The organism is Streptomyces sp. NPDC048825, from assembly GCF_043198355.1.
Taxonomy (GTDB): domain Bacteria; phylum Actinomycetota; class Actinomycetes; order Streptomycetales; family Streptomycetaceae; genus Streptomyces; species Streptomyces xiangluensis.
In genome coordinates, this window is sequence record NZ_JBICUR010000028.1 from 1 (window position 1) to 101,672 (window position 101,672).

Annotated in this window: 95 protein-coding genes and 4 pseudogenes; 63 read left to right on the plus strand and 36 right to left on the minus strand. The window is 70.4% G+C overall.

Features of this window, described 5'->3' with window-relative positions; translation table 11 throughout:
* The coding region (locus ACGFNK_RS42355; RefSeq protein ID WP_393425907.1) for an acetyl-CoA carboxylase biotin carboxyl carrier protein subunit at positions 1-158 on the plus strand (158 nt) is incomplete at its 5' end.
* A gap of 60 nt (positions 159-218) precedes the next feature.
* Positions 219-971, plus strand: a complete 753-nt coding sequence (locus ACGFNK_RS42360; RefSeq protein WP_393425678.1) for a hypothetical protein — start codon at positions 219-221, stop codon at positions 969-971.
* Between the two features lie 165 nt (positions 972-1,136).
* Here ACGFNK_RS42360 and ACGFNK_RS42365 read toward each other — a convergent pair whose 3' ends face one another.
* The gene (locus ACGFNK_RS42365) at positions 1,137-1,727 is read right to left on the minus strand and encodes a TetR/AcrR family transcriptional regulator (protein WP_393425681.1); all 591 of its coding nucleotides are present in this window, start codon (positions 1,725-1,727) and stop codon (positions 1,137-1,139) included.
* A gap of 45 nt (positions 1,728-1,772) precedes the next feature.
* Between ACGFNK_RS42365 and ACGFNK_RS42370 the strand changes: the two genes are divergently transcribed.
* Complete coding sequence (locus tag ACGFNK_RS42370) at positions 1,773-2,174, plus strand: hypothetical protein (RefSeq protein WP_393425684.1); 402 nt, start codon at positions 1,773-1,775, stop codon at positions 2,172-2,174.
* Positions 2,175-2,189: 15 nt separating this feature from the next.
* On the opposite strand, the gene ACGFNK_RS42375 is transcribed toward ACGFNK_RS42370, so the two are convergent.
* On the minus strand, positions 2,190-2,984 hold the full coding sequence (locus tag ACGFNK_RS42375; RefSeq protein ID WP_393425687.1) for a VOC family protein: 795 nt from the start codon (positions 2,982-2,984) through the stop codon (positions 2,190-2,192).
* 267 nt (positions 2,985-3,251) lie between these two features.
* On the opposite strand from ACGFNK_RS42375, the gene ACGFNK_RS42380 reads away from it, so the two are divergent.
* Positions 3,252-4,079, plus strand: a complete 828-nt coding sequence (locus tag ACGFNK_RS42380) for a sulfurtransferase (RefSeq protein ID WP_393425690.1) — start codon at positions 3,252-3,254, stop codon at positions 4,077-4,079.
* 88 nt (positions 4,080-4,167) lie between these two features.
* On the opposite strand, the gene sepH is transcribed toward ACGFNK_RS42380, so the two are convergent.
* The 3 genes from sepH to ACGFNK_RS42395 form a co-directional block, all read right to left on the minus strand.
* Positions 4,168-5,232, minus strand: a complete 1,065-nt coding sequence (gene sepH, locus ACGFNK_RS42385) for a septation protein SepH (RefSeq protein ID WP_386355798.1) — start codon at positions 5,230-5,232, stop codon at positions 4,168-4,170.
* 486 nt (positions 5,233-5,718) lie between these two features.
* Positions 5,719-7,047 (minus strand): D-arabinono-1,4-lactone oxidase, encoded by a 1,329-nt coding sequence (locus ACGFNK_RS42390; RefSeq protein ID WP_393425693.1) that lies wholly within the window; start codon positions 7,045-7,047, stop codon positions 5,719-5,721.
* Complete coding sequence (locus tag ACGFNK_RS42395) at positions 7,007-8,245, minus strand: MFS transporter (RefSeq protein WP_393425696.1); 1,239 nt, start codon at positions 8,243-8,245, stop codon at positions 7,007-7,009. Before ACGFNK_RS42395 ends, ACGFNK_RS42390 begins: the two co-directional genes overlap by 41 nt.
* A gap of 151 nt (positions 8,246-8,396) precedes the next feature.
* On the opposite strand from ACGFNK_RS42395, the gene ACGFNK_RS42400 reads away from it, so the two are divergent.
* Both ACGFNK_RS42400 and ACGFNK_RS42405 read left to right on the plus strand, forming a co-directional pair.
* Positions 8,397-9,524: a ferrochelatase gene (locus ACGFNK_RS42400; RefSeq protein ID WP_393425699.1), complete on the plus strand. Its 1,128-nt coding sequence runs from the start codon at positions 8,397-8,399 to the stop codon at positions 9,522-9,524.
* Between the two features lie 8 nt (positions 9,525-9,532).
* Positions 9,533-10,345, plus strand: a complete 813-nt coding sequence (locus tag ACGFNK_RS42405; RefSeq protein WP_393425702.1) for an inositol monophosphatase family protein — start codon at positions 9,533-9,535, stop codon at positions 10,343-10,345.
* A gap of 91 nt (positions 10,346-10,436) precedes the next feature.
* Here the strand turns inward: ACGFNK_RS42405 and ACGFNK_RS42410 are convergent, their stop codons facing one another.
* Positions 10,437-10,610 carry a hypothetical protein gene (locus ACGFNK_RS42410; protein ID WP_344386815.1) on the minus strand — a complete coding sequence of 58 codons (174 nt, stop codon included), beginning with the start codon at positions 10,608-10,610 and terminating at the stop codon, positions 10,437-10,439.
* Between the two features lie 402 nt (positions 10,611-11,012).
* Between ACGFNK_RS42410 and ACGFNK_RS42415 the strand changes: the two genes are divergently transcribed.
* From ACGFNK_RS42415 to ACGFNK_RS42430, 4 genes are all read left to right on the plus strand, one after another.
* Positions 11,013-11,666: a response regulator transcription factor gene (locus ACGFNK_RS42415; protein WP_010983842.1), complete on the plus strand. Its 654-nt coding sequence runs from the start codon at positions 11,013-11,015 to the stop codon at positions 11,664-11,666.
* Positions 11,667-11,672: 6 nt separating this feature from the next.
* Positions 11,673-12,905: a sensor histidine kinase gene (locus ACGFNK_RS42420; protein WP_393425707.1), complete on the plus strand. Its 1,233-nt coding sequence runs from the start codon at positions 11,673-11,675 to the stop codon at positions 12,903-12,905.
* A 391-nt stretch (positions 12,906-13,296) separates the two neighbouring features.
* Positions 13,297-13,593 carry a DUF4193 domain-containing protein gene (locus ACGFNK_RS42425; RefSeq protein ID WP_005481602.1) on the plus strand — a complete coding sequence of 99 codons (297 nt, stop codon included), beginning with the start codon at positions 13,297-13,299 and terminating at the stop codon, positions 13,591-13,593.
* Positions 13,594-13,606: 13 nt separating this feature from the next.
* Positions 13,607-14,503, plus strand: a complete 897-nt coding sequence (locus ACGFNK_RS42430; RefSeq protein WP_393425710.1) for a hypothetical protein — start codon at positions 13,607-13,609, stop codon at positions 14,501-14,503.
* 99 nt (positions 14,504-14,602) lie between these two features.
* Here ACGFNK_RS42430 and ACGFNK_RS42435 read toward each other — a convergent pair whose 3' ends face one another.
* Positions 14,603-15,061, minus strand: coding sequence for a DUF3093 domain-containing protein (locus ACGFNK_RS42435; protein WP_393425713.1), 459 nt, complete (start codon positions 15,059-15,061; stop codon positions 14,603-14,605).
* A gap of 58 nt (positions 15,062-15,119) precedes the next feature.
* On the opposite strand from ACGFNK_RS42435, the gene ACGFNK_RS42440 reads away from it, so the two are divergent.
* The 8 genes from ACGFNK_RS42440 (at position 15,120) to ACGFNK_RS42475 (ending at position 22,626) form a co-directional block, all read left to right on the plus strand.
* Positions 15,120-15,704 (plus strand): PaaI family thioesterase, encoded by a 585-nt coding sequence (locus ACGFNK_RS42440; protein WP_386355775.1) that lies wholly within the window; start codon positions 15,120-15,122, stop codon positions 15,702-15,704.
* Positions 15,705-15,712: 8 nt separating this feature from the next.
* Positions 15,713-16,228, plus strand: coding sequence for a dUTP diphosphatase (gene dut, locus ACGFNK_RS42445; protein ID WP_344386860.1), 516 nt, complete (start codon positions 15,713-15,715; stop codon positions 16,226-16,228).
* A gap of 1 nt (position 16,229) precedes the next feature.
* Positions 16,230-17,000, plus strand: a complete 771-nt coding sequence (locus ACGFNK_RS42450) for a DUF3710 domain-containing protein (protein ID WP_386355772.1) — start codon at positions 16,230-16,232, stop codon at positions 16,998-17,000.
* 195 nt (positions 17,001-17,195) lie between these two features.
* Entirely contained in the window at positions 17,196-17,897 is a 702-nt protein-coding gene (locus tag ACGFNK_RS42455) for an ABC transporter ATP-binding protein (protein WP_393425717.1), read from the plus strand.
* A 137-nt stretch (positions 17,898-18,034) separates the two neighbouring features.
* A complete protein-coding gene (locus ACGFNK_RS42460; protein ID WP_393425720.1) occupies positions 18,035-20,584 on the plus strand; it encodes a DUF4118 domain-containing protein in 2,550 nt (849 codons plus the stop codon).
* Positions 20,581-21,264: a response regulator gene (locus ACGFNK_RS42465; RefSeq protein ID WP_393425723.1), complete on the plus strand. Its 684-nt coding sequence runs from the start codon at positions 20,581-20,583 to the stop codon at positions 21,262-21,264. The genes ACGFNK_RS42460 and ACGFNK_RS42465 overlap by 4 nt, the downstream gene beginning before the upstream one ends.
* Before the next feature lie 144 nt (positions 21,265-21,408).
* Positions 21,409-21,807, plus strand: a complete 399-nt coding sequence (locus ACGFNK_RS42470; RefSeq protein WP_386355763.1) for an OB-fold nucleic acid binding domain-containing protein — start codon at positions 21,409-21,411, stop codon at positions 21,805-21,807.
* 3 nt (positions 21,808-21,810) lie between these two features.
* On the plus strand, positions 21,811-22,626 hold the full coding sequence (locus tag ACGFNK_RS42475) for a DUF3159 domain-containing protein (protein WP_386355761.1): 816 nt from the start codon (positions 21,811-21,813) through the stop codon (positions 22,624-22,626).
* Positions 22,627-22,692: 66 nt separating this feature from the next.
* On the opposite strand, the gene ACGFNK_RS42480 is transcribed toward ACGFNK_RS42475, so the two are convergent.
* On the minus strand, positions 22,693-23,370 hold the full coding sequence (locus ACGFNK_RS42480; RefSeq protein ID WP_033318827.1) for a TrkA family potassium uptake protein: 678 nt from the start codon (positions 23,368-23,370) through the stop codon (positions 22,693-22,695).
* Complete coding sequence (locus ACGFNK_RS42485; protein WP_386355757.1) at positions 23,370-24,041, minus strand: NAD-binding protein; 672 nt, start codon at positions 24,039-24,041, stop codon at positions 23,370-23,372. The genes ACGFNK_RS42480 and ACGFNK_RS42485 overlap by 1 nt, the downstream gene beginning before the upstream one ends.
* Before the next feature lie 412 nt (positions 24,042-24,453).
* On the opposite strand from ACGFNK_RS42485, the gene ACGFNK_RS42490 reads away from it, so the two are divergent.
* The 4 genes and pseudogenes from ACGFNK_RS42490 to ACGFNK_RS42505 form a co-directional block, all read left to right on the plus strand.
* Positions 24,454-26,505, plus strand: coding sequence for an APC family permease (locus tag ACGFNK_RS42490; RefSeq protein WP_393425729.1), 2,052 nt, complete (start codon positions 24,454-24,456; stop codon positions 26,503-26,505).
* Positions 26,506-26,597: 92 nt separating this feature from the next.
* A complete protein-coding gene (locus tag ACGFNK_RS42495) occupies positions 26,598-27,938 on the plus strand; it encodes a class I SAM-dependent RNA methyltransferase (RefSeq protein ID WP_393425732.1) in 1,341 nt (446 codons plus the stop codon).
* Positions 27,939-28,205: 267 nt separating this feature from the next.
* Positions 28,206-28,373 (plus strand): annotated as a pseudogene (locus ACGFNK_RS42500) (transposase); the annotation flags it as partial.
* Positions 28,374-28,402: 29 nt separating this feature from the next.
* Positions 28,403-28,534, plus strand: a pseudogene (locus tag ACGFNK_RS42505) (IS110 family transposase); the annotation flags it as partial.
* Between the two features lie 91 nt (positions 28,535-28,625).
* Here ACGFNK_RS42505 and ACGFNK_RS42510 read toward each other — a convergent pair.
* The 8 genes from ACGFNK_RS42510 to ACGFNK_RS42545 form a co-directional block, all read right to left on the minus strand.
* On the minus strand, positions 28,626-29,543 hold the full coding sequence (locus tag ACGFNK_RS42510; protein ID WP_393425735.1) for an amidohydrolase family protein: 918 nt from the start codon (positions 29,541-29,543) through the stop codon (positions 28,626-28,628).
* A gap of 187 nt (positions 29,544-29,730) precedes the next feature.
* Positions 29,731-30,156 carry an SRPBCC domain-containing protein gene (locus ACGFNK_RS42515; protein ID WP_393425738.1) on the minus strand — a complete coding sequence of 142 codons (426 nt, stop codon included), beginning with the start codon at positions 30,154-30,156 and terminating at the stop codon, positions 29,731-29,733.
* Positions 30,156-32,609 (minus strand): xanthine dehydrogenase family protein molybdopterin-binding subunit, encoded by a 2,454-nt coding sequence (locus tag ACGFNK_RS42520; RefSeq protein ID WP_393425741.1) that lies wholly within the window; start codon positions 32,607-32,609, stop codon positions 30,156-30,158. Before ACGFNK_RS42520 ends, ACGFNK_RS42515 begins: the two co-directional genes overlap by 1 nt.
* Positions 32,606-33,214, minus strand: coding sequence for a (2Fe-2S)-binding protein (locus tag ACGFNK_RS42525; protein WP_393425744.1), 609 nt, complete (start codon positions 33,212-33,214; stop codon positions 32,606-32,608). The genes ACGFNK_RS42520 and ACGFNK_RS42525 overlap by 4 nt, the downstream gene beginning before the upstream one ends.
* Positions 33,211-34,119: an FAD binding domain-containing protein gene (locus tag ACGFNK_RS42530; RefSeq protein WP_393425747.1), complete on the minus strand. Its 909-nt coding sequence runs from the start codon at positions 34,117-34,119 to the stop codon at positions 33,211-33,213. Before ACGFNK_RS42530 ends, ACGFNK_RS42525 begins: the two co-directional genes overlap by 4 nt.
* 7 nt (positions 34,120-34,126) lie before the next feature.
* Positions 34,127-35,848, minus strand: a complete 1,722-nt coding sequence (locus tag ACGFNK_RS42535; RefSeq protein ID WP_393425750.1) for a styrene monooxygenase/indole monooxygenase family protein — start codon at positions 35,846-35,848, stop codon at positions 34,127-34,129.
* A 25-nt stretch (positions 35,849-35,873) separates the two neighbouring features.
* Positions 35,874-37,097, minus strand: coding sequence for a styrene monooxygenase/indole monooxygenase family protein (locus ACGFNK_RS42540; protein ID WP_393425753.1), 1,224 nt, complete (start codon positions 37,095-37,097; stop codon positions 35,874-35,876).
* A 74-nt stretch (positions 37,098-37,171) separates the two neighbouring features.
* Positions 37,172-37,960 carry an SDR family oxidoreductase gene (locus ACGFNK_RS42545; RefSeq protein WP_386355720.1) on the minus strand — a complete coding sequence of 263 codons (789 nt, stop codon included), beginning with the start codon at positions 37,958-37,960 and terminating at the stop codon, positions 37,172-37,174.
* Positions 37,961-38,074: 114 nt separating this feature from the next.
* Here ACGFNK_RS42545 and ACGFNK_RS42550 point away from each other — a divergent pair, with 114 nt between their 5' ends.
* From ACGFNK_RS42550 to ACGFNK_RS42595, 10 genes are all read left to right on the plus strand, one after another.
* The gene (locus tag ACGFNK_RS42550; RefSeq protein WP_386355717.1) at positions 38,075-39,061 is read left to right on the plus strand and encodes an AraC family transcriptional regulator; all 987 of its coding nucleotides are present in this window, start codon (positions 38,075-38,077) and stop codon (positions 39,059-39,061) included.
* A gap of 476 nt (positions 39,062-39,537) precedes the next feature.
* Positions 39,538-40,596 (plus strand): Ldh family oxidoreductase, encoded by a 1,059-nt coding sequence (locus ACGFNK_RS42555; RefSeq protein WP_393425757.1) that lies wholly within the window; start codon positions 39,538-39,540, stop codon positions 40,594-40,596.
* A gap of 35 nt (positions 40,597-40,631) precedes the next feature.
* Positions 40,632-42,233 carry a phytoene desaturase family protein gene (locus ACGFNK_RS42560; protein WP_393425760.1) on the plus strand — a complete coding sequence of 534 codons (1,602 nt, stop codon included), beginning with the start codon at positions 40,632-40,634 and terminating at the stop codon, positions 42,231-42,233.
* A 35-nt stretch (positions 42,234-42,268) separates the two neighbouring features.
* On the plus strand, positions 42,269-43,015 hold the full coding sequence (locus ACGFNK_RS42565; RefSeq protein ID WP_386355710.1) for an SDR family NAD(P)-dependent oxidoreductase: 747 nt from the start codon (positions 42,269-42,271) through the stop codon (positions 43,013-43,015).
* A complete protein-coding gene (locus ACGFNK_RS42570; RefSeq protein ID WP_393425764.1) occupies positions 43,012-44,610 on the plus strand; it encodes an FAD-dependent monooxygenase in 1,599 nt (532 codons plus the stop codon). The genes ACGFNK_RS42565 and ACGFNK_RS42570 overlap by 4 nt, the downstream gene beginning before the upstream one ends.
* Positions 44,611-44,635: 25 nt before the next feature.
* Positions 44,636-45,007 (plus strand): hypothetical protein, encoded by a 372-nt coding sequence (locus ACGFNK_RS42575; protein ID WP_386355704.1) that lies wholly within the window; start codon positions 44,636-44,638, stop codon positions 45,005-45,007.
* Positions 45,000-45,533 (plus strand): cupin domain-containing protein, encoded by a 534-nt coding sequence (locus ACGFNK_RS42580; RefSeq protein WP_393425767.1) that lies wholly within the window; start codon positions 45,000-45,002, stop codon positions 45,531-45,533. Before ACGFNK_RS42575 ends, ACGFNK_RS42580 begins: the two co-directional genes overlap by 8 nt.
* An 11-nt stretch (positions 45,534-45,544) precedes the next feature.
* Positions 45,545-45,943: a RidA family protein gene (locus tag ACGFNK_RS42585; RefSeq protein ID WP_386355700.1), complete on the plus strand. Its 399-nt coding sequence runs from the start codon at positions 45,545-45,547 to the stop codon at positions 45,941-45,943.
* A gap of 14 nt (positions 45,944-45,957) precedes the next feature.
* Positions 45,958-46,839, plus strand: a complete 882-nt coding sequence (locus ACGFNK_RS42590) for a fumarylacetoacetate hydrolase family protein (RefSeq protein WP_393425771.1) — start codon at positions 45,958-45,960, stop codon at positions 46,837-46,839.
* A 93-nt stretch (positions 46,840-46,932) separates the two neighbouring features.
* A complete protein-coding gene (locus ACGFNK_RS42595) occupies positions 46,933-48,111 on the plus strand; it encodes an XdhC family protein (protein WP_393425774.1) in 1,179 nt (392 codons plus the stop codon).
* 95 nt (positions 48,112-48,206) lie between these two features.
* On the opposite strand, the gene ACGFNK_RS42600 is transcribed toward ACGFNK_RS42595, so the two are convergent.
* The 3 genes and pseudogenes from ACGFNK_RS42600 to ACGFNK_RS42610 all read right to left on the minus strand — a co-directional run bounded on the left by ACGFNK_RS42600 (position 48,207) and on the right by ACGFNK_RS42610 (position 50,337).
* Complete coding sequence (locus ACGFNK_RS42600; protein WP_393425916.1) at positions 48,207-48,491, minus strand: hypothetical protein; 285 nt, start codon at positions 48,489-48,491, stop codon at positions 48,207-48,209.
* A gap of 345 nt (positions 48,492-48,836) precedes the next feature.
* Positions 48,837-49,387, minus strand: a pseudogene (locus tag ACGFNK_RS42605) (cyclase family protein); the annotation flags it as partial.
* 71 nt (positions 49,388-49,458) lie between these two features.
* Positions 49,459-50,337 carry a helix-turn-helix domain-containing protein gene (locus ACGFNK_RS42610; RefSeq protein ID WP_393425777.1) on the minus strand — a complete coding sequence of 293 codons (879 nt, stop codon included), beginning with the start codon at positions 50,335-50,337 and terminating at the stop codon, positions 49,459-49,461.
* A gap of 178 nt (positions 50,338-50,515) precedes the next feature.
* On the opposite strand from ACGFNK_RS42610, the gene ACGFNK_RS42615 reads away from it, so the two are divergent.
* The 6 genes from ACGFNK_RS42615 to ACGFNK_RS42640 all read left to right on the plus strand — a co-directional run bounded on the left by ACGFNK_RS42615 (position 50,516) and on the right by ACGFNK_RS42640 (position 58,176).
* Positions 50,516-52,459 carry a maleylacetate reductase and hydroxyquinol 1,2-dioxygenase domain-containing protein gene (locus ACGFNK_RS42615; protein ID WP_393425780.1) on the plus strand — a complete coding sequence of 648 codons (1,944 nt, stop codon included), beginning with the start codon at positions 50,516-50,518 and terminating at the stop codon, positions 52,457-52,459.
* A gap of 53 nt (positions 52,460-52,512) precedes the next feature.
* Positions 52,513-54,312 carry an FAD-dependent monooxygenase gene (locus ACGFNK_RS42620; protein ID WP_393425783.1) on the plus strand — a complete coding sequence of 600 codons (1,800 nt, stop codon included), beginning with the start codon at positions 52,513-52,515 and terminating at the stop codon, positions 54,310-54,312.
* 455 nt (positions 54,313-54,767) lie between these two features.
* Positions 54,768-55,157: a hypothetical protein gene (locus ACGFNK_RS42625; RefSeq protein ID WP_393425786.1), complete on the plus strand. Its 390-nt coding sequence runs from the start codon at positions 54,768-54,770 to the stop codon at positions 55,155-55,157.
* A gap of 174 nt (positions 55,158-55,331) precedes the next feature.
* The gene (locus tag ACGFNK_RS42630; protein ID WP_393425789.1) at positions 55,332-55,490 is read left to right on the plus strand and encodes a hypothetical protein; all 159 of its coding nucleotides are present in this window, start codon (positions 55,332-55,334) and stop codon (positions 55,488-55,490) included.
* 97 nt (positions 55,491-55,587) lie between these two features.
* Entirely contained in the window at positions 55,588-56,109 is a 522-nt protein-coding gene (locus ACGFNK_RS42635; RefSeq protein ID WP_393425792.1) for a hypothetical protein, read from the plus strand.
* 24 nt (positions 56,110-56,133) lie between these two features.
* Positions 56,134-58,176, plus strand: a complete 2,043-nt coding sequence (locus ACGFNK_RS42640) for a copper resistance CopC/CopD family protein (RefSeq protein WP_393425795.1) — start codon at positions 56,134-56,136, stop codon at positions 58,174-58,176.
* Between the two features lie 124 nt (positions 58,177-58,300).
* On the opposite strand, the gene ACGFNK_RS42645 is transcribed toward ACGFNK_RS42640, so the two are convergent.
* The 6 genes from ACGFNK_RS42645 to ACGFNK_RS42670 form a co-directional block, all read right to left on the minus strand.
* Complete coding sequence (locus ACGFNK_RS42645) at positions 58,301-59,056, minus strand: DUF1775 domain-containing protein (protein ID WP_393425798.1); 756 nt, start codon at positions 59,054-59,056, stop codon at positions 58,301-58,303.
* An 811-nt stretch (positions 59,057-59,867) separates the two neighbouring features.
* A complete protein-coding gene (locus tag ACGFNK_RS42650) occupies positions 59,868-60,323 on the minus strand; it encodes a DUF3093 domain-containing protein (RefSeq protein WP_393425801.1) in 456 nt (151 codons plus the stop codon).
* 78 nt (positions 60,324-60,401) lie between these two features.
* Positions 60,402-61,073, minus strand: coding sequence for a DsbA family protein (locus ACGFNK_RS42655; protein WP_393425804.1), 672 nt, complete (start codon positions 61,071-61,073; stop codon positions 60,402-60,404).
* The gene (locus ACGFNK_RS42660) at positions 61,070-63,115 is read right to left on the minus strand and encodes a cytochrome c oxidase assembly protein (protein ID WP_393425807.1); all 2,046 of its coding nucleotides are present in this window, start codon (positions 63,113-63,115) and stop codon (positions 61,070-61,072) included. The genes ACGFNK_RS42655 and ACGFNK_RS42660 overlap by 4 nt, the downstream gene beginning before the upstream one ends.
* Positions 63,105-63,692, minus strand: coding sequence for a copper resistance protein CopC (locus ACGFNK_RS42665; RefSeq protein WP_393425810.1), 588 nt, complete (start codon positions 63,690-63,692; stop codon positions 63,105-63,107). The genes ACGFNK_RS42660 and ACGFNK_RS42665 overlap by 11 nt, the downstream gene beginning before the upstream one ends.
* An 85-nt stretch (positions 63,693-63,777) precedes the next feature.
* Positions 63,778-64,449 carry a hypothetical protein gene (locus ACGFNK_RS42670; RefSeq protein WP_393425813.1) on the minus strand — a complete coding sequence of 224 codons (672 nt, stop codon included), beginning with the start codon at positions 64,447-64,449 and terminating at the stop codon, positions 63,778-63,780.
* A gap of 294 nt (positions 64,450-64,743) precedes the next feature.
* Here ACGFNK_RS42670 and ACGFNK_RS42675 point away from each other — a divergent pair, with 294 nt between their 5' ends.
* The 3 genes from ACGFNK_RS42675 (at position 64,744) to ACGFNK_RS42685 (ending at position 67,715) form a co-directional block, all read left to right on the plus strand.
* Positions 64,744-65,766, plus strand: coding sequence for a cation diffusion facilitator family transporter (locus ACGFNK_RS42675; RefSeq protein ID WP_393425816.1), 1,023 nt, complete (start codon positions 64,744-64,746; stop codon positions 65,764-65,766).
* Between the two features lie 225 nt (positions 65,767-65,991).
* Entirely contained in the window at positions 65,992-66,687 is a 696-nt protein-coding gene (locus ACGFNK_RS42680) for a type 1 glutamine amidotransferase domain-containing protein (RefSeq protein WP_393425819.1), read from the plus strand.
* A 107-nt stretch (positions 66,688-66,794) separates the two neighbouring features.
* On the plus strand, positions 66,795-67,715 hold the full coding sequence (locus tag ACGFNK_RS42685; protein WP_393425822.1) for an NAD(P)-dependent oxidoreductase: 921 nt from the start codon (positions 66,795-66,797) through the stop codon (positions 67,713-67,715).
* Between the two features lie 39 nt (positions 67,716-67,754).
* Here the strand turns inward: ACGFNK_RS42685 and ACGFNK_RS42690 are convergent, their stop codons facing one another.
* From ACGFNK_RS42690 to ACGFNK_RS42700, 3 genes are read right to left on the minus strand one after another with little or no spacing between them, the layout of a single operon-like run.
* Positions 67,755-68,480: an FAD:protein FMN transferase gene (locus ACGFNK_RS42690; RefSeq protein WP_393425825.1), complete on the minus strand. Its 726-nt coding sequence runs from the start codon at positions 68,478-68,480 to the stop codon at positions 67,755-67,757.
* Between the two features lie 10 nt (positions 68,481-68,490).
* Positions 68,491-68,958 (minus strand): FMN-binding protein, encoded by a 468-nt coding sequence (locus tag ACGFNK_RS42695; RefSeq protein WP_393425828.1) that lies wholly within the window; start codon positions 68,956-68,958, stop codon positions 68,491-68,493.
* Positions 68,959-68,971: 13 nt separating this feature from the next.
* On the minus strand, positions 68,972-70,309 hold the full coding sequence (locus tag ACGFNK_RS42700; RefSeq protein ID WP_393425831.1) for a ferric reductase-like transmembrane domain-containing protein: 1,338 nt from the start codon (positions 70,307-70,309) through the stop codon (positions 68,972-68,974).
* Positions 70,310-70,428: 119 nt separating this feature from the next.
* Between ACGFNK_RS42700 and ACGFNK_RS42705 the strand changes: the two genes are divergently transcribed.
* From ACGFNK_RS42705 to ACGFNK_RS42735, 7 genes are all read left to right on the plus strand, one after another.
* Complete coding sequence (locus ACGFNK_RS42705; RefSeq protein ID WP_393425834.1) at positions 70,429-71,172, plus strand: response regulator transcription factor; 744 nt, start codon at positions 70,429-70,431, stop codon at positions 71,170-71,172.
* Entirely contained in the window at positions 71,169-72,611 is a 1,443-nt protein-coding gene (locus ACGFNK_RS42710) for a sensor histidine kinase (protein WP_393425837.1), read from the plus strand. The genes ACGFNK_RS42705 and ACGFNK_RS42710 overlap by 4 nt, the downstream gene beginning before the upstream one ends.
* Before the next feature lie 134 nt (positions 72,612-72,745).
* Complete coding sequence (locus tag ACGFNK_RS42715) at positions 72,746-73,396, plus strand: GntR family transcriptional regulator (RefSeq protein WP_393425840.1); 651 nt, start codon at positions 72,746-72,748, stop codon at positions 73,394-73,396.
* Between the two features lie 63 nt (positions 73,397-73,459).
* A complete protein-coding gene (locus ACGFNK_RS42720; RefSeq protein WP_393425843.1) occupies positions 73,460-74,212 on the plus strand; it encodes a PIG-L deacetylase family protein in 753 nt (250 codons plus the stop codon).
* Positions 74,209-74,928 (plus strand): 4-carboxy-4-hydroxy-2-oxoadipate aldolase/oxaloacetate decarboxylase, encoded by a 720-nt coding sequence (locus ACGFNK_RS42725; protein ID WP_393425846.1) that lies wholly within the window; start codon positions 74,209-74,211, stop codon positions 74,926-74,928. Before ACGFNK_RS42720 ends, ACGFNK_RS42725 begins: the two co-directional genes overlap by 4 nt.
* Positions 74,929-74,960: 32 nt before the next feature.
* Positions 74,961-76,019, plus strand: coding sequence for a 4-oxalomesaconate tautomerase (locus ACGFNK_RS42730; protein ID WP_393425910.1), 1,059 nt, complete (start codon positions 74,961-74,963; stop codon positions 76,017-76,019).
* A gap of 70 nt (positions 76,020-76,089) precedes the next feature.
* Positions 76,090-77,040 (plus strand): catechol 2,3-dioxygenase, encoded by a 951-nt coding sequence (locus ACGFNK_RS42735; RefSeq protein WP_393425849.1) that lies wholly within the window; start codon positions 76,090-76,092, stop codon positions 77,038-77,040.
* Between the two features lie 59 nt (positions 77,041-77,099).
* Here the strand turns inward: ACGFNK_RS42735 and ACGFNK_RS42740 are convergent, their stop codons facing one another.
* Entirely contained in the window at positions 77,100-78,035 is a 936-nt protein-coding gene (locus ACGFNK_RS42740; protein WP_393425852.1) for an alpha/beta hydrolase fold domain-containing protein, read from the minus strand.
* A gap of 221 nt (positions 78,036-78,256) precedes the next feature.
* Between ACGFNK_RS42740 and ACGFNK_RS42745 the strand changes: the two genes are divergently transcribed.
* From ACGFNK_RS42745 to ACGFNK_RS42780, 8 genes are all read left to right on the plus strand, one after another.
* Complete coding sequence (locus ACGFNK_RS42745) at positions 78,257-79,015, plus strand: FHA domain-containing protein (protein ID WP_393425855.1); 759 nt, start codon at positions 78,257-78,259, stop codon at positions 79,013-79,015.
* Positions 79,016-79,095: 80 nt separating this feature from the next.
* Positions 79,096-79,491: a molybdopterin-binding protein gene (locus tag ACGFNK_RS42750; RefSeq protein ID WP_386355632.1), complete on the plus strand. Its 396-nt coding sequence runs from the start codon at positions 79,096-79,098 to the stop codon at positions 79,489-79,491.
* A gap of 52 nt (positions 79,492-79,543) precedes the next feature.
* Positions 79,544-80,326 (plus strand): molybdate ABC transporter substrate-binding protein, encoded by a 783-nt coding sequence (modA, locus tag ACGFNK_RS42755; RefSeq protein ID WP_393425859.1) that lies wholly within the window; start codon positions 79,544-79,546, stop codon positions 80,324-80,326.
* Positions 80,327-80,384: 58 nt separating this feature from the next.
* Positions 80,385-82,361, plus strand: coding sequence for an ABC transporter permease (locus tag ACGFNK_RS42760; RefSeq protein WP_393425862.1), 1,977 nt, complete (start codon positions 80,385-80,387; stop codon positions 82,359-82,361).
* 208 nt (positions 82,362-82,569) lie between these two features.
* A complete protein-coding gene (locus ACGFNK_RS42765; RefSeq protein WP_386355623.1) occupies positions 82,570-82,959 on the plus strand; it encodes a cell division protein SepF in 390 nt (129 codons plus the stop codon).
* A gap of 128 nt (positions 82,960-83,087) precedes the next feature.
* Complete coding sequence (locus ACGFNK_RS42770) at positions 83,088-84,308, plus strand: ATP-binding protein (protein WP_393425913.1); 1,221 nt, start codon at positions 83,088-83,090, stop codon at positions 84,306-84,308.
* Positions 84,305-84,649 carry a nucleotide pyrophosphohydrolase gene (locus ACGFNK_RS42775; RefSeq protein WP_393425865.1) on the plus strand — a complete coding sequence of 115 codons (345 nt, stop codon included), beginning with the start codon at positions 84,305-84,307 and terminating at the stop codon, positions 84,647-84,649. The genes ACGFNK_RS42770 and ACGFNK_RS42775 overlap by 4 nt, the downstream gene beginning before the upstream one ends.
* A 233-nt stretch (positions 84,650-84,882) precedes the next feature.
* Positions 84,883-85,356: a DUF6099 family protein gene (locus tag ACGFNK_RS42780; RefSeq protein WP_393425868.1), complete on the plus strand. Its 474-nt coding sequence runs from the start codon at positions 84,883-84,885 to the stop codon at positions 85,354-85,356.
* A 54-nt stretch (positions 85,357-85,410) separates the two neighbouring features.
* On the opposite strand, the gene ACGFNK_RS42785 is transcribed toward ACGFNK_RS42780, so the two are convergent.
* Entirely contained in the window at positions 85,411-85,575 is a 165-nt protein-coding gene (locus tag ACGFNK_RS42785) for a hypothetical protein (RefSeq protein ID WP_393425871.1), read from the minus strand.
* 187 nt (positions 85,576-85,762) lie between these two features.
* On the opposite strand from ACGFNK_RS42785, the gene ACGFNK_RS42790 reads away from it, so the two are divergent.
* On the plus strand, positions 85,763-86,686 hold the full coding sequence (locus ACGFNK_RS42790; RefSeq protein ID WP_393425874.1) for an LLM class F420-dependent oxidoreductase: 924 nt from the start codon (positions 85,763-85,765) through the stop codon (positions 86,684-86,686).
* A gap of 133 nt (positions 86,687-86,819) precedes the next feature.
* Here ACGFNK_RS42790 and ACGFNK_RS42795 read toward each other — a convergent pair whose 3' ends face one another.
* Positions 86,820-87,947 carry a glycoside hydrolase family 76 protein gene (locus ACGFNK_RS42795; RefSeq protein ID WP_393425877.1) on the minus strand — a complete coding sequence of 376 codons (1,128 nt, stop codon included), beginning with the start codon at positions 87,945-87,947 and terminating at the stop codon, positions 86,820-86,822.
* Between the two features lie 244 nt (positions 87,948-88,191).
* Positions 88,192-88,980: a DeoR/GlpR family DNA-binding transcription regulator gene (locus tag ACGFNK_RS42800; RefSeq protein WP_393425880.1), complete on the minus strand. Its 789-nt coding sequence runs from the start codon at positions 88,978-88,980 to the stop codon at positions 88,192-88,194.
* Positions 88,981-89,410: 430 nt separating this feature from the next.
* On the opposite strand from ACGFNK_RS42800, the gene ACGFNK_RS42805 reads away from it, so the two are divergent.
* The 4 genes from ACGFNK_RS42805 (at position 89,411) to argF (ending at position 96,204) form a co-directional block, all read left to right on the plus strand.
* Positions 89,411-90,886, plus strand: coding sequence for a 3' terminal RNA ribose 2'-O-methyltransferase Hen1 (locus ACGFNK_RS42805; RefSeq protein ID WP_393425883.1), 1,476 nt, complete (start codon positions 89,411-89,413; stop codon positions 90,884-90,886).
* Positions 90,883-93,450 carry a polynucleotide kinase-phosphatase gene (locus ACGFNK_RS42810; protein WP_393425886.1) on the plus strand — a complete coding sequence of 856 codons (2,568 nt, stop codon included), beginning with the start codon at positions 90,883-90,885 and terminating at the stop codon, positions 93,448-93,450. The genes ACGFNK_RS42805 and ACGFNK_RS42810 overlap by 4 nt, the downstream gene beginning before the upstream one ends.
* 403 nt (positions 93,451-93,853) lie before the next feature.
* Entirely contained in the window at positions 93,854-95,077 is a 1,224-nt protein-coding gene (locus tag ACGFNK_RS42815; RefSeq protein ID WP_393425889.1) for an arginine deiminase, read from the plus strand.
* 119 nt (positions 95,078-95,196) lie between these two features.
* Positions 95,197-96,204 carry an ornithine carbamoyltransferase gene (gene argF / locus ACGFNK_RS42820; protein WP_393425892.1) on the plus strand — a complete coding sequence of 336 codons (1,008 nt, stop codon included), beginning with the start codon at positions 95,197-95,199 and terminating at the stop codon, positions 96,202-96,204.
* Positions 96,205-96,215: 11 nt separating this feature from the next.
* Here argF and ACGFNK_RS42825 read toward each other — a convergent pair whose 3' ends face one another.
* Complete coding sequence (locus ACGFNK_RS42825) at positions 96,216-96,668, minus strand: ATP-binding protein (RefSeq protein ID WP_393425895.1); 453 nt, start codon at positions 96,666-96,668, stop codon at positions 96,216-96,218.
* Positions 96,669-97,044: 376 nt separating this feature from the next.
* On the opposite strand from ACGFNK_RS42825, the gene ACGFNK_RS42830 reads away from it, so the two are divergent.
* Positions 97,045-97,872, plus strand: a complete 828-nt coding sequence (locus ACGFNK_RS42830; RefSeq protein WP_393425898.1) for an enoyl-CoA hydratase family protein — start codon at positions 97,045-97,047, stop codon at positions 97,870-97,872.
* Entirely contained in the window at positions 97,857-100,166 is a 2,310-nt protein-coding gene (locus ACGFNK_RS42835) for a bifunctional salicylyl-CoA 5-hydroxylase/oxidoreductase (protein ID WP_393425901.1), read from the plus strand. Before ACGFNK_RS42830 ends, ACGFNK_RS42835 begins: the two co-directional genes overlap by 16 nt.
* Before the next feature lie 166 nt (positions 100,167-100,332).
* Here the strand turns inward: ACGFNK_RS42835 and ACGFNK_RS42840 are convergent, their stop codons facing one another.
* Positions 100,333-101,574: a sulfate adenylyltransferase subunit 1 gene (locus ACGFNK_RS42840; protein WP_393425904.1), complete on the minus strand. Its 1,242-nt coding sequence runs from the start codon at positions 101,572-101,574 to the stop codon at positions 100,333-100,335.
* A 2-nt stretch (positions 101,575-101,576) separates the two neighbouring features.
* Positions 101,577-101,672: pseudogene (locus tag ACGFNK_RS42845) on the minus strand (sulfate adenylyltransferase small subunit); the annotation flags it as partial.

Sequence of the window (101,672 nt, forward strand, 5' to 3'; positions counted from 1 at the left end):
GCCAGGAGGTCAACGAGGGCGACCTGATCGTCGTCCTGGAGGCCATGAAGATGGAACAGCCCCTCAACGCCCACCGTTCGGGCACCATCAAGGGCCTGTCCGCCGACGTCGGCGCCTCGATCACGTCCGGCGCCGCGATCTGCGAGATCAAGGACTGACCACACCAGCACAGACCGGCGCGGAATCGCGTCGACGATGATCGAACAGGAGAGACGAACATGGGGGACGAACTGGAGCAGACGCTGCTCCAGATGCGGGCACTGGTCGACGACGCGGTCACCAAAACCCGGCACCGGGCGGGCGCCGCCCAGGGCGCGCTGACCGTGGTGGCCGATCCCAGCAATGAGCGGATCCGGCGGAGCGCCGAGCGACTGATCTCCACTGCGCGTCGATCGGTCTCCCTGGCACTGCCCTGCCGGGTGACCATGTCGGAGGCCCTGAGTGGCCTTCTCGACATGCTGCGTGAGATCTCCGCCGCTGGTGTCGGAGTCCGCGTGCTCGGCGGTCCGGGGATCCTCGACGACCGCAATGTCCGGCGCCACCTGGCGTCCCTGCCCCCACGGCCGGCCTTCGACGTCAGGATCTCGGCGCATCAGCACCAGGAAGTGCTGATCGTGGACGGGCGGATGGCCCTGACGCGCGCCGAGTTCGGAGTGGCAGGCCCGCAGGCCGTGACCATCCGCGTCCCGATGGTGCTGCGGGCGCTGGACACCCTGTTCACCGGCGCTTGGTCCAGCGCGACACCCGCGCAGAGCTACCGCCGGGTCTCCGCGCGCGGCAGGACCGAGATCGCCCGCCAGGTACTCGGCTGCCTCACCTCGGGAATCACCGATGAGGCTGCCGCTCAGAGCCTCGGCCTGTCGGTCCGCACCTATCGCCGTCATGTCGCCGAGCTGATGCAGGAGTTGGGAGCCGTGTCCCGCTTCCAGGCCGGAGTACACGCGGTCGAACTGGGCCTGCTCACAGCGTGAGCGCTCAGCTGGGAGAACGGGGATGCACCTGCGGGCCGGTGGAGGCTGGTCGCTCCCTCACTCTCGACTTCGCGCGAGCGGGGGGACCCCCATCGCGGCGGAGCGGCAAATTGATACAGCCCCGCGCCCCTTACGGGGTGCGGTACGACACCGGACTTCGCCGTGCTACTCGCGTCGGAGAAGTGCATCCATCGTCGCCTCCAAGTACGCGGGGAACTCCTCGCGTACGGGCAGCGCGGACGGCACGGCATGGCCGAGCTGGGTGTGCCCCAGATAGAAGCTGTACGCCATCAGCCCGCGCCGCCGTGCCTCGTCCCCGGCGAAGCCGAGTTCGGTGAAGAGCCCGGCCAGGTAGCCGATCCGGCGCTCGGTGACCTGCCGCAGCGCGGCGGCGACCTGAGGGTGGTCGGTGCTGGCGAGCAGCGATACCTCGAGCGGATCGGCGGTGGCCGGCTTGGTGATCTCGGTGAACAGTCTGCGCAGACGCCTCTCCGGGTCCGGCTCGGTCTCCACGGCCGTGATGATCTCCTCGGTGTCCGCCTCGACCCAGCGGGCGAGCGCGGCCTCGATCAGTGCCTCGCGATTGCCGAAGTGCCAGTAGAAGCTGCCCTTCGTGGCACCGAGGCGGGCAGCGAGCGGCTCGACCGCCACCGCCGCGAGGCCGCCGCCTTCGCCGATGGCGGCGAGCGCGGCATCCGCCCAGTCACGGGCGCTGAGCCTGGCCTTCTTGGTCTGCTGCCGTTGCACCATGTCCATACGCTACCGTATGGTCGTCCATACGCCAGCGTATGGAGGTACGTGATGCTCAAGGACAAGCCCGTAGCGGTGGGGTTTCCCGAAGGCGCCCGACTGATCAGGACAGCCGTGGACCGGCCCGACTATCAGGACGCGTACGCCATGGAGCTGCGGCCCGGAATGCCGCGCGATCCGGCGGCCTGGACGGGCATCCTGCGTGACGCCTTCCCGATCGCGGCGCAGCAGGACGGCGAGGCACTCATGGACGTGAGCACAGCCGGTCTCGACGCCTGGGCTTCGATCGTCATCGACGAGAAGTACGTCACCCTCTGCAGCTCAGTGAAGACGAACGCATGGCGCTCCAGGCTCTACTGGGGTGCAGTGAAGTGGGTCCACCCCTTCATGGCCCGCGCCATGATGGTCCGCACCCACCGCAAGCTCGCTCTCGCCGCCCAGAAGGCCGTGTAGAAAACGCAGTCGTCGTCAGTGGCTCGTGCGTACGAGGGAGAACGCCGCCCCCTCCGGGTCTGCGACCGTGGCGATGCGGCCGTGCGGGGTGTCGCGGGGCGTTTTCAGGACGTGGCCGCCCAGGTCGATGACATCGGTCAGGGAGGCGTCCACGTCGGCGACTTCGAAGTACGTCATCCAGTGCGGGCCCCGGTCGCGGGGGAGGGCGTGGCCCACGCCGCGGATGCCGGCCACCGGGCGGCCCTCGATGTGCAGTGTGATGTAGTCGACGTCCGCGGAGGCGACCGGCTCTTCCTCGTAGCCGAAGACCGTGTCGTAGAACTTGGCGACGCTCGCGGAGTCGCGCGTGACCAGCTCGTTCCAGGTGGGCGTGCCGGGCACCTCCGTGATGCCCGTGCCGAGGTGGGCCGCGGTCTGCCAGATGCCGAAGACGGCGCCCGAGGGATCGGAGGCGATGGCCATACGGCCGGCATCCCCGGCGTCCAGGGGGCCGACGCCGACCGTGCCGCTGCAAGCCCGTACCGTTTCCGCCGTCAGATCCACGTCGTCCGAGGCGAAGTAGGGCGTCCAGGCGATGGGCAGATGACGGTCGGGCGGCAACTGCCCGATCCCGGCCACCTCATGGCCGTCGAGCACGGCACGTACGTACGGGCCGAGCTGCTGGGGGCCGGGCTGGAACTTCCAGCCGAACAGTGCTCCGTAGAACTCCTGGGTCGCGGCCATCCCGTGCACCATCAGGCTCACCCAGCAGGGTGTGCCGGGCGTGTGTGCGGTGCCGTTCAGGCCGGCCGGTCCCCGTGCCTCGGTCATCGTCACTCTTTCCTCGGCGCCTAAGAGCGCCGGCAGCTTCACTTCCGCTTCCGAACGCGCACACAGCCGCCGCGCGCCGAGTCGGCTGCGCATGGCTGGAGGATGCCCGATTTGCTGTGTCCCATCCGTATCCCCGCGGTTGCCTGGTGGTGTCCATCGGCTGTACAGCCTGTGTCCAGGCCCGTACGCCGTGTGCTCGGGCCGGTCCGGCGGGCAGAGTAGCCGGACCTGGACGATGCGGCCACCCCGTGCGCAAGGATGGTGGCCATGAACGCCATCATCTCCGCAGCCGAACTCGCGAACGCCCTGGCCGGACCGAAGCCGCCGGTGGTGCTCGACATCCGATACCAACTGGGCGGCCCGAACCTGCGTCCCGCATACGAGGAGGGACACATTCCGGGTGCCGTCTTCGTGGACCTGGACTCGGAACTCGCAGCTCCGGCCGGGGCGGGCGGCCGGCATCCGCTGCCGGACATGGAGGTCTTCGGGGCGGCCATGCAGGCGGCCGGAGTCAGTGCGAACCGGGACGTCGTCGTGTACGACGGCGGGCTCGGCTGGGCCGCCGCGCGCGCCTGGTGGCTGCTGCGCTGGACGGGTCACCCGTCGGTGCGTGTCCTTGACGGCGGACTCGCGGCCTGGGACGGCCCCATCGAGGCCGGTGCCCCGTCGCCGGTCGCCGGTACGTTCCTGCCGTCGCCCGGCGCGCTGCCGCTTCTCGACGCGGACGGAGCCGCCGCCCTGGCCCGCACCGGCCTGCTCCTCGACGCGCGCGCCGCCGAGCGCTACCGGGGCGAAGTCGAGCCGATCGACCGGATCGCCGGCCACATCCCCGGCGCCGTCTCGGCACCGACCACGGAGAACGTGACGGAATCCGGCCACTTCCGCCCGGCCGCCGAACTCGCGGAGCGCTTCAAGTCCCTGGGCGCGACCGGTACTTGTGAAGTCGGCGTCTACTGCGGCTCGGGAGTCTCCGCGGCCCACGAGATCCTCGCCCTTCAGGTTGCGGGCATTCCGGCCGCGTTGTACGCGGGCTCCTGGTCGGAGTGGTCGGCGGACGAGAGCCGCCCGGTCGCGACGGGTCCCGACCCGCAGTAGACCGGCCCCGGCCCACAGGAGGCGCACGGCAGCGAAAAGGGCTCGCCCCGAAGTGGTGCGAGCCCCAGTCGCGTACATCTTCCGCTTCCTATTCCTGCTTCTTGCGACGCGTCCCGAAGACGATCTCGTCCCAGCTCGGCACCGCTGCTCTTCGGCCCGGGCGGACGCCGTCCGCCTCGGCCTGCCGGTCGGTGGAGCCGACGAGCCGGTCACGGTGGCTGGCCACCGAGCGCGGCATGAGCACATCGGCATACGCCGAACCGGCCGAGGCCGCGGGCGCCGGGGGCTCCTCCGCCTCGGGCTCCGGGGCGGGCTCCTCCTCCGCCGGCATCTCCGTGGTCGGGGCGGGGCGCTCGGGCACCACCAGGTCGCCGCGGAAACTGGGCACCGCCTCCAGGAGGCTGGTGAGCGAGTCCCGCTCACCGTTGATGCTCTCCTCCTCGGGCTCCGGAGACTGGGCCGGCAGGACGGGACGTTCCGTCTGGCGCTCCAGGGCGCGGTCCATCGGGTGCTCGCGGTCGCGTGGCAGCCGGGCGATACGCGGCACGAACGGGAAGCTGGGCTCGGGCGAGGCGAGGTCGTCGTCGGACTCGCCGATCAGCGAGCGCGCCTCCTCGTCCACAGCCTGTACGAGCCGCCGTGGCGGGTCGTACGTCCAGCTCGCCGAGTGCGGCTCACCCGCGACCCGGTAGACCAGCAGGACCTCCCAGGTGCCGTCGTCACGGCGCCACGAGTCCCACTGCACGGTCTCCTTGTCGGCGCCGCGCAGCAGCAGCCGCTCCTGCACCGCCTCGCCGAGCTGGGGTCCGGTGGTCTCGCCGGGCCGGCGGACCGGGGTCTTGCGGGCCCGCTCCGCCATGAACGCGCGCTCCGCGAGCACGGGGCCCTCGAAGCGGCGTACGCGATCGACGGGGATGCCGGCGAGCTGGGCGACCTCTTCGGCGGAGGCGCCTGCGCGTATACGCGCCTGGATGTCTCGGGGGCGGAGATGGCTCTCCACCTCGATCTCGATCTGGCCGAGGCGGGGACGGTCGCCGCGTACAGCGGCGCGCAGACGCTCGTCAATCGGAAGCGTGTACTCCGTGCTGTCCGCAGCCTTCAGCACCAGCCGTGTGCCGTCGTTAGAGACGGCCACGACACGCAGTTCGGGCATGGGGACCTCCCGGGTGGTGCCTGCCGACGTCACGTGCGTCGCTGCTTCCGCTAGTCGAGTGTGGCCTGCCCGGGTGCAGCCTGCCACAACCTTGCCGAGTTGCCCGGCGTGTCGGGCGCTGGCCCTGGATCGCCGTTATGGCACGGTTACCTATTCGCAACGCTAAGTGACAAACTCCGTCACCCTGTGCAACGAGCCCCCTCACGGCGGTCCTGGAAGGCCCCGGACGCCCTGGCGGGTGTCCGGACCCAGGGCTCGCAACAGTACTCCATTCGGGCCACCTGCGTGGATCGGCACGCCGCCCAACTTCTCGCGGGGGTCGGGAGTTGGTCACCGGGAACACCGTTCCGGTGGCCACGGTGCGTGGCGATCTTCACGCGATCTTCACGACCGAAGTTGATTGTTCCGGCTCTTAGTTCCTCTTGAGTCTCCTCCGAGGTCCTCTCGTTCTGGTGTAGTTGGCGATGGCGCGACCCTGTGGCGCGATTACGTCCCCAACACCCGCCGCAAGTAGTCGTTTCCGAAGCGCCGGTCCGGGTCGAGCCGGTCCCTGAGGGCGGTGAACTCGCCGAAGCGCGGATAGATTTCGGCGAAGTGCTCCGCCTCGCGCGTGTGCAGCTTGCCCCAGTGCGGGCGCCCCTCGTGCGCGGTGAAGATCCGCTCCGCGGCCGTGAAGTACGCCCGATGCGGCGTGCCTTTGTACATGTGGATCGCGATGTACGCGCTGTCCCGGCCGGATGCCGTGGAAAGCGTGATGTCGTCGGCGGGCGCGGTGCGCACCTCCACGGGGAAGCTGATCCGCAGGGGGGAGCGGTCGATCATGGCCTTCAGCTCACGCAGCGTCTCGACAAGGGCCGCGCGGGGGACGGCGTACTCCATCTCTGTGAAGCGCACCCGGCGCGGGGAAGTGAAGACCTTGTAGGGAATGTCCGTGTACGTGCGGGCCGAAAGGGCCCGGCTGGAGATCTTCGCGATCGCCGGGATCGTCGCGGGCACGGCACGGCCCACCGAATTGGCCACCTGGAAGAGGCCGTTGGAAAGGAACTCGTCCTCGAAGAGGCCCCGGATTCTGCCGACCGGCTTCTCCGGGCCCGCGCTTCGGTTGTTTCGCTTGCTGTTGCAGTTGCCGGTGTGCGGGAACCAGTAGAACTCGAAGTGCTCGTTCTCCGCGTGCAGTTCGTCGAAGCTGTTGGTGACCTCGTCGAAGGTCATCGGCTCCTCACGGGCCGTGAGCAGAAAAAGGGGCTCTACGGAGAAGGTGATCGCGGTGACGACACCCAGGGCACCGAGTCCGATGCGGGCTGCCGCGAAGACAGCGCGTTCTTCTTCGGTCCCCTTCTCCGAGCAATTGATGACCGAGCCGTCGGCGGTGACCAGTTCAAGTGCCGTGATCTGGGCGGCGATCGACGCCGAGTCACGGCCGGTGCCGTGAGTGCCGGTGCTGGTCGCGCCGGAAACCGTCTGCTCCATGATGTCGCCCATGTTCGTGAGCGACAGCCCCTCGCGGGCCAGGGCTACGTTCAGCCGCTTCAGCGGGGTGCCCGCCTCCACGGTGACGGTGCCCGCCGCGCGGTCGATCTTGCGGATGCCGGTGAGCAGTTGGGGCCGTATCAGCACACCGTCGGTGGCGGCGACGGCCGTGAAGGAGTGCCCGCTGCCGACAGCCTTGACCCTCAGCCCGTCCTCGGCGGCCTGGCGCACGGTGGCGGCGAGCTCCTCGACCGAGGCGGGCGTGACGTCCCGTACGGGACGGGCCGAGACATTGCCCGCCCAGTTACGCCACGTGCCGCTCTTCCCGCTCGCTGTGCTGCTCATGGGTCCCTCCCCGCTGCGGAACCGGCCCGCTGAGCCGGCGATACCCCAGGAAACCGACCGCGACCGCGACGGCCCCGGCGACCGCCGGAACCCCGTACCCGGCCCGCGCCCCGGCGGCGTCTATCACCCAGCCGGACACGGAGGAGCCGAGCGCGACCCCGACCGCAAGACCGGTGCTGACCCAGGTCATGCCCTCGGTCAGTTTCGCGCGAGGTACGTGCCGTTCGACGAGGGCCATCGTCGTGATCATCGTCGGCGCGATGGACAGGCCCGCGACAAACAGCGCCACGGCCAGGAACGGCAAGTTTCCGACCAGTAGGAGGGGGATCATACTCACGGCCATCGTGCAGATGCCCAGTACCCATCGGCGGGCGGGCGCCCCCATGAAGCGCAGCAGTCCGAAGACGGCTCCCGCCAAGCAGGAGCCCGCCGCGTACACGGCCAGTACGACGCTCGCGGCGGCCTTGTGGCCCTCCTCCTCGGCGAAGGCGACCGTGACCACGTCGACCGAACCGAAGATCGCTCCCGTCGCCACGAAGGTGGCCACCAGGACCTGCAGCCCGGGAGCGCGCAGGGCCGAGCCGCCGGTGTGGTGCTCGCGGGGATGCGGCGTGGGTTCGGTGGCACGCTGGGCCGTCAGCCAGAAGACACCGGCCGCCAGGAAGCAGCCCGCCAGGAGCGGCCCGGCCTCCGGGAACCAGACCGTGGACAGACCGATGGAGATGATCGGCCCGAAGACGAAGCAGATCTCGTCGACGACGGACTCGAAGGCGTACGCGGTGTGCAACTCGGGCTTGTCCCGGTAGAGGTACGCCCAGCGCGCCCTGGTCATCGCGCCGATGCTCGGTACGCAGCCGATGCAGGCCGAGCACAGGAACAGCACCCCGTCCGGCCAGTCGAAGTGCGCGGCCAGCAGCAGCCCGGCCGCCGCGGCGAGGGCGAACAGTGTCGCGGGCCGCAGCACACGACGCTGACCGTACTGGTCCACCAGCCGCGAGATCTGCGGACCGATCACCGCCGCGGACAGCGCGAGGGTGGCCGTGAGGGCGCCCGCGAGGCCGTAGCGCCCGGTGAGCTGGGAGATCATCGTGACCACGCCGATGCCCATCATCGACAGCGGCATCCGGCCGAGGAAACCGGCGACGGAGAAGCCCGTGGAGCCTGGGGCGGCGAACAGGGCGCGGTAGGGGCTGGGCACGGGGGCTCCGGTGAGGATCCGGTAAGGCGTGAATGTGGCCGATACAGCTTACGGGCCCCAGGGTCCCTGTGTATGCCGGTGCCGGCCCGTCATACCGCCCCGTCATTCCGCCGTTTCCCGACTGTCAGTGACGAGTGGCAGGATCAAAGACATGCCCGACGCGCTCGATGCCCATCCGTACGACGCCCTCCTCCTGCTCTCCTTCGGCGGCCCCGAAGGCCCCGACGACGTGGTCCCGTTCCTGGAGAACGTGACGCGGGGGCGCGGCATCCCCAAGGAACGCCTCAAGGAAGTGGGGCAGCACTACTTCCTGTTCGGCGGAGTCAGCCCCATCAACGACCAGAACCGCGCCCTGCTGGACGCCCTCCGCAAGGACTTCGCCGACCACGGCCTGGACCTGCCGGTCTACTGGGGCAACCGCAACTGGGCGCCGTATCTGACGGACACCCTGCGCGAGATGGTCGCCGACGGCCGTCGGCGCATCCTGGTCCTCGCCACCAGCGCGTACGCCTCGTACTCGGGCTGCCGCCAGTACCGCGAGAACCTCGCCGAATCGCTCGCGACGCTTCAGGCCGAGGGACTGGAGCTGCCGAGGGTGGACAAGTTGCGGCACTACTTCAACCACCCGGGCTTCCTCCAGCCCATGATCGACGGCGTCCTGAAGTCCCTCGCCGACCTCCCCGAGGACGTCCGCGCGGGCGCGCACCTGGCCTTCACGACCCACTCGATCCCGAACGCCTCCGCGGACACCTCCGGTCCCGTCGAGGACCACGGTGACGGCGGTGCGTACGTGAAGCAGCACCTGGACGCCGCGCGGCTGATCGCCGACGCGGTGCGCGAGGAGACCGGCACCGACCACCCCTGGCAGCTCGTCTACCAGTCCCGCTCCGGTGCCCCGCACATCCCCTGGCTGGAGCCGGACATCTGCGATCACCTGGAGGAGCTGCACGGCGCCGGTGTCCCGGCCGTCGTGATGGCGCCCATCGGGTTCGTCTCGGACCACATGGAGGTCATGTACGACCTCGACACGGAAGCGAAGGCCAAGGCCGAGGAGCTGGGCCTGCCGGTGCGCCGCTCGGCCACCGTGGGCGCCGACCCGCGGTTCGCCGCCGCGGTCCGTGAGCTCGTCATGGAGAGGGCCGCCACCGAGAGCGGGCGTGACGTGAAGCCCTGTGCCCTTGGTGATCTGGGGCCGAGCCATGATGTGTGCCCTGTGGGCTGCTGCCCCGCCCGCGCCCCGAAGCCCGCCGCCGCGGGTGCCGACAGCCCGTACGCCTGAGGAGCACCGTGACCGATACCGCGAGCGACCCGCTCAAGGCCGAACTCCTGCAGATCGCGCTCGACGCGGCGCACCACGCGGGCGCCTTCCTGCGCGACGGCCGCCCCGACGATCTCGGCGTGGCCGCGACCAAGTCCAGCGCCGCTGATGTCGTCACCGAGATGGACATCGCCTCCGAGAAGCTGATCACCGGCCTGCTCGCCGACCTCAGGCCGGACGACGGCGTGCTCGGCGAGGAGGGCGCCAGCGTCGAGGGCAGCAGCGGGATCCAGTGGGTCATCGACCCCATCGACGGAACGGTCAACTACCTGTATGGGCTGCCTAGTTGGGCCGTTTCGATCGCGGCCCGCAAGGACGGCGAGACGGTCGTCGGCGTGGTGCACGCTCCGATGCGCGGCGAGACCTACCGGGCCGTCCTGGGCGAGGGCGCGTATGTGAACGACCGCCCCGCGAGCGTGCGGCCCGCCCCCGCCTTCGGGCTGGCCCTCGTCGGCACCGGCTTCGGCTATCTCGCCGAGCGCCGGTCCCGGCAGGCCGAGGTGGTCCGGCAGCTCATTCCGGAGGTGAGGGACATCCGCCGCGGCGGCTCGGCCGCGATCGACCTGTGCGATGTGGCGACGGGCCGCCTGGACGCTTACTACGAGCGCGGGCTGAACCCCTGGGACTACGCGGCCGGTGACCTGATAGCCCGGGAGGCGGGCGCCCTCACCGGCGGCCGCCCCGGAGAGCCCCTCTCACCCGACCTGACCGTCGCGGCCCCACCCGGCCTCTTCGAGCCGCTCCAGAGGCGCCTGGAGGAACTGGGCGCTTGGCACGACTGACACCGCGTACAACAGGCGATTGACGCCGCGTACAACAACGAAGCGGGGCCCCGGTCTGGATCTGCCGGGGCCCCGCTCTCGTACGAGCTGATCAGACGCGTGACGCGCTGACCTCCACACCGTGCTCGGCGGCGAGGCGGCGGAGGTCGTCGAGCTCGGCCTCCTCGACCTCCGCGAGGAAGTCGTCGCCGGTCTCGCGAGCCCGCGTCAGGTCGGACTCGGTAGCCTTTATGCGCTGCAGAAGTCCTGCGGTGAATGCGTCCATGCTGCGCCCCCTCGTCCTGGGTCGTGGGTCGGTGGCACGGGGGTGTGCCGTTCGGAAGGGGCGATCACGTCTCCTGTGGATGCCCAGCGCTGCCCGTGCTGGGCGGCGACGGTGCCGGACACCCACGTCCGCTCTGCGGAAGCGGCTGGTGGCGTACCACATGGTGGTGTGGCACATGCAGAGCGTGATCGCGGGGTGTAAAGCCGTCCTCCCCGCACTCCCTTCCGCGGAAACCTCAACCGGAAGAGAAAATCTCGCATTCCCGGGGCTCTCACCCCCCTCTCACCCGTCTTACAGCCGACTTATGGCCGAAAAGGGCAGGATGGAGGTCTCACCCCCGACAGACCCCACCGGTGTGCGCCGAAGCGCGCTACGCGGGTGGACAGAGGAAGGACAAGCGACGTGCGCGTACTCGTCGTCGAGGACGAGCAGCTGCTCGCCGATGCGGTGGCCACCGGACTGCGCCGGGAGGCCATGGCCGTCGACGTCGTGTACGACGGTGCGGCCGCCCTGGAACGCATCGGCGTCAACGACTACGACGTGGTCGTCCTCGACCGTGACCTCCCACTGGTGCACGGCGACGACGTCTGCCGCAAGATCGTCGAGCTCGGCATGCCCACACGCGTGCTCATGCTCACGGCCTCCGGTGACGTCAGCGACCGTGTCGAGGGCCTGGAGATCGGCGCCGACGACTATCTCCCCAAGCCCTTCGCGTTCAGCGAACTGACGGCACGCGTGCGTGCCCTCGGCCGCCGTACGAGCGTGCCGCTGCCGCCCGTCCTGGAGCGTGCCGGGATAAAGCTGGACCCCAACCGCCGCGAGGTCTTCCGCGACGGCAAGGAGGTCCAGCTCGCCCCCAAGGAGTTCGCCGTCCTGGAGGTGCTGCTGCGCAGCGAGGGCGCCGTCGTCTCCGCCGAGCAGCTCCTGGAGAAGGCCTGGGACGAGAACACCGACCCGTTCACGAATGTGGTGCGCGTCACGGTGATGACCCTGCGCCGCAAGCTCGGCGAGCCGCCGGTCATCGTGACCGTTCCCGGCTCCGGTTACCGGATCTGATCTGTGGTGGCCACGACACCCGCACCCCCGAAGACGCCCCCGAAGCCCACCTGGGATCCTCGAGGGCCGGAGCTGCCGTTCCCCTGGCTGCGCCCGACCATCCGTATAAGGCTCACGCTGCTGTACGGCGGGATGTTCCTGATAGCAGGCATCCTCCTGCTGTCGATCATCTACCTTCTCGCCGCGCAGGCCCTGGATGTCGGCAGCAATCTGCCCTTCAAGATCGTCGAGGGCAAGGTCGCCAGCGAGACGTGCAACTTTCCCGAAAGCGCTCCGCCCAGCGAGTTCAACAGCGCGATGAACGAGTGCGTCAACCTCCAGCGCCGGCACGCCCTGGACGACCTGCTCAGTCGCTCCCTCCTGGCCCTGCTGGGTCTCGCGGTGATCGCTTTCGCCTTCGGCTACGCGATGGCCGGCCGTGTCCTGGCGCCGCTCGGCAGGATGACCCGCACCGCGCGCGCGGTGGCCGGCTCGGACCTCTCGCGCCGTATCGAGCTGGACGGTCCGGACGACGAGCTGAAGGAGCTGGCGGACACCTTCGACGACATGCTGGAGCGGCTGCAACGGGCGTTCACGGCCCAGCAGCGCTTCGTCGGGAACGCCTCGCACGAGCTGCGTACGCCCCTGGCGATCAACCGCACGCTCCTGGAGGTGCATCTTTCCGATCCGGGGGCACCCGTGGAGCTGCAACAGCTCGGCAAGACGCTGCTCGCCACCAATGAGCGCAGCGAACAGCTCGTCGAAGGGCTGTTGCTGCTGGCCCGCAGTGACAACCAGATCATCGAGCGCAAGGCGGTCGATCTCGCCGAGGTCGCCTCGCAGGCCATCGACCAGGTGCGCGCCGAGGCAGATGCGAACGGAGTGGCGATCCGCGGGGAGCGGGCCCCCGTAGTCGTCCAGGGCAACGGCGTACTCCTGGAGCGGATCGCGCTGAACCTGGTCCAGAACGCCGTCCGGTACAACGTGCCGAAGGACGGCTGGGTCGAGGTGACGACACAGGCGCAGCACGGCCAGGCGATCTTCGTGGTGTCCAACACGGGGCCCGTGGTGCCGGCGTACGAGATCGACAACCTCTTCGAGCCGTTCCGGCGGCTGCGGACCGAGCGGACCGGCAGCGACAAAGGTGTGGGGCTCGGCCTGTCGATCGCCAGGTCCGTGGCCCGTGCCCACGGCGGCCACATCAGCGCCGAGCCGCGTGAAGGGGGTGGCCTGGTGATGCGAGTCACCCTGCCCATCTGAGAACATGTCGCCGACAAACGGCGTTGTTCGCTTTGCGCGGAATTTTCTGGGCAGCAGCCCAGGAGATTCATGTGTGATCGATCACATAGGCGAATTTTTGGCCATCTACTCTCCGTGATCAAGAAGGTTGGCGGAAAGCCGGGAAAGTCCGGGTTTTCGATGGTCTTCATGACGGGAAGTACTGGTGAGACGCCTTTGAAGTGCGGCGTGAGGACCGTGTACGGTCCCGTTCGCCATCCAAGCCGATCACTACTGCTGAGTTCGGTTGGGTGTCGATTGAGTAACAGACCTTGATGTGAGGCAAAATCTCCGCCTCAGGTCGGGCACAAGTCCGGCCTCTCACGCGTTACGAGCGCTGAGACACCACAGACACCCAGAGGGGGAGAGCGACATGGCTACGGATTACGACACCCCACGCAAGACCGATGACGACGTCGACTCCGACAGCCTTGAGGAATTGAAGGCCCGTCGGAACGACAAGTCGACCTCGGCGGTCGACGTTGACGAGTTCGAGGCCGCCGAGGGCCTGGAACTGCCCGGTGCGGACCTCTCGAACGAAGAGCTGGCCGTACGGGTGCTGCCGAAGCAGCAGGACGAGTTCACCTGCATGAGCTGCTTCCTGGTCCACCACCGCAGCCAGCTGGCCCGCGAGAAGAACGGCCAGCCGATCTGCCGCGACTGCGACTGAGGCAGGGTCGGCCGTGCATGGCTCGACCCCGCCCTGGAAGCGCCGTTCTCATGACCAGGGAGCGGCCGGTCCGTCTTCGGACGGCGTAGGTGACGACGAGCGGGGCCGTGAGGCCTCGCTCGAAGCAGCGGACGTGACAGGTGCCTCCGGTGCCCTGGAGGTGTCGGACAAGAAGGCGCCTGTCGCCAAGCGGCGGGTGGTCGCCGTCGGGCACGGGGTGAGGGATGGCGTCCGCTGGGGCGGCAGCAGGGCCAGGGCGTTCCTGGCTTACCTCACGGACCGGATCATCGAGAGCGCCCCGCGGATCCCCGTACGGGACCTTGCGACGCTCCAGCGGCAGTTCACCGGCCTGGGTCCCGAGCAGCTCGCGGACAAGCTGGTCGCGGGCGCGTGCAACGCGACGGCGACGGTGGGCGCGGGGGTCGGCGCCGCCGCGATGATGCCCGTACCACCGGCGATGCCCACGGAACTGGCCGCCGAGATCACCGGCGTGGCCGCCATCGAGCTGAAGCTGATCGCCGAGCTGTACGAGGTCTACGGTCAGCGACCGCCGGGCAATCTGAAGGAACGTACGACCACGTATCTGAACTCGTGGTCGGAGGAGCGCGGCATCGACGTAGCCAAGCCGTCGACGGTCAACGCCGCTCTCGGGATCCAGTTGAGGCGCGAGCTGCGCCAGCGGATCATGAAGCGGACGATCAGGAACCTGCCGAACCTGATGCCGTTCCTGGTGGGCGCCGCCGTCGGGGCGGCGATGAACCGCCGCGAGACCAGAAGACTCGCTGACCGCATCCGCACGGACCTCCGCAAGACCCAGGTCCCCTGGGACGCCCTGCCCGCACTGCCGCCCCTGGAGAAGCCCGCCGACCCCTTGGACATGAGCGACAACCCCAAGGAACTGGGGCACTGAGCTCTCACGCGGCTCTCACGCGGCTCTCACGACGGCCTGCCGAAAGCTGGAAAGCCGAGCCGGGGCGAGCAACTCGTAGAAAGACCCTCGCGGAAAGGCCTACGCCGCACGCGCCGCGTCAAGCGCCGCCGCCAGGCGCTCCGGTTCCCGCGTGGACAGATACAGGTAGGGCGTCGGGTCCGACGGGTCCGTGACCTCCACCCGCAGGGCCGTGGGGATGTAGGCGCGCAGCAGCAGAAATGCCCGCGGGTCCGCCTTGTACGTGCGCCAGGCGCGTGTCTCCTCGGCGTCGAGCACATGGGCTTGGCCCAGGGCCGACACCGGGATCTTCGCGTCGCCCGCGATCAGCGAGTCGCCCACCACACGGATACGGACCGAGCCGTACGAACTCGCCACCACCGCCGCGACCGCCGTGCCGCCGGCCAGGCCGCCCAGTAGGGGCAGCACGCCGAACGGCAGCAGGATCAGCGCCATCGAGACGCCGACCAGGAAGCAGACGAGCCACCAGGTGCGGGGCGCGGTCAGACGTTCTTCGTAGGGCGAGGCGGAGAGCTGCATGAAGCCAAGCCTGCCACGGTGCCTACGGGCCGCTGACGCGGAGGTAAGGTCTGCGCCTGTGAGTGGTACCTCTTCGACCCTGCGACCCCCGGCCGACGCCGTGGCACCGGTGCGGCACCCGGACGCGCCCGCCCCCGGCGAACTGCTCGGCGCGCACTACGAGCACTGCTTCGGCTGTGGCGGCGGACAGGCGCACGGGCTGCACCTCGCGGCCCGCGCGGGCGAAGGCGTAAGGATCACCGCCGAGTTCACCGTCCAGACCGCCCACCAGGGCGCGCCCGGTCTCGCCCACGGCGGCGTCCTCGCGAGCGCTCTCGACGAGACGCTCGGCTCGCTGAACTGGCTGCTGCGGACGATCGCGGTGACCGGTCGCCTGGAGACCGACTTCGTACGGCCCGTCCCCGTGGACACCGTGCTGCATCTGGAGGCCGAGGTCACGGCGGTGGCCGGACGGAAGATCTACTCCACGGCCACCGGCCGGATAGGCGGCCCCGAAGGCCCGGTCGCGGTCCGCGCGGACGCCCTGTTCATCGAGGTCAAGGTCGACCACTTCGTCGACAACGGCCGCCAGGAGGAGATCCAGGCGGCCATGAACGACCCGGACCAGGTCCGGCGAGCTCGCGCCTTCGAGGTGAACCCGTGACCCGACCCGTGCCCCCGAGCCCCGTTGATGTGCTGATCAAGCGCGTCGATCCGGACGTACCGCTTCCGGAATACGCGCACCCCGGCGACGCCGGCGCGGATCTGCGGACGACCGAAAGCCGTGAGCTCGCGCCCGGCGAGCGGGCCGTGCTGCCCACCGGAGTGTCCATCGCACTCCCCGAGGGGTACGCGGCCTTCGTGCACCCGCGATCCGGGCTCGCCGCCCGCTGCGGAGTCGCTCTCGTGAATGCCCCAGGGACCGTGGATGCCGGGTACCGTGGGGAGATCAAGGTGATCGTGGTGAATCTCGACCCGCGCGAGTCCGTGCGGTTCGAGCGCTTCGACCGGATTGCCCAACTGGTCGTCCAGCAGGTCGAGAAGGTGCGCTTCCAGGAGGTGGCGGAGCTTCCCGACTCGACACGGGCCGCAGGGGGCTTCGGGTCCACCGGCGGCCATGCCGCGGTGGACGGCACAACGGGTGGGAATCGATACGCTTCGGTCGTATCCGACCGGGAAGGACAGTGACGTGTTCGGACGTCGCAAGAAGGGCAGTGCCGCCGAGGACGCGGCGAGCGAGGCCGAGCAGGTCGACGGCGTAGTTGAGGAAGTCGACACTGAGACGGACGACGCAGAGCAGGAGCGCGTACGGCTCGAACCCAAGCCGCGCCCCGACGGTCCCTGGGACAGTTCGGAGGTCCGCGATCCGGCCGAGGGCCGGGTCGATCTGGGCGGCCTCTTCGTGCCCGGGGTCGACGGCATGGAACTGCGCGTGGAGGTCGCGGGCGACGCCATCGTCGCGGCCACCGTGGTGCTGAAGGACAGCGCCGTCCAGCTGCAGGCCTTCGCCGCCCCCAAGCGCGAGGGCATCTGGGGCGAGGTTCGTGAGGAGATCGCCACCGGCATCACCCAGCAGGGCGGTGTCATCGACGAGGTCGAGGGCCCGCTGGGCTGGGAGCTGCGCGCCCAGGTACCGGTGCAGCTGCCGGACGGGACCGGCGGTTTCCAGGTCGTACGGTTCGTCGGCGTGGACGGTCCCCGCTGGTTCCTGCGCGGAGTGATCTCCGGGCAGGGCGCGGTGCAGCCGCAGGCCGCCGGGCTGCTCGAGCAGATCTTCCGGGACACGGTCGTCGTCCGCGGCGAGGGCCCGATGGCCCCGCGCGACCCGATCGTGCTGAAGCTGCCGGAGGACGCGCAGATGGTCGCCGAGGGTGTCCAGCAGGAGGAGCAGGCGGGTTCCCGCTTCTCCGGAGGCATGGGGCAGCTGCAGCGCGGGCCGGAGATCACCGAGGTCCGGTAGACGCGTCCGGTAGCTACGGATGCACGACCAGTAGACACGGACTCACGACCATGGGCCGCACCTTCGCCGGGTGCGGCCCATGGTCATATGTGGGTTCCGGGCTGTCGGTGCGGCTGACGCGCAGGACGTGCCACACCATTGCCGGGACGGGTGCCCGGTGACCATACTGGCGCCCGGCCGACGGGGGAGGAACGGATGAGCGGCAGCGGTGCGATCGCCACCGAGACCATGGTGCGCGTCGAGAACGTCCACCGGTCGTACGGGACCGGAGCCACCGCCGTACACGCCCTGCGCGGGGTGTCCTTCGACGTGCCGCGCGGCGAACTCGTCGCCCTCAAGGGCCGTTCGGGGTCCGGCAAGACGACGTTGCTGAACCTCGTCGGCGGGCTCGACGAGCCGGACGACGGCCGGATCACCGTGGACGGGCTCGAGCTGTCCGGGCTCGGTGAGGAGGGGCTGCTGCGGCTGCGCCGGGACCGTATCGGCTTCGTCTTCCAGTCCTTCGGGCTCATCCCGATCCTGACGGCCGCCGAGAACGTGGGCGTCCCGCTGCGGCTGCGCCGGGCCCATCCGCGCGAGCGCGAGGAGCGCGTCGAGCTGCTGCTCGCCCTGGTCGGCCTGGCCGATCACGCGGCGCAGCGGCCGGGCGAGCTCTCCGGCGGTCAGCAGCAGCGGGTGGCCATCGCGCGCGCTCTCGCCAACCAGCCCTCGCTCCTCATCGCCGACGAACCCACCGGCCAGCTCGACGCGGAGACCGGCCTCGCTGTGATGGAGCTGCTGCGCGCGGTCGTCCGCAGCGAGCAGGTCACCGCGCTCGTCGCCACGCATGACGCCGCGCTGCTCGACCTGGCGGACCAGGTGCTGGAACTGAGCGACGGCGAGATCGTCGAGCACTGAACCGGTGCCGAGGAGCGGGCGCGCATCAGGGTTGCGTCAAAGACGTCTCCGGGCCCGCCTTCCGCGGCTTGGGCGCCGATGATTGGCCGTAAGGTCGACGCAGCGTGTGCGGCTGTTACGGGAAGACAATGGGACCCATGGGACGCGGCAGGCTTCGGATCTATCTCGGTGCGGCGCCGGGCGTCGGCAAGACGTACGCGATGCTGTCCGAGGCGCACCGTCGCGTCGAGCGGGGCACGGACTGCGTGGTGGCCTTCGTCGAGCATCACGCCCGGCCGCGGACCGAGGTGATGCTGCGCGGCCTGGAGGAGATCCCGCGCCGGGAGCTGGAGTACCGGGGCTCGTTCTTCACCGAGATGGACGTGGACGCGGTGCTGGCGCGCAGCCCCCAGGTGGCGCTCGTCGACGAACTGGCCCACACGAACGTCCCGGGCTCCCGCAACGGCAAGCGGTGGCAGGACGTCGAGGAACTGCTCGCGGCCGGCATCGACGTCGTCTCGACGGTCAATATCCAGCACCTGGAGTCGCTGGGTGACGTGGTCGAGTCGATAACGGGCGTACGGCAGAAGGAGACCGTCCCCGACGAAGTGGTGCGCCGGGCCGATCAGATGGAGCTGGTCGACATGTCGCCCCAGGCGCTGCGGCGGCGGATGGCGCACGGCAACATCTACCAGCCGGACAAGGTCGACGCGGCCCTGTCGAACTACTTCCGCCCCGGCAACCTGACCGCCCTGCGCGAGCTGGCCCTGCTCTGGGTCGCCGACCGCGTCGACGAGTACCTCCAGCAGTACCGGGGCGAGCACGGCATCCGCTCCACCTGGCAGGCCCGTGAACGCATCGTGGTGGGGCTGACGGGTGGTCCGGAGGGCCGGACGCTGATCCGCCGGGCCGCCCGGCTCGCGGAGAAGGGCGCCGGCGGTGAGGTGCTCGCGGTCTACATCGCGCGCAGCGACGGTCTGACGTCCGCCTCGCCCAAGGAACTGGCCGTCCAGCGCACCCTGGTGGAGGACCTGGGCGGTACCTTCCACCACGTCATCGGGGACGAGATCCCTTCGGCGCTGCTGGAGTTCGCGCGGGGCGTCAACGCCACGCAGATCGTGCTCGGTGTCTCCCGCCGCAAGGGCTGGCAGTACGTCTTCGGGCCCGGCGTCGGCGCCACGGTCGCCCGCGAGTCGGGCCCCGACCTTGATGTACACCTGATCACGCACGACGAGGTCGGCAAGGGGCGCGGTCTGCCCGTTGCCCGGGGTGCGCGGCTCGGGCGGTCCCGGATCATCGGAGGCTGGCTGACCGGGATCGGCGGCCCGGCGCTGCTGACGGTGCTGCTCACCCACACCGACGCGGACCTCGGCTTCACCAACGACATGCTGCTGTTCCTGACGCTGACGGTGGCCGCGGCGCTACTCGGCGGGCTGCTGCCGTCGCTGGCCTCAGCAGCCTTCGGCTCCCTGCTGCTGAACTGGTACTTCACGCCGCCCTTCCACCGGCTGACGATCGCCGACCCGAAGAACATCCTCGCTCTGGCGATCTTCGTGGGCGTCGCCGTGTCGGTGGCATCGGTGGTGGACCTGGCGGCCAGGCGTACGCATCAGGCGGCCCGGCTGCGCGCCGAGTCGGAGATCCTCTCCTTCCTGGCGGGCAGCGTGCTGCGCGGCGAGACCAGCGTCGACGCCCTGCTGGAGCGGGTCCGCGAGACCTTCGCCATGGAGTCGGTGGCCCTGCTGGAACGTACGAGCGACGTCGAGCCGTGGACCTGCGCGGCCAGTGTCGGCCCGCAGCCGCCGATCCGGCCGGAGGACGCAGACGTCGACATGCCGGTCGGCGACCACATGGCGCTGGCCCTGTCCGGCCGGGTGCTGCCCGCTGAGGACCGCCGGGTGCTGGCCGCCTTCGCCGCCCAGGCCGCCGTCGTACTGGACCGCCGGCGCCTCCAGCAGGAGGCCGAGCAGGCCCGCACGCTGGCCGAGGGCAACCGCATCCGTACGGCGCTGTTGGCCGCCGTAAGCCATGATCTGCGCACCCCGCTGGCCGCGATCAAGGCCGCCGTGTCGTCCCTGCGGTCCGATGACGTGGCCTGGTCTCAGGAGGACGAGGCCGAGCTCCTGGAGGGGATCGAGGCGGGCGCCGACCGACTTGACCTCCTGGTGGGCAATCTCCTGGACATGTCCCGGCTGCAGACCGGCACCGTCACCCCGCTGATCCGCGAGATCGACCTCGACGAGGTCGTCCCGATGGCGCTGGGCGGCGTACCCGAGGACAGCGTGGAGCTCGACGTCCCCGAGACCCTGCCCATGGTCGCCGTCGACCCGGGGCTGCTGGAGCGCTCGGTCGCCAACATCGTTGAGAACGCGGTGAAGTACAGCCCTGACGGGGAGCGGGTGCTGGTGGCCGCCAGCACGCTCGGAGACCGGGTCGAGGTGCGGGTGGTGGACCGCGGGCCCGGCGTCCCGGACGAGGCCAAGGAGCGTATCTTCGCGCCCTTCCAGCGCTACGGTGACGCCCCGCGCGGCGCCGGTGTGGGCCTCGGGCTCGCGGTCGCCCGAGGCTTCGCCGAAGCCATGGGCGGGACCCTCGACGCCGAGGACACTCCCGGAGGCGGACTGACCATGGTGCTCACCGTCCGGGCGGGCCCGTCCGGTGCCGTACGACCCGCAGAACTCGCACAACCGGAAAGGCAGGCTTCATGACCCGCGTCCTCGTGGTCGACGACGAGCCGCAGATCACCCGAGCCCTCCTGATCAACCTCAAGGCACGCAACTACGAGGTGGACGCGGCTCCCGACGGCGCCACCGCGCTCCAGCTCGCGGCCGCCCGCCACCCCGACGTGATCGTGCTCGACCTGGGCCTGCCCGACATGGACGGCGTCGAGGTGATCAAGGGACTGCGCGGCTGGACGCGCGTACCGATCCTGGTGCTGTCGGCCCGGCACTCCTCGGACGAGAAGGTCGAGGCCCTCGACGCGGGCGCCGACGACTACGTCACCAAGCCCTTCGGCATGGACGAGCTGCTGGCCCGGCTGCGGGCCGCCGTCCGCCGCGCGGAGCCCAACGGGGGCGGCGAGGACGAAGTGATCGTGGAGACGGAGGACTTCACGGTCGACCTGTCCGCCAAGAAGGTCAACCGGGCAGGCCGCGACGTGCGCCTCACCCCGACCGAGTGGCACCTCCTGGAGGTGCTGGTGCGCAACACGGGCCGCCTGGTCAGCCAGAAGCAGCTGCTCCAGGAGGTCTGGGGTCCGTCGTACGGCACGGAGACCAACTACCTGCGCGTCTACATGGCCCAGCTGCGGCGCAAGCTGGAGGGGGACCCTTCGCATCCTCGGCACTTCATCACGGAGCCGGGGATGGGGTACCGGTTCGAGAGGTGAGCTGCGAGGCGGCCGGGGGTCCGGGGGTTGCCCCCGGGAGATGCAGCATCACGGAGCCCGGGATGGGGTATCGATTCGAGCGTTAGTTCTATGGGTAAGCCTAGGGGGTACGAAGCTGTCAGCGGCCCCCGGTACGCTTCAGGCATGAGTGCTGTTCCCCGTTCCGAAAGGCCGCCGGGCCGGTTCCGGCGGATGATCGACCGGCTCTCCTCGTCGCAGGAGGACCTGGAGTCGGAGGAACTGCGCGAGGACACCGAGACCACCGGGTGTACGCGTATCGGTGACGCACATGACCGACAGATAGTGACCGTTACTGGTACCTTGCGCACGGTCACGCTGCGTCCGAGGGCCGGTGTCCCGGCTCTGGAGGCCGAACTGTTCGACGGTTCGGGCGCCCTGGACGTGGTGTGGCTCGGCAGGCGCTCCATCGTGGGGATCGAACCGGGGCGCAAGCTGATCGCATCGGGCCGGATCTCGATGAGCCGGGGCCGCCGGGTGCTGTTCAACCCGAAGTACGAACTCAGACCCCTCGGACGGGAGTAGCCGGTGACGTCGCTCGACAAGCCGACCGAAGACGACGCCCATGACTCGCGGGCGGTGACGGAGGCCGCGCTCTTCGAGGCGTTCGGCGGTCTGCGGGGCATGATCGAGACGGTCCTGCCCGGCCTGCTCTTCGTCACGATCTACACGGTCAACAAGGACCTGCACTCCGCGGCCATCGCGGCCCTCGGCGTCTCCGTGCTGCTCGTCGTGGTGCGCCTGGTCATGAAGGACACCGTCAAGCACGCCTTCAGCGGTGTCTTCGGGGTGGCCTTCGGCGTGGTCTTCGCGATGATGACCGGCAACGCCAAGGACTTCTATCTGCCGGGCATGCTCTACACGCTGGGCCTGGGCCTCGCGTACATCATCACGACCCTCGCGGGCGTCCCGCTGATCGGCCTGATCCTCGGCCCGGTCTTCAAGGAGAACCTCTCCTGGCGGACGCGTAACCCGGGCCGCAAGAAGGCGTACGCGAAGGCGAGTTACGCGTGGGGGGCGATTCTGCTCGCCAAGTGCGCGATTCTCTTTCCGCTGTACTGGTGGGCGGACACCACCCAGCTGGGGTGGGTCCTGATCGCGCTGAAGATTCCGCCGTTCCTGTTGGCAGTGTGGCTGACCTGGGTGTTCCTGGCGAAGGCGCCCGCGCCGATTGACGTGTTCGCCGAGATGGAGGCGGAGGAGAAGGCCGAGGAGGAGCGCCGGCGTACGGCCGAGCGTTTCGGCGACGCAATGGAGCCCTTGGCCGACGAGACCCTCCAACGCCTCACGGACGGCCCGACGGACTCAGTCGAGTCGGGCGGCCCGAAGCACCGCAAGCGCTGACGCTCGGATACGAGGATGGGGGCGCCCGGAGATCTCCGGGCGCCCCCATCCTCGTATCCGAGCGAACTAGCCGACCGCATCCTCCCGCCGTACCGACAGCAGGTCCTCCAGCTGCTCCTCCCTGGCCTGGGCTGCCACGAACAGCAGCTCGTCGCCCGCCTCCAGGGAGTCCTCCCGGGTGGGCGTGAGGACTCGGGTGCCGCGGATGATGGTGACCAGCGACGTGTCCTCGGGCCATTCCACGTCGCCGACCCGGGTGCCTGCGAGGGCCGACTCCGGGGGGAGTGTCAGCTCGACGAGGTTGGCGTCGCCGTGGCTGAAGCGGAGGAGGCGGACCAGGTCGCCTACGCTGACCGCCTCCTCGACCAGGGCCGACATCAGGCGAGGGGTCGAGACGGCCACGTCCACGCCCCAGGACTCGTTGAACAGCCACTCGTTCTTGGGGTTGTTGACGCGGGCGACGACGCGCGGAACGCCGTACTCCGTCTTCGCCAGCAGTGAGACGACGAGGTTGACCTTGTCGTCGCCCGTGGCGGCGATGACGACGTTGCAGCGCTGAAGCGCCGCCTCGTCCAGCGAAGTGATCTCGCAGGCGTCGGCCAGCAGCCACTCCGCCTGCGGCACGCGCTCGACCGAGATCGCGGTCGGCGCCTTGTCGATCAGCAGGATCTCGTGCCCGTTCTCCAGCAGCTCGCCCGCGATCGAGCGGCCCACCGCACCGGCACCGGCAATGGCGACCCTCATCAGTGACCGCCTTCCTCGTCAGGGCCCTTGGCGAACGCCGCCTCGACCTTGTCCACGTCGTCCGTACGCATCATCACGTGCACCAGATCGCCCTCCTGCAGCACCGTCTGCGAGCTCGGCAGGATCGCTTCCCCGAGCCGGGTGAGGAAGGCGACGCGTACGCCGGTCTCGTCCTGGAGCCGGCTGATCCGCTGGCCCACCCACACCGTCGACGCGTGCACCTCGGCGAGCTGCACCCCGCCGGTGGGGTCGCGCCACAGCGGCTCGGCGCCCGACGGGAGCAGCCGGCGCAGCATCTGGTCGGCGGTCCAGCGGACGGTGGCCACGGTCGGGATGCCCAGGCGCTGGTAGACCTCGGCGCGGCGGGGGTCGTAGATGCGCGCCGCGACGTTCTCGATGCCGAACATCTCGCGTGCCACCCGGGCGGCGATGATGTTCGAGTTGTCGCCGCTGGAGACGGCGGCGAATGCGCCCGCCTCCTCGATGCCCGCCTCGCGCAGGGTGTCCTGGTCGAAGCCGACGCCGGTGACGCGACGGCCGCCGAACCCGGAGCCCAGTCGTCGGAAGGCGGTGGGGTCCTGGTCGACCACGGCGACCGTGTGCCCCTGTTGCTCCAGGGTCTGGGCGAGAGCGGACCCCACTCTCCCGCAGCCCATGATGACGATGTGCACGACCGTCCTTCCGCTGTCAATTGTTACTGCTCATGGAGTTACTGCTCAGGCTGAACAGAGTCTTGAACAGGGTCTCAGACCGATGCCCAAGCTACACACGCGCGGTCCGTGCAGGGCACCCCTGTGCACGCTCGCCCACGGCCTTGTCGCGATCAGCGGCGGCTGATGCTGCGGACGCTGACGAGGGTCAGGACACCGAGCCCGAGGAGTGCGGCGGCGGCGCCGATGAGTTCCGCGGTGGCTTGCGTCATGAGGTCTCCAGGAGGGGGTCGGGGGCGAGGTTTTGTCATATAGACATGGGGACGCCGTCGGTGCCGGAACCCGCAGCATCACCCGTCGCTTAATTCACTCGTAGAGCAGACGTCGGGTGGCGGGTGGGCGCCCCATACCCCGACGGCTTACGATCCTCAGCGTGTCCAAACTGACCGACGTGCCCAAACGGATCCTCATCGGGCGCGCACTGCGCAGTGACCGGCTGGGGGAAACGCTCCTTCCGAAGCGCATTGCCCTCCCCGTGTTCGCCTCCGACCCGCTGTCCTCCGTGGCGTACGCGCCGGGCGAGGTGCTGCTGGTCCTGTCCATCGCGGGCGTGTCGGCCTACCACTTCAGCCCGTGGATCGCGGTCGCGGTCGTGGTGCTGATGTTCACGGTGGTGGCCTCGTACCGGCAGAACGTGCACGCGTACCCGAGCGGCGGCGGCGACTACGAGGTGGCCAACACCAACCTCGGCCCCAAGGCCGGTCTCACCGTCGCCAGCGCGCTGCTCGTCGACTATGTGCTCACCGTCGCCGTGTCGATCTCCTCCGGCATCGAGAACCTCGGCTCCGCGATCCCCTTCGTGATCGAGAACAAGGTGCTCTGCGCGATCGCTGTCATCGTGCTGCTCACGCTGATGAACCTGCGCGGGGTCAGGGAGTCCGGGAAACTTTTCGCGATTCCGACGTACGTCTTCGTGGTCGGCGTCTTCGCGATGATCGCCTGGGGCGCGTTCCGCGGTCTGGTCCTCGACGACACGATGAAGGCGCCGACCGCCGGCTTCGAGATCGAGGCGGAGCAGCAAGGGCTGGCAGGCTTCGCTCTTGTCTTCCTGTTGCTGCGCGCCTTCTCCTCCGGCTGTGCCGCCCTCACCGGTGTCGAGGCGATCAGCAACGGCGTTCCGGCCTTCCGCAAGCCCAAGTCCAAGAACGCCGGGACCACGCTGGCGATGATGGGCCTGCTCGCGGTCACCATGTTCTGCGGCATCATCGGCCTGGCCATGGCGTCGAACGTACGCATGGCCGAGCACCCGGCGACCGACCTGCTGGAGAACGGTGTCGCGGTCGGCGCCGACTACGTCCAGAACCCGGTGATCTCGCAGGTCGCCGAAGCCGTCTTCGGTGATGGCAGCTTCATGTTCGTGGTGCTCGCCGCGGCCACCGCGCTGGTTCTCTTCCTCGCGGCCAACACCGCGTACAACGGCTTCCCGCTGCTGGGCTCGATCCTCGCCCAGGACCGCTATCTGCCCCGTCAGCTGCACACCCGCGGTGACCGCCTCGCCTTCTCGAACGGCATCGTGCTGCTCGCGGGCGCCGCCGGGCTGCTGGTATGGGTCTACGGCGCAGACTCGACCCGGCTGATCCAGCTCTACATCGTCGGCGTCTTCGTCTCCTTCACGCTCAGCCAGACCGGCATGGTCCGGCACTGGAACCGCCACCTGGCCACCGAGCGGGACCAGGCCGTGCGCCGCCGCATGTACCGCTCCCGGGCGATCAACACCTTCGGCGCCTTCTTCACCGGGCTTGTGCTGGTCGTCGTCCTGGTCACCAAGTTCACTCACGGCGCCTGGGTGGCGCTGCTCGGCATGGTGATCTTCTACGCGATCATGTCCGCGATCCGTAAGCACTACGACCGCGTCGCCGAGGAGATCGCCGCGCCGGAAGGGCCGACTGACGATGTCGTACGCCCCTCGCGCGTCCACTCGGTGGTCCTGATCTCGAAGATCCACCGCCCGACGCTGCGCGCCCTCGCCTACGCCAAGCTGATGCGCTCGCACACTTTGGAGGCGCTCAGCGTCAATGTCGACCCGGCCGAGACCAAGGCGCTGAGGGAGGAGTGGGAGCGGCGCGGCATCGACGTACCGCTGAAGGTCCTCGACTCCCCGTACCGCGAGATCACACGGCCGGTCATCGAGTACGTGAAGAACCTGCGCAAGGAGTCCCCGCGCGACGCGGTCAGCGTGATCATCCCCGAGTACGTGGTCGGCCACTGGTACGAGCAACTGCTGCACAACCAGAGCGCCCTCAGGCTCAAGGGGCGGCTGCTGTTCACGCCCGGGGTGATGGTGACCTCCGTGCCGTACCAGCTGGAGTCCTCCGAGGTGGCCAAGCGGCGGGCCCGGAAGCAGCAGGAGTGGAACGCGCCGGGTTCGGTGCGGCGTGGTCCCGCGGAGGAGCGGCCCAAGGAGCAAAGCACTCCCAAGGGCTGACGGACTCGTGTCGAACGGCCGGGCGGCGTCCACGTAGACTGGTGGGCTGTTGTCCGGCCGTTCCCCCTTTTCGCATCTGGAGTCACCCCGCCATGCAGGCAGAACCGAAGAAAACGCCGGCGGGGTCGCTCGTGGGGCAGGAGTACGAGGTCGAGATCGGGCCCGTCGCCCACGGGGGGCACTGCATCGCCCGAACGTCCGAGGGACAGGTGCTGTTCGTCCGGCACGCGCTGCCCGGTGAGCGGGTCGTCGCGCGGGTGACGGAGGGCGAGGAGGACTCGCGCTTCCTGCGCGCGGACGCGGTGACCGTCCTGGAGGCGTCCAAGGACCGGGTCGAGGCGCCCTGCCCGTACGCGGGCCCCGGCCGTTGCGGCGGCTGCGACTGGCAACACGCCAAGCCGGGCGCGCAGCGCCGCATGAAGGGCGAGGTGATCGCCGAGCAGCTGAAGCGGCTCGCGGGCCTGACGCCCGAGGAGGCCGGCTGGGACGGCACGGTGATGCCGGCCGAGGGCGACAAGGTGCCCGCCGGTGAGGTGCCCGCGTGGCGTACGCGCGTGCAGTACGCGGTGGACGAGGCCGGGCATGCCGGTCTGCGGCGGCACCGTTCGCACGAGGTCGAGCCGATCGAGCACTGCATGATCGCCGCGCCGGGCGTCAGCGAGCTGGGCATCGAGCAGCGCGACTGGTCCGGGATGGAGTCGATCGAGGCGATCGCGGCGACGGGCTCCCAGGACCGGCAGGTGATCCTGACGCCACGGCCCGGCGCCCGCCTGCCGATCGTGGAGCTGGACCGGCCGGTGTCGGTGATGCGCGTGGAGGAGAAGGACGGCGGCGTCCACCGGGTCCACGGCCGCCCGTTCGTGCGCGAGCGCGCGGACGACCGTACGTACCGAGTCGGCAGCGGCGGCTTCTGGCAGGTCCACCCGAAGTCCGCGGACACGCTGGTCAAGGCGGTCATGCAGGGCCTGCTGCCACGCAAGGGCGAGACGGCGCTCGACCTGTACTGCGGCGTCGGCCTCTTCGCGGGCGCCCTGGCCGACCGCCTGGGCGACAAGGGCGCGGTGCTCGGCATCGAGTCCGGCAAGCGCGCGGTGGAAGACGCCCGGCACAACCTCGCCGCCTTCGACCGCGTCCGCATCGAACACGGCAAGGTCGAGGCGGTGCTGCCGCGCACCGGCATCACCGAGGCCGACCTGATCGTCCTCGACCCACCGCGGGCGGGCGCCGGCAAGAAGACGGTCCGGCTCATGACGGACCTGGGTGCGCGTCGCATCGCGTATGTGGCGTGCGATCCGGCTGCGCTGGCGCGGGACCTGGGGTACTTCCGGGAAGGGGGGTATCGGGTGCGGATGCTGCGGGCGTTTGATTTGTTTCCGATGACGTCGCACGTGGAGTGCGTAGCCATTCTTGAGTCTGCCGCAAAGGGGCTCTGACCTGCTGGTTTTCTGATTTCCCAGGATCTGGGCGGGTTGCGTCGACATGTTTCCGTGGGCGCACGACGTGGAGTGCGCCGCGTGCCGGAGGAGTGCTTCCGACCTGCGGTTTCGACCAGTGAGCGGGGAAATGGCGAGTGCTGTTCCTCCGGCCTGCGTAGAGCCGACGCAAGACAGCCTCGACGCTCGTCTGACGCTCGTTCTGTTGGGGCGTCAGGTGTGTCCAGCAGCTCCTTTCGAACTGTGGAGACTTTGACGTAGGGATAGTTGGGGGTCAGGGAATCCAGGAGGCGCATCCGCGACGCCGAGTTCCGTGAAGGGGCGGTACGAATCGTGACGGAGACCGGGAAGCCGATTCCGGAGGTGGCCGAGGACGTGGGCATCCATCCCGGGACGCTCCACAGCTGGGTCTCACGGGCCGGGCGCAACGGGTCTCCGTCGGTGGAGCGGGCGATGGTCGAGCCGACAAGTGCCGGGCCGGCGGAAAGACCCACACGCTGGCTCTTCTCCGCCTGGCCCGTCACCGCATCAGCGTGCTGTTCGCGATGCTCCGCGACGGCACCTTCTACGAACCCAGAACCCCACGCCTCGCTTGACGAAAGACATAGAGGCACCCCCCGGGGAATTCCCGGGCGTCGGAGTGAGTGTCCGGATACAAGAACGGCCACCGGCTGATCTTCGAGAATCTCAGCAGGGAGACAGGCATGGCTGTGTGGCGCGGCGACCCAGCGCCGCCTGGGCTGTGTGTGTCTCGGCCCGGTGTACGAAGTCTTCGCCGCGGTGCGCGACGAGGGCCCGTGGATCCCGGGTGCCCATCGGGAAGGGCCAGTCGCTGCCGAGGACGATCCGGTCTTCCCCGAACGTGGTGACGGCGAGGTCGACAACGGCCGGGTCGTGGGCGAGGCAGTCGACGTAGAAGCGGCGCACGGACTCGCGCGGCGATTCGGACAGGTCGGGGACCCCCGGACGGTGGGTGTCGGCGCCGCGCTGCCATCGGCCCACCACCGCTGGGAGCAGCCCGCCGCAGTGCACCAGGACGAACCGCAGGCCGGGGTGGAGCGCGAGGACGTCACCGAAGACGAGTTGGGCGGCGGCCAGGGCGGTCTCCCCGGGATTGCCGAGGAGGTTGGCGAGGTAAAAGGGGTTGAGCCGGGGGTCGGGGGTGGCACCGGGGTGGAGAAGGAGCATGCGCCCGTCGTCCTCCAGGGCTCTCCACAAAGGGGCGAGTTCCGGGGCGGCGAGCGAGTAGGAGCCGCCACCGGCTGCGCCGGTCAGGCCGGCCCATGTCGCATCGTCGCGCACGCGCTCGTACTCGGCGAGGGCCAGCTCCGGGTGTTCGAGAGGGAGGTAGGCAAGAGGCGTGAGGCGGTCGTGGCCGTGCCGGGCCTGGAGCAGGCCGTCGTTGACGGACCGGACCCAGGTGCGTGCCTCCGGCTCGTCCAGGTCCTGTCGGAAGAAGGGCGGAGGGACCGTCACGATCGCCTCGTCGAGGTCTGCCTCGTCGAGGTACTCCTCCAGGAGATCGGGGCGGTAGAGGGCGGGCGGGCCGACGGGTGGCTCGTCGACCCGGGGGGCCAGGTGGGTGTGCAGGTCTATGCCGGGCAAGGAAGGGAATCCGATCGCGCAGGGAAGCCAGGGATGCTTCGGGGAGGGAAGCGGTGCGGCGCTGCCGACAGCGCCGCACCGCGTGGGCCTCGGCAAGGTGGAAGCCGGTGCAGGAAGCCTCTCGCCTCGAAGAGATCGACGAGACGGATGAGGCCCCTGCCGCAGCCGGTTCAGAGGACGCGCAGGGTCAGGCCAGGGCCGCCGCGCTCTCCAGCACCTCGCCGATGGTCCGCGCCGCGACCTGGCGGGCCACGCGCTGGCTGACGCTGGCGGCCGGTCCCCGTACGGCCAGGTCGGCTGACCAGGTGACCCGGCTACCTGACTCCTCGGCGGAGAAGGTCAGGTGGATGCGCACGTCCACGGCGTGCTGGGCCCGTACGGCGTGCACGGCGAGCACGGCGCCTTCGGAGTTCGCCTGCTCGGCGCGGATGCGAGTGCGCAGCGGGATCCGGCCGAAGGGCGTGAGCGGGCTGAACAGGGCGTCCACCGCGCCATCCTGACTTACCGTCACTTCGGTGAGAGCGGTGACGGACGACAACTCTTCGGTGCGGGCGGCAAGCGCGGCCAGTGCGGCCCCCGACCCCGAGACCGTGAACTCTCCTGTGATGAGCATCAGTCCACCTTCACCTTCTCGGCGTCGGCGCCGCGCAGGGCCCGGAGCACGCGCTCCGGGGAGTTGTGGGAGTCGAGGATCATGCCGGTGTCGCCGACGGCGTCCTGGATCGCGGCGCAGATCGCGTGCAGCGGGGCGCCGCCGCCCTCGCCCATGCCCTTGGCGCCGATCGGGGTGAACGGGGAGGGGCTCACCACGTTGTCGTAGCGCAGGCTGGGCATGTCGTACGCGGTGGCCGCGTGGTAGTCGTAGAAGTTGGCGGCGGTGAGCTGGCCGCCCGCGTCGTAGCCGAACTCCTCGAAGAGCGCGGCGGAGATGCCGTGCACGGTGGCTCCGTGGACCTGGCCCTCGATCACCATGGGGTTGATCGGGGTGCCGCAGTCGTCGACCATGCCGTACCGCAGGATCGAGATCTGGCCGGTCTCCTCGTCGATCTCCAGCACGCAGGCGTGGATCTGCGTGGCGTAGGTGAGGGTCAGGTTGCCGAACTTGCGCTCCAGGTCGGGCAGTTCGAAGGGGGCACGGTAGACGGCACGGCCGACCAGGCCGACCTCGTCGGCGACCTCGGGCGGCAGGGAGCCGGGGGAGAAGTGGACGATGCCGGCCACGGCGGCGAACGGGAGCGCGCGCTCGGCGTCGCCGCGCACCTTGGCCAGCCCGCCCTCCAGCACGATGTCCTCGGGTTCGGCGCCCAGGACCGCGCCCGCCACGAGCTGGATCTCGCGGATCAGCTTCTTGGTCGCGTTAATGATCGCGCCGATACCCGTCACCGCGAACTGCGAGGCGTACGAGCCGGAGAAGCCGGTCTGCGCGGACAGCGCGGAGTCGCCTCCGCGGTGCACGATCACGTCGTCGTAGCCGACGCCGAGCAGGTCCGCCACGACCTGCGCGACGGTGGTCTCGTGGCCCTGCCCGAAGGCGACTCCGCCGGTGACCGCGTAGATCGAGCCGTCCGCGCCGAGACGCACCAGGCCGCCCTCGGTGTTCCCCGCGAACGGCAGGTGGGCGTTGATGAATCGAGCCTGTGCGAAGTTGTTGGTGCCCGAGTCGAGTGTGGAGCCGATGCCGATCCCGATGCGCTTGCCGCTGCCGCGCATCTGCTGCTGGAGGCGGCGGGCGTCGTCGTAGTCGATGAGGTCGAGGGCCTTGCGCAGGGAGAGGGGGAGGTTCCCGGAGTCGTAGACGCAGCCGTTGACCGTCGTGTACGGATACTGGTCCGGCTGCACGTAGTTCTTCAGCCGGAACTCGACCGGGTCGAAGCCGAGTTTGTGGGCCGCGATGTCCATCATCCGCTCCACGACCCACATGTGCTGAAGCCGCGAGTATCCGCGGTTGGGGTGGACCGGGCCCTTGTTGGTGTAGACGGTGCGGTAGTGGACCTTCACGTGCTTGAGCTGGTAGCAGGCGTTCGCGACCTGGGTCCAGATGGCGCCGCCGAGCGGCTCGTAACGGGTGTACGCGCCTACGTCGTCCAGGGCGTCGTACAACAGTCCGAGCACCGTGCCGTCGTTCTGCACCGCCATCCTGACGTCGCGGAACCAGCGTTCGTTGCCATGCCCGCCCATGTAGTGGTGCTCGGTGCGGGTCTCGGTCCAGCGCAGGGGGCGGCGCAGCTTGCGGGCCAGGAGGGCCACGGCGGTGGCCGGCACGTACATGCCGATCTTGACGCCGAAGGAGCCGCCGATGTCCTTGCTGACGATGCGGATGCGCTCGGCGGGGTGCCGCATGGCGGAGGCCATCATCAGGGTGGTGATCTGCGGCATCGCGCAGCCGCCCGTGATGGTGAAGTGGTCCGTCCCCGCGTCGTACTGGGCGGTGACGACCATGCACTCCAGGGGGGTGGAGCTGAAGCGGTGGAAGTGCAGCTCGTCGGCCGTGATGACGTGGTCGGCGTGTTCGAGGGCGAAGCCGATGTCGCCCCAGTCGTACACCGTCTCCCATGCGACGTTGGTGTTGGTCTGCGCGTGGATGACCGGCGCGTCCGGGGCGATGGCGTCGCGGGCGTCGACCAAGTGAGGCAGCGGCTCGTAGTCGATCACCACGGCTGCCGCCGCGTCCCGCGCGGCCTCGCGCGACTCGGCCGCGACCGCGACGACCGGCTCGCCGACGAAGCGCGCCACGCCCCCGCCGGCCAGGCAGCGGTCCACTTCCGGCTCGCCGCCCTCGGGCGGGCCCTGGATCTCCATGAACGGCTCGGTGAGCGCCGCCGCCTCCTCCGGCAGCAGGCAGCCGAGATAGCCGGGTACGCGGGCCGCGGCGGAGACGTCGATGCCGGTGATGCGGGCGTGCGCGTAGGGGGAGCGGACGAAGAAGACGTAGCCGAGGCGGTGCACGGGCGTGTCGTCGCCGAACTCGCCCTCCGCACGCAGCAGTCGGTCGTCCTCCTTGCGTGGCATGGCCCGGCCGGTCCAGGCCCGGGTGCTCGTGGGGCTCTCGGTCGTCGTGCTGGTCACTGCTCCTCGCCCTTCTCGGAAGAGGCCTCGGCGGCAGCCGCAGAGGCGGCCTCGGCGGTAGCCACAGCGGCGGCCTCGTGGCCGTGCGGCTTCGGCACGTCCTGGCCCGCGGCGGCGCGGATGGCGCGGACGATGTTCTCGTAGCCGGTGCAGCGGCAGATGTTGCCCTTCAACGCCCGACGCACCGTCTGGTCGGTGATCTCCTCGCCGGACCGCAGCAGGTCGGTGGCGGTCATGAGCATCCCGGAGGTGCAGTAGCCGCACTGCAGGGCGTGGTGCTCCTTGAAGCACTGCTGGAGCGGGTTGAGGGCGCCGTCCTCGTCGGCCAGCGAGGCCGCCGTCCGCACGTCCGTGCCGTCCGCCTGGACCGCCAGGACCATGCAGGACTTGGCGAGTCGGCCATCCCAACGGACCGTGCAGGCACCGCAGTTGCCGGTGTCGCAGCCGATCTTGGGGCCGCGCTTGTCGAGGTCGTCGCGGAGCCAGTGGACGAGGAGGGTGCGGGAGGAGACGGTGCCCTGCTCGGGGCGGCCGTCGACGGTGACCTCGATCGCGTGGATGTCGGTGGTGGTGCTGCTGGTGTTTGTGGCGTCGGCGATGGTCATGCCGCTGTGCTCCTTGTCGTCTCCTGCTCCACGTCGTGCTCCCCGTCCTGCTCCACGGCGGACTCGATTGCCCGGCGCAGCTGGACCCCGGCCATCTCGACCCGGTACGCGGCCGAGGCGTGGGCGTCCCCAACCGCCTCCACACCGGACCCGTCGAACGCCGCCAGAGCCGGTTCGATCAGTGAGGCGTCCGCCTGCCGCCCGGTGACGGCGTCCTCGACCGCGGTCAGCCGCAGCGGTGAGCCCGGTACCGCGCCCAGCACGACCCGCGCGCCGTCCACCACGTCGTCGATCACGTCCAGCCGGACCACCACCCGGGCCAACGCCCAGGAATCGGCGGCGAGTTGGAGGTGGCGATGGACCACGCGGGTACCGACCGGAAGCAGTCGGATGTGCACGGAGGTCAGCAGCTCACCCGGGCGCAGCGAGGTCGCCAGGCTTCCCGAGAAGAAGGTGTCGGCGGTGATGCTGCGCCGGCCCGCCGCCGACGCGGTATGGAACCAGGCTCCGAGCGCGGCGAGCAGCGGGGGGAAGTTGTTGGTCGGGTCGTTCAGACAGCAGTTGCCGCCGATGGTGCCCCGGTTGCGGACCTGCCGGTCCACCAGTCCCGCGGCCATCTCGGCCACCGACGGCTGCAGTCGCCGTACGACGGGGGAGGCGGCGATCTCGGCGTAGGTGACGGCCGCGCCGATGACCAGCGTGCCGTCGGCGGTGACCTCGATGCCGCGCAGCTCGTCCAGGCGATGGACGTCGACCAGCGCCGTCGGCTGGGCCAGGTCGAGCTTCAGGGCGTTGATCATGCTCTGGCCGCCGGCGAGTACGGCGGATCCTTCGATCTCGGTGAGCAGGGTGGTTGCCTCGGGAAGGGTGCGGGGGCGCACGTAGCGCAGGGGAGGAAGGATCATCGGGGCCTCACAGGTCCGGGTGCTTGGCTGCGAGGCGGTAGCTGCCCGAGTGGAAGACCAGAGGGTCCCCGCCGGGCGCGTCGTACCGTTCGACCTCGCCGATCATGACGATGTGGTCGCCGACGTCGAGGCACTGCACCGTCCGGCACTGGAACCGGGCAACCGCCCCGTCCAGCACGGGAGTTCCGGCGACGCCCTCGCCGATCGGAGCGCCGGTGAACTTGTCGTCGGCCGGAGTGGCGAACTGCCGCGAGAGATGGTGCTGGTCGGCGGCCAGGATGTTGACCGCGAAGTGGGTCGCCGCGGTGAAGTCCGGTGTGCTCGGCGCGTTCTTGCCGGGGCACCACAGCACCAGCGGCGGGTCCAGCGACACCGAGGTGAAGGAGTTCGCCGTCATCCCGACCTTGCGGCCGTCGGCGGCACGGGCCGTGACCACGGTGACGCCGGTCGCGTAGTGGCCGAGCGCCCGCCGCAGATCCCGTACGTCGAAGGCGGACTGCCCCTGGGCGCGCTTGTCGGCCAGCAGCCGCTCAGTCTCGGCGGGCTCGGCCCACCAGGGGTAGAGAGTGCGCGGATCGTCGAACCCGTTCACCACCGCGCCCGCCACCGCCGGGATCCCGGCCGCCTCGGCGAGCAACTGCCGCTGGTGCGGCTGGAGTCCGGCCAGCAGGGAGTTGGTCCAGGCGACCGACCACTGCGCCCAGCCGCGCCAGTAGCCGTCGAAGGTGCGCTGCATCCACGCGGGCGTGAACTCCTCGTCGCCGTGTCGCAGGATGGCGTCCAGGTAGTGCTCGGCCGCCTGGGCCGCGTTGTTGGAGCCCTGACCGGTGACCGGGTCGCACAGCACCACCGCGTCGGCCATGCCCAGCACATGCCTGCCCGAGGGGAGCTGGGCGACGGGCCTGCGCACGGTCGGGGTGAGCCGTCCGCGCAGTACGCCCTGCTCGTCGGTCAGGTTCGCCGTACGGCAGCGCTCGTACTCGTCCGGGAAGAAGCGCCGGAGGATCTCCAGCGACCGCTCCAGGTGCTGCTCGGGAGTGCGGACGTCGTCCCAGCAGTCCATCGGGCCGTCCGGCACCCCTTCGAAGACCATGATCTCGCAGGGGCCGGAGACGGTGAGGGCGGGAAAGGTGAAGTACTCGCCGACGCCGGGGACGATCCTCAGGTCGACCACGGCGTCACCGGGCCGGGGGCGCGCGCCGGTGACGTAGGTGAGGGCGAGGGCGCGGCGCGGGCGGTCGTACGGAGAGCGCTCGGGGTCGCGAGGGAAGACGCGCCCCAGTTCGCCCTTGCCGGTCGCGACGACGACCAGGTCGTGCGTACGGGCGTACTCCTCCAGGTCGGCCACGGACGCCGGCCGGACCACGAGCTTGCCGCCGGCCTGCTCGTAACGCTCCATCCAGGCCGCGCACTTGACCCGCTGGTCGACGGACTGGGCGGGCGCGTCAAGCGGCGACTGCCAGCGGACGTCCATGCCGACGTCCATGCCGACGAGCGACAGCGCGACGCCCGTGATCTGCGGGCAGTCCCGCTGCCACTCGTCCAGGCCGAGCGCGCGCTCGGTGCGCAGGGCCGTGTCGAACATGCACTGGCTGGACATGACCCGGCCGTGCCTGACCTCGTCCGGCCCCCGGTCGGTGACGAGGGTGACGTCGTAGCCGCGGTCCAGCAGGCCGAGCGCCAGCTGGGCCCCGGACTGCCCCGCACCGATGACGGCGATGCTCCTCATGACGTACTCCCCTCCTGAGGGCGTGTCAGGCCACCACGGTGGCGAGGTAGTTCTCAGCCGACACGGGGTCCATGAACCAGTGGAAGTAGTCGCGCGGGTCGTCGAATCCGTTGGTGAAGCGGCGGGCGATGCGCGGGCTGGCGGCCGCCGTGCCGAGCAGCTTCAGCACGTGCTCGGGCGGCGCGCCCAGCAGGGCGTTGGTCCAGGTGGCCACGTACTGCGCGTAGTCCCAGTAGCGCTCGAAGGTCTCCCGCAGGAACGCGCGGTCGTACGGGCGGTCGCCGTGCTCCAGGATGCTCGCCAGGTACGACGCCGCGCACTTGCTCGCGTTGTTGGAACCCTGGCCGGTTATCGGGTCGTTGAGGACGACGACGTCGGCGAGGCCAAGGACGAGCGCGCCGGACGGCAACTTTCCGACGGGCTTGCGCACGGTGGGCGGGAAGCGGCCGGCGAGGATGCCGTTCGGGTCGGTCAGCCGGACGTCGCCGAGGCGCTCGGCCTCCCAGGGGAGGTGGGTGCGCACGAGGTCCACGGAGTGGGCCAGGTGCTCCTCGGGGGAGGTGATGCCCTTCCAGGAGTCGAGGGGGCCGCCAGGCACGCCCTCGAAGACCATGATGTCGCAGGGCCCAGTGGTCGTCAGCGCGGGGAACGTGAAGTACTCGCCGATGCCGGGGATCATGTTGAAGCTGACGGTGGAGAAGTCGTCGCGGGGCGTCATGCCGGTGACGTAGGTCAGGGCGAGGGCGCGCTGCGGGGCGTCGAACACGGACCGCTGGGCGTCGCGCTCGAAGAGACCGGCGATCTCGCCCTTGCCCGCGGCGACGATCACCAGGTCGGACTCGCGGGCGTAGTACTCCAGGTCCTCGACGTCGGCCTCCCGCAGCACGGTCTTGCCGCCTCGCCGCTCGAACTCCTCCAGCCAGGCGGGCATCTTGACCCGCTGGTCCACCGAACGGGCGGCCGCGTCGAGGCGGGAGGCCCAGGAGAACGCCTTGCCGCCCTGGCCGTCCGGGACGGTGAAGGAGATGCCCTCGACCGGGGGGCACACCTCGTCCCACAGGTCCAGGCCGAGGTTGCGTTCGTGGGCGAGGGACGTGCCGAACATGCACTGGCTGGACATCACGCGGCCCTCGCGGATCTGCTGTCCGGTGCGGTTGGTCACGACCGTCACGTCGTAGCCGTGGCCCAGCAGCCCGATGCCGAGCTGGAGGCCGGCCTGCCCGGCCCCGATTATGGTGATCTTGCGCATGGTGTGGACCTCCGGTCCGGAACTGAAGTGAAGTGGGGTCTCCGGTCGTGCCGGTGGCGGTGGGCGCGCCCTCGTCATTCCGCGAGCTGGGGAATCGCCGGGACCAGACCCTCCGGGCCGATCGCCGAGTAGCCGCCGTCGACGGCCCAGTCGGCGCCGGTGACGAAGGACGCCTCGTCGGAGCAGAGGAACCGCACGACGCCCGCGACCTCCTCCGGGTCGCCGACCCGGCCAAGGGCGTGGAAGGGCGCGGCGACCCGGTCGGTCTTCGCTCGGTCGCCGCCGGTCAGCTGATCCATGACCTTCGACCAGGTCCAGCCGGGACTCACGGAATTGACGCGGATGTTGTCGGCCGCCAGGTCAGCCGCCATGTTGCGGGTCAGCTGCACCAGGGCCGCCTTGCTCACCGGGTACAGCCAGCGCCCGGGCTGCGCGACCTTGCTGGAGATCGAGGTGAAGTTGACGATGGCGCCGCCGCCCTGCGCGACGAGGTGCGGATGGACCGCCTTGGCCAGCAGGGCCGCGCTCGCCACGTTCACATCCAGGGCCGTCAGCCACTGCTCGCGGGTGGAAGCGAAGCCGTCGTCGACATACGAGCAGGCGAGGTTCACGAGGATGTCCAGCCGGCCGAACCTCTCGACGGCACGCTCGACGAGGTCGGCCACCTGCGCGTCGTCGGTGATGTCGGCAGAGACGAAGAGAATGCCCTCCCCGATTTCGTCCGCCAATTCCAGGCCGCCGTCCTTGTCGATGTCCGCGACGACGACATTCGCCCCCGCCGCATGAAATGCGCGGACGACCGCTTTCCCGATAATCGTTGACCCGCCGGTAACAAGCGCAGTCTTGACCGACAATCCACTCATGCTGTCTCCTGGTCTTCGTCGGGAGTTGCCGAAAAATTAGGCGCGGCAGTGCAGAGCCGCTATCCGCATCACGCGGCGCACTGTCCGGATCCCGCTCCCCGCCCGGAGGTTCGGATGTCGTCCAGCGAAGTGCTCCCGCTCCGCCGGCATGAGCGCTTCCGCACCGCGGAGGTGGAGGAGGCACGGGCCGAGGTGGGACGCGCCTTCTGCCCCCACGACCTGCGCGTCGTCGGCCGGTCGGGACGGCTCGACGCCCGCATGCACGGGGTCTCCTTCGCGGACACCGGGCTGTACTACCTGGACTACGGGGCGGAAGTGGTGATCACGCCGGGCGCTCTGGAGGACTTCTACCTGGTTCAGATCCCGCTCGCCGGGTCGGCCCAGATCGCCTGCGGTCGCGAGCAGATCATCTCGACGCCCCAACTGGCTTCCGTGCCCGCCCCCATGGAGCATCTGGCCATGCGCTGGCACGAGGGCAACCCCCAGCTCATCGTCTGGGTGCGCCGGACCGCGCTGGAGGACCACCTGGGCAAGCTGCTCGGCCGGCAGCCGCGGATGCCCCTGCGCTTCGACCTCGGCATGGACCTCACCACACCCGCCGCCCGCTCCTGGCTGGGCATCGTCGACATGCTGCGCCGCGATGTGGACAACCCGGACGGCATGCTCGGCCGGCCCCTGATCGTCAAGCAGCTCGAACTCCTGCTGACGTCACAGCTCCTGCTCGCCCAGCCGCACAACTACAGCTCCGCCTTGCACGGGGAGGACGCACCGCGGATCGCGCCGCCCTCCGTCCGCAAGGCCATGGAGATCATCGAGTGCCACGCCGCCGAGCCGCTGACCGTGGAGGACGTGGCCGAGGCGGTCGGGGTGAGCGTACGGGCCCTGCAGGAGGGCTTCCGCCGTCACGTGGGGACGACCCCGGTGTCGTATCTGCGTGAAGTCCGGCTGGACCGGGTGCGCGCCGAACTGAAGGCCGCGGCACCGGGCACGCTGACGGTCACCGACGTCGCCTACCGCTGGGGCTTCTTCCACCCCGGCCGCTTCGCCATCGCCTACCGCGAGCGCTTCGGGGAGCACCCCTCGCAGACGCTCCGCGGCTGACTGCCGGCAGACCGGGCCGCCGGCCCACCTCGCCGCGGAGACGACCCGACAGGGTGGATGGCGTCCCGCCGAGTGGGGTAGCCGATCAAGCTGACGGAATCCCCAGGTCGCGGCCCGAATCGCCCTCGCCGGAGGCCCTGTTGAGGCTCGCCGGGCCGGGACCAGCGGTGATCGCACGACGGCTGGCTGCGCCACGTACCGGACGGCTCCAAAGCGGAAGCGACGGACCGTGATCGGCTACACCACGACCGGGGACACGACCACAGGGTGACAGAGACACCGAGCGCCGTCGGCCGTCCGGACAACGAACCTCGCCGAATCCTGCGGACCCCGCGGAAAGTGGACGGCGGCCCGCGTTCAGCGGATAGCCGATCAATTCACCCGCCTCTAATTTCTTGGCATCCGCATGGCCGCCCGGAAATGCCGGCGATGTCCATGGGATTTCCGAAACGCCGGCCACCCCCTGGAGATCCCGAATGAGCGACCGTATTAGTGTCCCGCCCGACTGGCTGACCGAAGCCGTCGGCACGGTGTTCGTAGCCGCGGGCCTTTCCCCCCGGGCCGCGGCGACGGTGGCCCGGAGCCTGGTGGAGGCGGATCTCCGCGGCACCCCTTCGCACGGCGTGCTGCTCGTGCCGATGTACATCGAGCGGCTGCGCAAGGGCTCGGTCAGCACCCGGGAGAGCGCCAAGGTCGTCTCTGACGCAGGCGCCGTCGCCGTACTGGACGCCGGGCACGCTCTCGGCCAGCTCACCGGCGACCAGGCGATGGAACTGGCCGTCGACAAGGCTCACACCTACGGGATCGGGGCGGTCACGGTCCGCCACGCGTTCCACTTCGGCGGGGCCTACCGCTACGCCCGAACAGCCGCCGCCGCAGGCTGTATCGGCATCGCCGCTGCCAACACCCGTCCGCTGATGCCCGCCCCCGGCGGAGCCGCCGCCGTCGTGGGCAACAACCCGCTCGCCGTCGGAGTCCCCACCGGCCACGACGAGCCGATCCTGCTGGACATGGCCCTCTCCGAGGCCGCACTCGGCAAGATCCGCCTCGCCGCCCAGCAAGGCCGGGAGATCCCGCCCACCTGGGCCACCGACCGCGGCGGCACCCCGACAACGGACCCCGCCGAGGCCCTGGCCGGCCTGCTCCTCCCGGCGGCCGGACACAAGGGCTACGGACTCGCCCTCGTCGTCGACGTCCTCACCGGCGTGCTCTCCGGCGGCTCCTTCGGAGGCGGAGTGCGCGGCCTGTACGCCGACCCATCGACACCCAACGACTGCGCGCACTTCTTCCTCGCCCTCGATGTCGCCGCCTTCGGCGACCGAGACGAGTTCGAGCAGCGCGTCGCCGCACTCCGCGACCAGATCACCGGCTCGCCCAAGGCACCCGACACCGAACGGCTGCTGCTGCCCGGCCAGTTGGAGGCCGAGCGACAGGCTTCCGCCACTACCGCCGGCGTACCGCTCGACGCCGGCGTCCTCGCCGCGCTGAGGGAGACCGCCACATCGCTCGGCGTCGCCCTGGGCCGTCTCTCGTGAGCAGAAGCCTCCGACAACCATTCCGAGGAGCATCCATGGCACGCATGGTCGACGCCGTCGTCGTCGGATCCGGTGTGAACGGCATGGTCGCCGCGGCCGAACTGGCCAAGGAAGGCTGGTCGGTGGCCCTGGTCGAACGCGGCGAACGCATCGGCGGCTTCATCGCCACCGAGGAGCGCACCATCCCCGGGTACCGGCACGACACGTACTCCTCGTGGCACCCGCTGTTCGTGTCCGGCGGCGCCTACGCCCTGCTCGGCGACGAACTGCACCGCCACGGCCTCGAGTACCGCAACACCGACGGCTTCGTCACCGGCACCGTCACCGACGAAGGGCGCGTGGTCCTCGCGCACCGCGACCCCGGGACGACGACGGAGGGCTTCGCCCACGCCTCGGACCGCGACGCCTACCTCGCCATGCTGCAGCGTTTCCTCGACAACGCGGACGCCATCGGAGGCTTCCTCGGCGGCGACCTCCGCTCGCCGCGCATCCTGAAGTCCGTCGCCCGGCTGGTGCGCCGGGAGCGGTTCACCGGTACCGAGGCATGGCTGCGCGCCGCCCTCACCAGCGGCCGCTCCTACGCCCGCAGCGAGTTCCTCGGCGACGAGCCCGACCTGCTGTGGGCGCCCTGGCTGCTGCACGCCGGACTCTCCCCGGACCACGCCTCCGGCGGCCTGATGCTGCCCATCCTCGCGGCCACGCTCCACGGCTTCGGACTGCCTGTGGTGGCGGGCGGCGCCGACAACTTCGTGGGCGCCTTCGAAGCGCTGCTGACGGAACTGCGGGTGGACATCCGCACCGGACAGCCGGTCGAGCGGATCCTCGTCACAGCAGGCAGGGCCACGGGTGTCGTCGCCGGCGGCGACACCATCCTGGCCCGCCGCGCCGTCCTCGCCTCCGTCACCCCGAGCGCGCTGTACGGCGAGCTGCTGCCGCCGGACGCCCCCGTCCCGCCCGTGGTGCGCGACCAGGCCCGCCGCTTCCGCCACGGACGCGCGGCCATGCAGATCCACGTGGCCCTCTCCGCCCCACCGACCTGGAACGACGACCGTCTGGCCGCCGTACCACTGCTGCACTTCAGTGACGGATCCGCGAGCACCGCCATCGCCTGCGCGGAGGCGGAGGCGGGCCTGCTGCCGCGCAGGTCCACGGTCGTCGTCGGCCAGCAGCACGTCCTCGACCCGTCCCGGGTCCCCGAGGGCGCGGCGGCGCTCTGGATCCAGCTGCAGGAGCTGCCGTACGAGCCGGTCGGCGACGCCGCCGGCGAACTGGACATCAGCGGCGGCTGGACCAAGGAACTGGCCGAGAGCTACACGCTCCGGGTCCTGGCCCGCGTGGCCCGCCACGCGCCCGACCTGAACGACAAGGTGCTCGCCTGGGACGCCGTCACGCCCGCGGACCTCGCCGCGTACAACCCGAACGCGGTGGCCGGCGACCCCTACGGGGGCTCCGCTGAACTCGACCAGAACCTGCTGTGGCGCCCGTTGCCCAGCGCCGCCCGGCACGCCACACCGGTCCCCGGCCTGTGGCAGATCGGCGCCTCCACACATCCCGGCCCCGGCCTCGGCGGCGGCTCAGGGCACCTGGTGGCCCAACAGCTCATCCGTGGCGCGCGCCGCCGCATCACCCGCCGCTGACCCGGAGCAACCGGAAACACAGGAGTCCTGACGTCATGAAAGCCCTCTTCGACGCCTCGGGCGAGGTACTCGTCGTCACCGGCGGCGCCCGCGGCATCGGTGCCGCCCTGGCCCGCGGTTACGCCGCCGCCGGCGGCACTTCGATCGTCCTCGACGTGACCCCGGCCGAGGAACTGGACGGCATCGACGGTATCGAGCAGTACGCGATCGACGTCTCCGACCGCGCCGCCGTCCACACCGCCGTACAGAAGGTCGTCGCGGACCACAGGCGCGTGGACGCCCTGGTTGCCGGGGCCGCCGTACAGCCGCGCACGCCTGTCTCCGAGACCTCTCCAGAGGAGTGGCGGCGCACGCTGTCCGTGAACCTCGACGGAGTGCTGTGGAGCTGCCAGGCAGTCCTGCCGCACATGAGGGAGCGCCGGTCCGGCGCCATCCTCGTCTTCGCCTCGGGCCTGGCCCACATGGGCCGCGCCGAGGCATCCGCCTACGCGGCCAGCAAGGGCGCGCTGATCCCGTTCGCCAAATCCCTGGCCGCAGAGGTGGCCGACGACCGCATCCGTGTCAACACCGTCCTCCCCGGCGTCATCGACACCCCGCAGTTCCGGGCCGCCAACCCCACTGGCGGCGAACGCGAGCACTGGGAGCGCACCACCGGCATCGGCACCCCGGAGGACGTCGTCGGTCCCCTGCTCTTCCTCCTCTCCGACGCGGCCACCATGACCGGCTCGACCCTCACCCGCGACCGCGCCTTCAGCACCAGCACGGAAGGAGTGACCCCGTGACGGCCGCTTACGACGACCTTCCCGTCGCCGTCATCGGCGCCGGACCCATCGGCCTCATCACCGCCCTCGGCCTCGTCCATCACGGCGTCCCCGTCGTCGTGTTCGAGGAGGACGACCGGCTCTCCCTCGACACCAAGGCAGGCACCGTCCTCACCCGCACCCTCGAAGTGCTGCACCGCTACGGCGCGCTGGACGACGTGCTGGGCGCGTCCCTGCGCATCGACGAGATCGGCGACCTCGACCGGGCCACCAACGTCTCGACGTTCAGTGTCCGGACGGCCGAGCTGACGGAGGACACCCGCTTCCCGTTCGTGATCAACATCCCCCAGCACCACCTCGAACCGGTGCTGCGGACCGCCCTGGAGAAGAAGGCGCCCGGCATCCTGCACATGGGCCACCGGCTGACCTCCTTCACCCAGCACGAGGACCACGTGGAACTGCGCCTGGACACCCCCGCCGGGGAACGCACCGTAGCCGCTCGGCACGTGCTGGCCTGTGACGGAGGCCGCTCCCAGGTGCGCGAGCAACTCGGCATCACCGTCGAGGGGAAGACCCTCGAAGAGCGCTACATGCTGGTCGACCTCAAGGCAGACCTCGATGTCGACAACCCCCGCGACTACCCCTACCTCGCCTACTTCGGCGACCCCGAGGAGTGGATGATCCTGGTCCGCCAGCCCCACTGCTGGCGCTTCCTCTATCCGCTCGCCGCGGGCCGTCCGGAGCCGGAACGGCACGAACTCGCCGCCAAGGCACGCCGGTTCATCGGCGACGTCAAGGACCTGGAGATCCTCGGCACCAACATCTACACCGTCCACCACCGGGTCGCCGACCGCTGGCAGGACGGCCGGATCCTGCTGATGGGCGACGCCGCCCACCTCATCACCCCCATGTGGGCGCTCGGCCTGAACACCGGTGTCCTCGACGCCTCCAACCTGCCCTGGCGGCTCGCCTGGGTGCGGCGCGGCTGGGCCGACGAGTCGCTGCTCTCCGGGTACGAGAAGGAACAGGCCCCCGTCGCGATCCAGGGCAGCGGCGAGATGGCCGAGGCCGCCCGCGCCTACATGGACCGCAGAAGAGGCTCGGTCGAAGCCATGACCGAGGGTGACTGGGGCAACGCCTTCACCCGAGCCCTGCTGGGCGTCCGGCTGGACGTGGACGGCTCCGGTGACTGGTCGATGGTGAAGAACGGCGACCGCCCGCTGCCAGTGGTCCCGGGCGACCGCGCTCCCGACCTGCCGCTGTTCGGCCCCGAGGGACGGGTGCACCTGCATGACCTGGCGGCCGACTCCTTCGTGGCCCTGTACTTCACCGACACTCGCCGCCGCCCCGCGATCCCGCCCCAGAACTCCCCGGCGCTGCGCCACTTCGCCGTCAGCCGCTGGGACGCCCCGCACGACTCAGGCTTGCGCGACCGGGCGCTCTTCGACCCGGGGGAGCGGGTACGGCAACGCTTCGGCGTCCCCGACGACACCCTCGTCCTGCTCCGCCCCGACGGCCATGTGGCCGCCCTCGTCCCCTACGACCGCGACGGCGACCACGACAAGGCGGCGGAGCTCTGCCAGCGGATCACGGGCCGCCCGGTCCCCCGGATCTGATGTCCAGTCAGGAGAACAGCACGTCATGACCAGCGCCTTCGCCCCCGACGGCTCCGAGGTCCAACTGGCCCCTGTCGGCCAGGAGATCGTCTTCGAGAACGCCCACGTACGGGTCTGGGAGATCACCCTGGAGCCGGGCGCCCATCAGCCCTGGCACCAGCACCTCAACCCCTACCTCGTCATCGCCCTCGAAGCCGCCGACAACCGCATCGACGCCCTGGCCGGCGGCGATCCCCGACTGGTCCACGAGCCGGCCGGCGGTGTCGTCTACCGCGAGCCCGGCGAGATCCACATGCTCACCAACCGCGGCACCACCCGGTACCGCAGCCGCCTCGTCGAACTGAAGGACCTCGGCGAGAACGCCACGACCGTCGCCCAGGAACACACCCATGACTGAACCCACCCTGGTGCCCGCGCCCCCACGCCCGGACGCGGTGTCCGCCGAGGAATGGGCGGAGAACCTCTCTGAACCCGCCGACTACGGCGGTGAGGGCCCCGACCGCTCCCGGGAGCAGAAGGCCGAGGGCCCGAACGGCGAAGCGCTGTTCCGCTTCCGCGAAGTCCTGCTCCAGACCCAGGATCTGGAGTGGCTGGACAAGACCCTGGCCGGGCTCACCCACAAGGCGCTGTGGCGCAACGAGGACACTGGGGCCTCCATCTCCCTGGTCCGGTTCCAGAAGGGCTCCGGCATCCCCTCACGCCACTCCCACGCCTCGAACCAGTTCATGTTCTGTCTCAAGGGCCGCTACATCTACGTGCCGACGGGGCTGACCCTGACCGAGGGCTCCTTCTACTGGAACCCCAAGGGCAGCCTGCACGGCCCGACCCTCGCCGAGGAGGAGTCGATCCTCCTGGAGGTCTACGACGGCCCCCACTACCCCACCCAGCCCGACTGGTACAGCAGTCCCGACGACGCCCGCTGAGGACGACTGACATGCCCAAGCAGGAAATCATCTCCCCCCAACTCGCCACTCCGAACGGGCACTTCGCCCAGGCGACGCAAGCCCGGACCCAGGGCCGACTGGTGTTCATCTCCGGCATGACCGCCCGCAACAAGGACGGCGGCGTCACCGGCGTCGGCGACATCACCACCCAGACCCACCAGGTGTGCGAGAACCTCCGAGCCGCCGTCGAGGCCGCCGGCGGAACCCTCGACGACATCGCCAGGGTCGACGTCTACGTCCGCAACATGGAGGACTTCGACGCCATCCACACCGTCCGCCGGCAGTACTTCACCGGTGTGGCACCCGCCTCGACGATGGTCGAGGTCTCGAAATTCGTGAACAAGGACTACCTGATCGAGATCAACGCGATCGCCGTGATCGAGGACTGAGGGCGGACGGTCGTATGAAACTCGCATCCTTCACCCTGGGCGGCGTGCGCCGGGCGGGCGCCGTGAAAGAGACCGAGCGGACGGTCACTGTGCTGCCGACGGAGCTCGGCACCGTGGACGACATCGTCCGCGGCGGCCCGGAGGCCCTCGACGCGGCCCGCACGGCACTCGGCGAGACGGTGCCGCTGTCCCAAGTCCGCCTGGAATCACCGCTGCACCGCTTCCACCGCGACATCCTGTGCACCGGCTGGAACTACTGGGACCACTTCGAGGAGTCGAAGGGCAAACGGGAGGGCCAGGACCCGGCCGCACGGCCCGAGCACCCCACCTTCTTCACCAAGGGCCCCGACACCGTCATCGGCCCGGTGGACGACATCGCGTACGATCCCGACCTCTCCGCCAAGTGGGACTACGAGGCCGAGATCGCGCTCGTCATCGGCCGCGACGGACGCTCGATCCCTGAGGAGAAGGCGCTGGACCACGTCTTCGGCTATCTCGTCGCCAACGACGTGTCCCAGCGTGATCTCCAGCGGGCGCACGGCGGCCAGTGGCTCAAGGGCAAGAGCATCGACGCGACCATGCCGCTCGGCCCGTGGCTGACCACCGCCGACGAGATCGACGACCTCACCGGCCTCCAGGTGCAGTGCGAGGTCAACGGCCGTCTGTTGCAGAACGCCTCCAGTGCCCACATGGCCTTCTCGTTCGCTCGTATCGTCGCCGAGCTGAGCCGCGGCATGACCCTGCGCGCCGGGGACGTGGTACTCACCGGCACCCCGAGCGGGATCGGCAACGCGCGCGAGCCGCAGATCTTCCTGCGCGACGGAGATGTGGTGGTCACCCGGGTCAGCGGTCTCGGCGAGCTGCGCAACAAGGTGGCGTCGACCCGGCTGGTGTGACCTGACCTGACCTGACCTGACCGTCCCGGCCACCGGTCCTGGGAGAGGAGGGCGGGCCGCGTACGAGGACCGCAAGACGACGAGGAGACTTCGGTGATCGACATCGCCGCGGAACTGGGGGAGTGGTGCGCGGACGGCCGTCCCTTCGCGCTGGCCACAGTCGTCGGCGTGCAGGGCAGCGCGCCCCGGCCACCGGGCACCTGCGTCGCGGTCGACGTCGCGGGACAGGTGCTCGGCAGCCTCTCCGGCGGCTGCATCGAGGGCGCGGTGTACGAGCTGGCCCTGGAGGTGCTGAAGACCGAGCGCCCCCAGCGGGCTTCCTTCGGCTACAGCGACTCCGACGCCTTCGCGGTCGGACTGACCTGCGGCGGCACCATCGACATCCTGGTGCGGCCCGTGGTGGACGAGACCTCCCGGGACGCCATCCGGTACGTCCTCGACGCCCTCGCCGAGGGCCGGCCCGTCGCTCTGGTCACCGTCGTGGACGGCCCCGCGGGCACGCTCGGCACGGCCAGGGCCCTCACCGCCTCCGCCTCGGCGGGCGACCCGCCCGTCCATCGGGACGCGGACCGGGCCAGCCGCGCCCTGCTCGCCCGCGGCTCCCACGGCACGCACCGCTACGCCGCGGACGGAGGCTGCGACCCCGCGTCGGGGGAGGTGGAGGCCACGCGCCGCCAGCCGTACATCGAATCCTTCACCGCCGCGTACGCCTCTCCGCCGCGCCTACTGGTCTACGGTGCGATCGACTTCGCCGCCGCCGTCGCTGGGATCGGCCGTTTCCTCGGCTACCACGTCACCGTCTGCGACGCACGGGAGGTGTTCACCACCCGGGAGCGTTTCCCCGACGCCGACGAGGTGGTCGTCGACTGGCCGCACCGGCACCTTCGTTCCCTCGCCGACACCGGCGCCCTGGACGAGCGCACCGTCGTCTGCGTCCTCACCCATGACGCCAAGTTCGACCTCCCCCTGCTGGACCTCGCACTCCGCCTCCCCCTCGGTTACGTCGGTGCCATGGGCTCCCGCCGCACCCACACCCAGCGGCTCGAGGCCCTGCGCGCCACGGACCTGACGGAAGACCAACTGGCCCGCCTCCACTCGCCCATCGGACTGGACATCGGCGCGAACACACCGGAGGAGACCGCGGTTTCCATCGCTGCGGACATCATCGCCGCCCGCACGGGCGCCCCGTGCCGCCCGTTGCATACCACCGACGGCCCTATCCACCGCCCTGCGGGAGCCAGGCGCGCCCCCGAACCATCAAGGCACCGCTGAAGGGATCCTGCCCGATGGCTGAACAGACCGCCGCCCTGTCCGTCGCATACCCGGCGCTGCGCAGTACCGTGCTGAGACCAAGAGGCTGAGAGCCGTCAGGGCTGGGCCCGTCGGCCCGTTGTCACACACCGGGCCGACGGGCCGCGTACCTCGATGAGGTTTACGCGGACCACGGTCATGGCCCCCGTGGGCCCGGACACTTGGAAGTTGGACCCGCCGAGGCCGGAAGAGACGCCGAACCCGAGCGGCAGGGCCACGATCGCCACTGTGAGGCCGGCGAGCAGGTCCCGCCTGGGGGCGCGTCGCATGTCCGTCAGGTCGGCGCGGGTGGGCAGGAGCGCGGTGAGCCGAACCGCTGCCCGGCTGATCGCCGATGTCATCACACGGCGACCTCGTTTTCCCGCAGCTCGGCCAACTGCTCGCCCTGCCCGGCGAGCATCTCGGTGAGGATCCGGCGCGCTCAGACGATTGACGTTCCTGGCGGACGACGCCGTCGGCTGTGACGCTCGTTTGACGCTCTGGGCGCCCGCACGCGGGAAAATGAGCCGAGAAACCGGCTCTGACCTGGGCCTTTCCGAGAGCCGCCCAGGCCGACATTTTTCCGATGACGCATCATGTGGAGTGCGTGGCGATCCTCGAACCGGCCGCGAAGGGCTCCTGACCAGCGGCTCATGACCAACTCCCTTGTTGGACGCGGACTGGGTGGGACTGCGTGGGACCGGCTGTTTGACGGCGATGGGATTCACCGGGGAGCCGACGGCTCCGGTGATGGGGCGGGGCGCGGCGGTGAGCCAGAACTCATACACGCAGTCGGCCGCGCAGTCGGCGTCGAGGGCGTCGAGGTCCCACATCTCACCGATGAGCAGCCCGATGTGGGGAATGGCGACCTGGTGCAGCGGCTGGAAGGTGTGGTCGAACTCGTTGGGCCGTACTTCGAATCCCCAGGTGTCGGTGGCGATCGCGGTGATCTCCGTGCGGTGCAGCCAGCCGGCGGCGGTGAACGACAGGCCGGGCGCGTCGCCGCCCGCGTAGTCGCCCCAGCCCTCACGCCGGACGCGGGTCGGCTGTCCGGTCCGCACGAGGAGGATGTCGCCGCGGCCGAGGGTGACGCCGTGGACCTCGGCGGTGTCGGCCAGGTGCTCCTCTGATGGCGAAGCCGTCAGTTCGCCCGGGGCACCGCCGACGACCAGGCCCACGTCGAGCAGGAGGCCGCGCCCGGCGCATGCGGGGCCATCTGCTTGATGCCGGTGACCAGGTCGCCCTCGGAGGTGACTATCGCCCCGGAGTTCACTTCTCAACCGCCGAGAACCCTCGCCGCAAGCTCCCCGGAGATCACGCGCGGCTGTGTCAGCCCTCGCGGCGCAGGGCGGCGGGCGTGGTACCGAGGTGGGAGCGGATCACCCGGGTGAGGTGCTCCTGGTGGGAGAAGCCGCACATCGCCGCCACCTGCGCGATGGGCATGGTTCCCGCCCGCAGCAGGCGAGCGGCCTGTTCCACGCGCAGCCGCATCAGGTACCGGTGCGGGGGGCACCCCGTGCGGGTCTTGAAACGCCGGGCGAACTGGCTGACGCTCAGCCCCGTCTCCGAGGCGAGGTCCTCCAGCGACAGCGGCTCGGAAAGCCGGGCGTCGAGGAGCTCCCGAACGGCCGTGAACTGACGGTCGGTGAGCCCGGCCGGCCGCCCCGACGGCTCGGCGTCCTGCTGTCGTACGCCGTGGCGGCGGGCCAGTTGGGCAGCGGTCATGACCGCGAGCTGGTCGACATAGGTGCGCCCGCTGGGCTCCCAGTGCCGTACGACACCGTCGAGCGCCAGAACGAGCTGCTCCAGCAGTGGGTCCGTACTGCCGAACTCCTCCTTGAGCCGCATCGGCCGACCGTCGTCCGCCGTCGCCTGGAGAACCGCGTCCGACACATAGACGTGCACCGTGTTCAGGCAGCCGCCGAGTTCCACGTCCAGCTCCGTGCCGGCCGGATGCAGAAACAGACCGCCGGGGGGCACCTGCCGGGTGGCGGTCAGCCCGCGGCGTCCGCGCCGGACGGTGACCGGGCCGTCCAGATGCAGGATCACCAGGTGGCTGCCGGCTCCCTGGAAGGAATCCCGGTACGGCAGCTCCCGCTGCGTCGACACGTACAGCCGCTCCCAGCCGAGACCCGCGCTGCTGCGGACCTGGCGCACCCCTGGCCGGGTCAGTATTCCGTGGGTGTCGCCCAGCCCGAGCTCGCTCATGCGGCCTCCTTGTCGGCACAGTCTCTCCACTGTCCGCACGGGTGGGCAAGCCCGGACCAGGACGGCGGCCGACGCCGCGTTTGTGCAAGGGGACGCCGTGAACGTGCAGGAAAGACTTCCGCACGAAGCCGATACTGCGGCAGACACCCCCTACACCCGCAGCATGGAGAGCCGCTTCATGAGGAGTTTTGTTCACACAGCCAGCCCGAGCCGCGTGCTGTTCGGTGCGGGGACGGTCCGGCAGGTCGCTGCGGAGGCGGACCGGCTGGGCGCGTCCCGCGTGCTGCTGCTCTCCAGTCCGCCGCTGGAGAAGTACGCCGCCCGGCTGCGGGATGTCCTGGGCGGTCTCCTGGTCGCCGAGTTCGACGGTGCGGCCATGCACACCCCTGTCGAGGTGACCGAGCGGGCCCTGGACGTGGTGCGCGACCACCGCGTGGACTGCCTGGTGGCGATCGGCGGCGGCTCGACGACGGGGCTGGCGAAGGCGTTGGCGGTACGCACGGATCTGCCGCAGGTCATCGTGCCGACCACGTATGCCGGTTCCGAGGTCACACCGGTGCTCGGCGAGACGGAGGACGGCCGGAAGGTCACCCGGTCCTCGCCCGCGATCCTGCCGGAGACGGTCGTGTACGACGTGGACCTCACCCTCGGTCTCCCCGCCACGATGTCGATCACCAGTGGCGTCAACGCGCTGGCCCACGCGGTGGAAGCCCTCTACTCCCCGGATGCCGATCCGGTCATCGATGCCATGGCCCTGGAGGCGGTCGCCGCGATCGCCCGATCGCTTCCCGCCGTCCACGACGACCCGTCCGACGCGGAGGCACGGGCGGAGCTGCTGAAAGCGGCGTGGCTGGCGGGCACGTGTCTCGGTGCCGTCGGGATGGGGCTGCACCACAAGCTGTGTCACACGCTGGGCGGCACCTTCGGCCTTCCCCATGCCGAGACCCACACCGTGGTCCTTCCGCACGTCATGGCGTACAACGCGCCCGCCGCGGCGGACGCGATGGAGCGCATCGCCCGCGCGCTGGGTGTGCCCGACGCCCCCACAGGCGTTTTCGACCTGGTCCGCCGGGTCGGCGGTCCGACGTCCCTGCGGGACCTCGGTATGGCCGAGGGCGACCTGGACCGCGCCGTGGAGCCGGCCGCCTCGCAGCCTTACCCGAATCCGCGAGAACTGTCCCGCGACGGCATCGCGGACCTGCTGCGGGACGCCTGGGAAGGCCGCCGGCCGACGGGAGCCGCTCCCTCCGTACCCGACCTGAGCGCGCTGACCGACGAGGTCGTGGCGAGCTTCGACGGCTATGCGGACCCGCGGGGCAGGGAGCTGCTGACCGATCTCGTCCGTACCCTGCACGGCTACGCGATCCGCAACGATCTCACGCCGCCGGAGTGGCAGCGGGCCATCGGCTTCCTCACCGAGGCCGGCCACATCACCACCGGGACGAGGCAGGAGTTCATCCTCCTCTCCGACACCCTCGGCGTGTCCAGTGTGGTCGACGCCCTGGCCAACTCCCGTACCCCAGACACCACTTCCTCGGCGATCCTCGGCCCCTTCTACGTGGCCGGCCCGCCGGCCGCGGAACACGGCAGCGACATCGCGGGAGGGCTCAGCGGCACGCCGCTGTGGTCGGACATCCGCGTGACCGGCCCGGAGGGGAAACCGGTCGCGGAAGCGGTCGTGGACGTGTGGCAGTCCAACGAGGACGGTTTCTACGACGTCCAGCTCCCCGACCTCGAAGGCCCCGTGCTCCGCGCGCGGTTCACCACCGACGCCGGCGGCAGGCTCACGTTCTGGTCGATCCTCCCGTCGGAATACCCGATCCCGGACGACGGCCCGGTCGGCAGGATGCTCTCCGCCGTGGGCCGCCACCCTTACCGCGCACCGCACCTGCACTTCCTGATCAACGCTCCCGGATACCAGCCGCTGGTCACCCAGCTGTTCGTACGGGGCGGGGCCTATCTGGACGGAGCCCCCGGCCAGCGCGACGCGGTCTTCGGCGTCAAGGACGATCTGATCACCGACTTCACCCCGCGCACCGGCCCGACGCCCGACGGCCGGCCGGTCGACGGCGAGTGGCGCCTGCTCGACTTCACTTTCCGCATCGCGCGCCTCGCGCGCTGATTCCACGCTTCCCCATATCCCCAGATCCCCTGATCAGCTCCGACGGAGACAGCATGAGCCTGCCTGAAAGCCCTGAAAGCCCTGAAAGCCCTGAAAGTTACGACACCGACGTCCTCGTCATCGGCAGCGGACCTGCCGGTGGTTCCGCGGCCCTGATGCTGGCCACCTACGGTGTGCGCACCCAGCTGGTCACCAAGTACGGGTGGCTCGCCGACACTCCGCGCGCCCACATCACCAACCAGCGCACCATGGAGGTCTTCCGCGACCTCGGAATCGAACAGGAGGCGCTGGAGAAGGGCACGCCGAGCTCTCTGATGGGCGACACAGTGTTCGCCACCTCGCTGCTGGGCGACGAGATCGGCCGCATGCGTACCTGGGGCACCGGCGACGAAAGCCTGAGCGAATACGCGGCGCAGAGTCCCTGCGGGATGATCGACCTCCCCCAGACCTATCTGGAGCCCATCCTCCTGCAGAACGCCGCCAAGCGCGGCGCGGTGGTCAACCTGAACACCGAGCTCCTCGGCTTCGAACAGGACGCCGACGGAGTGACTGCCACCCTGCGCGACCGACCCGGCCGACGCGAGTACACCGTGCGGGCCCGCTACATGGTCGGCGCCGACGGCGGCCGAAGCATCGTCGCGGACAAGCTCGGGCTGCCCATGGAGGGGCAGATGGGCAAGGCCGGCAGCATGAACATCGTCTTCAGGGCCGACCTCACGCGATACGTCGCGCACCGTCCCAGCGTCCTGTACTGGATCATGCGGCCGGGCGCCGACGTCGGCGGTATCGGCATGGGCCTGCTGCGTATGGTCAGGCCCTGGAACGAGTGGCTCATCGTCTGGGGTTACGACATCGACAACCCCCCTCCGGCCGTCACCGACGAGTCGGCGACAGCGATCGTCCGCGACCTTGTCGGCGACGACGACCTCGACGTACAGATCGACAGCGCCGCCCTGTGGACGGTCAACCACGCGTACGCGACTCGGCTTTCGGGCGGCCGCGTCTTCTGCGCCGGGGACGCGGTGCACCGGCACCCGCCGTCCAACGGCCTCGGGTCAAACACCTCGGTCCAGGACTCCTACAACTTGGCCTGGAAGCTGGCGGCCGTCATCAGGGGACAGGCCGGGCCGGAACTGCTGGAGACCTACTGCGAGGAGAGAGCCCCTGTCGCCAAGCAGATCGTCGAGCGCGCGAACCTTTCCCGGGACCAGTTCCTCCCCTTGTTCGAGGCCCTCGGCGTCGTCGGCGGGGATGAAGAGGGGATCACCAAAGCACTGCGCGCCGCGCGGCAGCCGGACGCCGAGGGGGCGAAGAAACGGCGGGCCATCCACGAGGCGATCGAGCTGAAGCACTACGAGTTCAACGCCCACGGGGTCGAACACAACCAGCGGTACACGTCGTCGGCCGTCGTCCCCGACGGCACCGTCGAAGATGTCACCCGCGACGACGAACTCTTCGGACGCCCGACCTCTCGCCCCGGTGCCAAACTGCCGCACGCCTGGCTCGTCGACACACACGGCAAGCGGATATCGACGCTCGACCTGGTCGGCGGCGGCAGATTCTCCGTCCTGACCGGCCTGTCCGGAACACAGTGGACAGACGCCGCCGACGCCCTTGGAGAGGAACTCGGCCTCGACCTGCGCGACGTCGTCGTCGACCGCGACGCGCACGACGCCTACGGCGAGTGGAGCCGCCGCGCCGGGATCGACGAAGACGGCGTGCTGCTGATCCGCCCCGACGGTTACGTGGCCTGGCGCAAGCCGAGCGGTGCGTCCGGCATCGGCGAGGCGACCCGTCTGCTCCGGGAGGCGCTGGCCACGGTGCTCTGTCGGCCTGCACGGTCGCCCCGTTGAGGCGCGACCCCGGCCCGCAGATGCACCGGAGGGCACTGGGACGGGCCGCTGGCTGGAGCCGTCGGCCAGAGGGCTGGTGCCGAAGAGGGTGACGCGGTGGCGGGCGGCGAGTTCCCACAGGACGTCCGGGCGGGCGGACGGGGCCGGGCTGCCGTCGTAGTCATCGCGCGGTGCTCGAGTGCGGGGCGGCAGGAAGCCGAGGGCGATCACGTCCACCATGCCCTGCGTCGCCTCACCGCCGTTCGCGGACAGTGCCGCGATGCCGCTGGACCTCACTCACTCCCTACATCCGGCAAGGTCCACCGAACCGGGTGATTGCTCTTGGAATGAAGATGCTGGTGTTGCCCATGTCACCTTTCCTGCGGGGGAGTTCGGCCTGTTCGAGGGATGCGCGCCGGTAACGTTCCGGTGTCGGTACGGGCAAGACATCCGGGGGTCCGGTGGTGATGCGGCGCATGGCGGCAGCAGCCGTGCTGCTGGCTGCTGCCGTCCTGCTGCACTTCGGACTGCCCCACCACTCCTCGGCCGCTCCGGGCGCGGTGTCCGCCGTGGCACCCGTAATCGAAGCGGAGTCCAGGGCGGCGCAGGGTTCCGTGTCCACCGTGGCTCAGGCCGGTACCCGGTCGCAGCACCACGAGGCCGCCGACGACGTTCTTGCCATGCCGCCCCGGGCAGTTCACCTCGTCGAGCCGCCGTCGCTCGCCGAGGACGCGAGCGCGAGCGCGACGATCACGTTCCTCGTCATCGTGTCCGGCGTGCCGCATCCCCGGGCTGCGAGAGACGCCTGGAACCCCGGCGGCGGACTCGCGCCCGACCCCACCACCCTGCAGACCTTCCGCTGCTGATCGGCAGCGTGCTCCGCGCACCGTCCCCACCACCGGTACGCACCTCCATCGTCGACCGAGCGTTCAACGGGCCGCTCGCCACGGCTTGTTGACGCGTATCCGGACGCGCGCAGCACGCACTCTTCGCGCCTTCCCTCCGCGAGAGCCCCACGAAGAGTCACGAGGCCGATATTCATGCACACGCTCATCGAGCACGCCCGAACGTTCCCCGCGAAGACCGCCGACCAGCAGGAGGAGCTCGGGCTGCCGGCCGGGAGCCTGCCCGCGCACCAGTCCATCGAGCTGAACCTCGCTGGGCTGCGGCTCCCCTGCCACCCTGCGGATATTCCATGACATACAGGGGTGAACGGTACCCGGCGTTCACCCGTACCCCTTGTCGTACTCCTGGCCGCTGACCGCGGGCGGGAACAGCCTGGAGACGGAGAGGCACGTGCCACAGCATCCCGAGCAGTCAGAACAGCCAGAGCGGTCAGAGGGGGGACGCACCGGCCGCACCCTGCCCACGGCCCGCCTGGTGCGCGGCGCCGCGCTGGCCGCGAGCCTGGCCCTCCTTCCCCTGGCCACGGCCTGCAGCGGGGGCGCGGACGGTGCCGTGGAGGACCGCAAGCCCTCGACCAGCCCCGTGGCCGAGGCCGTGGCCCCTGCGAAGGTCGAGGTGATCGCCAACCTGACCGGCTGCAAGCCCAAGATCCGCATCGAGGCGGACCAACTGCGCCAGGGCCTCTGCCACACGAAGAAGGTCGACTACCTCATCACCACCTTCCCCGAGGAGAAGTACAAGCAGACCTGGCTGGACTCCGCCGCCATCTACGGCGGCAAGTACCTGGTCGGCTCGCGCTGGGTCCTCAGCGCGAAAGAGCCGGAGATGCTGGAGCAGTTCCGTACCAAGCTCGGCGGGAAGATTCAGCAACTGCGGGGCATCGGCCCGACTCCGGCCCCGAGCGCGTCGTAGCGACAGCCCCACCCCTCACACCGCATGGCCCGCATCCGCACCGTACGACTCACCCTGGAGGCTGCCCTCATGCTCGTGGCATCGCGCCGGGCCAGGAAACCGCTGACCGCCCTGCTCCTGGCCGGAGCCGTGCTCGCCGTCCTCCTCGTCGGCGCCGGACCCGCCTCCGCCCACGCCACCCTGACCGGGTCCGAACCGGCCGACGTATCGGTCCTCAAGACGGCCCCGAAGCAGGTCACGCTCACCTTCAGCGAAGGCGTCAGCCTCGCCGACGGCTCACTGCGCGTACTGTCCCCGAAGAACGAGCGGGTCGACCGGGGCGCGGTCACGCGCGCGGGCGGGAAGGCCGACACCGCCCGCGTGAGGCTGAGCGGCAAGCTGCCCGAAGGCACCTACACGGTGTCCTGGCGGGTCGTCTCCGCGGACGGTCACCCGATCTCCGGTGCGTTCACCTTCTCCATCGGCGAACCATCCGCCACCTCCGCCGCCGCGCCGTCGGCCGAGACCTCGGCCGACACCGCCGCCTCCCGCCTCTACGACGCCTTCCGCTACGTCGCGTACGGCGGCCTCGCCCTGCTCATCGGCGTCGCCATGTTCACCCTCGCGTGCTGGCCCGCCGGCGCAGGTCTGCGCCCGCTGCGCAGGCTGCTGCTGACCGGCTGGACGGCGCTGTTCGCCTCCACGGTCGTCCTGCTGCTGCTCCGTGGCCCGTACGAGACCGGCCGGGGACTCACCGCGGTGTTCGACCTGTCGCTCCTGGGCCGGACCGTCACGGGCAGGGGCGGGCTGGCCCTGGGGGCACGGCTGTTGCTGCTCGCCGTGGCGGGAATCCTTGCCGCGCGGTTGGCGACCCGGCTCCGAGGCAGTTCCGAGGCGAGGCGTCACGGTTCGGCCGCTGACGCCGCTCCACCGGCGCACCCGTCGCCCGCTCCCCGTGCCGACGCAGCTGACCGGCCCGCCGGGGAACGGCAGTTCGGGACCGGGGTGTACGGGGCGGGTGTGCTGTTCGCCGTGGGGCTGGCCCTCACCTGGGCCGTTGCCGACCACGCCGCCACCGGTATCCAGGTCCCGTTGGCGATCCCCGTCTCCGTGCTGCATCTGCTTGCCATGGCGGTGTGGCTGGGTGGTCTGCTTGCGCTGGCCGTCGCCCTGTTCCGGGCACCCGCAGGCACGGTGATCCCGGCAGCAGCGGTGGCGCGCTTCTCCCGGCTGGCGTTCACCGCGGTCGTCGTCCTGGTCGCAACCGGCGTCTACCAGTCCTGGCGACAGGTCGGCTCCTTGGAGGCCCTGGCCACCACCGAGTACGGCAGGCTCCTCAATCTCAAGGTTGCCGCTGTGGTCCTGGTACTGACCGCGGCGGCATTCTCCCGCCAGTGGACCGCACAACTCGGCCACCGGCCGCAACCGCCGGAAACCCTCCCGGCGACTGCCCCTCAGCGCACCCGCCTGGCACAGACCGTCGGCGCCGGTGCCCCCTCGGGCGGCGACACAACCGAGGACACGGACGCCGACAGGCCGCCCGCCGCGGCCGACAGCCCCGCCGGCTCAGACTCCCCGTCCGAGTCCGGCCGCCACCTGCGTGGCCTGCGCCGATCGGTCGCCGCCGAGGCCGTCCTCGGGGTGGTGGTCCTGGCGATCACCACGGTGCTCACCGGCACCCAGCCGAGCCGTGCCGCCGTGGAGAGCGCCGCCGCGACCGCCGCAGCCCAGGCTCCCAAGGCGAGCGTGGCCGTGGTCCCGTTCGATGTCGGCACCCCGAACGGGCACGGCAGAGCGCAGATCACCTTCGCGCCGGGGCAGGTGGGCGACAACACCGTGGAGGCCATCGTGTACGGGCCCGACGGGGGCCCGTCCTCGGTTCCCGAACTCCGTCTCACCCTCACCCACCGTGCCCAGCGGATCGGTCCGCTGGATGCGAAACTCGTTGACCGGGGAGGCTATTGGGCCACCGACCGCCTGCGGCTTCCCCTGCCCGGTACCTGGACCCTGCGGGTCACGGTGCGCACCTCCGGCATCGACCAGGTCACCGTCTCCAAGAACGTGACCATCAGGCCGCTGCCGACCTGACCCGCTGTTCGTGGTGAGCACGGACGCCGGCCGGCCCCCGGACGTTCGCCGGGGCGTGCGGTGTCGGCGTCCGTGCGTCCGGAGGGCGGAAGCGGCTCGGCCCCCCGGGACAGGGCATGCACGGTCAGTTCTGCGACGCCGCGGTGCGACGCTTCATCAGCCACCACGCGCCGCCGCCCACGACGAGCAGCGCCACGACGCCTCCGCCGATGACCAGGCCCGCCGAGCCGCCCTCGTCCTCCTCTGAGGCCTTGGTGTCGGCATCGGACCCCGCGGCCGCGACATCCGACTCCGTTGCCGACGGGTTCGGGCTGGGCGTCGCACCTTCACCAGGGTTGGTGCTGGTGCTGGTGCTGGGGCTGGGGTCGGCCGGCTTGGCGCCCGGGGCCGCGGCCTTCAACTTCAGGACCGGGGCCGGCTGTTCGGGCTCCTCGCCGCCGCTGGGCAGTTCGATCCAGCGGGAGACCTCGCCGTCGCTGTAGGTCTCGACGGTCTTGAATGCGAGCTCCTTCGCGTCCGGCAGCTGCCGGATCTTGATCTTGTGCTCGGCGTCGACGCCGGTCTTCAGAGCGGGGCCGCCGACGGTGTACCCGTCGCTGGTGGCCTTCAGTTTCCAGCCCTTGGGCGCTTCGTCGAGCGTGACGTCACCGGGAGCGATGCCCTCGGGCAGTACGACGCGCAGCTCGGTGAAGCCGGCCGTGTCGGACTCGGCCTCGGAGACGAAGTCGAGGGTGGCGTTCTCGGCCAGGGCCTGGGGCTTGTCGGCCTCGACCTCCGCGTGCGCGGCGGACGGTGTGGCCAGGGTGAGCGTGGCAGTCAGCGCGGCGGCACCGGCGAGAGCGATGCGGCGACCGGCATGGGCCACCAGATGGGCGGACATGGACACAGGGGAACTCCTTGCTGATACGGGAAAGACCGGTCCCCCGGATTCCGGGACCGGTGACGGAGCGGAAGTGCTCCCGCCGCGGTGGTCCCCTGCGCACCACCGCATGCTCCAGTACGTCGTCCCCTGCTTGGGGCGCTCCCTCGAAGGAGGCGCCCGGCCGCCGGCCGGGCAGCGTGAACAACACCCGGCCGGTGTCGCGCACCGGTCGCGGCAGCACCTGGGCCAGAGCGGCCGCGGCTGATCTTGCGAGCGTGCGGAATGTGCCGAGCGCGGTCGTCATCCGCGCGTCCGCCCGGTGCAGCAGCCAGGCCACGACCAGCGCGGCGGCCGCGTGCACGGTCGTCATCGCCGCCCCGGCGTGATGCCAGGCGTGACCGTCCCCCGCGGCGGCAGAGAGAGGCCCGGCGTGCATCGGGTGCCCCGGCACCGCCGCCTGCGTGTCGCCGTCCGCGAAGGACAGTGCCAGGTGGAGCACACCCTGCACGGCGAGCGTGGCCACCACGGTCGCGACCGGCGCGTAGCGGCGGCGCGCCAGCGGCCAGACCGCCACGAACTGGGCCACGATCGCCGCGCCCACCAGCCGCCAGGGCACCGTGCCTTCGGCGATCGCGTGGTGACCGAAGGTCGCGAGCACGGTGCCGAGCACGGCGAACAGGCCGGCCCGCGCGCATGTTCCCGCGCGGCCGGCCCGGCCTGTTCCGGCACGTTCCTCGTGCCCGGTCACGTGATCACGCGGCACGGTCGCCCATCGTCCCTACCGGTCGGCGGCCGTCCCGGAAACAGCCGTACGTACGCCGCCGCACGGTCAGGCTCGCTCACCGATCGCCTTCGCGAGCCGGTCCGGGGTCCGGGTGGAGAGGTAGAGGTACGGAGTGGGATCGTCGGGGTCGACGATCTCGACGCGCACGGCGGTGGTGATGTAGCTGCGCATCACCATGAACGCGCGCATGTCCGCCTTGTACGTCCGCCAGGCCCGCGCCTCCTCACCTTCCAGGACCTGCGGTTCGCCCAGCGCGTTCAGCGGGATCCGTGCGTCGCCGGCCACCAGGAGGCCGTTCGTGACTCTGATCCGCATGGAGCCCTGGGAACTGACGAAGAGCCCGGCCAGGCAGGTGCCCGCCACCAGGGCGATGAGCGCGGCAATGGGGCCGTAGGGCATGAAGATCAGCGCCATGGAGAGGCCGAAGAGGACGGCGATGGCCCACCAGGATCTGGGAGCGGTGAGGCGTTCGTCGTACGCGGGTGCCTTGCTGGTGGTCACTGCGTTCACCTTGTCGTATACGTCGGGGGACGGCGGGACTGTTCACAGGGGGAAGAACGTGCCGGCGCATGGGCCTCGTCAGTCGGACAGCCGGTCGTCGATGAGGGACTTGAACGCCTCGTAGGAGCCGGGGGTGGTGACGGCCTCTCCGTCGAGGAAGAAGGTCGGGGTGCCCTGCACGCCCAGCCCGAGGCCGTCGCGCTGGTCGTCCTGGACACGTCCGGCCGTTTCCGGATCGGCGAGGTCGGCGTCGAACCGGTCCATGTCCAGGCCGAGTTGCTTCGCGTAGCCGCGGAAGACGGACTCCTTCCACTCCTGCGACTCGCCCCACTCCTTCTGGGTGGTGAAGAGCTTGGTGTACATCTCCTCGAACTTGCCCTGCTGGGCGGCGGCTTCGGCGGCGCGTGCAGCCGGCTCGGCGTTGCGGTGGCCGGGCATGGGGAAGTAGCGGGCGACGAAGGTGACCCGGTCGCCGCACTCCTCGCGCAGCTTCTCCACGACCGGGTACATCGCCCCGCACGCCTCGCACTCGAAGTCCAGGAACTCCACGATGGTGAGTTCGCTCTTCTTCGGCTCGGTGAGGCGGTGGCTGGTGTCGCGGACCGGCAGGGCCTCGGCGGCGGGCTGCACGTTCACGCCGCCGCCGGCGTCGCCGTCGTCGGGAGAGAACAGCAGGAAGGCGCCGAGGGCGGCGGCGAAGGCGGCGACGAGCGCCGCGGCGACGACGAGGTGCTTCTTGAGCTTCTTCATGATTCCTTGGTGGGGGCGGAGTTGGTGGTGCGGTCGGGCAGCCGGTCGCGGGCGTGCAGGCTCGCCAGGTAGGCGTTGTAGGCGGCCAGCGGGTCGTTCTCGTCGCCGCGGTCGATCTTCCGGTCGACGCGGCGGGCCTCGCGCTGGTCGGAGCGGATCCACTGGATGGCCAGGATGATCGTGGTGATCAGGACGGGGATGTCGCCGGTGGCCCAGGCGATGGCTCCGGCGTCGTACTGGTCGTCCATCGGATACTCGACCCAGGGCCGGTCGAGCGCGGACCACCAGCCCTCGCCGATCAGCGCGGTCGAGCTCATCAGCGAGATGCTGAACCAGGAGTGGAACGGCATCGTCAGGATCAGCACGAACAGACGGCCCAGATGGGGCGGTCGGTGCGGTCCGGGGTCGATGCCGATGACGACCCAGAAGAACAGCAGTCCGACGGCCAGGAAATGCACCAGCATGAACGTGTGGCCGAGATGACTGCGCATCAGGGTCTCGAAGAGCGAGCTGTAGTAAACGACGAAGGCGCTGCCGATGAACAGCACGCTCGCCACCACCGGATGCGAGATGACTTTCACGTAGCGGCTGTGCAGAAGCTTGAGAAGCATCTCCCGCGGCCCGTCTGATTCTCCCTTGGGGGCGCGGGGCAGGGCGCGCAGGGCGAGCGTGGCGGGGGCGCCCAGCACGAGCAGGATCGGCACCGTCATCGCGAGGATCATGTGCTGGCCCATGTGCACGCTGAACAGCACCTTGCCGTAGACCGCCAGCCCGCTCATGGTCGCCAGCACAGTCACCACCAGGCCCAGCAGCCACGAAATGGTGCGCCCGACCGGCCACGTGTCGCCCCGGGCGCGCAACTTCAGTACGCCCGCCAGGTACAGCAGGGCGGCGGCCGCGGTGCCGAACGCGAACAGCGGGTCGAAGTGCCACTGGGTGAACAGCGGCGTCCACGGGAAGTCGCCGAGCGGCGGCGGCATGGGGAAGCCCAGCAACTCCTCGGCGGAGGAGAGCGACGCGTCCTCGGCACCGGGCGCCGGGGTACGTGACAGGCCCACCGCGAGTCCCATCGCGGCGGCCATGAGCAGCAGTTCGCCGGCCGCGAGCCGGACGAACGCCCGTCGGCTGCCGTCCGCGAGAGTGGGCAGCGTGCGGCGGCGGTGCCACCAGCCGACGGCACCGAGCAGGGCGAGCGCGACCGCCTTGCCGATGACCATCAGCCCGTACCGGCTGGTGAACACGTCGCCCAGGGACGGGAGCCGGACCGCGGCATTGACGATGCCGCTGGCCGCGACCGCGAGCAGCGCCCAGCCGGCGAGGGGACTGAAACGGCGGGCTGCGGCCGCCGTGTCCGGCTCCCGCCGGGCAGCGACGACCAGCACGAAGACCAGCCCGCCGACCCACAGGGCCACGCCGACCAGGTGCAGCGCGAGGCTGGTGACCGCCGCGTCATGGTTGCCGGACGCCGAGGAGTGGCCGGTGAAGGCGGGCGGCAGCAGTCCGGCGAGGGCGACCAGGAGCGCCAGGCGGGCCCATCGCGCCGTACCGATGCCCACGCAGAGCGTCCCGATGACGCCTCCGGCGGCCACCATCAGGGCGTACGACCGCCCTTGGGGGTCCGTGGACACGAAGTCGGCCAGCACGGCGGGGGACATGATGTCGCCGACCGGCCGGGCGAACAGGTCGGAGAGCGTGAACAACAGGGCGGCGGCCGAGGCGGCGGCCCACAACACCCCTGCCGCCGCAGCCCAGTTGAGGTAACGCAGCTGCGTGGCGCCGAGTCTCTTGCCGCCCGGCAACAGAACGACGACCAGGAGCAGCGAGCCGATGGTGGCCACCGCGGCGGCGTCCGTGACGGTACGGGCCACCGGCAGCCCCCAGGCGGTCACGGCCCCCGCCTCCGGGATCCCGGGGATCTCTACCGTCGCGCCGCCTCCGGCCCGCACGGCGGCCACCGTCACGGCGACGGCGACGCCGACCGATGCGACCAGCACGAGGGACAGAGGCGGCAGCCGCCGGGTCTTGGTGGTGTCAGTGGCCACGACCGGCTCGCCTCCGCCGCGCCTCAAACCCGCCCGCGGCCGCCACGGCGACGGCCAGCACACCGGCACCGATCAGCATGGTGCCGCCCGCGTCCGAAGACTCTCCGCCGGCTTGGCCCGACTCGGGCTGCCGAGCCGCCGCATCGGCCGATTCCGCGGCCCGCGGAGACGGGCTGGGACTGCCCGTCTCCTCGACGGTGAAGGTGTACGAGCCCGAGACGGGATGGCCGTCGGCGGAGACGACCCGATAGCCCACGGTGTAGCGGCCGGCTGGAGAGCCGGTGTCGAGGGGAAGGCTGACGGTCTTGCCCTCGACCTGCGGATCGCCCGCGACGGCCGAGGCGCCGTCCGGGCCGGTGACGGCGACCTTGGAGTACTTCTGGGTCATCGCGTCGCTGAAGGACAGCGTGACGCGCGGGGGCAGTCCGGCGAGTGTGGCGCCCGCGCCCGGACTGGTGGTGTCGAGTCCGGTGTGGGCTGCGGCCTGCGGAGCGGTGGTGGCCAGGACCGCCAGGGCGGCGGGTGCGACCAGGGTGCGTGCCGCCGTGCGGACGGCACGCCGGTCGGTGACGTTCATGACGCGGGACTCTCTGTGGCCCCCGGCGACGTGGCCACCAGGGTGGGAGGGACCGGCCCGCCGGGTGGCCCTCGCGTCAAACCCGTCAGGGCATGCAGGGGGCGCCGATCGGCGTCGGCCGGAGAAGGGCGAATGGAGCGTGCCCGGCGGACGGCGGAGCCCTGCCCTCGTTCAACCGCACGAGCAGCGCCGACATCAGCGGCGAGGTGTTGTCGGGGAGCGCGATCTGCGGGCCGGTGCCGTGACGGCCGTTCAGCAGCGGCCAGACGAACACCAGCAGGCGTCGTACGGCGGCCAGCAGCGGCCTGCTCTGCCACAGCAGCCGCTCCGTGACGCCCATCAGACGGGCGGCGAGCAGCAGGGTGACCAGGTGTCCGGCGAGCAGCACACCGGGCGGCGGCCCGGACACCGCGCCGTGCTCGACCAGCCAGGACGAGCCGCCGAAGGTGCCGTCCTGGCCGGCCACCGCCACGCAGGCGCCCGGCAACGAGTAGGCGACGTGGTAGGCGAGTTGTGCGAGGGCGAACACGCCCAGCAGTTGGGTGTCCGTCAGCCGATGCCGCGTCAGAACCGCCGCGCCCGGCGCGGCCACCGCCGCCATCCCGACCACGATGACCCACCGAGGCGCATGCCCCTGCGACAGGACATGTCCGGCCAGCGGCAGCAGCACACACAGCACCGCCAGCACCCCGGCCCGCAGTGCGCGCAGCGCACCGGACGCCGGCGAGCCGGCTTGTGTCGGGTGGGGCGGTCGCATCAGGTCGGGGCTTTCGGGAGTCCGTCGCTCGTTCGGACGGGGAGCGGATGGCGGCCTACGGGACTGCGGAACCCGTACGCCCCGGAAGCGTACCCACCGACTCGCCCGCCCGTTCACGACAGGGTGGGGCTCGCGAAACCGCCACTTGGGAACGATCACTGGTCGATGAGTTTCCGCAGGTCAGAGGCCTGCTAACGGACATGACAACGGTCACCGATGCAGCCTTTGGTGATTCGCCAACCCATGCGTTTCACTGCATGCGAGGCATCCGTCGCGAGGGGGAAGGCGTACAGCATGAGTGACCACAGTCATGAGCACGGCCCGAAGCACGAGCACGGAGCGGGCGGGCACGCAGGGCACTCCCACGGCGTCTCCACGGACGCCGACCGCCGCTGGTTGGGCATCGCGCTCACGCTGATCACGGCGTTCATGGCGATCGAGGTCGTCATCGGCATCATCGCCCAGTCCCTCGCCCTCATCTCCGACGCGGCCCACATGCTGACCGACGCCGTGTCCATCGTCCTCGCACTGATCGCCATGCGGCTGTCCGCACGCCCCGCCCGCGGCGGCTTCACCTACGGCCTCAAGCGAGCCGAGATCCTCTCCGCCCAGGCCAACGGCCTGACCCTGCTCCTGCTCGGCGCATGGCTGGCGTACGAGGCCGTGCACCGCCTGATCGATCCGCCCGAGGTGGAGGGCGGGCTGGTGCTCGTCACAGCCCTCGCCGGGATCGTCGTGAACATCGCGGCCGCCTGGTGCATCTCCAAGGCCAACCGCTCCTCGCTCAACGTCGAGGGCGCCTACCAGCACATCCTCAACGACCTGTTCGCCTTCATCGGCACCGCGGTCGCCGGTCTGATCGTTCTGCTCACCGGGTTCGCCCGCGCCGACGGCATCGCCACACTCGTGGTCGTCGCGCTGATGGTGAAGGCCGGGTACGGGTTGCTGCGCGAGTCGGGCCGGATATTCCTGGAGGCCGCCCCGGCCGATGTCGACCCCGACACGCTCGGTGACAAGCTCGTCGCCCAGCCGGCCGTGGTCGAGGTCCACGACCTGCACGTCTGGCAGATCACCTCGGGCCAGTCCGCCCTGTCCGCACACGTCCTCGTCGAGCCCGGCGGCGACTGCCACGCCGTCCGCCGAGACCTGGAGGAACTCCTCCAGCACGACTACGGCATCACCCACTCCACTCTCCAGGTGGATCACGCCCCGGAGAAGGTGTTGCAGCTGGCCCTGCCCGGTGAGCCGGCCGGCGACGGGGCGCACTGCGAGGACCCGCATGGCCCGGTCCACCGGGAAGAGCCGCACGAGCACTGAGTGGGGCCTACCGTGACGGGCGGGCACGTGGTGCATCGCGACACCACCTGCCTGCCGTTGGCGCCTCCTTGAACGAGGGTGAGGCGGCCGGAGCCCGGGGCGATGACACACGGACGCCGGGTGGGGACTAGCGTCGTGGATGTCGTCAGGGCGCACCGGGTGGCAGCGCCAGTGCGAGTGGCGACCGATGGCCAGGATCACCCCGCAGCAACACAAGGAGTACACATGGCGAAGATCCTTTTCGTGATGACCGGCGCCGACCAGTGGACGCTGGCCGACGGCAGCACGCACCCCACCGGTTTCTGGGCCGAGGAGGCCACCGTCCCCTACGAGGCGTTCAAGGCCGCGGGCCACGAGGTCACCGTGGCCACGCCCGGTGGTGTCGTGCCGCCCGTCGACCCCGCCAGCCTGAGCCCCGAGGCCAACGGGGGCGCGGAGAACGCGGCGGCGGTCCGGGGTGCGGTGGAGGGCGCCGCCGAGTTCCGCAGCCCGGTGGCGCTGGCGGATGTACGCCTCGACGGCTTCGACGCGGTGTACGTTCCCGGCGGTCACGGCCCGATGGAGGACCTGGCGGTCGACGCCGACTCCGGCCGTCTCCTCGCCCGGGCGGTGGAGTCGGGTCTGCCGGTGGGCGTGGTGTGCCACGGCCCGGCCGCGCTGCTGGCCGCGACGAAGGACGACGGCACCAACGCCTACGCCGGTTACCGCATCACCGCCTTCACCAACACCGAGGAGCGGCAGGCCGGCCACGCGGAGAAGGCCAAGTGGCTGCTCCAGGACCGGCTCACCGAGGCCGGCCTGAAGGTCGAGGCCCGCGAACCGTGGGCGCCGCACATCGAGGCCGACCGCAACGTCGTCACCGGCCAGAACCCCGCCTCCTCCGGCCCGCTCGCGGCCGAACTGCTCAAGAAGCTCGGCTGAATCCCGGCACCCGAGATCCCCGGTCGCTCCCATGAGCAGACCACGACCACGCAGCCGACCAAGGCCAAGGAAGACCAGCGCACCGCACGCACAGGGAAGTTGACGTCATGACCGACAAGCTCACCGTGAGCGTCCTGGGCACCGGCATCATGGGCGCCGCGATGGCCCGTAACCTCGCCAAAGCCGGACACACGGTCCGCGCCTGGAATCGCACTCGCGCCAAGGCCGAGCCCCTGGCGGCCGACGGGGCGCACATTTGCGGTACTCCCGCCGAGGCGGTGACCGGTGCCGATGTCGTCCTGACCATGCTCTATGACGGGCCGGCCGCCCTGGAGGTCATGCGCGAGGCGGAGCCCGCGCTGCGCCCAGGCACGGCCTGGGTGCAGTCCACCACTGCCGGGATCGAGGGCATCGGCGAGCTGGCCGGCTTCGCCCGCGCACACGAGCTGGTCTTCTACGACGCACCCATGCTGGGCACACGTCAGCCCGCGGAGGCGGGCCAACTGCTGGTCCTGGCCGCGGGCCCGGTCGAGGGCCGGGACGTGGTGGGTCCCGTCTTCGACGCGGTCGGCGCCCGCACTGTGTGGACCGGCGAGGACGGCGCGGCCGGCAGCGCGACCCGGCTGAAGCTGGTGGCGAACAGCTGGGTCCTCGCGGCCACCGCGGCGACCGGCGAGGTCCTCGCGCTGTCCAAGGCGCTGGGCGTGGACCCGCAGAGCTTCTTCGACGCCATCGCCGGCGGCCCGCTCGACATGGGCTATCTGCGGGCCAAGGCCGGACTCATCCTGGACGGCCGGCTCTCCCCGGCCCAGTTCGCGGTGGTCACCGCCGCCAAGGATGCCCGCCTGATCGTCGAGGCGGGTGAGCACAATGGCGTACGCCTCGATGTCGCCGCCGCGAGCGCCGCCCGCATGCAGCGCGCCGCCGCCCAGGGCCACGCCGACGAGGACATGGCTGCCGCGTACTTCGCCAGCTTCGACGCCGACTCCGAACCCGATTTCGCCCCCGACGAGGAGGCGTCCACCTGAGGCTTCGTCCTCGGGACCCCGGGTCGTACTCAGACCCCGTCACACCGCCGTCGGAAACCCCTTCGTCCGGAACACCCTCCGCTTCGCGTCCACCGCGAACACCTCGCAGTCGTCTCGTGCGGCGGCCCAGTCGATGCCTTCCGGGCCCATGGCGAAGGCCGCCGTCGCCGTGGCGTCCGCCTCCGTGAGGGACGGGGACACCACCGTCACGCTGAGGAGGCCCGTGGCCGGGCGGCCGGTGCGGCCGTCGATGATGTGGTCGCCCCGTTCGTAGCGTGCGGAGGTCGCCACGGCGCCGTCCGTCACGTCCAGGACCGTGCACAGCTTGTCGGACTGTTCGGGGTGCCGTACGCCCACCCGCCACGGACCGCCGGCCGCGACCACGTCGCCGCCGGCGTTCAGGCAGAACCGGGACGCCCCGGTCGCCGCCACCAGGTCCGCCGCCCGCTGCACCGCCCAGCCCTTCACCATGGCGCAGGGGTCGAGGCCGCGACCGGGCAGCCGTACGTCGAAGGCGCCCCCGGTCGCGACCCGGTACCTCTCGCACAGGTCGAGGATCTCCGCCAACTCCGGGGATATGTCCTGGAGTTCGAGCTCGCCCCGGTCGAGCCGCGACACCTCGCTGCCGGGCTTGAACGGGCTGAACCGTTCGTCGACCTCGCGCAGCCAGTCGAAGGCCCGGTCCGCGGCCTCGGCGGCGTCCCCTTCTCCCTTGTCCATCCGTACGGAGATCGGGAAGCCCATGATGTGCTCTACCCGGCGCACCCTCAGCCCCTCAGCTCTTCGCGTCGATCGCGGCCTGGAGGGACTCGACGTAGCCCTCGCTGGTGATCGTGGCGCCGGACACCGTGTCGATGTCGGCGCTCTGCGCCTCGAGCGTCTCCTCGATCAGCTTCGGCACGGCGGCTTCGGTCTGCGGGTGGTTCGGCTGCTGCAGCATCCGTACGGAGCTGATCGTGTCGCCCTCGAAGGTCACCTCGACCTGCACGGGGCCCTTCTCGGTGTTGAGCGTCGACCCCGCGATGACCTGGTTCGACGTGCCCGAACCAGAAGATCCCGTATCGGACGATCCCGAGTCCGAAGAGCCCGAAGAGCCCGAGCCCGACGAGGCAGCCGCGGACGGCGTCGAAGCCGGCGCTGCGACCTCGGTGCTCGACGACGAGGTCTCGGCCGACGGTGCGTAACGCCAGACCGGGATCAGGGCCGCGACGCTCACGACCAGGACAGGAATTGCTCGCTTCATGGTGTCGTCCCCCTCATCCGGCCAGGCTGAAGCGTTCGAAGTGGATCTGCTGCTTGGGCACGTCCAGGTCGCGCAGGGTGCGCAGGACGGCGCCGGTCATGCCGGGCGGGCCGCAGACGTAGACGTCCCGGTCGGCGATGTCCGGCACGAGCCGGGTCAGTTCGGCCGGCGCCAGCTTGTCCGGGGTGGCCGGGCCGCTGACCAGGAACAGGTGGGCGCCCTTGGCGTGGGCCAGTTCGCGCAGCTCGTCGTAGAGCACCGCGTCCTGGTCCGTGGCCACCCGGTAGATGACGGTGGCGTGGCCGTGCAGATCCTCCAGCAGGGCCCGGATCGGGGTGACCCCGACGCCGCCCGCGATGAGCAGGGCGTCAGGCCGGGTCCGGTGCATCGTGGTGAAGGCGCCGTACGGGCCCTCGGCGAACACCCGCGTGCCGACCTTCAGGTGCCGCAGGGCCGCCGTGCCGTCGCCGGCCGTCTTCGCGGTCAGCCTGAGGCCCCGGCCGTCCGGGGCGGCGGACAGCGAGAAGGGGTTGGCCTGCCACCAGCGGTCCTTGGTCATGAACCGCCACAGGAAGAACTGGCCGGCCCGTGCGGGCAGCCGGTCCAGATCGCGGCCGGTGATGTAGACCGACACGACGTGGTCGGACTCGGGGACGACGGCCGAGACGCGCAGCTGGTGCCGCAGGTTGCGCCACAGCGGCAGCACGAGCCGGCCCACGAACACCGAGCCGAGCGCCACGCCCCACAGCGCGTACCAGTACGTCGTGGCCGCCGAGCTCGTCGTGAAGGTCGTGCCCACCGCGACCTGGTGCGTGAACGCCAGCACCACCGCGACGTACGTGTAGAGGTGGATGAAGTGCCAGGTCTCGTACGCCAGCCGGCGCCGGGCCCAGCGCGCCGAGACCGCGCCGACGACCATGATCAGCACCAGGGCGACGATCGCGCGCAGCACACCCTCGACGGTCTCGGCGAGGTCCACGAGCTGGCTGACGGGGTCCATCGACGAGGACTCGGCGTAGCCGAGGGTGATGAACACGCCGTGCCCCAGCAGCGACCACAGCAGACCGAAACCGACCCAGCGGTGCCAGGAGGTCAGCCGGTCCATGCCGATCCGGTGGTCGAGCCACGGCAGCCGGGCGACGAGCAGCAGTTGGAAGGCCATGAGTAGGGCGGCGTACAGGCCGGTCAAGCGCCCCAGCAGGATGAGGGCGTTCGAGTTGAGCCCGGACTGGAAGAAGAAGGTGGTCACCACCGCGACGTTCGCGGTCAGCAGGGTGTACAGGCCGGTGCGGGCCACCACCTTGGGGCGTATCGCCGGTGTGGGGGGTCTGACGCGTTGGACAGTCGTCACGGGACGGCAACTCCTCGATCAATGATCCGGGGATACCGAGCCTGCCTGGTGGGAGCTGTCGTTCAGCTGTCGGTCAACTTTCAAGTTTTTATCGATGTGATTCTGGAGGGCGGACCGCTATGGGCGCCAGGAGTCACGTGAAGCACTATGAGCGGGTGGAAAAAGTACGCCTTCTCGTGGTGGACGACGATCCGCCCATCGCCGACCTCGTCGCCACCGTCGCCCGCTACGAGGGCTGGGACGCGGTCACCGCGTACTCCGGTGAGGAGGCGCTGCGCCAGGCCGCCGAGTTCCATCCCGACATCGTGGTGCTCGACCTGATGCTCCCCGACCTGGACGGATTCGGTGTGCTCGACCGGCTCCGGCTGTCCGGGACGATGGTGCCCGTCGTGTTCCTCACCGCCCGCGACGGAGTCGCCGACCGGATCGCGGGCCTCACCCGGGGCGGCGACGACTACCTGGTCAAACCGTTCGCGGTGGAGGAGCTCATGGCCCGGCTGCGCACCGTACTGCGCCGCAGCGCGGGACCCGGCTTCCAGCGGTCCGTGCTCCAGGTCGCCGACCTGACGATGGACGAGGACACCCGTGAGGTGCGGCGCGGCGAGAAGCTGCTGACGCTCACACCGACCGAGTACGAGGTGCTCCGCTATCTGATGCGCAAGTCGCCGACCGTGCTGACCAAGGCGCAGATACTCGACCACGTCTGGGAGTACGGCTTCGGAGGCCGCTCCAACGTCGTGGAGCTGGTCGTCAGCAGGCTGCGCCGCAAGCTCGACGGGCCTGACGAGGGCGCTGACGGCCGGGCACCGCTGATCCACACCGTGCGGGGCGTCGGGTACGTGGTGCGGCAGGTCGCCGAGTGATAGCCCGGCTGAGGCGGACCTACCGCAGGCTGCGCCTGGGCACCCGGCTCGCGCTGGGCCTGGGTGTGCTGTCCCTGATGGTGTTCGCGGTCGTCGGTACGGCGCTGACGACGTACATGCGGGACTACCTGTCGGAGCAGCTCGACGAACAGCTGGCGCAGGGACAGATCGCCCAGTCCAGGAACATCGAGGAATACGGCACGCTCTCGGGAAAGAAGTACTACAGCTGGTTCTACGCCGTGTACGACGTGTCGGGCGGCAAGCCCGTGCTCCGCAAGCCCGAGGACCCCGGCGACCTGCCGAAGGACGTCGACGCCTTCACCGCCGTGGCCCGGGCGCAGATGTCCGCGGACACGGAGGTCCTGCGCACCGACGATCTCAAGGGCAAAGGCACCTACCGGCTGCGCGCGTGCGAATTCGAGCCTGGCACCATCCTGGTCAGCGCCGCGCCCATGGACGGCATCGACGACACGGTGGGCCGGCTGATCATGATCCAGGCCATCGCCTTCGGGCTCGCGCTCCTCGCTCTCGTCGTGTTCGGCCGGGGGATGCTGCGGCGCGGTCTGAAGCCGCTGAGCGACATGGCGCACACCGCCCGCGGCATCACCTCGCACGACCTGACCGACTCGGCACGGCTGCCGGTGCGCCACGACGGGCGCAGCGGCGGCCCCGAGGTCGAGGAGCTGCGCACCGCGTTCAACACCATGCTGGAACACATCGACGACTCGCTCGCCGTCCGCACGGAGGTCGAACAGCGGCTGCGCCGTTTTGTCGCGGACGCCTCGCACGAGCTGCGTACGCCCCTGATGTCGGTACGCGGCTACGCCGACCTGTTCCAGTACGCGGCGGCCAACGCCCCCGAGGAGCGGGACAAGCACCTGGCCCGGCTGCGTGCCGAGGCCGCGCGGATGGGCGTACTGCTGGACGACCTGCTGCTGCTCGCCCGCCTCGACGCCGCCGATGTGGAGGCGCCGCTGCGGCTGGAGGAGGTGGACCTGGTGGAACTGGTGCACCAGGCGGCCGACGCCTTCCGCGCGGGCCGGACGGACCACCCGCTGACCGTCACGGCAGGCCCCGGCCCGGTGATGCTGCGGCTCGACCCCCTGCGCATCCGGCAGGTGCTGGACAACCTGCTCTCCAACGCCGCCGTGCACACCCCGGCCGGTACGAAGGTGTCGGCCGAGGTGTCCGTCGAGTCCGGCATGGCGGTGGTGCGGGTCGCCGACGCAGGCCCCGGCATCCCGGCCGCCGACCAGCACCGCGTCTTCGACCGTTTCTACCGCGTCGACAAGGCCCGCAGCCGCGACCGGGGAGGCAGCGGCCTCGGCCTCGCGGTCGCGCGCTCACTGGCCCGCGCCCACGGCGGCACCCTCGAACTGACCAGCTGTCCGGGCTCGACGACCTTCACGATCAGGCTTCCGCTCGGCCGGACGGCCTGAGCAGCCGCCTCCCGCGCCCGCCGTCTGTGACGGCCCTGAGGCTTCCTGTGCGCCCGCAGCATGGTGAACGAAATTGTTGACAATTTTGTTCACCTACATTTACGGTCGACAGGCACTCACTCAGGGAGAGCACGATGGCGGACGAAGTCAGGCCGAGCAGCGGAGAGCAAGCCAAGCAGCACGCGCTGACGCAGCTGCGGCAGGCGATCCTGCGCGGCGAGATGGCACCGGCCCAGCGGCTGGTGGAGAACGAACTCGCCGAGCAGTTCGGTGTGACACGGGCCAGCGTGCGCGCGGCACTGATCGATCTGGCGGCCGAGGGACTGGTCGAGCGGATCCCCAACCGCGGCTCACGGGTCCGGCTGGTGACGGTCGAGGAAGCGGTCGCCATCACCGAGTGCCGCATGGTCCTCGAAGGACTGTGCGCGGCCAAGGCGGCCGTCGAGGCCACCGACGACCAGCTGACCGAACTGGCCGACCTCGGCACGGCGATGAGCAAGGCCGTCGCCGACGGCGAACCGATGACCTACTCCGGGCTCAACCAGGAACTGCACGCCAAGATCCAGCAGTTCTCCGGCCAGCAGGTGGCCGTGGAACTGCTGGACCGGCTCAACGCGCAACTGGTGCGCCACCGCTTCCAGCTCGCACTGCGCCCCGGGCGCCCCCAGCAGTCCGTGAACGAACACCTGGCCATGATCGAGGCGATCAGGGCCCGCGACCCCCAGGCGGCCGACGCGGCCGCCCGCGACCACCTCACGAGCGTGATCGACGCCCTGCGCGAATAGACGCAGCGCGAATGAGGCCGCGGGAGTGGGGCAACTGACCTGTCCAGCAAGGAGATTGCAGCCATGACGCACGACGAAACGGCGCCCGCACCCCCACGCTCGACCCTCGTCATCACCGCGCACGCCGGGGACTTCGTATGGCGGGCCGGCGGAGCCATCGCCCTGGCCGCCTCCCGCGGCGAGCGGGTGACCATCGCGTGCCTGACCTACGGCGAGCGGGGCGAGTCCGCCAAGGCGTGGCGCCAGGGCAAAACGCTGGAGGAGATCAAGGGGATACGCCGCGAGGAGGCCGAGAAGGCCGCGGCCACCCTCGGTGCGGAGATCGTCTTCTTCGACGCCGGCGACTATCCCCTCCTCGCCACCCCCGAGCTGACCGACCAACTCGTGGGCGCCTACCGGAAGACCCAGCCCGACGTCGTGCTCACCCACCCGCTGGAGGACCCGTACAACGGCGACCATCCGGCCGCCGCCCGGATGGCCCTGGACGCCCGCGTGCTCGCCCAGGCCATCGGCTACCCGGCCGAGGGTGAGATCATCGGAGCCCCGCCGGTGTTCTTCTTCGAGCCGCACCAGCCCGAGATGTGCGGCTTCAAGCCCGAGGTTCTGCTGGACATCACCGAGGTGTGGGAGACCAAGCGCCGGGCCATGGAGTGCCTGGCCGCGCAGCAGCACCTCTGGGACTACTACACCGACCTCGCCATCCGCCGCGGCGTCCAGCTCAAGCGCAACGCGGGCCCCAACCTCGGCCTGCCGCACACCACTTACGCCGAGGCCTACATGCGCCCCTACCCGCAGATCACCGGGGAGCTGGCATGAGCGGCGTGATCGTCACCAACCCTCCCAAGGCCTCCGAGAAGGACGTGGACGCCCTCTCCGCGTACGGCGTGGCCACCGTCCACGAAGCCCTCGGCCGCACCGGCCTCCTCGGCCCCCACCTGCGCCCCATCCAGCAGGACGTGCGCACCGCCGGCACCGCGGTCACCGTTCTGAGCTGGCCCGGCGACAACCTCATGATCCACGCGGCGGTAGAGCAGTGCGGCGAGGGCGACCTCCTCGTCGTCACCACCACCTCGCCCTCCACGGACGGCATGTTCGGCGAACTGTTCGCCACCGCGCTCCAGAAGCGCGGAGTACGCGGCCTGGTGATCAACGCGGGTATCCGCGACACCGCCGAACTGCGCGAGATGCGCTTCCCCGCCTGGTCCGCCGCCGTGTCCGCCCAGGGCACCGTGAAGGCGACCGGCGGCTCGGTCAATGTGCCGGTCGCCATCGGCGGGCAGATCATCCGGCCTGGCGACGTGATCCTCGCCGACGACGACGGCGTGATGTGCGTGCCCCGCGAGCGAGCCGCCGAGGCCGTCGAGGCGTCCGCTGCCCGTACCGCCAAGGAGGAGGCCTCCCGCGCCGCCTTCGCCGGGGGCCAACTCGGCCTGGACCGCTACGCGTTGCGGGAGACCCTCGTACGCCTGGGGGTGCAGTACCGGTCATACGCCGACTACGCCGACTACGCCCGCGACGAGGCCGGATCGTGACCGGTGGGCCCGAGCCCGAGGAGGTGCGCTGCATGCTGATGCGCGGCGGTACCTCCAAGGGCGCCTACTTCCTGGCCGACGACCTGCCCACCCAACCCGGCGCACGCGACGACCTGTTGCTGCGCCTCATGGGCAGCCCCGATCCGCGCCAGATCGACGGGCTCGGCGGGGCGCACCCGCTGACCAGCAAGGTGGCCGTGGTGTCGGCCTCGGCCGATCCCGAGGTGGACGTCGACTACCTGTTCCTCCAAGTCGGCGTCGGGACAAGCGAGGTGTCGGGTCGTCAGAACTGCGGCAACCTGCTCGCCGGCGTCGGCCCCTTCGCCGTCGAGCGCGGGCTCGTCGCCCCGGCCGACGGCGAGACCTCCGTACGGATCCGCATGCTCAACACCGGGGCACTCGCCACCGCTACCTTCCCCACCCCCGGCGGACGCGTCGACTACACCGGCTCCGCCGAGATCTCCGGCGTGCCGGGGACCGCGGCGCCCGTGGCCATCGCGTTCCTGCCGGGCCGCAGCCCGTTGCTGCCCACGGGCAAGATCCGCGACACCCTCGCCGGCACTCCGGTGACCTGCGTGGACAACGGGATGCCGACCGTACTGATCGCCGCCTCCTCCCTGAAGATCACCGGCCACGAGGACCCCAAGGACCTGGAGAAGGACGCGGCCCTCGCCGACCGGCTCCGTGAAATCCGCCTGGAGGCGGGCCCGTTGATGGGCCTCGGCGAGGTCGAGGGCACCACCGTGCCCAAGCTCAGTCTGCTGGCCCCGCCCGCGCACGGCGGCGCGGTGATGACCCGCACCTTCATCCCGGTCCGCTGCCACACCTCCATCGGCGTCCTGGCCGCCGCGAGCGTCGCCGTCGGCCTGCGGATCGAGGGCGGCGTCGGCCAGGACGTGGCCGAACTCCCGGCAGCGGGGGAGCGGTTGCGCATCGAGCACCCCACCGGGTTCCTGGACATCGAGGCGGGCGTCGACGCGGGAGGCAGCGCTCCGGTGGCTCGCCGCACGGCCGTTGTCCGCACCGCGCGCAAGATTTTCGACGGGACGGTCTACCCCCGGCCCGCCGAAACCGCCGCGCCCCGTTCCTGAACAACTCCCTTTCCCTGCACTGGCGTTACCGCACCGCCTCCCCCGTACCCTCGTCCCTACGGAGGTCCCGATGACACCGCCTCTCGGAGACATCGCCCACCTCGGGCACGTCGAACTGCTCACACCGGACCTGGACCGCAGCCTCGCGTTCTTCACCGACTACCTCGGCCTGACGGTCAACGGCGAACGCGGCGACTCCGTGTACCTGCGCACCTGGGACGACTACGAGCACCACAGCCTGGTCCTCACCGCGCACGAGACCTCCGGCATCCGCCGCACCGCACTGCGCGCCTCCAGCGAGGAGGCCCTGCAGCGCAGGGTCGAGGAGCTGGCGTCCGCGGGACACGAGGGCCGCTGGACCGAGGACGAGCCGGGCCTCGGTCCGCTCTACGTCACCACCGACCCGGACGGCCACGAGGTCGCCCTGTACTGGGAGTCCGAGTGGTACCAGGCCCCGGAGGCGCTCAAGCCGGGTCTGAAGAACCAGCCCCAGGCCAAGCCGGGCCACGGCGTGGCCGTACGCCGCCTCGACCACGTCAACTACCTCGCCGCCGATGTCGCCGCCAACGCCGACTTCCACCAGCACCTCCTCGGTGCCCGCCCCACCGAGCAGATCCGGCTCGACAGCGGCAGGATCGCCGCGAAGTGGCTGACGTTCACCAACAAGTCGTACGACGTCGTCTACACCGAGGACTGGACAGGCTCCCGCGGCCGGCTGCACCACATCGCGTTCGCCACCGACACGCGCGAGGACATCCTGCGCGCCGCCGATCTCGCCCTGGACACGGGCGTGTTCATCGAGACGGGGCCGCACAAGCACGCCATCCAGCAGACGTTCTTCCTGTACGTCTACGAGCCGGGCGGCAACCGCATCGAACTGTGCAACCCGCTCACCCGACTGGTTCTCGCCCCGGACTGGCCCCTGATCACCTGGACCGAGGAAGAGCGGAAGAAGGGCCAGGCCTGGGGCCTGAAGACCATCGAGTCCTTCCACACACACGGCACGCCGCCGGTGGACTGACGCCACGCCCCACAAGGGCGGGCGTCCTGCCGGTCGCCGGCCCGGCTCCCCACCATCTCCTACGCGTTGACGGCCCGCCGCACATGGTCCGCGATCAGCGCGTAGACCGGCCGGGCGGCCTCGGCGTCATTGAGGTCGTAGCCGTGGTCGGTCTTGGGGACGAGGTGGTGCTCGGCCAGTGCTCCGGCCTTGTCGAGTCGCCCGGCGTACCGCTCGCCCTCGGCGCGGAGGAGGTCGTACTCGGGGGTGATGACGAGTGCCGGGGCGATACCCGTGAGGTCGGCGGTGTCCGCCGGGTTGGCCGGAGAGACCAGGCGGTCGGTGCGTCGGGCCGGGTCCGGCACGTACGCGCTGTCGAAGATCGCGCCCATCCACGGGCGCAACGCCGGCTTGGGGATGGCGGCCTTCTTGTCCTTGGCGCTCGTCGCGAGGTCGAGCGGCGGATAGTGGAGGACCTGGAGCGCGATCGCGGGCCCGCCGGTCCCAAGGGCCTGACGCGCCACCGCCGCGGCGAGACCGCCGCCGGCGCTCTGCCCGCCCACGGTGAGCCGGCTGCCGTCCCAGCCGTGCTCGCCGCCATGCGCGGCCACCCAGCGGACGACCTCGTACGCCTGAGTGGGCGGGGCGGGGAACGGGTGCTGCGGCGCGACGACGTAGTCCACGTTGACCACGACCACGCCCGCCTCCGCGGCGAGGTAACGGCACAGTGCGTCGTCCATCTCCGCCCCCGGCAGAACGTATCCGCCGCCGTGGAAGTTGACGTGGACCGGCGGGAGTGCCCCATCCTCGGATTTGGGCATGTACACCACGACCGGGGCCGGAGCTATGGACGTCGGTACCGTCAACTCGCGGACGTCGCGCGGAAACTCGGGAAGCCGCTCACGCCACGAGGCCACGGAGCCCCGCCCACTGGCTCGTCGGCTCGCGAGTCCGAGCATGCGCTGCATGGTCTTCGCGGCGAAGGAGGCCACTGCCGGCCTGGCCAAGAGGGACATACGGCTCCGTTCGGGGATGGTTCCTTGTCGAGGTCAATCATCAGGATTCCTGGCGATTGATGATGGGGGTGATGGTAGCCGTGCTTCCCGCGGAGCGACCCCGCCGGGGACCGGTCCCGTACCCCCGCGCGCACACTGGCGCCGGGGTGCGCGGCGGAGGGGGACGCGCACCCCACCCGCCGACCGACTCCCCGACACCGAGAAGACAGATGGAGGCCACCATGGATCAGCTCGCGAGTCTGGCGCGCGGTGTCGCCAAGGCCAGTCCAGGCACCTTGCATGCGCGCTCACTGGCCGGCGGCATCAGGGTCCCGCCACGACCGGGCCTGACGGTCCGCTTCGGTCGCGGCGAGGAGCCGGACGTGGACCTCGCGGTGGGCGAGGACGACCTGCGGGTCAGCCGCCGGCACGGCGAACTCACGTACCGCGCAAGCCAATGGTGGCTGCGCAACACCGGACAGCAGCTCGTTCGCCTGCCGCATGGCCGCCTGATGCACGAAAGCACCGAGGCCATCCCGCTCACGCCCGGCTACACCCCGCTGTTCGTGAGGGGCTCGGGCTACCGGGAACACCTGGTCGAGCTGTATGTGACGGGCCACGACGCCCCCGGCCTCGTACCGCGCCGCCAGGCGAGCACCCTGAAACCGCGCATCTGGCCGCTCTCCGAGGACGAACGGCTGCTGCTGGTCGTGATCGGCCAGCACTACCTCCTGTACGAGGACGGCCCGCGCCCCCTGTCCTACCGGCGGGCCGCCCGCCTGCTGGAGTGTCTGCGCCCGGACGACAACTGGACGGAGCGCCGTATCGAGCACAAGATCACGGAGGTCCGCAAGCGCCTCCACGGCGGCGACTTCCCCTACCCGCTGATACACGACAAGGAGTCCGGAGCGCCCACGGACAACAACCTCCTGCACAACCTCCTCAGGGGCCTGGTCGAATCGACCACCCTCGTCCCGCCGGATCTGGAGATGATCGACTAGAGGTTACTGAGTGGCACTTGCTGGGCGTGAACCCAACCATGCATTGCAGATGCGAGGCAGCACGGCTTAATCTGGCGCACATGCAGTCCTATACCATCGGGCAGGCAGCCCGGCTGCTCGGTGTCAGTGCCGACACCGCGCGCCGCTGGGCGGACGCCGGCCGCGTCGCGACGCACCGCGACGAAGGCGGCCGTCGCCTCATCGACGGCCGTGATCTGGCCGCCTTCTCCGTCGAGATCGCGCAGAGCGGCAGCGGTGAGGAGGAGCACCCCTACACCTCGGTGCGCAACGCGTTCCCCGGCATCGTCACCGCCGTCAAGCTGGGCGACGTCGCGGCCCAGGTCGAGATACAGGCGGGCCCGCACCGCCTGGTCTCCCTGCTGACCCGGGAGGCCGTCGAGGAGCTGGGCCTGGAGGTCGGTATGCAGGCCACCGCACGCGTGAAGTCGACCAATGTGCACATCGACCGTGCCTGATCACCCGCCGGCCACGGCCTCCGGCACCCCTCCTTGCAAGGAGCCCCACGGCATGTCCCTCCTCCGTACCGGGCGCCGCGCCGCCGCCGTACTCATCGCCACCGCCCTGCTCGGTTCCCTCGCCGCCTGCGGCACTGGCGGTACCGAGCAGACGAGCGGGAGTTCGGACACGGCGAACCTCACGGTCCTGGCCGCCTCCTCCCTGACCGATGTCTTCAGGACCGCGGGCGCGGCGTACGAGAAGGAGCACCCGGGTACGAAGCTGACCTTCTCCTTCGCCGGATCCCAGGAACTGGCCGCGCAGGTGAGGCAGGGCGCCCCCGCCGACGTACTCGTCACCGCCGACACCCGGACGATGGACGGGCTGAAGGCCGACACCGGCAGCGCGACCGTCATCGCCAGGAACCGCCTGGTCATCGCCATAGGCGCGGGAAACCCGAAGAAGATCGACGGCCTTGAGAACCTCGCCGACAGTGAGGTGAAGACCGTACTCGCGGCGCCCGAGGTGCCGGTCGGCCGCTACAGCAGGCAGGTCCTGGCCGACCGGAAGATCACGGTGAAACCGGTCTCCGAGGAGCCCAACGTTCGGGCGGTGCTCAGCAAGGTCGAACTCGGCGAGGCGGACGCGGGCATCGTCTACAAGACCGACGCGGCCACGGCGGCCGACAAGACCGACGCGATCACGATCCCCGACGACCAGAACGCCATCGCCTCCTACCCCGCCGCCACCCTCAAGGAGTCGCAGCACTCCACGGCGGCCACGGCCTTCGTGAAGTGGCTGTCCTCGCCGCAGGCCCAGCAGATCCTCCGCACCGCGGGCTTCGAGAAGCCGTGACCAGGTGAGGGGCCGTGATCAGTGATGGGTCGTAGCCAGTCATGAGTCGTAGCCAGTCATGAAAGTCCTGCGCCCTGGCGGCCCGCGTTCCGAGATCGGGCGAACCCGCGCCTGCTCCTCCCGTACGCCCCTCACCCTCGCCCTCCCCGCCCTGCTCGCCATCGCCTTCCTGCTCCTCCCGCTGGCCGGTGTTCTCGCCCGCACCGACTGGGGCGAGCTGGGCGGGCACCTGACCAGCCCGGGCACCAGCGAGGCGCTGAAGCTCTCCCTGGTCGTCTCCTTCTGGTCGCTGGGCCTGTCGCTCGTGCTCGGCGTCCCGCTGGCCTGGCTGCTGGCGCGCGTCCCGTTCCCCGGCAAGGCCCTCGTCCGCTCACTCGTCCTGCTGCCGATGGTGCTGCCGCCCACCGTCGGCGGCGTCGCGCTGCTGCTTGCCTTCGGACGGCGCGGGCTGCTCGGGCCCTGGCTGGAGGACGTCTTCGGCATCACGCTGCCGTTCCACACCTCGGGCGCGGTCGTCGCCGCCACGTTCGTCTCGATGCCCTTCCTGGTGATCAGCCTCGAAGGGGCGATCGCCGGACTCCGGCAGGGTTACGAGGAGACCGCCGCCTCCCTCGGGGCCTCGCCGCTCCGGGTGTTCCGCACGGTGACGCTGCCCATGGTGGCCCCCGGTCTTGTCGCCGGAGCCGCGCTGACCTGGGCTCGCGCCCTCGGCGAGTTCGGCGCCACCATCACCTTCGCGGGCAACCTTCCCGGCACGACGCAGACCCTGCCCCTCCAGGTGTACCTGCTGCTCCAGGAGAACCCGCAGGCCGCGACCTCCGTCTCGCTGCTGCTGCTCGCCATCGCCATGGCGGTACTCGTCGCCCTGCGCGGCCGCTTCACGGGTACGCCGGGCAGCGCTCGCCCGTACCCGGCCAAGCCACCCGTGGACGAGGGGAGTTCACCCGCGAACACCCCCGAACCCCCCGCTGCGTACGAGGGTGCCCCGGACAAGGAAGGCTGGTCCCTGCATGCCGAGGTCACCGGCTTCGACCAGCTCGTCCTGGAAGCGGACCCCGGCACCACGATCGCCGTGGTGGGCCCCAACGGAGCGGGCAAGACCACCCTGCTGCGGGCCCTGCTCGGCCTGACCCCACGCGCCCACGCCGCACTGCACCTCGGCGACATCGACGTCACCAAACTTCCCCCGCACCGCAGGTCAGTCGCCTGGGTCCCGCAGGACGGCGCGCTCTTCCCGCACCTCACCGCACTCGCCAACACGGCGTACGGCCCGCGTGCCCACGGTGTACCGCGCGCCGAGGCCCGCCGCGCCGCGCAGGACTGGCTCGACCGGCTCGCAGTGGGCCACCTCGCGCACCGTAAACCCGCCCAGCTCTCAGGCGGCCAGGCCGGGCGGGTCGCCCTGGCAAGGGCATTGGCCGTACGCCCCCGGCTCCTGCTCCTCGACGAACCGCTCGCCGCCCTCGACCAGACCACCCGTGCCCAGGTACGGCACACCCTGCGCCGTCACCTCGAAGGCTTCGGCGGAGTCTGCCTGATCGTCACCCACGACCCGGTCGAGGCGGTGTCGCTCGCGGACCGCGTGCTCGTTCTCGACGAGGGCCGCGCCGTCCAGGACGCCCCACCCGCCGAAGTCACCCGGCATCCGCGCTCGCCGTGGGTGGCCCGCATGCTCGGCCGCAACGCCTGGCCCGGCACGGCGACCGCCGACGGGCTCGAACTCGCCGACGGCGGAGGGCGGTTGGTGGTCGCGGACCCGCTGCCCGCGGGCACGGAAGCCCTCGCGATCATCGCCCCCGAAGCGGTCGCCGTCCATCGGGACAGGCCCAGCGGCAGCCCCCGCAACGTCTGGCCCGGCACCGTCCGCGAGATCACCGCCACCGGCAGCAGACTGCGCATCCTCATCACCTCCGACCGTGCACCGGACGTGGTCGCGGAGATCACCCCACAGGCAGCCACCGAACTCGGACTCGCTGACGGGGCGTCGGTATGGACGAGCATCAAGGCGACGGAGACGACGGTCGTACGTCTCTGATCCCGCCTCGCACATCTCTGAGCCTGCCTCGTACGTCTCTGATCCTGCCTCGTACATCTCTGATCTCGCCGCAACCACATGGGGGCTCTCCGGCGTGATGTACGGCACGGCCGCGTCGCGGACCGTGTCGCTGTTGGGCCGAACGGGTGAGCATGCGCAAGAATTGCCCGGTGCAGGAAATCAGTGCGAGTCAGGTCGGGGGTAGCCGGTGAACGGCCACGACGTCACCGATGAACAGTGGGAAGGGCTCGCCCAGGTAGTCCCGCTGCGTGGCCGCGACGCCTGGCCGTCGGCGGTCGACCACCGGTCGATACCCGAGGCGGACACCGAACCGCGCCGCCGTTTCGTCGTGCTCCGGGTCAATGTCTTCGGTGACGCACGCGAGGTCGCCGAGACGCTGATGGCCGGCATCCCGGTCCTCCTCGACCTCACCGGCGCCGAACCGGACGTCGCCAAGCGCGTACTGGACTTCAGTACGGGCGTGGTCTTCGGGCTGGCGAGCGGCATGCACCGGGTCGAGCGGAACGTGTTCCTGCTCACGCCACCGGGCACAGAAGTGGGCGGGCTGATGGAGGGTGCGGGAGTCCCCGGCGCCTGACGATCACTTGCTTGACCTGCTGATCCCTCGATCGTAGGAAGGTCTGCCGGGCGGAACGGTTCGGCAGGCCGGCGGAAGCCTACGGTCCGGATATGACCGTGCCCTTGCGACTCCAGAACGCCGCCGCCATGGACGCCGTGCCCGCCGAAGACGCTGCGTGTGGCGGGGCCGCCTGCCAGGACGGGCGGCCGAGGGTCACCGCGCTGCGGCTGTCGGCATTCGCCACGCACCGGCGCGCGGAGTTCCCGCTCGGCCCGCTGACGCTCTTCGCGGGGCCCAGCGGCAGCGGCAAGAGCAGTGCGCTGCGGGCCTACGAGGCACTGGCACGGCTGGGTGGCGGGGCATCGCTGGGCGAAGTGTTCCCGGATCCTGGCGCCTGCGTTCCCGAGCGGGCCCGGCCCGATGCCCGGCGGCGGCGCGGGTTCCGCATCGGGTGCACGGTGGACGGTCCCGCAGGAGTCGTACGGCTCGACCTCGCTGTGCAGGCCGAGCCCGGACTCCGCATCGTGGGCGAGCGGCTGACGACCGGCGGGGTGACCCTGCTGGAGACGGCCCTGCGCGATCCGGGCCGCCCCACGGTGCAGGCGGCCTGGCACACGGCGGGCTCGTCGCCCGTGACCCGGGCCCCGCTCCCCGACAACCGGCTCGGTACCGCGCTGCTGCCCCTGCGTGTGGCCGGCAGGACGGACGGCCAGCGCCAAGTCCTCGCCGCCGCCGAGCAGATGGTGGTCGCCCTGCGCTCCGTCTTCGCCTGCGACCCGGTACCCCGCCACATGCGCGCGCCCGTGCCGCTCGGCGCGGGACGTCTGCTGCCCGGCTGCGACAACCTCGCCGAGGTGCTGTGGCGTACGCGCTCGGAGTGCGGACGGCGGCACGGGCTGCTGGTCGCGGCGGTACGGGACGGGTGTGCGGGTCAGGTCGTGGACGTACTGGCCGAGCAGGTTTCGTCCGGCGCCGGACAGGGATCGGTACCGACGGCTCGGGCGGTCCAGGCCGCCCGAGCGGCACCGGCAGTCCGGGCGGTGCTGGACCGGGGCGACGGGGTGCGGACGCCTCTAGGACTGCTGGGAGACGGGGAGTTGAGGTACCTGGCCCTCGCCCTGGTGCTGCTCACCGGGCCGGGTGTGCTGGAGGTCGACACGGCGGGGGAGGTGCCCGAGGCGCTCCAGACGCTCACGGTTCTGGCCGACGGGTTCGACCGCGATCTGGACGTACGGCAGCGGGACCAGCTCGTACGGCTCGCGGCGCGGATGTGCGAGCGTGGGCACATTCGGCTGGTGGGGACCGTGAGCGACCCGTCCTGGGCCTCGGGAGTCGACGGGGTCACGGTGGTACACCTTGAGCCGTGACAGAACTTGACGTGGCCCAGCTCCAGCGCAGACTGGCCGAGTTCGCGGCGGCGCGGAACTGGCAGCAGTACCACACCCCGAAGAACCTGGTCGCCGCGCTCAGCGTCGAGGCCTCCGAACTCGTCGAGATCTTCCAGTGGTTGACACCGGAGGAGTCGGCCCGGGTGATGTCCGACCCGAAGAAGGCGTCCCGCGTGACGGACGAAGTCGCGGATGTCCTGGCGTACTTGCTCCAGCTGTGCGAGGTGCTGGACATCGATGCCCTCGCGGCCCTGTCCGCGAAGATCGACCGGAATGAGGAGAGGTTTCCGGTGGGGGAGGGGACGGGAGCCGGGGACTGACGCGTGGCGGCGTGGCGGCGTGGCGGCGTGGCGGCGGGGTGGCGCAGGGGCTTGGAGGCCTTGGAGGGCCGATCGTCACTCTCCGGAGTCATCGAGTTGTCCACACTCGATTTATTGTCCACAGATTTCCGGCTTCCTCTGGCTTTTCGTCCCAAAGAGCTTCACTCTGGGTAGTGGCAGGCGGAGTTCGGGCAGGCGTGTGAAGAGCGCGTCGGGACAGACGAGGACAGTGCATGGACGCGGTGCGGCTCATCGGTGCGAGCAGACGTGCCCTGATGGGAAGTGAGGACACGCGGGGCATCATGGCGGAGGCCTGGCAGGCACAGGCCCTCGCCCAGGCGATAGGCAATCGCCTCGCGATGTTCGGCCCTCCCGAATTACGGGGCGAGGCAATGGGGTTGATCGAGCTGGCGGGCAGAGGCTGCGGCGTCCTGGATGTGCCCCTGCCGAGAGCCGGCACCCTGCGTGCCGCGCAGCTCACGGAACTCGGCGATGCCCGCCGGGCTCTCGTCGACCTCGGCGGCCTCTTGGGAGAGGTGGGCATCGCCCTTGTGGGTATCGCGTCCGCGGCCGACGATGAGGCCACGTACTGGCAGTGCATGGAGGCCATCGACGCGGCGGATGAGTCCCGCGACAGGGTTCTGGAGATGCTGCGCAGACTGGCGGTTCGGGATGAGGCTGAGCAGGAGCGGGGGTCTGCGGCGTAGGGTTTCCCCCCGCCGCAGGCGCCGCCGGGTGAGCCGACCGTCAGGGCGGCGCAGTCAGGCGGTTTCGGAGCCGTCCGTCGGCGACGCGTCCGGGCGCGTGGTCGACTGCTGGAGGTCGGCATCGAGTTGGGACAGGTCCGCGTTGAGGGCGGCCATCAGCTCCTCCATCTGTTGCAGCAAGCCTTTGGGCTGCGACGACGCAACAGCTTCCTGGGACATGAACGGCCTCCTCGGCAACGCGCCGGTCGGTCCGGCTCCGCCCGAGTCCAACGAAAACCGCCGGGGCCAGTCACTGCCACGAGCCCATCGGCCGCGGGGAGTTGATGGATTTCACCCGGCGTAGGACGAGGTGGTAACCGGCGGGGACCCTCGCGTTGACCGCTGTTCGACCGTGCAGTATGGAGGCATGGATCTTCGAATCTTCACCGAGCCCCAGCAAGGGGCCGGCTACGACACCCTGCTCGCCGTGGCCAAGGCCACCGAAGACCTCGGCTTCGACGCCTTTTTCCGCTCCGACCACTATCTGCACATGGGCTCCGTGGATGGCCTCCCCGGCCCCACCGACGCCTGGATCACCCTCGCCGGACTCGCCCGCGAAACCAAGCGCATCCGGCTCGGCACCCTGATGACGGCCGGTACCTTCCGGCTGCCCGGCGTCCTGGCGATCCAGGTCGCAGGGGTCGACCAGATGTCCGGCGGGCGAGTCGAACTGGGCCTGGGCGCGGGCTGGTTCGAGGAGGAACACAAGGCGTACGGCATACCGTTCCCCAAGGAGAAGTTCGCCCGGCTGGAAGAGCAACTGGCGATCGTCACGGGCCTGTGGGCGACGGAGGTCGGCCAGACCTTCAGCCACCACGGCACGTACTACGACCTGACCGACTCGCCCGCGCTGCCCAAGCCCGCACAGGCCAAGGTGCCGGTACTCATCGGCGGTCACGGCGCGAGCCGTACGCCGCGCCTGGCGGCCCAGTACGCCGACGAGTTCAACATGCCGTTCGGTTCGATCGAGGACAGCGAGCGCCAGTTCGGCCGCGTACGGGCGGCGGCGGAGGAGGCAGGGCGTAAGGGCGACGACCTGATCTACTCCAACGCGCTCGTCGTCTGCGCCGGCAAGGACGACGCGGAGGTCGCCCGCCGCGCCGCCGCGATCGGCCGCGAGGTGGACGACCTGAAGGCAAACGGCCTGGCCGGCTCCCCGGCCGAGATCGTCGACAAGATCGGCCGCTACACGGAGGTCGGCGCCCAGCGGCTCTACCTCCAGATCCTCGACCTCGACGACCTGGACCACCTGGAACTGCTCTCGTCCCAGGTGCAGTCGCAGCTGTCGTAACCCGAGTCTGATTACCGGCCCCGGCAGCCATGATCGTTGACAGCTGGTTCCGGGTCCGTGGTAACTCCGCCCGGTGCGCTCCGTGTTGCCCCCCGAGGGGCGACGCGGGAGTGCACCGGGTCGGGTTCGTGTGTCACAGAACGGCGGTCAGCAGCGAAACCGCCGACTCCTGACGGCCGATGGTCGCTTGGTCGAACGGTCCGGCCCAGCTCAGTCCGTACTGATGCGAGCTGTTCCGGTCGTTGGCGTAGGCGGAGGAGGCCTGAGTACGCAGGTAAGTCCGGTAGGGATGTCCGGTGAGGACGCGGTCGAGTTCGCCGAGATTGCGGGCGAAGATGCCCTTGAAGGCCGCCTGGTCGGAGTTGCAGTCGCCCGCCGCCTGGCAGGGCTCGGTCAGGATGCCGTTCTGGGTGAGGGCCGGACTGGCGATCACCGCGTCGGCGATGGCGCGGCCGTCAGTGAGCAGGCTCTCGTCGCCGGTGGCCTTGTACAGCTCGGCGAGTCCGCCCAGGATGACTCCCTGGTTGTAAGTCCAGGTGGTGCCGCCGTTGTTGGCGCAGCCGCCGCTCTGCGTGTTCAGACCGTCGTTGACGAGGTGATCGCTGTTGATCATCCCGCTGTCCTTGAACCATTGCCATGCTTCGAGGGCGTGGGCCAGGTAGACCTTGTCGCCGGGAATCCGGTTGTGCAGCGCTGCGGCGAGCTTGATGTACAGCTCGATGCTGATCGCGTTCTTGTAGCTCTTGGCCGGGATGTCCCACCAGATGCCGCCGCCGCAGGTGTCGTCCCAGTAGTCCCGCATGTAGGCCTCGTCCAGCTCGGCGATGTCGAGGTACTTCTTGTCGCGGGTGAGGTCGTACATGCTCGTCATGGCCAGTGCCCACCAGCCGGTGTCGTCGGTGGAGTCGGCCCTGAACTCGCCTCCGCCCTCCGGCCACCATTCCAGGGGCGCTCGCTGGATGGCGATGGTGTTCTTGACCTCGGGCATGTATTTGCGCGACCCGGTCTTCGCCATGTAGTCCAGAAGCGCCTGGAGGGCGTTCCCCGACTGCCACCACGGTGATTCGGGCTGCCAGCGGCCGGTCTCCTGGTCGTAGAAGCCCATCATCGCGTCCACGGCCGCGGTGGCCCTGGTACGAGCGGTGGTGGGGGCGGCCGGAGAAGCGGCCTGGGTCGGTACGGCGGTCGCGAGCAGGGACAGAACCACACCGCAGGCGGTGGCGCCCGCGGTGGTCCACATTCTTCGAGCCCATCTGTGCATGTCAGGCAACTCCTTGTGTTGAGGGCACTGCTCCTTGCGTGGGGGTAGGGGTCCTACGGTGCGGGTGCGGGTGCGGGTGCGGGTGCGGGTGCGGGTGCGGGTGCGGTCTGCGGGGTGGCGGGTGCGGACTGAGGAGTGGCGGGTGCGGACTGAGGAGTGGCGGAGTGGACTCCTGAGGCGGACTACTGAGGAGTGGCGGCGGAGTACTGAAGGGCGGCGGCGGTCGACCAGCCGTGGGGCGGCCTCACGCGGTGATCACCTTTCCGCCCGCCTGACGGCAGAGGTCCAGCGTCCGGGGGTCGGCGCCGGCGGTGGTGACCAGGACATCGACGTCGGAGAGCGAGCACAGCCGCAGGCTGCCGGTACCGGGGAACTTGGTCTCGGCGGCCACCAGCACCACGCGGTCGGCGACCTCGATCATCGCCTGCTTGATGGGCGCCTCGACGGCCATGTCGTCGACCACATGGCCGCCGGCGCGCACGCCCGTGCAGCTCAGGAACAGCAGATCGGCGCTGATCTGCCGCAGGGCCGTCTCGGTGAGCGAGCCGACCAGGGACTGGTAGTTGCGGCGCAGCACACCGCCGAGCATCACGAGCCGTACGGTGTCGTCGTCCCGCAGCTCATCCAGTACGGCCAGATTGCTGGTGATCACGGTGACCGGGCGGCCGCGCAGGTGGCGGGCGATCAACGAGGTGCTGGTGCCGATGTCCAGAACGACCACGCTGTCGTCCGCGACGAGTTCGGCGGCACGGATGGCCATGGCCTCCTTCATCGCCATGTCGTGCGAGGCGGCGACAGCGAACGGATCTTCGGTGACGGCTTCCTCCGCCGCGGCCTCGGCATTCGCACGCAGCGAGAGGGCGGCGCCGCCGTAGGTCCGGATGAGCTCGCCGTCGCGGTCCAGCAGCGTCAGGTCCCGGCGGATGGTCGACTCGCTCACCTGGAGCCGCTCCGCCAGGTCGCGTACGGAGGCCACGCCTCCCGTCATCCGCAGTGACTTCACGATCTTCGCGCGCCGTCTGCTCGATGTCACGCGCAGAAAGTAGCACCGCCTGACTGACTTCGGCCATGCAGAGGAGGGTTCGGTCATTTTGATGACTGATGTCAGTCAAGAAGCTGGAGTGTTCTGCTCGGAGTTGAGCATCTTCGGTGGGCCGTCGTGCTTGTCGACGTGACAAACCCGAGCGACTGCGGATGAGCGGAAAATCCTGAGTATTCCCGCGGTCATTCGCTGTACGTTGTCGAGGCGCGCCGAAGAAGCGCTTCCGTGGCCCGCCGGCCGTAGCGCAGTGCTGCTGCAACGTCGGGAAGGAGCCAGGAGCCGTGATCACAGAAGCGCGCTCTCTCCTTGCTGGGATCCATCGGCATTCCGCGGCATTCCGCGCGTGTGCACGCGATGTGCACCGCCATGCACGACATGGCGAGGATCTGCAGCTCAGAAGGCAATTCGAGGTGTCACCACAGTGTTCCTGACGATCAGCACCACCGGTACCCCAGAGCGCCCCGCGACCGACCTCGGGTTCTTGCTGCACAAACACCCCGAGAAATCGCAGGCGTTCTCCACCTCCTACGGCACGGCGCACGTCCTCTACCCCGAGGCGAGCGCGGAGCGCTGCACGGCCGCGTTGCTGCTGGAGGTCGACGCGGTGGCGCTGGTGCGGCGCGGTAAGGGCAAGGGGCGTGGTGGTGCGCCGGACGCGGCGCTCGCGCAGTACGTCAACGACCGGCCGTACGCCGCCTCGTCACTGCTCGCGGTGGCGCTGAGCGGCGTGTTCTCCAGCGCGATGAAGGGCACCTGCATCGCGCGGCCCGAACTCCCGGGGCAGGCAAGGCCGTTGCGCATCGAGGTGCCCGCACTGCCCGCCCGAGGCGGCGCCGAGCTCGTACGGGGGCTCTTCGAACCGCTCGGCTGGACGGTGACCGCTCAGCCCGTGGCGCTGGACGCCGAGTTCCCGGAATGGGGCGACTCCCGCTACGTAAGCCTCGTACTCGAAGGCGAACTGCGGCTCGCCGAAGCGCTGCGGCACCTGTACGTCCTCCTCCCGGTCCTCGACGACGCGAAGCACTACTGGGTCGCGACCGACGAGGTCGACAAGCTGCTGCGGGCCGGCGAGGGCTGGCTGCCGGAGCATCCGGAGCACAAGCTGATCACCAGCCGCTATCTGTCCCGCCGTTGGTCGCTGACGCGGCAGGCCATGGAGCGCCTGGAACTCGTACGGCTGGCGGAGGCGGACGACAGCGAGGTCGAGGAGATCGACAACGCCGTCGACGAGACGCAGGACACGGACGAGAAGCCGGTACCGCTCGCCGTGCGGCGGCGTGACGCGATCGTCGAGGCGCTGCGGGCCGCCGGGGCGGGGCGCGTGCTCGATCTCGGCTGTGGGCAGGGCCAGTTGGTGCAGGAGCTGCTGAAGGACACCCGGTTCACCGAGATCGTCGGTGTCGATGTGTCGATGCGCGCACTCACCATCGCCTCGCGCCGGCTCAAGCTGGAGCGGATGGGGGAGCGGCGGGCCGAGCGCGTGAAGCTCATGCAGGGCTCGCTCGCGTACACCGACAAACGGCTCAAGGGGTACGACGCCGCCGTGCTCAGCGAGGTCATCGAGCACGTCGACGTGCCGCGGCTGTCCGCCCTGGAGTACGCCGTGTTCGGCTCCGCACGCCCGAGGACCGTCCTCGTGACGACGCCGAACGTCGAGTACAACGTCCGCTGGGAGACCCTCCCCGCCGGGCACACCCGGCACGGCGACCACCGCTTCGAGTGGACGCGCGAGGAGTTCCGCACCTGGGCCAGGGCGGTGGCCGAACGGCACGGATACGACGTGGAGTTCGCACCCGTCGGACCTGAGGACCCAGAGGTGGGTCCGCCGACCCAGATGGCCACGTTTTCCATGAACACAGCCACGATGAAAGCAGCGAAGGAGGAGAAGGCCGCATGACCAGCAATGAGACCAAGGGTCGTACTCTGCCCGTCACCGACCTCTCCCTCGTCGTGCTCATCGGCGCCTCCGGCTCGGGCAAGTCCACCTTCGCCCGCCGGCACTTCAAGCCGACCGAGGTGATCTCGTCCGACTTCTGCCGCGGCCTTGTCGCCGATGACGAGAACGACCAGAGCGCCAGCGGGGACGCCTTCGACGTACTCCACTACATCGCGGGCAAGCGGCTCGCGGCGGGCCGTCGCACCGTGGTCGACGCGACCAGCGTGCAGCAGGAGAGCCGCAAGCAGCTGGTCGAACTGGCCAAGAAGCACGACGTGCTGCCCATCGCCATCGTGCTCGACATACCGGAGGAGGTGTGCGCCGAGCGCAACGCCTCGCGCGAGGACCGGGCCGGCATGCCGCGCCGTGTCATCCAGCGCCATATCCGCGAACTGCGGCGCTCCGTGCGGCACTTGGAGCGCGAGGGCTTCCGCAAGGTGCACATCCTGCGCGGTGTGGAGGAGGTCGAGAGCGCGTCGATCCGTACCGAGAAGCGGTTCAACGACCTGACCCACCTCACCGGGCCCTTCGACATCATCGGCGACATCCACGGCTGCGCATCCGAACTGGAGTCACTGCTGGGCAAGCTGGGCTACCTGGACGGGGTGCACCCCGAGGGCCGTACGGCCGTGTTCGTCGGCGACCTCGTCGACCGCGGTCCCGACTCGCCGGGTGTGCTGCGCCGCGTGATGGCGATGGTCGCGTCGGGCGATGCGCTGTGCGTGCCCGGCAACCACGAGAACAAGTACGGGCGTTACCTCAAGGGCCGCCAGGTCCAGCACACGCACGGGCTCGCCGAGACGATCGAGCAGATGGAGGGGGAGAGCGAGGAGTTCAAGAAGCAGGTGCGGGAGTTCATCGACGGGCTCGTCAGCCACTACGTGCTCGACGGCGGCCGGCTCGTCGTCTGCCACGCCGGTCTTCCCGAGAAGTACCACGGCCGTACGTCTGGCCGGGTGCGCTCGCACGCGCTGTACGGCGACACCACCGGCGAGACGGACGAGTTCGGGCTGCCGGTGCGCTACCCGTGGGCGGAGGAGTACCGGGGCCGCGCGGCTGTGGTGTACGGCCACACACCCGTCCCCACCGCGACCTGGCTCAACAACACCGTCTGCCTGGACACCGGCGCCGTCTTCGGCGGCAAGCTGACGGCACTGCGCTGGCCGGAGCGCGAGCTGGTCGACGTACCGGCGGAACGGGTCTGGTACGAGCCGACGAAGCCGCTGCGGACCGAGGCACCCGGCGGTCACGACGGGCGGCCACTCGACCTCGCGGACGTGCACGGGCGCCGCGTCGTGGAGACCCGGTACGCGGGACGGGTGTCGGTCCGCGAGGAGAACGCGGCGGCGGCCCTGGAGGTCATGAGCCGTTTCGCCGTGGACCCGCGGCTGCTGCCGTACCTGCCGCCGACGATGGCCCCGACGGCGACTTCGCGTATGGAGGCCCGCGGCGTAGCCGCTGATGGACACTTCCTGGAGCACCCCGCGGAGGCCTTCGGCCAGTATGCGGCGGACGGTGTCGCGCGGGTCGTGTGCGAGGAGAAGCACATGGGCTCGCGGGCGGTGGCACTGGTGTGCCGGGACGCGGAGGCGGCGGGGAAGCGGTTCGGGGTGGAGGGGGCGACCGGCTCTCTCTACACCCGTACGGGGCGGCCTTTCTTCGATGACCCATCCGTCACCGAGGAGATCCTCGGACGGATCCGCAGCGCGATGGGCGAGGCCGGGCTGTGGGAGGAGCTGGCCACCGACTGGGTGCTGCTGGACGCCGAGTTGATGCCGTGGTCGCTCAAGGCGTCCGGGCTGCTGCGCAGTCAGTACGCCGCTGTGGGGGCCGCTTCCGGGGCCGTGTTCCCGGGTGCGGTCGCCGCGCTCGAAGGGGCGGCGGCGCGGGGTGTCGACGTACGGGATCTGCTGGTGAAGCAGCGGGAACGGGCCGCGGACGCCGCCGCGTTCACCGAGGCGTACCGGCGGTACTGCTGGACCACGTCCGGTCTGGACGGAGTGCGGCTCGCGCCCTTCCAGATCCTCGCGGTGCAGGGGCGGAGTCTGGCCGCTCTGCCGCACGACGAACAGCTCGCGCTGATCGACCGCTTCGTGTCGAGCGACGCGTCCGGGCTGCTGCAGACCACGCGTCGGCTCTTCGTCGACACGGGTGACCCGGACTCGGTGCAGGCCGGTGTCGACTGGTGGCTGGAGATGACCGGGCGCGGCGGTGAGGGCATGGTCGTCAAGCCGGTGGATGCCGTGGTGCGCAACGGGGAGGGGCGGCTCGTGCAGCCCGGCATCAAGTGCCGGGGCCGCGAGTACCTCCGGATCATCTACGGCCCCGAGTACACACGTCCGGAGAACCTCGACCGCCTCCGTGGCCGCTCCCTGAACCACAAGCGCTCGCTGGCGATCCGGGAGTACGCGCTTGGCCTGGAAGCCCTGGACCGCCTGGCGGAAGGCGAGCCGCTGTGGCGGGTCCACGAGGCGGTGTTCGGGGTACTGGCGCTGGAGTCGGAGCCGGTGGATCCGCGGCTGTGACCCGGCCCGTGGGCCGGGGCGCCCACCGGACAATGCAGGGCAGCGTGGCCGGGTTCGTCCAGGCCGCGCTTCTCGCCACGGTCCCGGTCGGGGCGCCGGCGGGTGGTGCGCCGGCCGCGTGGCTGGGCAACGTGCGGGTGCTCGTCGGTTCGGCGGCGGTCGCCCTGCTGTCCGCGGCGACGCTGTGGGTGCCCGCGCGGGCGGACGAGGCCGGCGACGTCGGCCGACGAGGCGCGGAGCCGTCCCGGCCACCCTCGTCGTCGACCGGCGCCTCGGAAGGTACGGCCGGCCGGTTTTCGTCAAGGAGACGAGAACCCGGATGCGGTCCGCCCGCGCAATCTCGCCCCCGTCACCCCGGTCGATCGGTGGATGAACACGTGTCCGGATGGTCAAAGATGGAGGCATGGGATTCCAAGTCGACTCCGAGGCCGGCCGGCTTCGCCGCGTCATCCTGCACCGGCCTGATCTTGAGCTCAAAAGGCTCACCCCCAGCAACAAGGACGCCCTGCTCTTCGACGACGTGCTGTGGGTGCGCCGGGCGCGCGCGGAGCACGACGGGTTCGCGGACGTGCTGCGTGACCGGGGGGTCATCGTCCACCTCTTCGGCGACCTGCTCACCGATGTGCTGGAGATCCCGGCCGCCCGGGAGCTCGTACTGGACCGCGTCTTCGACGAGAAGGAGTACGGGCCGCTCGCCACGGACCACATCCGGGAGGCCTTCGACGCCATGCCGGCGGGCGAGCTGGCCGAGGCCCTGGTCGGAGGGATGACCAAGCGGGAGTTCCTGGACGCGCACGCGGAGCCGACGTCCGTGCGCTTCCACGTCATGGAACTCGACGACTTCCTGCTCCGCCCGCTGCCCAACCATCTGTTCACCCGGGACACCTCCGCCTGGATCTACGACGGGGTCTCCATCAATGCCATGCGCTGGCCCGCCCGCCAGCGCGAGACCGTGCACTTCGAGGCGATCTACCAGCATCACCCGCTGTTCCGTGCCGAGACCTTCAACATCTGGTCTCAGGGGCAGGCGGACTACCCCTCCACCATCGAGGGCGGCGACGTGCTGGTGATCGGCAACGGTGCCGTGCTCATCGGCATGAGTGAGCGGACGACACCGCAGGCAGTGGAGATGCTCGCGCACAAGCTGTTCGCCGCCGGGTCGGCGACCACGATCGTGGCGCTCGACATGCCCAAGAGACGGGCCCTGATGCACCTCGACACGGTGATGACGATGGTCGACGGCGACATCTTCACGCAGTACGCGGGACTCGGCATGCTCCGCTCGTACACCATCGAACCGGGCGTGGGCGACAAGGAGCTCAAGGTCACCGACCACCCGCCGGAGCACATGCACCGCGCGATCGCCGCGGCCCTCGGACTGAGCGAGATCCGCGTACTGACCGCGACGCAGGACGTGCACGCGGCCGAGCGCGAACAGTGGGACGACGGCTGCAACGTCCTCGCGGTCGAGCCGGGCGTCGTGGTCGCCTACGAGCGGAACTCGACCACCAACACCCATCTGCGCAAGCAGGGCATCGAGGTGATCGAGATCCCGGGGAGCGAGCTGGGGCGGGGGCGGGGCGGGCCGCGCTGCATGAGCTGCCCGGTCGTACGCGAGGCGGTGTAGAGGCGAACACAGTCAGGCCGCGTAGAGGTCGCACAGAAGTCGCCTCACAGTCGCATAGAAATGCGAGCGTTCGTATAGACTTCCAACCGTCCGTGTCCCCGCATATCTGGAGCGCCCCCATGGCGACAGTCCCGACCGCCCTCGCCGGCCGTCACTTTCTGAAGGAGCTGGACTTCACGGCGCAGGAGTTCCGCGGTCTGATCGAGCTTGCCGCCGAGCTGAAGGCCGCCAAGAAGGCCGGGACCGAGACCCAGTACCTGCGTGGGAAGAACATCGCGCTGATCTTCGAGAAGACCTCGACGCGCACCCGTTGCGCGTTCGAGGTGGCGGCCGCGGACCAGGGGGTGTCCACCACGTATCTCGATCCGTCCGGCTCACAGATAGGGCACAAGGAGTCCGTGAAGGACACCGCGCGGGTGCTCGGCCGGATGTACGACGGGATCCAGTACCGCGGGGACAGCCAGGCGAACGTCGAGGAGCTGGCGGCGTACGCAGGCGTGCCCGTCTACAACGGCCTCACCGACGCCTGGCACCCCACTCAGATGCTCGCCGACGTGCTCACGATGACGGAGCACACGGACCGGCCACTGGACGAGGTCGCCTTCGCGTACCTGGGCGACGCCCGCTTCAACATGGGCAACTCGTACCTGATCACGGGCGCGCTCCTCGGGATGGACGTCCGCATCGTGGCCCCGCAGGCCTACTGGCCCGCCAAGGAGGTCATCGCCGAGGCCCTCAGGATCAGCGAGACCAGCGGGGCCCGCATCACTTTCACCGAGACCGTCGACAAGGGCGTCGCGGACGTCGACTTCATCGCCACCGACGTCTGGGTGTCCATGGGGGAGCCCAAGGGCGTCTGGGACGAGCGGATCGCCGCCCTCGGTCCGTACGCGGTGACGATGGATGTTCTGCGTGCCACCGGCAACGCGGACGTCAAGTTCCTGCACTGCCTGCCGGCCTTCCACGACCTGGGCACGAAGGTCGGGCGCGAGATCCACGAGCGGCATGGCCTGGACTCGCTCGAGGTCACCGACGAGGTCTTCGAGTCGGCGCACTCGGTCGTCTTCGACCAGGCGGAGAACCGGCTGCACACGATCAAGGCGGTCCTGGTGGCGACGCTCGCCTGAGCCCTGAATCATCAGTCCGCAGGTCTGCGCTGCTGCGGCACCGCCGGCAGCCTGAACCACACCGCCTTGCCGGACTCCGTGGGCCGGTGCCCGCAGGACGAGCTGAGGGCGCGGATCAGCAGCAGGCCGCGGCCGTGCTCCTGCCAGGGGTCCGGGTGGTCCGGGCCGGGGCGGGTGAGACTGCCGGGCGGGGCCGGGTCGGGGTCGTGTACCTCGACCTGGCAGCCGGTCGGCAGCAGCTGCACGATCAGCTCTATGGGGGCGTCCCCCTTGGTGTGCTCCACGGCGTTGGCCACCAGCTCGGCGGTGAGCAGCTCGGCCGTGTCGCAGTCGGCGGCGTGCTCGATCTCGGCCAGTGCGGTACGGACCAGTGCGCGGGCGACGGGTACGGCCGCGGCGGAGTGCGGCAGCGCGACGCGCCATGAGGCTGGGGCTGAGGGCTCGTGCATGGCGGGTCCGTTCATGGAGCAGGTAGTCCTGCTTTCAACAATGTGAATTGTACTGCGGTGTCGGGCGGTAACACCCGGCGGGTGCCTTTCTGGACGTTCGGTCTGCTTTCGGGCTGTACCCAGGTCAACGGTCCGCCTCGCGCCGGGAGCCCCGCTGTTACGGCGCTGTCGCGCACCCGTGACTCCGTGACTGCTGTGTCGGGGCTTCGTCTTGTGGCGTATCAAAGCTCACGTATCGAACTTCATGCCGGTTCATGTGGTGAAGCTCGCATACCGACACCTGGCCGCGGCTTTATCGCGCGCTCATGACGACAGTCAAAGATGGGTGATAGATTCATGGGTAGCGCTCGCAGCGCAAGATCGCCGCCCCCGTCCGAGGAGGCCGCACCTCATGAGTCCCTTCACCGGCTCCGCGACCCGCACGCCCGACTGGCAGCACCTGCGCTGCGGGTACGTCGACGGGGTCGCCACCGTCACCCTGGCCCGCCCCGAGAAGCTGAACGCCCTCACCTTCGGCGCCTACGCCGATCTGCGCGACCTGCTCGCCGAGCTGTCCCGCGAGAAGTCCGTACGCGCCCTGGTGCTGGCCGGCGAGGGCCGCGGCTTCTGCTCGGGCGGTGACGTCGACGAGATCATCGGAGCCACGCTGTCGATGGACACGTCCCAGCTGCTCGACTTCAACCGCATGACCGGGCAGGTCGTGAGGGCCGTACGAGAATGCCCCTTCCCCGTGATCGCGGCCGTGCACGGTGTCGCGGCCGGCGCGGGTGCGGTCCTCGCCCTGGCCGCGGACTTCCGGGTGGCCGACCCGAGCGCCCGCTTCGCCTTCCTCTTCACCCGCGTCGGCCTGTCGGGCGGCGACATGGGCGCCGCCTATCTGCTGCCCCGCGTCGTCGGGCTCGGCCACGCGACCCGCCTGCTGATGCTGGGCGAGCCGGTACGCGCACCCGAAGCCGAGCGGATCGGCCTCATCAGCGAGCTGACGGAGGAAGGCCACGCCGACGAGGCCGCCCAGGCCCTGGCCCACCGTCTCGCCCAGGGGCCCGCCCTCGCATACGCCCAGACGAAGGCCCTGCTCACGGCCGAGCTGGACATGCCACTGTCCGCCTCCGTGGAGCTGGACGCCTCGACCCAGGCCCTCCTGATGAACGGCGAGGACTACGCCGAGTTCCACGCGGCCTTCACGGAAAAGCGGCCACCGAAGTGGCGGGGGCGGTGACGGTGGCGCCGCCACCGAGAGAGCACCTCCGGGTCGCCGTCGTCGGCGGCGGCCCCGGTGGGCTCTACGCCGCCGCCCTCCTCAAGCGCCTCGACCCGGCCCGCGAAATCACTGTCTGGGAACGCAACGCCCCCGACGACACCTTCGGCTTCGGCGTCGTCCTCTCCGACGAAACCCTCGGCGGTATCCAACACGCCGACCCCGTCGTGTACGAGGCGCTGCAGGACGAGTTCGTGCGCTGGGACGACATCGACATCGTCCACCGGAACATCCGCCACACCTCCGGAGGACATGGCTTCGCGGCGCTCGGGCGCCGCAGGCTGCTGGAGATCCTGCACGAGCGATGCCGTTCGCTCGGTGTCGAGCTGCGCTTTCGTACGGAGGCACCGGACACGGCGCGGCTTTCGGAGTCGTACGACCTCGTGGTCGCGGCGGACGGGGTGCACAGCGCCACGCGTGAGGCGTACGCGCAGGTGTTCCGGCCGCGGGTGACCACCCACCGGTGCCGCTACATCTGGCTCGCCGCAGACTTCCCGTTCGAGGCGTTCCGCTTCGAGATCGCGGAGACCGAGCACGGGGTGATGCAGCTGCACGGATACCCGTATGCGGCTGACGCTTCAACCGTCATCGTCGAGATGCGCGAGGAGGTGTGGGAGGCGGCCGGGTTCGCGGAGTCGGATGTGCGGGAGTCAGTCGAACGGTGCGCCAAGATCTTCGCGGACGCGCTCGGCGGACGGGCGCTCAGGTCCAACAAGTCGGCGTGGACGGCGTTCCGGACCGTCGTCAACGAGCGCTGGTCCCACGACAACGTGGTCCTCCTCGGCGACGCCGCGCACACCGCCCACTTCTCCATCGGCTCCGGTACGAAGCTCGCCGTCGAGGACGCGCTCGCCCTGGCCGCCTGCCTGGAGGAACAGCCCTCCCTGGACGCCGCGTTGACCGCCTACGAGGAGGAACGGCGCCCCGTCGTCGCCTCCACGCAGCGGGCGGCGCGAGCCAGCCTGGAGTGGTTCGAGAACCTGGGGCTCTATCTCGACCAGCCCGCCCGCCAGTTCGCCTTCAACCTGCTCACCCGCAGCCGCCGGGTCACGCACGACAACCTCCGGCTGCGCGACGCGCGCTTCACGGAAAGCGTGGAGCGCGAGTTCGGCTGCCCGCCCGGTACGCCGCCGATGTTCACACCGTTCCGGCTGCGCGCACTGACCCTGCGCAACCGGGTCGTGGTCTCACCGATGGACATGTACTCGGCCGTGGACGGCGTACCCGGCGACTTCCACCTCGTCCACCTGGGCGCACGGGCGCTCGGCGGCGCCGGTCTGGTGATGACGGAGATGGTGTGCGTGAGTGCGGAGGGCCGGATCACACCGGGCTGCACCGGCCTCTACACCGGCCAACAGGCCGATTCCTGGAGGCGGATCACCGACTTCGTGCACGCACAGGCACCGGGCGCGGCGATCGGCGTACAGCTCGGCCACTCGGGCCGCAAGGGCTCCACCAAGCTGATGTGGGAGGGCATCGACGAACCACTGGAAGAGGGCAACTGGCCGCTCGTGGCCGCGTCCCCGCTCCCGTACAAGCCCCAGAACCAGACGCCGCACGAGCTGACCCGAGCCCAACTGGCCGACATACGCGAGCAGTTCACGTCAGCCGCCCGACGGGCCGACCGTTGCGGCTTCGACCTGCTCGAACTCCACTGCGCCCACGGCTACTTGCTCTCCGGCTTCCTCTCCCCGCTGACCAACCGCCGCACCGACGCCTACGGCGGCCCTCTGGAGAACCGTTTGCGCTTCCCGCTGGAAGTCTTCGACGCCCTGCGCGCCGTATGGCCCGAGGACCGCCCGATGACCGTACGCATCTCCGCCACCGACTGGGCCGGCGGCGGCACCACGGCGGACGATGCCGTCGCCATCGCCCGCGCCTTCGCCGCACACGGCGCCGACGCGATCGATGTCTCGACGGGCCAGGTGGTGGCGGAGGAGCAGCCGGAGTACGGCCGCTCCTACCAGACGCCGTACGCCGACCGGATCCGCAACGAGACGGGAATCCCGGTGATCGCGGTGGGCGCGATCTCCTCCTGGGACGACGTCAACTCCCTGATCCTGGCGGGCCGTACTGACCTCTGCGCTCTGGCGCGGCCCCACCTGTACGACCCCCACTGGACGCTGCACGCGGCGGCGGAACAGGGCTACACCGGGCCGGGCGTCAGCTGGCCCGCCCCGTATCGGGCGGGCAGCCGACGCCCGCAGACGGGGCGCACGGACGCGCCGAAGCCGCGGCTCACGTTGGGGAGCTGAGGTCCGCGCCCCGAAGGGGCCCGGGGCTGTGACATTTGCGGCACCGCCGCGATGGGGGTCCCCCCGCTCGAGCGAAGCCGAGAGTGGGGGAGCGACCAGCCACAACTGACCCGCACCCGCCCACGAATCCCGAACGCACCACCCCCGAAGGCGCATCCACCCAGCCTTACAACGGAGAGTTGAGCTCCGCCATCCCCGCCGTCAGCGTCGCCCCGTCCCCTGGATCGACCAGGAGAAACGCCCCCGTCCGACGGGAAACCGCGTAGTCGTCCAGCGCCAGCGGCTCCGCCGTGCGCAGCCTGATGTGGCCCAGGTCGTTCGCGGCCAACTCGGGCGCCCCGCCCAGGTCCTTCACGATCGCCTTCACCGTGCGCGTCGTATGCCGGACCAGCACCCGGTCACCCACCCGCAACGGCCGGTCGGCCAGATGGCAGACGTTCGCCGAGACATCCTGCGTCAGCGCGGGCGCATCCGTCCCGGCCGTGAGCATGTCACCGCGCGAGACATCGCGCTGGTCGGCCAGGCGCACGGTCAGCGACTGCGGGGCGTACGCGACGGCCGCTTCCTCCCCGAGCACGTCGAGGCCCGTGATCGTGGACGTCTCGCCGGAGGGATGCACGGTCACACGGTCGCCGACGCGTAGCGAGCCGGACGCCAACTGGCCCGCGTAGTAGCGGACTTCGTCGTGCCGGATCACGTACTGGACGGGGAACCGGGCCGGTTCGCGCGCCACGTCGCCGCCCACCGGCACCGTCTCCAGGTGCTCCAGGAGCGCAGGACCCGCGTACCAGCCCATACGCGTCGAACGGTCCACCACGTTGTCGCCGACCAGGGCCGACACCGGGATCGGTGTGAAGCCGGGCAGGCCCAACTCGGCGGCGTGGCCCGCGAAGTCCGCGACGATCCGGTCGAACTCCTGCTCCTCGTAGCCGACGAGGTCCATCTTGTTGACGGCGAGGACGATGTGCGGCACCCGGAGCAGGGCCGCGACCGCTGCGTGCCGGCGGGTCTGCTCGACGACGCCGTTGCGCGCGTCGACCAGGATGATCGCCAGCTCGGCGGTGGAGGCGCCGGTGACCATGTTGCGGGTGTACTGCACATGGCCGGGGGTGTCGGCGAGGATGAACCGGCGGCGGGGCGTCGCGAAGTAGCGGTACGCCACGTCGATGGTGATGCCCTGCTCGCGCTCGGCCCGCAGACCGTCCGTGAGCAGCGCCAGGTCGGGCGCCTGCTGCCCCCGGCTCTGCGAGAAGCGCTCCACAGCCTCCAACTGGTCCGCGAGAACGGACTTGGAGTCGTGCAGCAGCCGTCCGACGAGCGTCGACTTGCCGTCGTCGACCGACCCGGCGGTCGCGAACCGCAGTGTGTCCGTAGTGGTCCCGGCAAAAGGATCGATGGTGCTGGTCACGGCTAGAAGTACCCCTCGCGCTTGCGGTCTTCCATCGCGGCCTCGGACAGCTTGTCGTCCGCGCGGGTCGCGCCCCGCTCGGTGAGCCGGGAGGCGGC

Excerpts from the sequence above, each read along its gene's own strand:
- ACGFNK_RS42610 (WP_393425777.1), bottom strand. The coding sequence starts at position 50,337 with ATGAGCGAGCTCGGGCTGGGCGACACCCACGGAATACTGACCCGGCCA.
- ACGFNK_RS42615 (WP_393425780.1), top strand. The coding sequence starts at position 50,516 with ATGAGGAGTTTTGTTCACACAGCCAGCCCGAGCCGCGTGCTGTTCGGT.
- ACGFNK_RS42565 (WP_386355710.1), top strand. The coding sequence starts at position 42,269 with ATGAAAGCCCTCTTCGACGCCTCGGGCGAGGTACTCGTCGTCACCGGC.
- ACGFNK_RS42780 (WP_393425868.1), top strand. The coding sequence starts at position 84,883 with ATGGACGCGGTGCGGCTCATCGGTGCGAGCAGACGTGCCCTGATGGGA.
- ACGFNK_RS42720 (WP_393425843.1), top strand. The coding sequence starts at position 73,460 with ATGACGCACGACGAAACGGCGCCCGCACCCCCACGCTCGACCCTCGTC.
- ACGFNK_RS42585 (WP_386355700.1), top strand. The coding sequence starts at position 45,545 with ATGCCCAAGCAGGAAATCATCTCCCCCCAACTCGCCACTCCGAACGGG.
- ACGFNK_RS42680 (WP_393425819.1), top strand. The coding sequence starts at position 65,992 with ATGGCGAAGATCCTTTTCGTGATGACCGGCGCCGACCAGTGGACGCTG.
- ACGFNK_RS42535 (WP_393425750.1), bottom strand. The coding sequence starts at position 35,848 with ATGAGGAGCATCGCCGTCATCGGTGCGGGGCAGTCCGGGGCCCAGCTG.
- ACGFNK_RS42480 (WP_033318827.1), bottom strand. The coding sequence starts at position 23,370 with ATGAGGGTCGCCATTGCCGGTGCCGGTGCGGTGGGCCGCTCGATCGCG.
- ACGFNK_RS42400 (WP_393425699.1), top strand. The coding sequence starts at position 8,397 with ATGCCCGACGCGCTCGATGCCCATCCGTACGACGCCCTCCTCCTGCTC.
- ACGFNK_RS42380 (WP_393425690.1), top strand. The coding sequence starts at position 3,252 with ATGAACGCCATCATCTCCGCAGCCGAACTCGCGAACGCCCTGGCCGGA.
- ACGFNK_RS42770 (WP_393425913.1), top strand. The coding sequence starts at position 83,088 with ATGGACGCCGTGCCCGCCGAAGACGCTGCGTGTGGCGGGGCCGCCTGC.
- ACGFNK_RS42705 (WP_393425834.1), top strand. The coding sequence starts at position 70,429 with ATGGGCGCCAGGAGTCACGTGAAGCACTATGAGCGGGTGGAAAAAGTA.
- ACGFNK_RS42655 (WP_393425804.1), bottom strand. The coding sequence starts at position 61,073 with ATGAAGAAGCTCAAGAAGCACCTCGTCGTCGCCGCGGCGCTCGTCGCC.
- ACGFNK_RS42425 (WP_005481602.1), top strand. The coding sequence starts at position 13,297 with ATGGCTACGGATTACGACACCCCACGCAAGACCGATGACGACGTCGAC.
- ACGFNK_RS42365 (WP_393425681.1), bottom strand. The coding sequence starts at position 1,727 with ATGGACATGGTGCAACGGCAGCAGACCAAGAAGGCCAGGCTCAGCGCC.
- ACGFNK_RS42725 (WP_393425846.1), top strand. The coding sequence starts at position 74,209 with ATGAGCGGCGTGATCGTCACCAACCCTCCCAAGGCCTCCGAGAAGGAC.
- ACGFNK_RS42360 (WP_393425678.1), top strand. The coding sequence starts at position 219 with ATGGGGGACGAACTGGAGCAGACGCTGCTCCAGATGCGGGCACTGGTC.
- ACGFNK_RS42530 (WP_393425747.1), bottom strand. The coding sequence starts at position 34,119 with ATGATCCTTCCTCCCCTGCGCTACGTGCGCCCCCGCACCCTTCCCGAG.
- ACGFNK_RS42460 (WP_393425720.1), top strand. The coding sequence starts at position 18,035 with ATGGGACGCGGCAGGCTTCGGATCTATCTCGGTGCGGCGCCGGGCGTC.
- ACGFNK_RS42810 (WP_393425886.1), top strand. The coding sequence starts at position 90,883 with ATGACCAGCAATGAGACCAAGGGTCGTACTCTGCCCGTCACCGACCTC.
- ACGFNK_RS42675 (WP_393425816.1), top strand. The coding sequence starts at position 64,744 with ATGAGTGACCACAGTCATGAGCACGGCCCGAAGCACGAGCACGGAGCG.
- ACGFNK_RS42745 (WP_393425855.1), top strand. The coding sequence starts at position 78,257 with ATGGATCAGCTCGCGAGTCTGGCGCGCGGTGTCGCCAAGGCCAGTCCA.
- ACGFNK_RS42830 (WP_393425898.1), top strand. The coding sequence starts at position 97,045 with ATGAGTCCCTTCACCGGCTCCGCGACCCGCACGCCCGACTGGCAGCAC.
- ACGFNK_RS42625 (WP_393425786.1), top strand. The coding sequence starts at position 54,768 with ATGGCGGCAGCAGCCGTGCTGCTGGCTGCTGCCGTCCTGCTGCACTTC.
- ACGFNK_RS42760 (WP_393425862.1), top strand. The coding sequence starts at position 80,385 with ATGAAAGTCCTGCGCCCTGGCGGCCCGCGTTCCGAGATCGGGCGAACC.
- ACGFNK_RS42825 (WP_393425895.1), bottom strand. The coding sequence starts at position 96,668 with ATGAACGGACCCGCCATGCACGAGCCCTCAGCCCCAGCCTCATGGCGC.
- ACGFNK_RS42730 (WP_393425910.1), top strand. The coding sequence starts at position 74,961 with ATGCTGATGCGCGGCGGTACCTCCAAGGGCGCCTACTTCCTGGCCGAC.
- ACGFNK_RS42685 (WP_393425822.1), top strand. The coding sequence starts at position 66,795 with ATGACCGACAAGCTCACCGTGAGCGTCCTGGGCACCGGCATCATGGGC.
- ACGFNK_RS42750 (WP_386355632.1), top strand. The coding sequence starts at position 79,096 with ATGCAGTCCTATACCATCGGGCAGGCAGCCCGGCTGCTCGGTGTCAGT.
- ACGFNK_RS42715 (WP_393425840.1), top strand. The coding sequence starts at position 72,746 with ATGGCGGACGAAGTCAGGCCGAGCAGCGGAGAGCAAGCCAAGCAGCAC.
- ACGFNK_RS42645 (WP_393425798.1), bottom strand. The coding sequence starts at position 59,056 with ATGTCCGCCCATCTGGTGGCCCATGCCGGTCGCCGCATCGCTCTCGCC.
- ACGFNK_RS42785 (WP_393425871.1), bottom strand. The coding sequence starts at position 85,575 with ATGTCCCAGGAAGCTGTTGCGTCGTCGCAGCCCAAAGGCTTGCTGCAA.
- ACGFNK_RS42740 (WP_393425852.1), bottom strand. The coding sequence starts at position 78,035 with ATGTCCCTCTTGGCCAGGCCGGCAGTGGCCTCCTTCGCCGCGAAGACC.
- ACGFNK_RS42640 (WP_393425795.1), top strand. The coding sequence starts at position 56,134 with ATGGCCCGCATCCGCACCGTACGACTCACCCTGGAGGCTGCCCTCATG.
- ACGFNK_RS42735 (WP_393425849.1), top strand. The coding sequence starts at position 76,090 with ATGACACCGCCTCTCGGAGACATCGCCCACCTCGGGCACGTCGAACTG.
- ACGFNK_RS42370 (WP_393425684.1), top strand. The coding sequence starts at position 1,773 with ATGCTCAAGGACAAGCCCGTAGCGGTGGGGTTTCCCGAAGGCGCCCGA.
- modA (WP_393425859.1), top strand. The coding sequence starts at position 79,544 with ATGTCCCTCCTCCGTACCGGGCGCCGCGCCGCCGCCGTACTCATCGCC.
- ACGFNK_RS42600 (WP_393425916.1), bottom strand. The coding sequence starts at position 48,491 with ATGACATCGGCGATCAGCCGGGCAGCGGTTCGGCTCACCGCGCTCCTG.
- ACGFNK_RS42410 (WP_344386815.1), bottom strand. The coding sequence starts at position 10,610 with ATGGACGCATTCACCGCAGGACTTCTGCAGCGCATAAAGGCTACCGAG.
- ACGFNK_RS42670 (WP_393425813.1), bottom strand. The coding sequence starts at position 64,449 with ATGCGACCGCCCCACCCGACACAAGCCGGCTCGCCGGCGTCCGGTGCG.
- ACGFNK_RS42580 (WP_393425767.1), top strand. The coding sequence starts at position 45,000 with ATGACTGAACCCACCCTGGTGCCCGCGCCCCCACGCCCGGACGCGGTG.
- ACGFNK_RS42470 (WP_386355763.1), top strand. The coding sequence starts at position 21,409 with ATGAGTGCTGTTCCCCGTTCCGAAAGGCCGCCGGGCCGGTTCCGGCGG.
- ACGFNK_RS42435 (WP_393425713.1), bottom strand. The coding sequence starts at position 15,061 with ATGCAGCTCTCCGCCTCGCCCTACGAAGAACGTCTGACCGCGCCCCGC.
- ACGFNK_RS42540 (WP_393425753.1), bottom strand. The coding sequence starts at position 37,097 with ATGCGCAAGATCACCATAATCGGGGCCGGGCAGGCCGGCCTCCAGCTC.
- ACGFNK_RS42575 (WP_386355704.1), top strand. The coding sequence starts at position 44,636 with ATGACCAGCGCCTTCGCCCCCGACGGCTCCGAGGTCCAACTGGCCCCT.
- ACGFNK_RS42515 (WP_393425738.1), bottom strand. The coding sequence starts at position 30,156 with ATGCTCATCACAGGAGAGTTCACGGTCTCGGGGTCGGGGGCCGCACTG.
- ACGFNK_RS42545 (WP_386355720.1), bottom strand. The coding sequence starts at position 37,960 with ATGAGTGGATTGTCGGTCAAGACTGCGCTTGTTACCGGCGGGTCAACG.
- ACGFNK_RS42790 (WP_393425874.1), top strand. The coding sequence starts at position 85,763 with ATGGATCTTCGAATCTTCACCGAGCCCCAGCAAGGGGCCGGCTACGAC.
- ACGFNK_RS42620 (WP_393425783.1), top strand. The coding sequence starts at position 52,513 with ATGAGCCTGCCTGAAAGCCCTGAAAGCCCTGAAAGCCCTGAAAGTTAC.
- ACGFNK_RS42795 (WP_393425877.1), bottom strand. The coding sequence starts at position 87,947 with ATGCACAGATGGGCTCGAAGAATGTGGACCACCGCGGGCGCCACCGCC.
- ACGFNK_RS42555 (WP_393425757.1), top strand. The coding sequence starts at position 39,538 with ATGAGCGACCGTATTAGTGTCCCGCCCGACTGGCTGACCGAAGCCGTC.
- ACGFNK_RS42815 (WP_393425889.1), top strand. The coding sequence starts at position 93,854 with ATGGGATTCCAAGTCGACTCCGAGGCCGGCCGGCTTCGCCGCGTCATC.
- ACGFNK_RS42390 (WP_393425693.1), bottom strand. The coding sequence starts at position 7,047 with ATGAGCAGCACAGCGAGCGGGAAGAGCGGCACGTGGCGTAACTGGGCG.
- ACGFNK_RS42560 (WP_393425760.1), top strand. The coding sequence starts at position 40,632 with ATGGCACGCATGGTCGACGCCGTCGTCGTCGGATCCGGTGTGAACGGC.
- ACGFNK_RS42465 (WP_393425723.1), top strand. The coding sequence starts at position 20,581 with ATGACCCGCGTCCTCGTGGTCGACGACGAGCCGCAGATCACCCGAGCC.
- ACGFNK_RS42695 (WP_393425828.1), bottom strand. The coding sequence starts at position 68,958 with ATGAAGCGAGCAATTCCTGTCCTGGTCGTGAGCGTCGCGGCCCTGATC.
- argF (WP_393425892.1), top strand. The coding sequence starts at position 95,197 with ATGGCGACAGTCCCGACCGCCCTCGCCGGCCGTCACTTTCTGAAGGAG.
- sepH (WP_386355798.1), bottom strand. The coding sequence starts at position 5,232 with ATGCCCGAACTGCGTGTCGTGGCCGTCTCTAACGACGGCACACGGCTG.
- ACGFNK_RS42455 (WP_393425717.1), top strand. The coding sequence starts at position 17,196 with ATGAGCGGCAGCGGTGCGATCGCCACCGAGACCATGGTGCGCGTCGAG.
- ACGFNK_RS42630 (WP_393425789.1), top strand. The coding sequence starts at position 55,332 with ATGCACACGCTCATCGAGCACGCCCGAACGTTCCCCGCGAAGACCGCC.
- ACGFNK_RS42525 (WP_393425744.1), bottom strand. The coding sequence starts at position 33,214 with ATGACCATCGCCGACGCCACAAACACCAGCAGCACCACCACCGACATC.
- ACGFNK_RS42375 (WP_393425687.1), bottom strand. The coding sequence starts at position 2,984 with ATGACCGAGGCACGGGGACCGGCCGGCCTGAACGGCACCGCACACACG.
- ACGFNK_RS42665 (WP_393425810.1), bottom strand. The coding sequence starts at position 63,692 with ATGAACGTCACCGACCGGCGTGCCGTCCGCACGGCGGCACGCACCCTG.
- ACGFNK_RS42495 (WP_393425732.1), top strand. The coding sequence starts at position 26,598 with ATGCAGGCAGAACCGAAGAAAACGCCGGCGGGGTCGCTCGTGGGGCAG.
- ACGFNK_RS42550 (WP_386355717.1), top strand. The coding sequence starts at position 38,075 with ATGTCGTCCAGCGAAGTGCTCCCGCTCCGCCGGCATGAGCGCTTCCGC.
- ACGFNK_RS42590 (WP_393425771.1), top strand. The coding sequence starts at position 45,958 with ATGAAACTCGCATCCTTCACCCTGGGCGGCGTGCGCCGGGCGGGCGCC.